Source organism: Rhizobium sp. CF080, from assembly GCF_000282095.2.
Taxonomy (GTDB): domain Bacteria; phylum Pseudomonadota; class Alphaproteobacteria; order Rhizobiales; family Rhizobiaceae; genus Neorhizobium.
In genome coordinates, this window is the sequence record NZ_AKKC02000004.1 from 1,259,206 (window position 1) to 1,374,548 (window position 115,343).

At 59.7% G+C, this 115,343-nt stretch carries 100 protein-coding genes and 1 riboswitch (2 of these 101 only partly in view); of the genes, 58 read left to right on the plus strand and 42 right to left on the minus strand.

Translation table 11 applies throughout. From position 1 onward, the window contains the following. The 6 genes from PMI07_RS12870 to PMI07_RS12895 form a co-directional block, all read right to left on the minus strand. Positions 1–975, minus strand: partial view of a M20/M25/M40 family metallo-hydrolase gene (locus PMI07_RS12870; RefSeq protein WP_024163776.1) — the 5' portion only. It extends 246 nt beyond the left edge of the window; only the first 975 of its 1,221 coding nucleotides appear in the window; its start codon is at positions 973–975; its stop codon lies beyond the left edge, outside the window. Positions 976–987: 12 nt separating this feature from the next. Next, entirely contained in the window at positions 988–2,667 is a 1,680-nt protein-coding gene (locus PMI07_RS12875) for an ABC transporter ATP-binding protein (RefSeq protein ID WP_007774186.1), read from the minus strand. Further along, positions 2,667–3,485 carry an ABC transporter permease gene (locus tag PMI07_RS12880; protein WP_007774184.1) on the minus strand — a complete coding sequence of 273 codons (819 nt, stop codon included), beginning with the start codon at positions 3,483–3,485 and terminating at the stop codon, positions 2,667–2,669. Before PMI07_RS12880 ends, PMI07_RS12875 begins: the two co-directional genes overlap by 1 nt. Further along, entirely contained in the window at positions 3,478–4,428 is a 951-nt protein-coding gene (locus tag PMI07_RS12885; RefSeq protein ID WP_024163777.1) for an ABC transporter permease, read from the minus strand. Before PMI07_RS12885 ends, PMI07_RS12880 begins: the two co-directional genes overlap by 8 nt. 4 nt (positions 4,429–4,432) lie before the next feature. Further along, positions 4,433–5,980 (minus strand): ABC transporter substrate-binding protein, encoded by a 1,548-nt coding sequence (locus PMI07_RS12890; RefSeq protein WP_007774119.1) that lies wholly within the window; start codon positions 5,978–5,980, stop codon positions 4,433–4,435. An 88-nt stretch (positions 5,981–6,068) separates the two neighbouring features. Next, a complete protein-coding gene (locus PMI07_RS12895) occupies positions 6,069–7,241 on the minus strand; it encodes a Xaa-Pro peptidase family protein (RefSeq protein WP_007774120.1) in 1,173 nt (390 codons plus the stop codon). 240 nt (positions 7,242–7,481) lie between these two features. On the opposite strand from PMI07_RS12895, the gene PMI07_RS12900 reads away from it, so the two are divergent. The 5 genes from PMI07_RS12900 to PMI07_RS12920 are packed head-to-tail and all read left to right on the plus strand — an operon-like array spanning position 7,482 to position 12,107. Then, positions 7,482–8,141 carry a GntR family transcriptional regulator gene (locus tag PMI07_RS12900; RefSeq protein WP_007774121.1) on the plus strand — a complete coding sequence of 220 codons (660 nt, stop codon included), beginning with the start codon at positions 7,482–7,484 and terminating at the stop codon, positions 8,139–8,141. Beyond that, a complete protein-coding gene (locus PMI07_RS12905; RefSeq protein ID WP_007774122.1) occupies positions 8,138–9,451 on the plus strand; it encodes a hydantoinase/carbamoylase family amidase in 1,314 nt (437 codons plus the stop codon). Before PMI07_RS12900 ends, PMI07_RS12905 begins: the two co-directional genes overlap by 4 nt. Positions 9,452–9,453: 2 nt before the next feature. Then, entirely contained in the window at positions 9,454–10,392 is a 939-nt protein-coding gene (locus PMI07_RS12910; RefSeq protein WP_007774124.1) for an NAD(P)-dependent oxidoreductase, read from the plus strand. 12 nt (positions 10,393–10,404) lie between these two features. Next, positions 10,405–11,145, plus strand: coding sequence for a 5-oxoprolinase subunit PxpB (pxpB, locus tag PMI07_RS12915; RefSeq protein WP_007774126.1), 741 nt, complete (start codon positions 10,405–10,407; stop codon positions 11,143–11,145). Further along, a complete protein-coding gene (locus PMI07_RS12920) occupies positions 11,145–12,107 on the plus strand; it encodes a biotin-dependent carboxyltransferase family protein (protein ID WP_007774128.1) in 963 nt (320 codons plus the stop codon). Before pxpB ends, PMI07_RS12920 begins: the two co-directional genes overlap by 1 nt. A gap of 10 nt (positions 12,108–12,117) precedes the next feature. On the opposite strand, the gene PMI07_RS12925 is transcribed toward PMI07_RS12920, so the two are convergent. Then, positions 12,118–12,888 carry a 5-oxoprolinase subunit PxpA gene (locus PMI07_RS12925; RefSeq protein WP_007774134.1) on the minus strand — a complete coding sequence of 257 codons (771 nt, stop codon included), beginning with the start codon at positions 12,886–12,888 and terminating at the stop codon, positions 12,118–12,120. A 126-nt stretch (positions 12,889–13,014) separates the two neighbouring features. Between PMI07_RS12925 and PMI07_RS12930 the strand changes: the two genes are divergently transcribed. Further along, positions 13,015–13,716, plus strand: coding sequence for a type 1 glutamine amidotransferase (locus tag PMI07_RS12930; protein ID WP_007774135.1), 702 nt, complete (start codon positions 13,015–13,017; stop codon positions 13,714–13,716). A gap of 17 nt (positions 13,717–13,733) precedes the next feature. After that, on the plus strand, positions 13,734–14,864 hold the full coding sequence (locus PMI07_RS12935) for a Xaa-Pro peptidase family protein (RefSeq protein WP_007774136.1): 1,131 nt from the start codon (positions 13,734–13,736) through the stop codon (positions 14,862–14,864). Between the two features lie 128 nt (positions 14,865–14,992). Here PMI07_RS12935 and PMI07_RS12940 read toward each other — a convergent pair whose 3' ends face one another. The 4 genes from PMI07_RS12940 to PMI07_RS34015 all read right to left on the minus strand — a co-directional run bounded on the left by PMI07_RS12940 (position 14,993) and on the right by PMI07_RS34015 (position 17,658). Beyond that, the gene (locus PMI07_RS12940) at positions 14,993–15,685 is read right to left on the minus strand and encodes an SH3 domain-containing protein (protein ID WP_007774137.1); all 693 of its coding nucleotides are present in this window, start codon (positions 15,683–15,685) and stop codon (positions 14,993–14,995) included. Positions 15,686–16,033: 348 nt separating this feature from the next. After that, positions 16,034–16,312 (minus strand): cysteine rich repeat-containing protein, encoded by a 279-nt coding sequence (locus tag PMI07_RS12945; protein ID WP_007774138.1) that lies wholly within the window; start codon positions 16,310–16,312, stop codon positions 16,034–16,036. 10 nt (positions 16,313–16,322) lie between these two features. Beyond that, positions 16,323–17,246, minus strand: a complete 924-nt coding sequence (locus PMI07_RS12950; protein ID WP_007774139.1) for a sterol desaturase family protein — start codon at positions 17,244–17,246, stop codon at positions 16,323–16,325. 106 nt (positions 17,247–17,352) lie between these two features. Beyond that, entirely contained in the window at positions 17,353–17,658 is a 306-nt protein-coding gene (locus PMI07_RS34015; protein ID WP_024163778.1) for a hypothetical protein, read from the minus strand. Positions 17,659–17,860: 202 nt separating this feature from the next. On the opposite strand from PMI07_RS34015, the gene PMI07_RS12955 reads away from it, so the two are divergent. Beyond that, a complete protein-coding gene (locus tag PMI07_RS12955) occupies positions 17,861–18,577 on the plus strand; it encodes a response regulator transcription factor (RefSeq protein WP_037086249.1) in 717 nt (238 codons plus the stop codon). Next, positions 18,577–19,932, plus strand: a complete 1,356-nt coding sequence (locus PMI07_RS12960; protein ID WP_007753351.1) for an ATP-binding protein — start codon at positions 18,577–18,579, stop codon at positions 19,930–19,932. The genes PMI07_RS12955 and PMI07_RS12960 overlap by 1 nt, the downstream gene beginning before the upstream one ends. A gap of 661 nt (positions 19,933–20,593) precedes the next feature. Here the strand turns inward: PMI07_RS12960 and PMI07_RS12965 are convergent. The 7 genes from PMI07_RS12965 to PMI07_RS12995 form a co-directional block, all read right to left on the minus strand. Beyond that, positions 20,594–21,424 (minus strand): FkbM family methyltransferase, encoded by an 831-nt coding sequence (locus PMI07_RS12965; RefSeq protein ID WP_007753350.1) that lies wholly within the window; start codon positions 21,422–21,424, stop codon positions 20,594–20,596. 241 nt (positions 21,425–21,665) lie between these two features. Then, on the minus strand, positions 21,666–22,589 hold the full coding sequence (locus PMI07_RS12970; RefSeq protein ID WP_007753349.1) for a family 16 glycosylhydrolase: 924 nt from the start codon (positions 22,587–22,589) through the stop codon (positions 21,666–21,668). Between the two features lie 28 nt (positions 22,590–22,617). After that, a complete protein-coding gene (locus PMI07_RS12975) occupies positions 22,618–23,760 on the minus strand; it encodes a glycosyltransferase (protein WP_007753348.1) in 1,143 nt (380 codons plus the stop codon). 72 nt (positions 23,761–23,832) lie between these two features. After that, positions 23,833–24,522 (minus strand): class I SAM-dependent methyltransferase, encoded by a 690-nt coding sequence (locus PMI07_RS12980; RefSeq protein WP_007753346.1) that lies wholly within the window; start codon positions 24,520–24,522, stop codon positions 23,833–23,835. Positions 24,523–24,704: 182 nt separating this feature from the next. After that, positions 24,705–24,998 carry a hypothetical protein gene (locus tag PMI07_RS12985; RefSeq protein ID WP_007753345.1) on the minus strand — a complete coding sequence of 98 codons (294 nt, stop codon included), beginning with the start codon at positions 24,996–24,998 and terminating at the stop codon, positions 24,705–24,707. 133 nt (positions 24,999–25,131) lie between these two features. Continuing rightward, positions 25,132–26,484, minus strand: a complete 1,353-nt coding sequence (locus PMI07_RS12990; RefSeq protein WP_007753344.1) for a polysaccharide biosynthesis/export family protein — start codon at positions 26,482–26,484, stop codon at positions 25,132–25,134. Positions 26,485–26,513: 29 nt separating this feature from the next. Continuing rightward, positions 26,514–27,605, minus strand: a complete 1,092-nt coding sequence (locus PMI07_RS12995; RefSeq protein ID WP_007753343.1) for a glycosyltransferase — start codon at positions 27,603–27,605, stop codon at positions 26,514–26,516. 321 nt (positions 27,606–27,926) lie between these two features. Here PMI07_RS12995 and PMI07_RS13000 point away from each other — a divergent pair, with 321 nt between their 5' ends. From PMI07_RS13000 to PMI07_RS13010, 3 genes are all read left to right on the plus strand, one after another. Then, positions 27,927–28,643 (plus strand): sugar transferase, encoded by a 717-nt coding sequence (locus PMI07_RS13000; protein ID WP_007753325.1) that lies wholly within the window; start codon positions 27,927–27,929, stop codon positions 28,641–28,643. Positions 28,644–28,923: 280 nt separating this feature from the next. Then, entirely contained in the window at positions 28,924–30,954 is a 2,031-nt protein-coding gene (locus PMI07_RS13005; protein ID WP_007753323.1) for a glycosyltransferase, read from the plus strand. Then, entirely contained in the window at positions 30,951–32,615 is a 1,665-nt protein-coding gene (locus PMI07_RS13010) for a Wzz/FepE/Etk N-terminal domain-containing protein (RefSeq protein ID WP_007753321.1), read from the plus strand. The genes PMI07_RS13005 and PMI07_RS13010 overlap by 4 nt, the downstream gene beginning before the upstream one ends. Before the next feature lie 103 nt (positions 32,616–32,718). On the opposite strand, the gene PMI07_RS13015 is transcribed toward PMI07_RS13010, so the two are convergent. Next, positions 32,719–34,695: a hypothetical protein gene (locus PMI07_RS13015; RefSeq protein WP_007753319.1), complete on the minus strand. Its 1,977-nt coding sequence runs from the start codon at positions 34,693–34,695 to the stop codon at positions 32,719–32,721. A gap of 138 nt (positions 34,696–34,833) precedes the next feature. Beyond that, on the minus strand, positions 34,834–35,667 hold the full coding sequence (locus PMI07_RS13020; RefSeq protein WP_007753317.1) for an FkbM family methyltransferase: 834 nt from the start codon (positions 35,665–35,667) through the stop codon (positions 34,834–34,836). Positions 35,668–36,172: 505 nt separating this feature from the next. Here PMI07_RS13020 and PMI07_RS13025 point away from each other — a divergent pair. Further along, complete coding sequence (locus PMI07_RS13025) at positions 36,173–37,579, plus strand: hypothetical protein (protein WP_007753314.1); 1,407 nt, start codon at positions 36,173–36,175, stop codon at positions 37,577–37,579. A 249-nt stretch (positions 37,580–37,828) separates the two neighbouring features. Continuing rightward, on the plus strand, positions 37,829–38,902 hold the full coding sequence (locus PMI07_RS13030; RefSeq protein WP_348626242.1) for a glycosyltransferase family 2 protein: 1,074 nt from the start codon (positions 37,829–37,831) through the stop codon (positions 38,900–38,902). A 9-nt stretch (positions 38,903–38,911) separates the two neighbouring features. Here the strand turns inward: PMI07_RS13030 and PMI07_RS13035 are convergent, their stop codons facing one another. Beyond that, complete coding sequence (locus PMI07_RS13035; RefSeq protein ID WP_007753308.1) at positions 38,912–40,351, minus strand: oligosaccharide flippase family protein; 1,440 nt, start codon at positions 40,349–40,351, stop codon at positions 38,912–38,914. 485 nt (positions 40,352–40,836) lie between these two features. On the opposite strand from PMI07_RS13035, the gene PMI07_RS13040 reads away from it, so the two are divergent. Together PMI07_RS13040 and PMI07_RS13045 are read left to right on the plus strand one after the other, a co-directional pair. Beyond that, entirely contained in the window at positions 40,837–42,171 is a 1,335-nt protein-coding gene (locus tag PMI07_RS13040; RefSeq protein WP_007753301.1) for an NAD(P)-binding protein, read from the plus strand. Between the two features lie 55 nt (positions 42,172–42,226). Then, positions 42,227–43,306, plus strand: coding sequence for a glycosyltransferase family 4 protein (locus PMI07_RS13045; protein ID WP_007753300.1), 1,080 nt, complete (start codon positions 42,227–42,229; stop codon positions 43,304–43,306). A gap of 50 nt (positions 43,307–43,356) precedes the next feature. Here the strand turns inward: PMI07_RS13045 and PMI07_RS13050 are convergent, their stop codons facing one another. Beyond that, the gene (locus PMI07_RS13050; RefSeq protein ID WP_007753295.1) at positions 43,357–44,088 is read right to left on the minus strand and encodes a hypothetical protein; all 732 of its coding nucleotides are present in this window, start codon (positions 44,086–44,088) and stop codon (positions 43,357–43,359) included. An 821-nt stretch (positions 44,089–44,909) separates the two neighbouring features. On the opposite strand from PMI07_RS13050, the gene PMI07_RS13060 reads away from it, so the two are divergent. From PMI07_RS13060 to PMI07_RS13090, 7 genes are all read left to right on the plus strand, one after another. Beyond that, a complete protein-coding gene (locus PMI07_RS13060) occupies positions 44,910–45,686 on the plus strand; it encodes a TylF/MycF/NovP-related O-methyltransferase (RefSeq protein WP_007753290.1) in 777 nt (258 codons plus the stop codon). Positions 45,687–46,199: 513 nt separating this feature from the next. Further along, entirely contained in the window at positions 46,200–47,981 is a 1,782-nt protein-coding gene (locus PMI07_RS13065) for an SARP family transcriptional regulator (RefSeq protein ID WP_155956454.1), read from the plus strand. Between the two features lie 37 nt (positions 47,982–48,018). Then, positions 48,019–49,032 (plus strand): phosphatase PAP2 family protein, encoded by a 1,014-nt coding sequence (locus PMI07_RS13070; RefSeq protein ID WP_007753275.1) that lies wholly within the window; start codon positions 48,019–48,021, stop codon positions 49,030–49,032. A gap of 36 nt (positions 49,033–49,068) precedes the next feature. After that, a complete protein-coding gene (locus PMI07_RS13075) occupies positions 49,069–50,766 on the plus strand; it encodes a S8/S53 family peptidase (protein ID WP_007753274.1) in 1,698 nt (565 codons plus the stop codon). An 821-nt stretch (positions 50,767–51,587) separates the two neighbouring features. Beyond that, complete coding sequence (locus PMI07_RS13080) at positions 51,588–52,304, plus strand: ThiF family adenylyltransferase (RefSeq protein ID WP_007753271.1); 717 nt, start codon at positions 51,588–51,590, stop codon at positions 52,302–52,304. Positions 52,305–53,317: 1,013 nt separating this feature from the next. After that, entirely contained in the window at positions 53,318–53,545 is a 228-nt protein-coding gene (locus PMI07_RS34860; RefSeq protein ID WP_007753266.1) for a hypothetical protein, read from the plus strand. Positions 53,546–53,628: 83 nt separating this feature from the next. Beyond that, positions 53,629–53,895, plus strand: coding sequence for a hypothetical protein (locus PMI07_RS13090; protein ID WP_007753263.1), 267 nt, complete (start codon positions 53,629–53,631; stop codon positions 53,893–53,895). A gap of 173 nt (positions 53,896–54,068) precedes the next feature. Here the strand turns inward: PMI07_RS13090 and PMI07_RS13095 are convergent, their stop codons facing one another. Together PMI07_RS13095 and denD are read right to left on the minus strand one after the other, a co-directional pair. Further along, positions 54,069–55,652 (minus strand): diguanylate cyclase, encoded by a 1,584-nt coding sequence (locus tag PMI07_RS13095; RefSeq protein ID WP_007753260.1) that lies wholly within the window; start codon positions 55,650–55,652, stop codon positions 54,069–54,071. 196 nt (positions 55,653–55,848) lie between these two features. After that, entirely contained in the window at positions 55,849–56,832 is a 984-nt protein-coding gene (gene denD / locus PMI07_RS13100) for a D-erythronate dehydrogenase (protein WP_007761228.1), read from the minus strand. 178 nt (positions 56,833–57,010) lie between these two features. Between denD and PMI07_RS13105 the strand changes: the two genes are divergently transcribed. The 5 genes from PMI07_RS13105 to PMI07_RS13125 all read left to right on the plus strand — a co-directional run bounded on the left by PMI07_RS13105 (position 57,011) and on the right by PMI07_RS13125 (position 62,391). Further along, positions 57,011–58,456: an FAD-binding oxidoreductase gene (locus PMI07_RS13105; protein WP_007761231.1), complete on the plus strand. Its 1,446-nt coding sequence runs from the start codon at positions 57,011–57,013 to the stop codon at positions 58,454–58,456. 34 nt (positions 58,457–58,490) lie between these two features. Next, entirely contained in the window at positions 58,491–59,201 is a 711-nt protein-coding gene (locus PMI07_RS13110; protein ID WP_037086257.1) for a FadR/GntR family transcriptional regulator, read from the plus strand. A gap of 342 nt (positions 59,202–59,543) precedes the next feature. Next, positions 59,544–60,077: a TRAP transporter small permease gene (locus PMI07_RS13115; protein ID WP_007761240.1), complete on the plus strand. Its 534-nt coding sequence runs from the start codon at positions 59,544–59,546 to the stop codon at positions 60,075–60,077. After that, on the plus strand, positions 60,077–61,354 hold the full coding sequence (locus tag PMI07_RS13120) for a TRAP transporter large permease subunit (RefSeq protein WP_007761243.1): 1,278 nt from the start codon (positions 60,077–60,079) through the stop codon (positions 61,352–61,354). The genes PMI07_RS13115 and PMI07_RS13120 overlap by 1 nt, the downstream gene beginning before the upstream one ends. A 32-nt stretch (positions 61,355–61,386) precedes the next feature. Beyond that, positions 61,387–62,391, plus strand: a complete 1,005-nt coding sequence (locus PMI07_RS13125; protein ID WP_007761246.1) for a TRAP transporter substrate-binding protein — start codon at positions 61,387–61,389, stop codon at positions 62,389–62,391. A gap of 76 nt (positions 62,392–62,467) precedes the next feature. Here PMI07_RS13125 and PMI07_RS13130 read toward each other — a convergent pair whose 3' ends face one another. Then, positions 62,468–63,382, minus strand: a complete 915-nt coding sequence (locus PMI07_RS13130) for a DMT family transporter (RefSeq protein ID WP_024163779.1) — start codon at positions 63,380–63,382, stop codon at positions 62,468–62,470. Between the two features lie 572 nt (positions 63,383–63,954). On the opposite strand from PMI07_RS13130, the gene PMI07_RS34865 reads away from it, so the two are divergent. From PMI07_RS34865 to PMI07_RS13210, 17 genes are all read left to right on the plus strand, one after another. Continuing rightward, positions 63,955–64,125 (plus strand): hypothetical protein, encoded by a 171-nt coding sequence (locus PMI07_RS34865; RefSeq protein WP_007762341.1) that lies wholly within the window; start codon positions 63,955–63,957, stop codon positions 64,123–64,125. A gap of 11 nt (positions 64,126–64,136) precedes the next feature. Beyond that, positions 64,137–65,969 carry an ABC transporter ATP-binding protein gene (locus PMI07_RS13135; protein WP_024163780.1) on the plus strand — a complete coding sequence of 611 codons (1,833 nt, stop codon included), beginning with the start codon at positions 64,137–64,139 and terminating at the stop codon, positions 65,967–65,969. A 38-nt stretch (positions 65,970–66,007) separates the two neighbouring features. Further along, complete coding sequence (locus PMI07_RS13140) at positions 66,008–67,543, plus strand: ABC transporter substrate-binding protein (protein ID WP_007750853.1); 1,536 nt, start codon at positions 66,008–66,010, stop codon at positions 67,541–67,543. A 67-nt stretch (positions 67,544–67,610) separates the two neighbouring features. Then, positions 67,611–68,534 carry an ABC transporter permease gene (locus tag PMI07_RS13145; protein WP_007750856.1) on the plus strand — a complete coding sequence of 308 codons (924 nt, stop codon included), beginning with the start codon at positions 67,611–67,613 and terminating at the stop codon, positions 68,532–68,534. A gap of 5 nt (positions 68,535–68,539) precedes the next feature. Then, positions 68,540–69,385 (plus strand): ABC transporter permease, encoded by an 846-nt coding sequence (locus tag PMI07_RS13150; protein WP_007750858.1) that lies wholly within the window; start codon positions 68,540–68,542, stop codon positions 69,383–69,385. Then, on the plus strand, positions 69,382–71,118 hold the full coding sequence (locus tag PMI07_RS13155) for a M14 family metallopeptidase (protein WP_007750862.1): 1,737 nt from the start codon (positions 69,382–69,384) through the stop codon (positions 71,116–71,118). Before PMI07_RS13150 ends, PMI07_RS13155 begins: the two co-directional genes overlap by 4 nt. A 365-nt stretch (positions 71,119–71,483) precedes the next feature. Next, a complete protein-coding gene (locus PMI07_RS13160; RefSeq protein ID WP_037086260.1) occupies positions 71,484–72,947 on the plus strand; it encodes a DUF4173 domain-containing protein in 1,464 nt (487 codons plus the stop codon). Positions 72,948–72,994: 47 nt separating this feature from the next. Continuing rightward, entirely contained in the window at positions 72,995–73,699 is a 705-nt protein-coding gene (locus tag PMI07_RS13165) for a response regulator transcription factor (protein WP_007750878.1), read from the plus strand. Then, entirely contained in the window at positions 73,696–74,712 is a 1,017-nt protein-coding gene (locus PMI07_RS13170; RefSeq protein WP_007750881.1) for a HAMP domain-containing sensor histidine kinase, read from the plus strand. Before PMI07_RS13165 ends, PMI07_RS13170 begins: the two co-directional genes overlap by 4 nt. A 107-nt stretch (positions 74,713–74,819) precedes the next feature. Beyond that, complete coding sequence (locus PMI07_RS13175; RefSeq protein WP_024163781.1) at positions 74,820–75,920, plus strand: LacI family DNA-binding transcriptional regulator; 1,101 nt, start codon at positions 74,820–74,822, stop codon at positions 75,918–75,920. Between the two features lie 57 nt (positions 75,921–75,977). Next, entirely contained in the window at positions 75,978–76,847 is an 870-nt protein-coding gene (locus tag PMI07_RS13180) for a sugar ABC transporter permease (RefSeq protein WP_024163782.1), read from the plus strand. Then, complete coding sequence (locus PMI07_RS13185; protein WP_007751798.1) at positions 76,837–77,670, plus strand: carbohydrate ABC transporter permease; 834 nt, start codon at positions 76,837–76,839, stop codon at positions 77,668–77,670. Before PMI07_RS13180 ends, PMI07_RS13185 begins: the two co-directional genes overlap by 11 nt. Before the next feature lie 39 nt (positions 77,671–77,709). Further along, positions 77,710–79,005, plus strand: a complete 1,296-nt coding sequence (locus tag PMI07_RS13190; protein WP_007751801.1) for an extracellular solute-binding protein — start codon at positions 77,710–77,712, stop codon at positions 79,003–79,005. Positions 79,006–79,113: 108 nt separating this feature from the next. Continuing rightward, the gene (locus PMI07_RS13195; RefSeq protein ID WP_007751803.1) at positions 79,114–80,547 is read left to right on the plus strand and encodes an FAD-dependent oxidoreductase; all 1,434 of its coding nucleotides are present in this window, start codon (positions 79,114–79,116) and stop codon (positions 80,545–80,547) included. Between the two features lie 153 nt (positions 80,548–80,700). Beyond that, a complete protein-coding gene (ugpC, locus tag PMI07_RS13200; RefSeq protein WP_007751810.1) occupies positions 80,701–81,762 on the plus strand; it encodes a sn-glycerol-3-phosphate ABC transporter ATP-binding protein UgpC in 1,062 nt (353 codons plus the stop codon). A gap of 95 nt (positions 81,763–81,857) precedes the next feature. Beyond that, on the plus strand, positions 81,858–82,586 hold the full coding sequence (locus PMI07_RS13205) for an SDR family oxidoreductase (protein WP_007751813.1): 729 nt from the start codon (positions 81,858–81,860) through the stop codon (positions 82,584–82,586). Between the two features lie 2 nt (positions 82,587–82,588). Beyond that, complete coding sequence (locus PMI07_RS13210) at positions 82,589–84,226, plus strand: FGGY-family carbohydrate kinase (protein ID WP_024163783.1); 1,638 nt, start codon at positions 82,589–82,591, stop codon at positions 84,224–84,226. Positions 84,227–84,320: 94 nt separating this feature from the next. Here PMI07_RS13210 and PMI07_RS13215 read toward each other — a convergent pair whose 3' ends face one another. From PMI07_RS13215 to PMI07_RS13225, 3 genes are all read right to left on the minus strand, one after another. Further along, entirely contained in the window at positions 84,321–85,145 is an 825-nt protein-coding gene (locus tag PMI07_RS13215; protein ID WP_007754704.1) for an ATP-binding cassette domain-containing protein, read from the minus strand. A 183-nt stretch (positions 85,146–85,328) separates the two neighbouring features. Continuing rightward, a complete protein-coding gene (gene hutC / locus PMI07_RS13220) occupies positions 85,329–86,054 on the minus strand; it encodes a histidine utilization repressor (RefSeq protein ID WP_007754705.1) in 726 nt (241 codons plus the stop codon). Further along, on the minus strand, positions 86,051–87,394 hold the full coding sequence (locus PMI07_RS13225) for a formimidoylglutamate deiminase (protein WP_007754706.1): 1,344 nt from the start codon (positions 87,392–87,394) through the stop codon (positions 86,051–86,053). The genes hutC and PMI07_RS13225 overlap by 4 nt, the downstream gene beginning before the upstream one ends. 98 nt (positions 87,395–87,492) lie before the next feature. On the opposite strand from PMI07_RS13225, the gene hutI reads away from it, so the two are divergent. From hutI to PMI07_RS13250, 5 genes are read left to right on the plus strand one after another with little or no spacing between them, the layout of a single operon-like run. Then, a complete protein-coding gene (gene hutI, locus PMI07_RS13230) occupies positions 87,493–88,746 on the plus strand; it encodes an imidazolonepropionase (protein ID WP_007754707.1) in 1,254 nt (417 codons plus the stop codon). Then, a complete protein-coding gene (gene hutH, locus PMI07_RS13235) occupies positions 88,743–90,278 on the plus strand; it encodes a histidine ammonia-lyase (RefSeq protein ID WP_007754708.1) in 1,536 nt (511 codons plus the stop codon). The genes hutI and hutH overlap by 4 nt, the downstream gene beginning before the upstream one ends. Further along, entirely contained in the window at positions 90,279–91,097 is an 819-nt protein-coding gene (gene hutG, locus PMI07_RS13240; RefSeq protein WP_024163784.1) for an N-formylglutamate deformylase, read from the plus strand. Between the two features lie 13 nt (positions 91,098–91,110). Continuing rightward, complete coding sequence (hutU, locus tag PMI07_RS13245) at positions 91,111–92,784, plus strand: urocanate hydratase (protein ID WP_024163785.1); 1,674 nt, start codon at positions 91,111–91,113, stop codon at positions 92,782–92,784. Between the two features lie 4 nt (positions 92,785–92,788). Then, entirely contained in the window at positions 92,789–93,373 is a 585-nt protein-coding gene (locus PMI07_RS13250; protein WP_007773928.1) for a HutD family protein, read from the plus strand. 38 nt (positions 93,374–93,411) lie between these two features. Here PMI07_RS13250 and nrdF read toward each other — a convergent pair whose 3' ends face one another. Genes nrdF through nrdH form a run of 4 tightly spaced genes read right to left on the minus strand, consistent with a single transcriptional unit; the run spans position 93,412 to position 97,186 of the window. Then, a complete protein-coding gene (nrdF, locus tag PMI07_RS13255) occupies positions 93,412–94,386 on the minus strand; it encodes a class 1b ribonucleoside-diphosphate reductase subunit beta (protein ID WP_024163786.1) in 975 nt (324 codons plus the stop codon). 26 nt (positions 94,387–94,412) lie between these two features. Beyond that, positions 94,413–96,539, minus strand: coding sequence for a class 1b ribonucleoside-diphosphate reductase subunit alpha (gene nrdE / locus PMI07_RS13260; RefSeq protein WP_007771117.1), 2,127 nt, complete (start codon positions 96,537–96,539; stop codon positions 94,413–94,415). Continuing rightward, positions 96,536–96,949 (minus strand): class Ib ribonucleoside-diphosphate reductase assembly flavoprotein NrdI, encoded by a 414-nt coding sequence (nrdI, locus tag PMI07_RS13265; protein ID WP_007771116.1) that lies wholly within the window; start codon positions 96,947–96,949, stop codon positions 96,536–96,538. The genes nrdE and nrdI overlap by 4 nt, the downstream gene beginning before the upstream one ends. Positions 96,950–96,961: 12 nt before the next feature. After that, the gene (gene nrdH / locus PMI07_RS13270; protein ID WP_007771115.1) at positions 96,962–97,186 is read right to left on the minus strand and encodes a glutaredoxin-like protein NrdH; all 225 of its coding nucleotides are present in this window, start codon (positions 97,184–97,186) and stop codon (positions 96,962–96,964) included. A 250-nt stretch (positions 97,187–97,436) separates the two neighbouring features. Further along, positions 97,437–97,661: riboswitch (cobalamin riboswitch) on the minus strand. Between the two features lie 240 nt (positions 97,662–97,901). Between nrdH and PMI07_RS13275 the strand changes: the two genes are divergently transcribed. The 5 genes from PMI07_RS13275 (at position 97,902) to fhuB (ending at position 104,802) form a co-directional block, all read left to right on the plus strand. Beyond that, positions 97,902–98,357 carry an RNA polymerase sigma factor gene (locus tag PMI07_RS13275; RefSeq protein ID WP_245277134.1) on the plus strand — a complete coding sequence of 152 codons (456 nt, stop codon included), beginning with the start codon at positions 97,902–97,904 and terminating at the stop codon, positions 98,355–98,357. A gap of 79 nt (positions 98,358–98,436) precedes the next feature. Next, positions 98,437–99,372: a FecR family protein gene (locus tag PMI07_RS13280; protein WP_007771113.1), complete on the plus strand. Its 936-nt coding sequence runs from the start codon at positions 98,437–98,439 to the stop codon at positions 99,370–99,372. A gap of 99 nt (positions 99,373–99,471) precedes the next feature. Beyond that, on the plus strand, positions 99,472–101,910 hold the full coding sequence (locus PMI07_RS13285; protein WP_024163787.1) for a TonB-dependent siderophore receptor: 2,439 nt from the start codon (positions 99,472–99,474) through the stop codon (positions 101,908–101,910). A 10-nt stretch (positions 101,911–101,920) separates the two neighbouring features. Beyond that, the gene (locus tag PMI07_RS13290) at positions 101,921–102,805 is read left to right on the plus strand and encodes an ABC transporter substrate-binding protein (RefSeq protein ID WP_081760695.1); all 885 of its coding nucleotides are present in this window, start codon (positions 101,921–101,923) and stop codon (positions 102,803–102,805) included. Continuing rightward, positions 102,802–104,802 carry a Fe(3+)-hydroxamate ABC transporter permease FhuB gene (fhuB, locus tag PMI07_RS13295; RefSeq protein ID WP_024163788.1) on the plus strand — a complete coding sequence of 667 codons (2,001 nt, stop codon included), beginning with the start codon at positions 102,802–102,804 and terminating at the stop codon, positions 104,800–104,802. Before PMI07_RS13290 ends, fhuB begins: the two co-directional genes overlap by 4 nt. A gap of 48 nt (positions 104,803–104,850) precedes the next feature. On the opposite strand, the gene PMI07_RS13300 is transcribed toward fhuB, so the two are convergent. From PMI07_RS13300 to PMI07_RS13335, 8 genes are all read right to left on the minus strand, one after another. Next, a complete protein-coding gene (locus PMI07_RS13300; RefSeq protein WP_007759882.1) occupies positions 104,851–105,597 on the minus strand; it encodes an SDR family NAD(P)-dependent oxidoreductase in 747 nt (248 codons plus the stop codon). Then, complete coding sequence (locus PMI07_RS13305) at positions 105,594–106,613, minus strand: 2-dehydropantoate 2-reductase (RefSeq protein ID WP_007759880.1); 1,020 nt, start codon at positions 106,611–106,613, stop codon at positions 105,594–105,596. Before PMI07_RS13305 ends, PMI07_RS13300 begins: the two co-directional genes overlap by 4 nt. Then, complete coding sequence (locus tag PMI07_RS13310; RefSeq protein WP_037086269.1) at positions 106,610–106,846, minus strand: hypothetical protein; 237 nt, start codon at positions 106,844–106,846, stop codon at positions 106,610–106,612. Before PMI07_RS13310 ends, PMI07_RS13305 begins: the two co-directional genes overlap by 4 nt. A 3-nt stretch (positions 106,847–106,849) precedes the next feature. After that, complete coding sequence (locus PMI07_RS35960; protein WP_007759879.1) at positions 106,850–106,972, minus strand: hypothetical protein; 123 nt, start codon at positions 106,970–106,972, stop codon at positions 106,850–106,852. A 66-nt stretch (positions 106,973–107,038) separates the two neighbouring features. Further along, positions 107,039–107,455 carry an organic hydroperoxide resistance protein gene (locus PMI07_RS13320; protein ID WP_007759878.1) on the minus strand — a complete coding sequence of 139 codons (417 nt, stop codon included), beginning with the start codon at positions 107,453–107,455 and terminating at the stop codon, positions 107,039–107,041. 176 nt (positions 107,456–107,631) lie between these two features. Next, positions 107,632–108,951 (minus strand): HAMP domain-containing sensor histidine kinase, encoded by a 1,320-nt coding sequence (locus PMI07_RS13325; RefSeq protein WP_007759877.1) that lies wholly within the window; start codon positions 108,949–108,951, stop codon positions 107,632–107,634. After that, positions 108,948–109,688: a response regulator gene (locus PMI07_RS13330; RefSeq protein WP_024163789.1), complete on the minus strand. Its 741-nt coding sequence runs from the start codon at positions 109,686–109,688 to the stop codon at positions 108,948–108,950. Before PMI07_RS13330 ends, PMI07_RS13325 begins: the two co-directional genes overlap by 4 nt. 115 nt (positions 109,689–109,803) lie before the next feature. Next, positions 109,804–110,856: an alpha/beta hydrolase gene (locus PMI07_RS13335; RefSeq protein ID WP_007770965.1), complete on the minus strand. Its 1,053-nt coding sequence runs from the start codon at positions 110,854–110,856 to the stop codon at positions 109,804–109,806. A gap of 335 nt (positions 110,857–111,191) precedes the next feature. On the opposite strand from PMI07_RS13335, the gene PMI07_RS13340 reads away from it, so the two are divergent. Both PMI07_RS13340 and PMI07_RS13345 read left to right on the plus strand, forming a co-directional pair. Next, on the plus strand, positions 111,192–112,967 hold the full coding sequence (locus PMI07_RS13340; RefSeq protein ID WP_007770966.1) for a cytochrome c biogenesis protein DipZ: 1,776 nt from the start codon (positions 111,192–111,194) through the stop codon (positions 112,965–112,967). A gap of 47 nt (positions 112,968–113,014) precedes the next feature. Then, positions 113,015–113,770 (plus strand): alpha/beta hydrolase, encoded by a 756-nt coding sequence (locus PMI07_RS13345; RefSeq protein WP_007770967.1) that lies wholly within the window; start codon positions 113,015–113,017, stop codon positions 113,768–113,770. An 83-nt stretch (positions 113,771–113,853) separates the two neighbouring features. Here the strand turns inward: PMI07_RS13345 and PMI07_RS13350 are convergent, their stop codons facing one another. Both PMI07_RS13350 and PMI07_RS13355 read right to left on the minus strand, forming a co-directional pair. Next, positions 113,854–114,237, minus strand: coding sequence for an SgcJ/EcaC family oxidoreductase (locus PMI07_RS13350; protein ID WP_197032492.1), 384 nt, complete (start codon positions 114,235–114,237; stop codon positions 113,854–113,856). Between the two features lie 8 nt (positions 114,238–114,245). Next, positions 114,246–114,950, minus strand: coding sequence for a GntR family transcriptional regulator (locus PMI07_RS13355; RefSeq protein WP_007770969.1), 705 nt, complete (start codon positions 114,948–114,950; stop codon positions 114,246–114,248). A gap of 259 nt (positions 114,951–115,209) precedes the next feature. On the opposite strand from PMI07_RS13355, the gene PMI07_RS13360 reads away from it, so the two are divergent. Beyond that, a protein-coding gene (locus tag PMI07_RS13360; RefSeq protein WP_024163790.1) for a gamma-glutamyltransferase family protein crosses the window boundary here: on the plus strand, positions 115,210–115,343 show its 5' portion. It continues 1,699 nt past the right edge of the window; the window shows 134 of its 1,833 coding nt (coding positions 1–134); it begins with the start codon at positions 115,210–115,212; its stop codon lies off the right edge, out of view.

Genomic DNA, 115,343 nt, shown 5'->3' on the forward strand with positions numbered 1-115,343 from the left:
AACGATCCGGGCATCCTTGGAAACCTCGAAGGCCGGCATGGTCGGCTGGCCTTCCTTGGTCTCGGGCTTCACCGTCGCCTTCAGGCCGGGATAGCGGGCTTCCAGCCCATCGAGCACGCGGCGCATGTCGGCAATTGCGTTTTCGCGGGTCTGGCCCGGTCCGTAGCGACCCGACCCCTTAAGGCGGACGAAATCCGCCACCTGCGGCGGCCGCCATTCGTGCAATTCGCGGCCGAGCGCGCCGTGCATGACGCCGACATGCACGCGGTTCACCGAGCGATGCTCTTCCGTCGGCGCGTCGGAAAACGTCATGGCGCTGAGTTCGGGGATCAGATCGCAGGCGGCGCGAATCGCATCGACCGCCGCTTCGCGTTTCGAAAGGTGGCGGGTAATGCCTTCAAGCTCGATGGTGAAGGTGAAGGCGGCCGCATGCATGGTGATGGCCTGCAGATCGGACGGTTCCGAATTGATGAAATAGTCGGCCCTGGTGCCGGCGCGCACGGCCTGAAGCGTGCCGATGCCACCCTGCAGCTCGCCGATGACATAGGTCAGAACCACGTCGCCCTTCAGCCGGATGCCGTTGTCGATCAGCGTCTTGACGGCGCAGAGCGAAGACGCATCGCCGGCCTTCATGTTGGAAACTCCGATGCCGTAGATGAAGTCGTCATCGACAATGCCGCCCCAGGGATCGACGGTCCAGCCCTCGGTGACCGGATTGGTGTCCAGATGGCCGTTGAACAGCAGGCTCTTGCCGCCGCCCGTGCCACGCCAGATGCCGATTGCGTTGACGCGCTCGCCGACCACCGGCTGAAGCTCCACCTCCAAGCCCATCTCGCGCATGACGCCCGCCATACGCTCGGCCAGCACCCGTTCGCCCGGCGTTTCCGAATAACTCTTGTGGCGAACCATGTCGGCAAGGATATCGAGGCAGGCCTTGCTGTCGACCTTGGCGGCAAGGTCCTGTGCTTTGGTCATGAGAAACTCCGTTTAGTTCTGCGCTTCCACGGCTTCCTGCACAGGAACCGCGTCAAGCAAAGCCTTGGTATAGGGATGACGGTCATCCGCACGGGCGTCGTCCCGGTCGAAGAAATCGACCAGTCTGCCGTGCTGCATCACCGCGATACGGTGGGCGAGCTGCCGGATGAGATTGAGATCATGGGTAATGAAGACGCAGGCCGTGCCGGTGTCCTTCTGCAGCTTGACCAGAAGATCGGCAACTGCGGCCTGAACGGACACGTCGAGCGCTGCCGTTACTTCGTCGCAGATGACCAGCGAGGGTTCGGCCGCGAAGGCGCGGGCGATCGCCACGCGTTGCTTCTCGCCGCCGGACAGTTGGTGGGGATGGCGGTTCGCGTAATCCGCCGGCAGGCGCACCATTTCGAGCAGTTCGGCGACCCGCGCTGTGATCTTATCGCGCGGCACGATGCCATACAGCTTCAGCGGCCGACCGATAATGGTGCCGATCTTCTGGCGCGGGTTGAGCGAGGCGTCGGGATGCTGGAAGACAATCTGAACGTTGCGGCGATATGCCCGGTCGATCTCTTTCCTGCTCGTGAGCGCCTTTCCGCCGACGTCGAGATTGCCCTCGAAATCCTCTAAGCCGGCCAGAACCTTGGCGATCGTCGATTTGCCGGACCCACTCTCGCCGACAACGCCGAGAAGCTCGCCCTTGCGAATATCGAGACTGACATCCCTGGCGCCCCAGAAGGTCGATTTCTCCGCTGCCGCCGGCTTGAAGAGCTTCTGGAACAGCGAGGGCGAATTGTAGCGAACGCCGATCTTCTCAAGTCTGATCAGGCTTTCCGGATGGGACGGCCGTTCGACGCCGATCCAGCGGTCGGGATTGGGGACGGCACCGATCAGGTGGCGGGTATAAGCATCTGTCGGCCTGCGGAACACCTGCGCGACCGATCCGCTTTCGACGATCGCACCCCTGTGGATGACCGAAACCTCGTCGACCACGCGCGACACCAGGCCTAGGTCGTGAGAGATGTAGAGTGCCGAGACGTTGGTCTCCTCGCGCAGCCGGTTGAACAGGTCGAGGATCTGCCGTGCGGTGAGGATGTCGAGCGCCGTGGTGGGCTCATCGAAGATGATCAGTTCCGGTTCACAGGCGAAAGCGGTGGCAATCACGACGCGCTGCTTTTCACCGCCGGAGGCCTCGTGCGGAAAGCGCCTCAACATTTCTTTCGGCCGGGTGATGCCGGTGCGAGCGAGCGCGGCTTCGGCCTCCACCCAGGCCTGCGCCGCCGTCAGCCCCTGGTGGCGCATCAGCACTTCGGCGATCTGCTCGCCAAGCCGGATCGTGGGATTGAGCGATGTCGAGGGATCCTGGAACACCATCGACATCCGACGGCCGCGGATATCCGCCATTTGCCGCGGCGTATAATCCAGCAGCTCTTCGCCCGCGAGCCGGATCGCGCCGCCGGTCTCCAGCGCATTCGGCGGCAGGTAGCGCATGATGGACCAAGCCATCGACGATTTGCCGGAACCGGATTCACCAACGAGGCCGACCGTCTGGCCCTTGCCGATGGTGAGGTCGATATTCTTCAGGGCGCTGACTGGACCATTGAGCGTGTTATAGGCGAGTGAGTAGTTGCGGATCGAAAGGGCCGGCTTCTGCTTTTCAGCCGCGGCCTCGATCACGTTTGGGGCGAGCGAGGTCATCAAAGGCTCCTCCGCGGGTCCAGGCTGTCGCGAAGTGCGTCGCCGAACAGGTTGAAGCCAAGGGCAGCAATCGCAATGGACAGGCCGGGCACGGCCACGCACCAGGGATTTCGGAACATGTACTGGCGAGCCTCGGCGACCATCAACCCCCACTCCGTGCTCGGCGGCTGAGCGCCAAGACCGAGGAAGCCAAGCGTTGCACCGATCATGATGGCGAACGAGACGCGGATGCTGGCCTCGACTACGATGGGGCTCAGCGCATTCGGAAGCACTTCGCAGCCGACGATGTAGAGCCCGGATTCTCCGCGGGCGATCGCTGCCCGGACATAGTCGCGGGTGCGAACGGACAGAACGGCGCTGCGCGCGATGCGGGCCATGCCCGGCGCGAAGGCGATGGAGACCGCCAGCATCGCATGTTCCATGCCGCCACCCAGAATGGTGACGATGAGGAGGGTGAAGAGCAGGTCCGGAACCGCCAGAAGGCCGTCGAGAATGCGCATGATCGTGCTATCGACCCAGCCACCGGACACGCCGGCGACGATACCGATGATCGCGCCGATGCTGACGCCGAGAGCCGTCGCCCCGACGCCGAAGGTTACCGTCGCAGGCGCGCCGCTCAGGACACGCGAGAAAAGGTCGCGGCCGAATTGGTCCGTGCCGAGCCAATGAATCGTGGAAGGGCCCTGGAGACGGTTGAGGGCATCGAAGACCTGTGGATCGAAGGGCGCAATCCAGGGACCGAAGATGGCAGCGAAACAGACGATGGTGAGAAGCGTCGTGCCGACGACGGCGGTGGGGCTGGCGAAGAAATTACGCATAGCGCACCCTCGGATCGAGCAGGGCGATGACGATATCCGATAGAAGGTTGGACAGCGCATAGACGGTCGCAAGCAGCAGCGTGACGGCCTGGATCACCGGCAGGTCGCGGTTTTCCAGCGCGTAGATCAGCAGGCGCCCGAGGCCAGGCCAGGCGAAGATTTCCTCGACGACGATGATGCCGCCGAGCAGATAGCCGATATCGAGCGAGATGACGGCAACTGCCGGCGCCATGGAATTGGGCAGCGCATGTCGGCGGATGACACGGCGTTCACTGAGGCCCTTCAGGCGCGCGGCGCGGATATAGTCCGAGGACAGGACCTCGGACATTTCTGACCGCACCTGCCGGGCGATATGGGCCATGAGGATGAGACCGAGCGTTGCGGCAGGAAGCGCCACATGCGCCCCGAAGCCAGCCAGGCTTTCCCAGGGCGCGACATAGCCGCCGGCAGGGAAAGGTCCGGTATTCGGTGCAGCAAGGAAGACCAGCAACAGCGTCGCCGTGACGAATTCGGGCAGCGACGTGCCCAGATAGCTGAACAGGCCGAGCGCCAGGTCGATGGCAGTACCTCGCTTGATCGCAGCCAGCGCGCCGAGCGGGATGGCGATGACGGTGACCGTGACGAGCGCTGTGGCGGCCAGAACCGCCGAGTTGACAAAGGCCTCGCCGACGACCTGGGTCACCGGCAAGGACAATCTCAGGGACATGCCGAAATCGCCGCGCGCGATCCCGGAGATCCAGGTCAGATATTGGACGTGCCAGGGCTGATCCAGTCGCAATTGCCGTTCAAGTGCAGCGACCGCCTCCGGGGTAGCATATTCCCCAAGGATCATGATCGCCGCATTGCCCGGCAACACCGTGGTGATCGCAAAGACCGCGAAGGTGACGATCGCCAATACCAGAACGACGGCGAACAGTCTGCGAATGAAATAGCCCCAGCTCATCCCCTCACGCCTTGTTGAGCCAGACGTTCTCGACGTAGAAATAGCGGGAAAGCGGCGCGATCGTCCAATCTTCCGCACCCTTGCCGCTTGCCGTCAGAATATCTTCGTAGATCGGCACGATATAGGGCGTTTCGTCGAGCTGCAGCTGCTGCGCCTGGGCGTAAAGATCAGCGCGCTTGGCACTATCCGTTGTTGATCTGGCGTCGGCGATCAGCTTGTCGAACTTGGCGTTCTTCCATGCCGTGTCCTCATAGGAAGCGTTCGAGGTCAGCAGCAGGTTGAAGGTCGCATCCTCCGTGGGCTGCATGCCCCAGTACCCCATATAGAAGCTGCCCTTCATCCACACATTGGCCAGATAGGTATCGTGCGGCATTGCTTCGACGGTGATGTCGAAGCCGGCCGGCAGCGCCATCTGCTTCAGCGCGATCGCCACCTGACCGCGGATGGCAGGTCGGTTGGATGCAACGAGGGTGACCTTCAAGCCGTTCGGATAACCGGCTTCGGCGAGCAGCTTCTTGGCAGCGGCCGGATCGTATTTGATTTCCGGCGTCTTGATCGCGAAAGGAAATTCCGGAGAGACAAGGTTGTCATAGGCCGGCCGGCCAAGGCCTTCCAACACGATATCGACCAGCGTCGACCGGTCGACCGCCATGGCGAGGGCCTTGCGGACGCGGATGTCGTTCCACGGCTTCTGGTCCTGACGCATCGTGACGTTGACGAAACGGCCGGACGGTACGCGCTGCGCCTTGATGCCGGTCGACTTCGAGATGCGCTCGAAATCCGCCTGTTGCACGGTCAACATCACGTCGACGGCGCCGGAGAGGAAGTTGGCGCTTTCGGCGGCAAGATCCGGGAAGAGGTGCATCTCGACTGCATCGAGATAGGGCTTGCCCTTGATGAAATAGTTCGGGTTCTTGACCAGACGCACCATACGGGCGCTGTCGTAGGTTTCGAGCTTGAACGGACCGGTGCCGTTGGCGACGGTATCCAGCTTTTCCTTCGGGCCTTCAACGGCCGCCTTGGACAAGATGCGCGCATTGGCATGCGCAGTCGAGATCGGCAGGTCGGCGAACGGCGTCTTCAGCGTGAACTTCACGGTCGTCGGATCAACGGCCTCGATGTTTTCGATCATGTTGAGAACCGAGCGGGCTGCCGCCGGACGGTTGGGGTCGAGGATCGCCTTGAAGGTGGCGACGACGTCATCAGCCGTGCACGGCGAACCGTCATGGAACGTGACGCCCTTGCGCAGGTAGAAGGTGAAGGTCTTCGCGTCTGCACTGCCTTCCCAGCGCTCGGCAAGGTCGGCCGTCGGCTTGTTGTCCGGCCCCATGCGGGTCAGGCCGGAATAGATCATGTCGATGACCGGATATTCGGCCGGGCCGGACAGGGTCAGGACGTTGAGCGTCGCGATGCGCGTGGAGTGGCTGATCTTCAGCGTGCCGCCGGCTTTCGGCGTGGCCGCCACGGCTTCGGAAAAGTCCATGTCCGGCAGGAGTGCCGTTGCAGCCAGGCCCATGACCATGGTGCGGCGGGTAATCATGAAATTCGTCATTTCGCCCTCTTGTAGGTTGGTTCGACATTGACCCTGGGCGGCGATGTTTTCTTGTTATTCGGCCGCCAAAGCCGGTTTCAGGCCTTGTTCAACGGATTACGGTCAATTCGTCAGGCAAGGCTGTAAGCACTTCAGGCGCGCCCTCGGTAATGAGGAGCGTGTGCCCGACACCCATGGCAAGACCGGTATCGCTGTCACCGTTCATGACATGGTAGAACAGGGTCATGCCCGGCCGGCACTCGGTCGGATTGCCCGAATAGATCATCGGCGGGACGTCCATGCTGGTGGGCGCAAAGGTGCAGCCGACGGAATAACCGGTCGCGCCGTAGCGGGCTCGCTTGTAACCAGCCCTGTCCAGGCCATCGGCGTAGATGTCGAAGATTTCGCCGAGCGTCGTGCCCGGGCGGGCGATATCGGTCATCTTCTGCAGGGTTTCGCGACCGACATCATACATCTTGCGATGCGCATCGGAGACCTCGCCAAACAGGATGGTCCACTCCGTCTTGACGTTGTAGCGGCGGTAGGCGACCGGATATTCGACGAGAATCTGGTCCTGCTCTTCGAGACGGCGCGGATCGGAAACACCGCGGCCATACACCGCGCGCGGACCGGAATTGAAGAGCGGAGCATTCGGCGGCATGTCCGCGCCCTGCCCCAGGATCGAGGTCAGGTAAACGGCCTTCAGGTCACTGTCGAGGACGCCCGGACGGGCGGCGGCGATCACGGCGTTGAGGGAATCGTCGAGGATCTGCGCGGCGCGGCGCGTATAGTCGATTTCGGCGGGTGACTTGACGACGCGCAGCCAGCGGATCAGGTGCCTATCATCTTCCAGGCGGCACCAGTCACCGATCGTCTGTTGAGTGCGCCAAAGGTTCCAGCCGGTAAGGCCATGCGTGTTCAATTCGATGGCGATGCGCGCGCCACCGAGGCCCAGCTCTTCAAGGATGACCTTCACATCGGCCGCCGGATTGGCATCCTCGGCATCCCACCAGATGCGGATGTTCTCGATGATGCTCGTCTGCTTCGCCTGGACCAGATCGGGGCGGCGCGTCAGGAGAACGGGCTTGCGGCCGTCGGTCGGCACGACCATGCATTGGTAATAAACGAAGCCGCCGGTGTCGTAACCGGTGAGCCAGTACATGCTCTCCTGGGCAAAAACCAGCATCGCCTCGACACCGCGCGCAGCGAGCTCCGCCCGCAACCGATCCTGCCTCTGGAGGTGCTCCTCCCGGCTGAAGGGCAAATTGGGCTCAAACGTCATCGTCACGTTACCTCCTGGCAAGCCTGCGGAAGCTGGCTGTTGCGTGACAGTAAAGTTTGGTATACCACTCGTCAACCAGAGGAATACAAATATTTCTGAACGCTTGAACGGCGCCGGATCGGGGGTTTTGGCGCGAGTTCAGCACCCTTTCAAGGGCACCGGGATGACAACGGGCGGTTCATATGGCACCACACAATTCTATCCGCCGGCGCGGCCCGAACGGGAGGGAAATTTAAGAATATGCTGATGGAAACGGATAAGCGGCTGGCCCTCCAGGCCTATGAGCAGATTCTGAACCTGATCCTTTCAGGCCAGGCGGAGCCGGGCGTGATGGTGACGGAGCGGCGCCTCGCAGACACGCTCAACATGTCGCGCACCCCTATTCGTGACGCGCTCTTGATGCTCGAGGGCGAGGGCCTGCTTATCCGTCAGGGGAGCCGTGGCCTGCAGGTCAAGCAGACGCGCGTCGAAGATTACATGGATGCGCTGCAGGTGCGCCAGATGCTCGAGCCGGAAGCCGCCCGACTCGCCGCAGGTCGCATGCCGGCTGACGAACTCGACCAGTTGCGTGAAGCACTCAACGCGCTGATCGACGATGCCCGGCATGGAAAAACCAAGCCCGAGCGCGCCTCGGTCCGCGATGTCGACGATCGGCTGCATGGGGGCATTGGCGACGCCGCCGGCAACCCCCAGCTCGCCCAGATTATCCGCACGCTGCGCCGGCAGACCCAGATCTTCGACCTGAGAAGCGTGCCCGAACGTCTGGAAAGCACCTGCCAGGAGCACCTCGACATCGTCGGCGCCCTACGGGACGGACGCGGCGACGACGCGGCGAAGGCCATGCGCCAGCACCTTGATCATGTCAGGGACAGCATCATCCGGAGACTGACCCGCGCATGAGCATTCCATCCAAAGGCGCGCGGCCGACACATCCGGAACCCGGCAATCTCGCGCCGGTCGACATTGGCCTTGCCGAGCGGCTGTTCGATGAGTTGCGACGCCGCACCGGCACCAATCGCGGCATTACTCGCACCTCCTATGGGCTCGGTGAGCAGATCGCCCATGACATGGTGAGGCGGGAGGCCCGCAAGCTCGGCCTCGAGATCACCACCGACGCCGCCTGCAACCTCTACATGACGATGAAGGGTCGCGAGGAAGGCCCCGCGATCTTCATCGGCTCGCATATCGATTCCGTGCCGATGGGCGGCAATTTCGATGGCGCTGCCGGCGTGTTGCTGGCATTGTCCGTGCTGTCCGGCTATGCGCGCGCCGGCATACGCCCGCCGCAGGACGTTACTGTCATGGCCATTCGCGCCGAAGAAAGCACCTGGTTCGGCGCATCTTATATCGGAAGCCGGGCGGCCTTCGGACTGCTCACGGCCGAAGAGCTGGACAAGGTCAGGCGCTCGTCGGACCAGATACCGCTCGGTGCCGCGATCGACGCCGCTGGTGGCGACGCCGCCTTCCTGCGCTCCGGCCAATCTTTCCTCGACCCGAGCCGGATCGCGATGTTCATCGAACCGCATATCGAGCAGGGCCCCGTTCTCGTGGAACGGGCCATACCGCTCGGTATCGTCACCGGCATTCGCGGCTCCTTTCGGTACCGGGAAGCGAAATGCGTCGGCGTTTACGCGCATTCCGGCGCGACGCCACGGGAGTACCGGCAGGATGCCGTGCGTGCCGCCGCCACGCTGGTGGTCGAACTTGACAAGGCCTGGGACCGACTGAAGGGTGAAGGCGCCGACCTCGTGGTCACGTTCGGCCAGTTCTTCACCGATCCGTCCGAAGCCGCCTTCAGCAAGATCGCCGGCAGACTGAGCTTTGCGCTCGACATCCGCAGCCAGGAGGCCGAAACTCTGGAACGCATGAAGGCGATCGTTGCGGAGACGATCGCACGGATCGAGGCGGAGCATCATGTTCGCTTCGAACTCGGCCGCCTGACAGGCAGCACTGCTGCAATCATGGACACACACATCGTCAACAGCCTTTCGGCGCTGGCGAAGGAATACGGGATCGAAACCGAAACGATGGCCTGTGGCGCGGGACACGATGCAGCCGTTTTCGCCGGCGCCGGCGTGCCGACCGGCATGGTCTTCATCCGCAATGCCAATGGCAGCCACAATCCCGACGAGCACATGGACATGGCGGATTTCACCCAGGCCGCAAGGCTGGTATCGGCACTCTGCCTCGCTCCTCCGTCAAGGGCCTGACGATGGCGGAAGCACGCTGCGAGTGCCTGATCATACAGCCCATCTCCCTGGCTGCCGTCAAACTGCTGGAGGACAAAGGCCTTCGGGTCCATATCGCCAAGGACACCAACCTTGACACACTGCGTCCGCATCTCGCCCATGCGCGCGCCGTGATCACGCGCAATCATGGCCTGTCAGCAGAGGAAATTGCCGCTGCGCCCAATCTCAAGGTGGTGGGCGTTCACGGGACCGGTACCGAAAAGGTTCACAAGCTATCGCTCGCCAGCCGCAATATCCCGCTGGTCAGTACGCCGGGCGCGAATGCGCAGTCCGTCGCGGAACTGACAATTGCCCTGATGCTGACCTGTTCGCGGTCGCTGCTCCAGGCGGATGAAGCCTCGCGCACGGGCGATCATCATTTTCGCCAGGCACATCGCACGTTCGAGCTTTCGGGCCGGCGGCTCGGGCTGATTGGTTACGGGCATATTTCCCGGCGCGTGGCGCGCTTCGCCATGGCGATCGGCATGGAGGTCGCCGTGTTCTCGCGCTCCACGTCCGCCGAAGATCTCGCAGCGGACGGTGTCATGGCCTGCCCGGATATCGACCGTTTGTGCGCATGGGCCGATGTCGTTTCGCTGCATGGGGTGCCGGATGGACGGCCTGTCATCGATGCGCGGCGGCTGGGGCTGATCGGCCGGAACGGATATCTGATCAACACGGCCCGTGGGGCGCTCGTCGACGAGCCGGCGCTTGTCGCGGCGCTGAAAGACGGCACCATCGCTGGCGCTGGCCTCGATGTCTTGACGATCGAGCCCATTACTTCCGACAATCCGCTGCTAGACTGCCCCAACCTGGTCCTGACGCCCCATATCGGTGGATCGACAGTGGAAGCGCTGGAAAAGACAGGCTGGGAAGTGGCAACAAAGGTTCTCGCAGAAATTGAACGTATCGACGCGGTCTAGGGGTTCAAGGCGTTGACGAGATCCGATGGCGCAATATCGTATCCACGCATCGTCCGCAGCGGCGACCAGGCCGTGAGCATCGAGTTCTCGGACTCCGTCAGCGAGAGCGCAAATCGTCAGGTGCTGACACTTGACGCATCGATTTCGGCACATCCCATAGCTGGCGTGCTTGAAACGATACCGACCTATCGTTCGTTGGCGGTTGTTTACGACCCTCGCCAGGCCCGTGGTTCTGCGATTGGAGAAGAGCTGATCCGGCGTTCGGTATCAGCGGAGAGTGGCGAACTGCCGGCTGGGCGGCTGTTTGAGTTTCCTGTGCTCTACGGCGGCGAGCATGCCTCCGATCTCGATGAGCTCGCCAAAATCAAGAACATCTCCGTGGACGAGGTGATCGATCTGCACGCAGCCGCAGAATACCGCGTCTACATGATCGGCTTTGCACCCGGTTTCGCCTATCTGGGTGGCCTGCCGGAGATCCTGCACACGCCGCGGCTCGGGATTCCCAGGCAGAGGATCGAAGCTGGCGCGATCGGTATCGGAGGCCAGCAGTCGAGCATCAATTCGGTGCCCGGGCCGAGCGGCTGGCGGTTTGTCGGCCGCACGCCTTACAGGCTTTTCGATCCCAATCGGCACGAGCCTTTTCTGCTGAAAGCCGGTGACCGGATACGCTTCCTGAGAATCGACGCCGAAGAAGCAGGACATCTGGACGACCGCGTTGCGCGCGGCGAACTCGACATTCGGGAAATCGCCTGATGAGCCCCCGTCTCTCGATTGTCCGCCATGGACCGCTGATGACGGTTCAAGATCAAGGGCGCTATGGATATCGGTCGCGCGGGGTTTCCACATCGGGCGCGATGGACCGCGACGCCTATGCGATTGCCAATGCACTTGCCGGCAATAAACCCGGAGCAGCCGCCATCGAATTTGGCCTCATCGGCGGCTCGATGACAACAGACAAAGATGTGCTGGTCGCCGTGACGGGCGGAAACTGCAAGATCGAAATAGCCGGAAAGCCGGTGGCGGCCTGGGAAAGTCATATCCTGCAGGCCGGCGAGACGTTGACGGTCGGCGCCCTGCAAGGCGCCGTTTGGGGTTACATCGCCGTTTCGGGCGGCATCGCCACCTCGCCCATGCTGGGCAGCCGATCGACGCATCTGCGAACCGGTGTTGGCGGAATGGACGGCAGGACACTCACGGCCGGGGACGTCCTGCCGCTCGGCGAACCCGACATGCTGACACCCCTTGTCCTGGGGCAGCCGTATTTCCGACGACCCCATCCGATCCTCGTCGTGCCCGGGCCCCAGAATGACTATTTCGAGGAAGCCGTATGGAGGGATTTTCTGACACGACCTTTCCAGGTGACGACATCGCGTGATCGGATGGCGATGGTGCTCAACGGCCCTCCGCTTCGGGCTTTCAAGGGCCACGACATCGTCTCGGATGCGACCGTCGTCGGTTCGATCCAGGTCCCCGGATCCGGAAAGCCCATCGTCCTCACGGCGGATGCGCAGACGACCGGCGGTTATCCCAAGATCGCGACGGTTGCCTCCTTCGATCTCGCTCGCCTCACCCAAATGCCCAGCAGCCAGAATTTTGCATTCCGAGCGATTTCGCCGGATACTGCTGAGGAACTTTTCATCGCCGCGCAGGAGCGCCTTGAGGCGGTCCTTGGCAGCGTTTGCTCGAAAACGAAAAAACGATTCTGGGAACCATAGGATGGGCGGCTCAACTTGCCTTGGCGACACCCGATGTGATCGTCCAGCCGGCCTCTTCCAATCCCGTGCGCAACTGCCTCGCCATCGAAACGGCACCGGGCGTATCGCCATGCACGCAGATCGAGCCGATCGGCACCTCCAGACGTTTGCCGTAGGTGGACGTAAGGCAGCCTTCCGAAACCATCGTCATGACCCGCTGAAGCGCCGCACCGGCGTCGTGAATGACTGAACCCGGCTCCGAACGCGGCGAGAGATTGAATGTGTCGGCATATGTCCGGTCGGCGTAGATCTCGTTGATCGGCGTCAGGCCGAGCGTCTCGGCGGCGCGAGCCGTCGCAGTGCCTGGCATGACCATGAATGCCAGGTCGGGATCGACCGCGCGGATCGCCCGACCGACGGCCAGCGCCATGGCGTCCTCATCGGCGCAGACGTTGCCGAGCGCGCCATGGGTCTTCACATGCGTCATCGGATAACCTTCAAGTGCGCAGATCGCGGCCATCGCGCCGACCTGGTAGGCGACCAGCGATTCGACCTCGGCGACAGTTAGCCCCGGAATGCGCCGGCGGCCGAAACCGATCAGGTCCTGATAACCGGGATGGGCACCCACGGCGACGCCGCGGTCCCGAGCGAGGCGCACCGTCGCGCGCATGATGTCCGGGTCCCCCGCGTGGAACCCGCAGGCAATGTTTGCCGTGCTGACGATATCGAGCATCGCGGCATCATCACCCATGGTCCATGGGCCGAAACCTTCACCGAGGTCGGAGTTGAGATCGATCCGCATGAAGCCTCCTTCTGATTTTGCACCTCCTGCATAGCAGACCGGTGACGGATTGCCACGAAATCATGATTGCGCCGCGAACACCAGTGGTATACCAATGGTGCGCAAAAATCGAAAGCGGTGAATGACATGGCGGGACGCCTTCTTTATCTCGGCAACGGACGCAAGTTTCAGTCGGTTGCCAAGCTCGACGACAGGTTTGAAACCTGGGGCCTCAAGGTCGACAGATACTGGGCCTATGATGGCCATTTTCCATCTTCCCTGAAGGGATATGACGGCATCTTCCTGTCGGGCAGCCCGCACGGCGCCTACGAGGATGTACCCTTCATTTTGCGCGAGCACGAACTGATCCAGGAAGCCGCAGCCCAGCAAATTCCGATGCTCGGCATCTGCTTCGGCAGCCAGATCCTGGGTTCGGCACTGTGCGGCCGCGACCAGGTGTTCCGTCGTTCCACTTGCGAAATCGGCTACAAGAACCTGCCTCTGACGGAGGCTGCGAAGATCGACAAGCTTGCCCATGATCTGGTGGACAGCGTCCACATGTTCGTCTGGCACAATGACGAGGTGCGGGCGAGCCATCCCGACATGACCATTCTGGCCTATTCCGACGACTGCCCGAACCAGATCTGGCGTTACAAGGACGCCGATATCTGGGGCATCCAGGGACACCCGGAGGTCACCAGGGCCCAGGCGATCGTCTGGTTCGAGGAAAACCGTGAACGCATGGAGAAGGACGGCGCCAGTATCGACGACCTGAAGGAGCAGGCCCATGAAGCGGCGGAGGCGAAGACCATGCTCACTCGCTTCGCCGAGCTGGTCCAGAACGGTTGATAAAGGGAAATCCGGATATGGTGACGCCTGCCTATTGGTTCGAACGCCACGAATTCCTCGCGCGCCTGAAGCGTGTCCAGTCGGCGCTGCGTGAAAAGCAGCTCGACGGCCTGATCGCCTTCCTTCCCGAAACCGTCACGTGGCTGACGGGCTATTTCACCCGCGCCTACGGCACACTGCAATTCGCCATCATCCCGGCCGAAGGCGAACCGACCCTCTTCTGCCGCGATGTGGAGGAATATTATCTCGACAGTACCTGCGTCTTCTCCGATCGGGTGATGTGGACGGATAGCGATGACCGCATGAAGGTCGCCGCCGAGGCGATCTCGAGCCGCATCGGAGTGAACGCCAAGCTCGGCATCGAGCTTTCCGCCTGGCCGCTGTCGGCGGGTCGCTACGATTATCTGAAATCGGCGTTGCCCGGCATCGTCTGGCAGGATGAAAGCAATCTGACGCCGGTCATGCGGCTGATCAAGTCGCCGGCCGAAATCGCCTATCAGCGCCGCGCCGCCAAGGCCGCCGAAGCCGGCATGCAGGCGGCCATTGACAGTGCCGGCGTCGGGGTTACCGAACGCGAGATGGCGGCTGAGGTCTGCGCCGCGATGATCCGCGCCGGCAGCGACCTGCCTGGCCCCGGCGTCATGTCCTCCGGCGAACGGGCCTTCCACCTGCATGGCGGTTATTCGGATCGCGTGCTGGAGGCCGGCGACATTGTCCAGATTGAGACAACCCCCAATGTAAAGCACTATCACGCCCGCTTCATGCGGCCGATCCGGGTCGGGCCTGTGCAAGATGATGACCATCGGGTGGTCGAGCAGCTGATCGCCATTCAGGACGCAGCTCTGCGCGAGGTGAAGCCGGGCGTTTCGGCAAGCGTGCCCGACGCGATCTATCGCGACGGCGTGCTGTCCGCCGGATTGCGGGAAACCTATACCAACAAGACGTTCTATTCCGTCGGCCTGCTGCTGCAGCCGAACGGCGGCGAACCGCTGGAAGCTGCCCCCGGATGTACCTGGGTCTTCGAGCCTGGCCAGACCTTCCATACCTATGTGCTCGCCCGCGGCTTCGGCATGTCCGAGACGATCGCCATCACCGAGGACGGCTACGAACGGCTGACGAACTTTCCGCGGCAGCTGTTTGTTCGATAAGCGTCTTCCCCAGCCCGCGCTCGGGCATGCCGACAAGTGCCAGTCCGAATGGACCGGCACCAGCAGGAATTGAGGTCAACAAAAACAGCGTCCGTCGCAAGCGGGGAGCCGACATAGGCGGCTTCTTCTTACTGGCGGAAGAACCGCGTTCCGCTCACCGTGCCGCCGCGAGGACCAGTCCGAGTAACGGAACACGATGCGTCGGCGCGGCTGCATGTCCGCGTGCGGCTTGCAGTTCCGCCATAGGGCCCAGCCGTATTTCGAGTCGCCGTGCACGTCCCGTCGGCGCAGGTTCTGGTCTGCTCGCTCGATCCGCCATAGATCCCGGTCACGCCACGGGTCGCTGTGCAGCTTCCATCCGTACATTCGACCGATCGTCCATAGGAATCCACCCGAGCCCGAGGATAGATGCCAGGGGCAGCCCTCGCAGGTCCGGCGTAAACCGACCAGTTCCGGTACCAGGGATAGCTGACATAATAGTTGTCCCAATAGACCTTGTTGAAGGCGACGACGGCGACCCCGACACCGGTGGCGACAGCCGGCGACAGGACGACTGGGGCTCCATTGTAAACGACCTGGACATAGCGCGCCGAGACCCAGCCTCGATGGCCGTCGAAACCGATATCGCACCAAGTGTAACCTGACAGGCAGCCATGGGCGACGATGCGGGCGCCGACCGAAACGACGGTGACGACAGGATAGCCCGTCGAGGGGCCGGCCCTTAGATTGACGTTGCCTGTTGCGACAGCAGCGGTCGCCGCCGCGGCCATGGACGCCATGGCAAATACCATGGCAATCGCGATGCATAATCTCTTGATCATATTCCTATCCCTTTACGATGGACCGCGAGCGCGGAGCCTTCCAGCTGCGAGGCTAGGCTCCGGATGTCTCTCAGACATCGCGCTGGCGTAGAAATTTGTAGCTTTTTGTTGCATCGGCCGGGACCAGCAGGCCCTAAACCGATCCGGCGGCCTCGACCGTTCGCCAACGACGCGACCATCGTCAGCTCGATCGTCCAGCCGAAGCGGTCCGGGGTCATGCGTCACAGTTACGGTCCCGGCTCATTGGAAGCGCCACTGCCTGGCAGGACGCCGCATTTCAGCCGGCGTCCTTGCTCCGGCGGTCTGCTCTCGCCGAGCGCGTACATCTGTCGCCATCTGGTCATGCAGCTACTTCGGAAGGGCTTCAGCGAGCGCGGTCTGGCAGGTCGGCGTCAGGTTCGCCCGATTTGTCTGGAGGCAGGCGGCTATGCGCCCGCCACCGGGCTGAATGCCTTGGCAATACTGCTTGAGATCAGCCTGGCAGGCCTGGACGACCTTCCTTACCTGAGCCCGCATTTCGGGGGTTATCTGGCTCTGAGCCATGGCGACGGCGGGCGCTGCGCAAGCGGTGGCGACCAGAGCGATGCTCATCCAACGGGTCGGTATCAGGCGATTGGTGGCGTTCATAACGGTTCCTTTATCTTGTCTGTTGGGAAGCCTCAGCTTTTGCCGACGGCTTCGGTGGCTCGCCTGCGTCGGGCGATTGAGGTCTGGCTGTCGACGCCCTCCGGCGCGTGACAGGCCCGAAGAGGGCGGTTAATTTTTGCTGGAGAGTGGCAGCTGCTCGCGCCTCTCGCATCATCGCGATCCATTCGCCGAACACGATACGTAGCGGGTGAAGCGATGCGGAGCCGCCGCGCAGGCCATAGGTCAGCGGCCTGCCCCGCGGTGCCTCGGCAAATGTGCCGAACAGCCGGTCGAAGACGATCAGCGTGCCGCCGAAGTTCTTGTCGAGGCACTCGGCATCCGAGGCATGATGTACGCGATGATGGGACGGGCTGTTGAGTATCCACTCGAGCGGGCCGAAACGGGGTGAGAGCTCGGTATGAAGGAAGAACTGATAGACGAGGTTTGCGCCAAGCGCCGTGACGATGGCGAATGGATGGAACCCAAGCAACGCCAGCGGCAGATAGAACAGGAAATGTCCTGAGATATTGGCGGTCCAGCCGAGGCGTAGCGCGGCGGTCAAGTTCATGCGTGTCGGCGAATGGTGGACTGAGTGAGTGGCCCAAAGCCAGCGGACATGATGGGAGACGCGATGATGCCAGTAATATATGAAATCGACCGCAAGAAAGAGAAGGATGGGTCCATATACCGTTCCTGCGTCGATATCGAAGACGCGGTGCTCGTACGCCAACATGAAAGGAAGAGCGACAATCGCCGCTTCGGCACCGCGGATAAGGGCATGACCGACGGCAACGCCGAATGTCGCAGCCGTCTCCCGCATGTCATGGAGATCGTGGTGTGCAAGTCTGCCGATCAGATATTCGATCAGCATGAAAGACACCGCCACAGCGACAACGCCAAACCGCATCGACGATACAGAATCCAAAGCCGGCATGGTCGTTCCTCGGGAGCATTTGAGATGGTCGGAAAATTGCGAGCCGGCGGCTTTGGGGTATTGGGGGCGCCGCCGGCTCATCAAGGTGCGAACTGGTCATGGTTGACTACCAGCTGACGCTCCCCTGACGGGTTACGGTATTGCCGTTCGGGCCTGTCGTGGTTGCCGATCCGCTGCAGGAGCCGCCCTCTTGGCAGGTTAGCGTTCCTGACCGGGAATAGGTGTTGCTCTTCGGACCGGTGCGGGTCACATTGCGTGAGCAAGAGCCGCCCGAGCACCCTCCGGTTGAATGCATCGACGCGGTTCCATTTACGCCGCTCACCGAACGGTCGCGGCTCCACGCATTGGCTTCCGCGGCTGCCGCCAGTGTAAATGTGCCGGCCAGAACCGCGGCGGTGATGGTCTTCATCATGATCTTGTCCTCTCTGTCATGAGACTTTGCAGGCGTGCCGAACATCGGATGCATTCGGCATGGAACAAGATTCGATCCGCTCGGTATCATGCCAATAAACGGCGGATGTCGAGATGTTCGATTTTGTTGCGGGCATGTAGAGATTTGTAGCAATGACCTCCGCATTCTTGATTGCTCCCGCGTTTCGGTTCAGTTTCCAGCCATGGAAGACATGGTACGTACAATCCTCGTGGTGGATGATGATCCGGAGATCAGACGACTCGTCGCGGCGCTGCTGTCGCGCGAAGGCTTCGACGTGCGAACTGCGGAAAGCGGCGCAGAGCTGGACGACGTTCTGCGCAGGGTCCGGCCGGATCTGATCATCCTCGACCTGATGCTGCCGGGAGAGGATGGGCTCTCGATTTGTCGCCGCATGCGCTCCGAGGGCGCTTTTCCGATTTTGATGCTGACCGCCAAGAACGACGAGATGGATCGGGTGGTGGGGCTTGAGGTCGGCGCCGACGACTACGTTTCGAAACCGTTCGGCCCGCGTGAACTCCTTGCACGCGTGCGTGCCCTTCTTCGCCGCACTCAGTCTCAGCCTTTCCAGGCAGCAAGCCGTCGATACAGTTTCGATCGTTTCATCATCGATCTGGATGCGCGCCAACTCACTGATGAGGGCGGCGAACCGGCAACGCTGACGAGCGCCGAATTCGATCTTCTCACATGTTTCGTGCTGCGCCCCCGTCGCGTTCTCTCGCGCGATCAGATCCTGGACTGGACGCATGGCCGTAACGCCGATCCACTCGACAGGACCGTCGACATCCTGGTTTCGCGGTTGCGCAAGAAGCTGGAGAGCCTCAGCCCCGGCAATACGTTGATCACCACGGTCCGCAACGGCGGTTACCTGCTGACCGCGCCCGTGCGGCAGGTATCGTGATGTTTCGCCTGGGGCTGTCCGCTCGGGTCCTTGGCATAGGCGTGACGTTCCTTCTGACCGCCTGGATCACGCTCGTCGCGCTTTACTACTGGTCGAACGGTCTCAGCCGTGTTGCCACCTATCCGTCCACTACTCAGATTCTGACGATTGTGGACGTGTTGTCAGGTGCTGATCCGCAAGCACGCGAAAAACTCGTGATGGCTGTCAGTTCATCGGTTCTGACCGCGGAGATAGAGCGCGATATGTCGGTGGAACCGAACATCCGCGAGCATATGGAATATCTGCCGGAGTTTTCGGATTATCGCAACGCTCTGGGAAACAGGCTGATCTCGATCCGCAGGCTTGACGCGGCTGGATCCGGTGCCAGACGGCCACGTTTGTTAGCAGTGGTGATAGACCCCATCGAGTTTAGAGTGCGGCTGAACGATGGCGCCGTCGCGCGATTGCAAACAAGAACGCCGTTCATCGTGACATTGTTCGGTCTTCCGGCCGGTCTGGGCGCCGGTCTGGTGGGGACGCTTTTTGCGCTGGCCGCCTTCATCCTGCTCCAGCGGGAAATACGACCACTGGCAAAGCTTGCCGCCGCGGTTGACAGGATGGATCCCTCCGGAGAGCCGGTGCAGTTGGCCAACATCCCGTCCCGGACGCCGGAAACCATCGCGCTCGTAAAGGCGTTCGGGCGGTTGCAGAACCGGCTGCAGTCTATGATCAGCGGCCGATTTGCGCTCATCAGCGGCGTTCAGCATGACGTACGCTCCTTCGCAACGCGCCTACGCCTGCGGATCGACCACATCTCCGACCCGACCGAGCGGGAAAAGGCGATCCGCGATATCGCCGATATGATCGATCTTCTCGACAATGCTCTGCTGACTGCCCGGGCAGGCGTCGGCGCACTCGATGAAGAGCTTCTTGATCTCGTGGCCCTTGTTGAGCAGGAGATTGTCGATCTGGGGGCATCGGGTTGGAACGTGGCCCTTGGCTCCTTGCCGCAAGGTCGGGAATTGCTCGTTTTGGCCGATCGCCTCGCCGTCAGACGAATTCTCGCGAACCTTGTCGATAACGCAGTGAAGTACGGGCGGGTCGCAAACGTCGCGCTTGAGGAACATCAAGGGATGGCGATCCTCTCCGTCCGGGACAGCGGGCCAGGCATTGCTGATGACCAGATCGCCCTTCTATTCGAACCCTTTGTCCGGTCAGAGCCGTCGCGGGCTCGCAAAACCGGTGGGGCTGGGCTTGGTCTTGCCGTCGTGCGCAGCTTGGCGGAAGCACAGGGCGGGGCAGTTTCCGTCAGGAACCATGCCCATGGAGGCCTCATAGCAGAGCTGAGCCTTCCTTTGTTTCAGCTGAAAAATTGATCCCCTCCCATGGAAGGGCGGGCTGAGATGAAGCCGGGACTGCAAAATTCGATCAGCCAGGACCGCCCTCCTCCCATTCCTCAACCACGCTGATTTCGAAAAGCATCAGGGAAATCCGCCCTACATCAAGGAACAAAACGGGGGCGCCATCAACCTTACCTCGGTCACGCTCCCGTCTGTTTTCCAGCAGCAGGACTTCTTTGCCTGCGTCTAAAGAAGTATGTACGGGGCGATTGCACCGCACCATATGGGCTGAGCCAAACTGATTGTTGAGGGCTCGGCCGAGAAAAAACGTCCGGGCCCTCTACTTTTCGAAACGCCGAGATGGAGGTTGTGTGTTCCATATCGTTCATTCCTTTATCTGGGCAGCCCTTGGCCTCATGCTGCTTTTGGCGGCCCACGACTATCTGTTCCCGCAGTAGTAGCGCGCTCCCTGAGGCGACAGGAAACATCCTCGCCTGCGTTCTGTGCTTTTGTCGACGTGCCACAGGACGAGCCTGTCGGACGCGTAGCCAAACACAGGGCAGCATCATCGATCTTGTCGGTTCGGTAGTTTGTCACGGGCGGCGGTGTCTGCCCCCAGACCAGATGGATACCAGGGACGTCGCAGTTGCCCGTTTTGACCCAACAAGGCATCCAGAGCGCCAATTCAACGACTCTATTAGCGGCGACGGACAGCTTCGATTACAGCCGGCTTCGACTTGTGCACCGCGAAGAAGTTTGGAGGCCCCTGAAAATCTTCGTCACGTGTATTATAACTTTTAAAGACAACACCCGTTGGCATAATAGGACCAAGCAAGAATCCATGGCTTGAGAAGAAATCCCAAAAATCTTTGAGCAAAAACTTCGAATATATATTTACCATTCCGAATTCGAACTGCACTGCGGAGATATTTCCTTTTTTAAAGGTCCCGGAAAACCCCTCAAATACAAGATGCTCCGCGCCTTCTACATCCACTTTCACAAGGTCAATTTGATCTACCGCGTTTTGTTCGCAGTAGCAGTCACCCGTCGTCACCCTAACCGTTATCTCCTCCCAGCGGCCATCATGGATCTTGTCGCCCTCAACCATCGACGATGAACCGTCATCGTCAGGATTATAGCGCAAGACTGTAGAACCGGCGGCATTCGAGAGGCCGAATTCGTTTAAGACGACGCGTGGAGACGAGACGTTATGGGCCAATTTTCTGAACGTTTGTGGAGCTATTTCAAATGAATGCACTGTCGCGCTCGAAAACCGCGAGAGGCATGCCATTGTGTAATCTCCCTTGTTTGCCCCCACGTCAAAAACCGTTATCGGCGCGGTGCTTGCGATCCTGTCCAGCACGTAAAATTCACCGTTGGTCTTCATATCGTAGTTTAGGTTATTATAAGTTTTCCTATAAACATCAGCTGCCTTATAAAGCAGTTGAGACATTCGCCCACCTCTGTGCGCGAGAATTCTGCTGGTGTTCAGAGCAGCTTTTTTGAGAGTGGCAATACGATTATCCATTACGTCCTCCTGATTGTCTCTGGATGAGCAATTGAAATCGCCGTTTTCACGGCAGCTAATAGCCGGTTTTGCGAAATGCGACTCCTAGATCGATCGGTGTAGCCAGTATATTGAGGCAGTTGGCAAGGTTGGTCAGCATGCCTTGGATTGCCAGTCAGTGGGCCTATTCAGATGCAACCGCCTTTCTATCGGCAAGCGGGATGCGCAGCGGCGGCGCCTCTCCCACGGGACGATCAAGAACTCAAATATAAACGCGGAAATAGTCAACGCGCATGGATGTGAACCTGTCCTTGTCCAGGAGCGGGTCCGGAAAACGGACATCACTTCTTAAGGCAAGCGTGAGGAGCGGCCAGAATGTGTCGCCATTCGCATCCATCTCTTTCGAACGGGTGATGGGCCATTCGGCGGGCTTGCCGGTCCGAGTATCCGTAACTGGCCGGCGATCAAAAAAGGGCGTGCAACTCCTGTCGGTAATCAGGACGCCGTAGCGGCAATATCCCCCGGTCAATTTAACCGGCGTTTTCACCCCAGTGCTTTCATGATGCTGGTCATTTCCTCCCCACTCATGGAGATAAGTGCCATAAACATCGGGCTCGAAACCTTTATGCTCGACCACATCGATTTCGATACTTGTCTTTGGAAACAGTATACTCCGCCCGTTCAGCATCCAGAAGGCCGGCCACGTCAATGGATGGGCGGGAAACAGCATCCTTGCTTCGAAATAACCTTTCCTCCAGCTTTTGGTTATCGTGCCGTCCCGGCGGGCAGTTTGAAGGTTGCCTGATATCCATTGGAATTCGGGAAGATTGTTGCCGTAATATTTGGGAACCTTCATCGTCCCGCCCATGTAGGTCGCACCAATTTGGAGCGCTTTGCCCTTGCTCGCATTGACGTCATCGACGATGGAGTATGGAAGAAATCCCTCTTCGCCGCCTTGCCTCGCAAAAGCGGAGCGCCCATAAAACCCGGCGTCCCAAGTCCCGGCTTTCGGCCCGGCATTCCAAACAGACCAATCAATCGTCTCGAACGTGTCCTCAAAGACAAGTGTTCGATTGAGAGTTGGGTCTTCTACTGCCGCAGATGCCGAACCCGATCCAATGGCTCCCAGCAATCCGACCGCTGCTGTCCTCTGCACGAATTCACGGCGCGATAACGAGCTTGCCATGACATCATCTCCCTCCGATAGCCCAAGGTTATGAAGTTGCCGTACTCATCAAAGCGTCGGCGTGAATATCTACGACGTTCTCGGTACTGAAGCGGTCGATGAAACTCTGTCGAAATCGGCCGTGCGCTTTTTCCTGATTTAGATTTCGGCAGTAATAGTCCATCGTTTCCACGAGTTCATCGAGATCATCGATCGGCACAAGCCGGCCAAGGCGCGGATCGATGAGAATATCGCTCGGACCGAACTCACAGTCCGTCGCTATGACCGGCAGCCCGAACCTCAGAGCCTCGCATATCGCCAATGACCATCCTTCCCATCTTGACGTCGAGACATAGACATCACTTTCCGCCAGAGCGGGCTGAGGGTTGTCGGGATGATATTCAATGCTAACGGCGTCCTCCAAGCCGAGGCGCTCAATCTTTTCGCGAAGTGCCGTTTCGTCCTGACCGTATCCGACGATCTTCAGTTTGATATTGCTACGAACTTTGCGGAGTTCAGAAAAGGCTGCCAGCAGGATGTCCTGTCCTTTTTGGAAGGAAAACCGCCCGACATTGATGAACCGAATTTCTTCTATTTGCCGGGCCGCGATCTCGTCGGGGACATCAAATTTCCGAACAGGATTTGGGACCCAAAAATCCGGTTGGTTGCTTTTAAACATCGTCTTGAAGGCCGCCAGTTGACGAGGCGAAGTCCCAAACACCGATGCGACGCGAGACACGAAGAACGCCCTCATCAAGAAAAAAAGCAATTTTGCCTTGATATGGCTCCGTTCAAGTCGCGGGTTGCCGTGGAGGTAAACGGCGAATTTCCGGCGGATCCCGATGCAGGCCACCATGCAGACCACGGTTGGCTCGATCTGCGGCACGACCACCAAGCTGTAATCCTTGCTCGCTATGACGTCGCGCAAGATCCAGATCAATCCGAGCCTGCTAGAAGCAAGCCGATCGATCGCCGTGTATCTTGGCACTTCCTTCGGTCGATTCTGGTGAACGGACGTATAAAGTACGTCTATGTCAAAGGTATCCGAATATTTGTCGGCAAGGCAGGTACATATCGTGTCCACAACCCTCTCTATTCCCGCAAAGGTGGACGTCCCGGGCTGAATATACAGGATCTTCAACGGTCGGCTCGAAGCGGAACTCACATTTTCGGAAGTGATTTTCGCATTCATGCGGCTGTCCCTCACCGTGTTTGACTTGCTATATCCAGGCGTTTCTCGCCAATCCGGCTCTAGGCCGAATGCTTATTCAGCGAGGACGAGCAGGGAATACCCACCAAGCAATCGCACAGCGAAGTCGGGGCTGACGGAATAGAGCGTTCGTCGCGGAAGCCTCATCAATCGGCTGCTCAAGGCTTGGCGGGGGAGTTCAAGGCGACTTGCCGTATAACTGCTATCAATGATCTTGTAGCCGCAGCCCCTAAGGGTCGCGAGAGCGGTATCTTTAAAGAAGTAATGCAGATGGCCGACATTCGCGCGCAGTCTCATGATCGGCCATGCCCGCAGGACTGACTGCACCGAAAGGTCCAGGGGAATGTGGAAAACCTTGTATCTCCCCCGTGATCGGAGCGCTTTGAGAAATTTTATGTAGTCTTCGACATGCTCAATGACGTCTGCCACCACAAGGATGTCGAAAGAGGTGTCTTCTTCGACGAAGTCCTTGAGATGGAAGGTCACGCTTGCCGATTTTTTATTCCTGGCTCTTTCATATGCGTGCGGCGAAATCTCGTACCCTGATAAATGTGCCTGCGGAAATGCCCGCGCAAGATTCATCAGTATTTCCCCGGTTCCGCATCCCACTTCACAAAGCGTTTCGAACCTAAGCTCATTTTTGCGGATGATCGCTTCTATATGCCTGGCCTTCCACGGAGAATCTTCTTCATGCCAAGTTGGATTACGGTCCGCGTATAGGTTTCCCTCGTAGATCTCCTGCATGATGGCTCACCTTCAGATTTGAGCTAAACTGAAGGATTTCACGGCTGAAAAAAGTTGTCCACTCAAAATTAAAGCAATTTTAATTAATTTCCATCAGATGCGATGTCATAATGTGTAATCATTGATAAAATCACGGTCCTGAATAGGTCTATTTTTTGATGATGTAGTTGATTCTATCTACATCAATCGGATGAGTATTTCGATTTCATCGCTATCCCCGCGCGTTTTTCTCTGCGCGACATCCCCTTTACATAAATAAGATAAAGAAGTCCGTGAGTGACTGCGTAGCCGGCTTCCAGCACAGCAGCGAGAAGAACGGACCAATAAAAAACCTGGAAGGTCGGGTACCCCAGGCCAAGACCGGTAGCGACGAAAACTGCGATCACCAAGATTATCATGAAAGTAAAAATCAAAACTGGTACCCTCACCCCGCAGATGGCGCCGATGATGAATGAGATGACCAAAGCCCAGGCCATAAATGCCCTTTGATTGCTTGCGCTAATATGAACAATACAAAAAGGTTACATGCCCGAAATGTTCCAGGCAAGTGAATTTTATTCAGATTTTTTTGATGATGGCAGCGATCTTTGATCCGCCCTCAAAGTAATATCACTGTGTATCTTTTTGGTTCATGAAGAGCTCTGCGTTGGGGGTGGCGCTACGTCTTTTGACGCGTAGGACGTCGCCTGGTGCGACGAGGTCATCATCATTCACGTCTAGCGTCGTTATCTTTCCGTCGATTTGGCGGCTGATCGTTAGGCTGAAAGCTGTCTGATTATCCGCCGCCAATGGACCGAGGACCGTTGGAGCGTAAGTTTCTATATTCGTGAGAAGTGCCTGGGTTGTCTTTGACTTCTCAAGGATCGAAGCCAGGCTATCTCGAAGACCTGCTGCCTCTATCAGAGCATCACGTTTGTATTTATCTTCTACATCAGTTGCTTGTTGATCGAGCTTGGCGAGATCCTGCTGCGTTTTGACGATTGCTAACGAAACATCCAAGCCTCTGCTTTCAAGGTCTGCAACGTTTTGACTCGCTCCCACTTGGCGTGACGATAGCGTCAATCCCTGTGAGACAAGCTTGTTTACGGAATTGAGGTCTTTGGTCGCCAACTCCATCTGCTGTGCAAGCAGGCTCTCCTTCGCTCTTAGAGCTTGCAACTGTCTTGTTGCGAGGGACTTGGCCTGCTCAAGCGCCTCGAGCTCGGTCTGCATTGATCGTGCCCGGCTCTCAAAAAGCGCCTTTTCATCACTCATCATTCTTGCCACGACGGGCTGATCGGCACGCGTAGTGACGATTTGAGGGAAAACGATCGTCGGCTGATTGTTCAGAACGGCTTCGACGCGCGCCTGTCGAGCGGCCAGCCCTAGGCGCTGCCAACCCAGTTCGCGGAGCTCCCCCTCGCTGACGATTGCCTCACGCTGCACTCCTATTACGGTTGTGTCGGCATGCCCTGTTCCGCCGGCCATGCTGAGCGCCTGCACCACCGTCAAACCCGGGATGAAACTGTATTTACCCGGGGCGGCGACGATGCCAGTGACGAAGAACGGCCGATAGGTGGAGATTTCTACGGAGGCTGAGGGGCGCTTCTGAAGGCCGATCTGGCGTTGCAGCTGATCGCCGATGACATTCGATATCTGCTCGAGCGTTTTACCAGCAGCCGGAACAGTCCCGATAATCGGAAGCGACAGACTGCCGCCTGCAGATACAGTAAATTCGCCGGTTAAAGGTGCCCATTCGAACGCGACACCGGCATTAGGCCGCCATTCAAAAACCCGGACCCTTATGACGTCCTGGGGACCCAACGTATATTCGTCAGCTCTTGCAGATGACCATGCCGCGCCGAGCAACAGCGATAGAAAAATGATAAAATACGCTTTCAGTGCCAGATAGCGACCTGTACCAGAACGCGCCCTCCGTTCAACGGAAACGCCGTTGGTACCTCTTGGAACGCCTGGGTTCATATCGGATGCTCCAGTGGACTCATCTACCGTTACGCAATTCGGACATTCCTTGGCTCATCCCAGATCTGTCTCGGCGATACGATCTGATTGGCGAGAGATGTGAACTTGTCGATAAAAACCGCGGTCCGGTACTCCGACGCCCTTGCCACCGCATCGGCAGGATTGAAGTCCGCGCGATCGGCACGTTCGATCGCCTCTATGATGGCTTCGACCGTCTGAGTTGAAAAGAACAGGCCGGTCTTACCGTCGACAACGGTTTCGGTGGCTCCACCTCTGCCATAGGCGACTACAGGTCGGCCGCTCGCCATCGCTTCGACAGGCACGATGCCGAAATCCTCCTCTCCTGGAAACACAAGAGCTTTGCAGCGCGCGTAGTGGTGTCTCAGCACCTCAAAGGGCTGCGGCCCCATGAATGTCACCGTAGGGCCTGCGGACTTGCGAAGCTGCGCAAGCATTTCGCCGCCGCCGATGACGATCAATTTTTTCTTCATGCGAGAGAAAGCCTCGACGGCCAAGTCCGGTCGCTTGTAACCGACCAGTTCTCCGGCCATCAGGTAGTAATCCTCGATCTCGTCGGCGCGAACCGGACGAAAGGCCGTGGTATCAACCGGTGGGTGGATGACCTGCGCCTCCCGGCGATAGTAACTTTTGATCCGCTGAGCCACAGTCGCTGAATTTGCGATAAAATTGTCGACGCGACTTGCTGTTCCGACGTCCCATGTTCGCAAATAATGCGCCAATGGCGGCATCATCAAGCGCGTCATCAGGTCGGAACTATTATAGTATCGATTGTACATATTCCAGACATATCGCATTGGCGAATGGCAATAGCAGATATGAGGTGCCGGAGATGTTGGGATTATACCTTTGGCAGGGCCAGATTCACTGCTGATGATCAGATCATAGCCACTGAGATCTAGTTGCTCTAGCGCCAGAGGCATCAGCGGCAGATATTTCTTGTACAGGCGATTGGCGAACGGAAGCCTGTCAATGAAAGTCGTATGGATGCGGTGCTTAGATATCTCGGCGGATATCGCTGATGGATTATAGACATGTGTGTAGATGTCGGCGTCAGGGTAGATTTTGCAAAGCGCTTCTAGGACTTTCTCACCACCGCGCATGCCTACCAGCCAATAGTGAACTATTGCTACATGCATATCCGCCCCACACACGATATAACGCAACTCGTGCCCACTGAATATTAAAGTACTGCACTCACATCTTCTTTATCAGAAGAGAGATACTTTTGCCATTTTGTCCGACCTGTATTGCAAATCGGCGCAAAACGTTCGATCATACTGTGCCGTCTTCAGGATGGTCTTATACTGCGCCGCAATAAGTCTATTGTCAAACGATTTACCCCTTGTTAATCTAATTATGTATGTCGCTGGACGATATCTGCCCAAACTCATTTGTCTTTCGTAAAGGTAGGGAGCATGCAGATGAGTGACCTTGATGTTCGCGGTAATTTCAATGTCATCGCTGGGAACGCCCGTGTTGACCACAGGACTGCGGAGTACCCCAGAAGCGCTGCGTCGTCTCGGCGCCTCTCACTGCATCTTAAATATGCGGTCGACGCCCTTATCGCGTTGGTAGGATTGGTGATCTTGTCGCCGATAATACTGATCATGATCGCAATGTTGATGGTAATCCAAGGCCGACCGGTCTTTATCGCTCACCGCCGCATCGGCCGGCATGGCGTGATGTTCCCCTGCTTCAAGTTCAGAACGATGGTAACCGACGCCGAACAGGTGCTGGTTCGATACCTTGCCGCCAACCCCGTCGAACGAGCCGAATGGAACGTCACGCGCAAGTTACGCAACGATCCGCGCATAACGCCTTTTGGGATCCTTTTGCGCAAGAGCAGCATCGATGAAATACCGCAGCTTTTCAACGTCGTACTTGGCCACATGAGCCTTGTAGGACCAAGGCCAATCGTCCCGAGCGAGGTAGAACTCTACGGTCCCCACTTTGCCGACTATATCCAAGTCCGGCCCGGATTGACGGGTCTCTGGCAAATCAGCGGTCGCACCGACACAAGTTATAGCCGAAGGGTCGAACTCGATGTGCGCTATGTTCGAGAGCAAAGCACATGGGGTGACATCGTTATCATGATGAAAACGATCCCGGCGGTTTTGCGAGCGCATGGAAGCTATTGAGGCACAGTGCACTGTCTTCTGGTCTTCGCCGCAGCCGGTCTCGGAATTGGCTCATTCGCAAGAGCCTCATCCTGTGCCGGCAACGCGGCGGAACTGATGTTCAATCGTAGATTCTTCCCCGGGGAGCAAGTTTAGTGCGTTCAGTTCAAGACCGCTTCTTCAGAATCTGGCCCGATAGATCCGGCCGAGGAAAGGTTCGTACGAACCGATTTCCTCTAGATGCTACTACCACTTGCTACGGTCGCCTGAGTTACCCTTTGTTGTGCTCGGGAGAAGTCTGATGAGACCGACCGAGGCGTTTGCGATCAATGGTCGGTTCCTATCTCAGAATGGGACAGGGGTTCAGCGCTACGCGTCCAATGTGGTCACCGCGATTGCATCTCTTGTCGTCGAGGGACATGAAGTCCCAATTGTAGCCCCCACGGGAACGCGCGATCCCAACTTGAAACCCATGCGGCTTGTCCAGGCTGGTCGGTTCAGGGGCCATCTGTGGGAGCAGTTCGAACTTCCAGCAAGATGGCGCGGCCGGCTCCTAAACCTATGCAACACGGCACCTGCGGTGAAGGCGAACCAGATCGTTTGTATCCACGATGCCAACATATTTGCGGCCCCCGAAAGCTATAGCCGCGCTTTTCGCACCTTCTATGCATCCCTCCAGCCGCTTCTGGTGCGGAGGTCAATTCGGATCGCAACTGTGTCCCACGCCTCGGCGCGCCAGATCGCGCGTCATCTCCCCATTGCGCCAGAGGAAATAGCGGTTCTTGGAAATGGCCATGAACATGCACTGCAGTGGCAGGCAGCTCTGGCGAAGGCAGCCCCGCGGGTCGTTGACGCCATTCGATCGCGAGGCCGCCAATATGTCCTGGCGCTTGGCTCGCGCGCGCGCCATAAAAACCTTGAACTGCTCGTCAAGCTGGCGCCGTCGTTGGACGACCAAGACATCGACATCGTCGTCGCCGGAGGTGAGGAGGCCATATTCACAGGCAGTCGGTTCGAAGCCGGATCAAATTTCCATCTGCTTGGGCGTGTCAGCGACGACGATCTTGCCTGCCTGTTGCAAAACGCCCTGTGCCTCGTTTTCCCCTCGCTCAGCGAGGGATTTGGATTGCCCATCCTGGAAGCCATGACTCTCGGATGCCCCGTTGTTTCATCCAATTGCGCCAGCATGCCGGAGGTTTGCGGCAATGCGGCACTGATGGCTTCGCCATTCGATCCGTCGATGTGGTTGGCCCATATTCGCGCCTTGAAAGAGTCCTCCTCGCTTGCAGATGACCTGCGCGGCGGGGGTCTTGAACAGGCCCGGAACTTTTCATGGTCAAAAACCGCAAGTGGCTATCTGGAGTTGCTGGAACGCCCCTTCTCAAAACTCGCGACCCATAGCGCCGGCGAAACCGGAATACCGCGATCCGCAGTCGTCGTGGCAACGCGCGGACGTCCTGATGTTGCCACCGCCACGGTTCGACATCTCCTTTCGAGCCAGACCGTCTGCCCCGATACGCTGATCTTGTCTTGTTCAGACATGTCTGACGCCGGCGATCTACGGTTCGATGCGCGTGTAACGATTGTGCTGGGCCCTGCAGGTCTGACCGCACAGCGAAACACGGCCCTCGCCAGCTTGCCTCAGGGTACGGAGATCGTGATTTTTTTCGATGACGATTTCGTCGCGCATGAGAACTGGATTGCTGCCGCAGCGAGAATATTCCGCGAGGAATGTCGCGTCGTCGGCTTTACCGGCCATGTCGTCGCCGATGGTATCAAGGGACCGGGTATCCCATTCGGTGTCGCTCGCGATCTGCTCGCGCAAGCGCCCTCGCCGAACCGCAAATGGCTTGAACCCCATAGCCCATATGGCTGCAACATGGCATTTCGAGTGGCCGCCATCGGCGAGGTAAGATTTGACGAACGCCTCGTCCTATACGGCTGGCTGGAGGATCGCGATTTTGCCACGATCCTCGCCAAGGTTGGTGGTCGGTTCGTCAAGTGTGCCGAAGCCTTCGGTGTTCACATGGGGGTAAAAGGCGGCCGCGTCAGCGGCGAACGCCTCGGTTACTCGCAAATCGTCAACCCCTTCTACATGCTCCGAAAAGGCAGCATGACGGTCTCCCAGGTTGCGGATCAGGTTCTGCGGAATGTCACCAGCAATGTTGGGCGGTTTGCTTGGCCGGAACCTTTCATCGACCGTCGCGGCCGGGTGAAAGGCAATTTGCTTGCGATCACCGATATCTTGCGGGGACGTTTGGAGCCGGAACGGGCCGCCTTGCTGCCGCCCGCAAGGAGCTTCGGACATTTACTAAAGGGGAAGGTTGAATGACAGTGAACACCCCCGGCCCTCTGGAACGTGCCTCGCGGCTTTGGCGCATTGAGGAACCTGAAGCGCAGAGCACGGACGGACCACTGGCTTTGTTTCGCCTGGTGGGCAGACTTGCCTGGCGTCACAAGACAAGGCTGGTCGCTTGCGTGGCCGCCGGCGCAATCAGTGCCTGGTTCTATGCCCAATCAGTTCCGTTCGCCTATAGTGCCAGCGCTACGCTATTGCTGGAACCTCGGCAAACGGTATTCACCGGTCACGAGGGGGCTCCGTCAAATCTTGATCTGAACAGCGCAGACAGCCAATTGCAAATCATACGCTCGGAACGGCTCCTTTCGGCAGTCTTCAAAAGCCTCGACCTTCAAAACGAGCCGGAACTTGGCCCCGAGCCGTCGACCGCAAGCAACACTCCTTTATCCACGAATTTGGATCCATTACCGGTCGCGGCTGACAAGAGTTCGAAGACACCGAGCAAGACATCGAGGGCGCTTGCGGAAACGGGGGTTGGTGTCCCATCCTATGAGAAAGTCACCGAATATCGAGCTGCCTTTGCCAATTTCGTGCAACGGCTCCGTGCTCGCCGTGTTGGCCAATCGTACGTGGTCGAGATCGAATACACCTCATCGAACCCGTTCCTTGCGGCGCGGGTCGCCAATGCTATTGCATCCGGGTACCTCCTTCAGTCGGTGGCCTTCAAAGAGGAGTTGGCACGAGCAGGGGCGGAAACTCTTCAGGGCCGCTTGGACTCGCTGGCTGCTCAAGTGAGTGCCGCCAAGGACGCGATGGAGGATGGGAGGTTGCCAAGTGTCGCGACACCCGACGCGGATGCCCGCGTTGTCGGCGCAGCATTGCCACCACTTAGCCCCTCCAGTCCACGCTCCATGCTCATCACCGCCCTTGGCGCAGTCATCGGTCTTTTGTGTGGGATGGCTAGCATTGCACTTGCTGCTGCATTCGATCGCCGCATCCGTGATCCCGACGATTTAAAGGGCGAAACGACAATCCCGTTCTTCGTTGTGGTTCCTGACATAGGAAGACGGATCGTCAGCGCCTGGAGGGAGCAGCAAGCTAACAAGAAATATCTTGCTGCAATCCGAGATCTCCGCACCTCAATCGACCTTGCCTGCGCCCCTCAGCGCGGTGAGCGCAATATCGTCATTGCGCTGGTTGCTCCGACCAATGGCGTAGGCGTCTCAACCCTTTGCCTTAGCCTTGCACAATTGCTCGAACGTGGTGGCCGCCATGTGACACTGTTTCAAACCAACGCCGATGAGAGCGAAGAGCTCTATTGGCCAGCGATGTCGCTTATGGATGCCGCACTCACTGGTGAGAATTTCGACCTCCTGCCGTCTCACCATGTCGATGGCGTCTCTGTGTTTCCAATTCACTCCAAGGATCCGCAGGCAAACCTCTATGGTGACCTTCGTCATCCGCGGGTTCTGCGGCTTCTCGACGCCGCACGAGCAAAGGGCGATGTGGTTCTTGATTTGCCGGCTCTGAGTGTTTCAATGGATGCCTTGGCCCTAGCGGTTCACGCCGATGCGGCCCTGCTCGTGGTCCGTGCCGGTCAAACGAGGGTGGAGGAAGTTGCCAACGCCGAAGTCCGATTGCGGCGAGCAGGCGCCAACGTCATCGGTGCTATCCTCAACAAGGCGAGGGCATGACGGATACGCAAGGCGATCTTTGGCTCTGAGAGTAAACTGGCCGTCTTTTTGGTGAGCGAAACCTTGCTCAGAGACCGACAGATTGCAGGTTCGGGCTTCACGTTTACGGCGATCGATGAAGGCGAGCCGATACTCCTCGCACGACATGCGCCAGTTCGATCGCACTTAGCAAAATCGGCTTCGATCGTGGGAAATCACGTGCGATCGCGCCCTCCCGCCATAGATGAGACCTAATTCTGGCGAGCTTCTGCCGAGGGCCGACTTGCTTGGAAGACGGGACCGCGTGCACAAATCCGGCACGTCCAAAATCCACGGATCGTGGTCCTATGCCGAGCGCGACCAAATCTCCGTCCGCTGGATTGGTAATCGCCTGCTTCAGTCGCACCCAGGCGGGGCCGGCCTCGAGCAAGATATCCTCCCCGGCCACTAGGCTATCGAGATATTCCAGTGCGCCGGAGAGAAGTGGATTGCCAACGGCCGCGTCCAGTTTCCCGTAGGTGATGTCGCCGGAATTTGCGATCACTTTGCCGGTTTCATCCACGTCAAAGTAGCGCACGGAAGCAATCGAGGGTTCGAAAAGGCTTTCAATGATCTGCCAATAACGTAACACCACAGTTCTCAGCTTGAGCGGATTATAAAACCTATCTTCGACTACAAGTCCCGCGACGTCCGGGAAGTGATCTTCGTTCAGCCCCTTGTAGTTACAACGGGCGAACTGAACGGTTTTGAAGTTCCACTCCGGGAGCCCGGCAGCCAACAGTTTCTGGGTGCTGCCATAAAGACCTGTGTCGCAGAGGAGGATCAAATCTTGATTGTCTCCAGTGACCTGCCGGAGGTGCATCTCGAACAAAGCGTTTTGGGCGCTGATATCGTTGCGCAAACACTTCGCAGATTCATCTTCCAGCATTTCGAAAAAACGGTCTGCGTGAAAAAGCTCCTGCCACGCCGCCGGCAAATTGTATTCGCTCCCGCCGAGCGCATTGGCGACCATTGCGAAACTGCTTCCGTTGAACTCGCGGCTCAGTTCATCGAGTACGTCCGGGCTGCGCGCCACGACGGCAGCGCGTGCCGCGACAAGCCGCGAAACCAGCAAATTCTCCCGCCGAAGCGGCAGCGGTAGGCCTAGGGCACGCTGAAACCGTTCGAAGGCCTCCCGGATGCCAATGCCGCCGCGAGCGCAAAACAGCATTGTCGCATCGCTGTTGCTATCGGCTACCTGGTGGGAGAAAAGCCAGAGGAATAGACAGAATTCCGCAAGAATCGGCCCGAACACGGCTCTTCCGAATGAAATGGGATCATCCGTCTCAGAGCACGGCGTCGGGGGTCGCCTGTGATGCCTTATCCTTCGCAGACTTTCCGCAATTGCCCCATCCGTCTTGGAGAGAAGACGTTTGATCGAAGCTTTGGGAACATGGATCGTGTTTAGCCCGAGGCTTTCCGGCATAAGACAGTCTGCGAGGTAATCATCGCCGATATGCAGCACGCGGGAGGCAGGAACCCCGTGAAGGTCCAGCGTGAATGAGAATAGGTCTCCCTGCCGCTTGCTCAGTCCGATATCGGCGCTGGAGTAGACCCCATCAAGAAGCCCCGGGCCGTGAAAGTGGTTGATCAGATCGGTCAGTTGCTCGCCAGGCAGACCTGTATCGCTCAGCGCAATGATCCGAACTCCCGCCGTCCGTTGATGCCTAAGTACCATCGCCAATTCGCCATTTGCGTAGAGGGCGCGCTTTTCGACGGCCAATTCAATGGCCAACCGCCTTTCGACCAGTGATTGAGACAATCCGAGAATGTGGAGCTGACGGCTGATGACATCCACCAGCCGGACCTCCCCACGTTGTTCTATAAAGTTCAAAGCCCGGTAAGATAACTCCTCGGCAAGCAGTCTTGCACGGATCAATGCACCAACGGCAACGGACCGATCCTGCGTCTTCAAAAAACGAGCGAATTGTTCTTCGCCAATCACGAGCCGCGACCGCTGCGACTTAAATTTGCGGAGCAGTAGGGTGTCGAAAACGTCGGTCGTGATCAGGTCGATATGATCTATCGAACCCCTGAGATCTCTGAGGCTCCAGCGCCGCATTAAGCCCTCCCCCGATCGAAGGCTTCGTTGCCCTCTCCACAGTCGCAGAGTTCATTGGGCAGCCCGAAGCAAATATTCTCCGGCCTTCCGCTGCTCGCAACGTGCAGATGGCAGAGATGCTTCGGGATACATAGTTTCCTATGTGGCAGGGGCAATGATTTCGCACGGTAACTGTGATCTGAGTTGGCTAGAAACATACCATCCGTCCCACTGGGAAAATTGGGGGAAAACGCGAACATAGCCGTGTTTCTCCAACAATGCCGCGATCTCTTTCTCGGTCGCGGGGTTCTGTTCAACCGAGATGAGCTTAAAGCTGCGTTTGTCAAAATCGAAACCAGAGAGAATATCGAACTCATTGCCTTCGGTGTCGATGGAGATGTAGTCGATCTCTCCCGGCGCGCCATAATCGTCGAGCATGTCATTCAAGGAAACGGTCTCGACGATGATCGGATCACCTGTCCTGCGAATGCTTGCAAAGTGATCACCCGCCGCAAAGCTGGCAATGCCGCTCAGTTCTGGATCGATGCCATTGGTCGTCAGGAAAGTAACCTGCTCGCCGGATTTGGAGGAGACACATCGATGTTCGATCGCGGCCGTTCGGTTGGACGACAACTCGACGTGCCAAACTGGGTTGGGCTCGGCGAGGATGCCCCGCCAGCCAAATTTCTTCTCAAGAAGCCAGGTATTGCTGTTCGTAATCCCGTCAGTGGATCCGAATTCCACAAAGTACCCGTCCCGCTTCTCGCCAAGCTCATAACAAACCCAAAGATCCTGGAGGATTTGCGCTCTCGAGGCGCGACGCCGCCCGACACAATATGCCAGGAAGTGGAGGTCTTCATTCACCAGTAAGCTTGCGACTTCCGGCCTATTCAGCCGAACGGCATTGAAGATTATCCGTTGAAGAGAGGGTTTGCCCAACAGTGACCCGGCATTTTTTGCCGCATTTGACAGAACGAGGTTCTTTATGCCCATGCCGTCTCTCCAGCTTCTATGCACTACAGGGGACTGCTGTTGCCCCGCTAACGTCTGTGAACGCAAAAGGCTCACCTTCTGGCAAACGCGTCGGTTAGAGGGATGATGTCCCTCGCTGAGATAGGACCCATCTGGACTTCAATAGTTGCCAGCGTGATCCGGCGGCACGCCCAGAGTTCCGGCAAGTTCACCGGTACTGGTCATCCACGTCGCGCGAGGCAGTGGCTCTGCTAAGTGAACCGCCAAATGAGCAAAGCAACGTTCCGAAGAAAAGGCAAGACACCAAAAGGAGATATTATTCGGGGCAAAGTGGTATCGCATGCTGTTCAAGAAGGTTTCTGGGCGACGGCCTACCTTGTTTCGTTTGCAGCCGGGTCTAGCTCCATCAGATATGCCTTGCCTTCCATGTCAAACTCCTAATAAATATAGCTGCTGCTTCATGGAACATCCAGCAAAGGCGAGTCAGCCGCACGTTTGTCAACGAGGGCAACGAAGGTGTCGGGGCATGAGCTTAGAGCCGATTGGGATTTTTACCCTCGCGCTGGGCGTTTTGTGTCTTCTGCTGGGCAGTAGCTCAACTGTCATCGTATTTGTGACCCTTACGGTATTCGGAGCCGCGGCCGCGATCCTGGCAGGCTCAGCCAGTATTCAGCCTGCCCATCTCTTCCTTGGTTTCCTCGCTTTTTCGACGTTGTCGTTTCAGAGAGATTTCGCTGTCGCGCTGGCGGAGTTTAAGTTTCCAAAGCCAGCATTTTGGTTGACGTGTTTGCTTTTCTACGGGGCTGCTGCCGGCTTTTTTGCACCACGGCTGTTCGCCGGCGCAACGAATATTATCCCGCTCGGCACGTCCGACTATCCCTCTACGGGTGGAGCGGTACCTTTGGGGCCGGTTTCCAGCAATTTCACTCAGGCCGTTTACCTTGCCGCTGATCTCCTGACCTTCGTGCTGATGGCCTGCATCGGCTCGACGGAACGCGGATTTCGCGCAATTGCGATTGGTGTGGCCGGTTTCTCGGTGGCCAATGCTGCATTCGCCATACTTGATCTCGCCACCTATGGGACCAGTATGCAAAGCCTCTTTGGGTATATTCGCAATGCTCAGTATGTGTTTCACGATGAGGACGTCGTTGCCGGAGTGAAGCGCGTCGTCGGATCCTGGCCCGAGGCTTCCGCCTTCGCTGGCATGTCGCTGGCGTCCATTGGTTTTACCGGCACCATGTGGTTATGCGGCCGCAATTCACGCCTGAACGGGTCTCTCTTCCTGATTTCTGTGTTCCTCGTCGTGCGGTCAACATCCTCAACCGGGCTCTTCGCCCTCCCCTTGTGCTGCGTTCTTCTTTTTTTGACTGCGGCGGGGCGCGGTATCGGTTCAACTGCCAGCACATGGCGAAGCACAACCACGGTCGTATTTGTTCCACCTCTCCTCGTAACCGTCGCGCTCGTTTTAGCCCTGGACAACGATCTCTATCGAAAGATCTATGATTACGTTGATCTTTTGCTACTGAGCAAATCCACATCCTCGTCAGCCATGGTGCGCGGATCCTGGAACTTATATGCGTATCAGAACTTCATCGATTCCTTCGGACTGGGGGTTGGGCTGGGGACGTCGCGAACTTCCAGCTTCATCTTTGCACTTCTGTCGAATGTCGGTGTCCCGGGGACGATCTTTTTTTTCCTGTTCGTGCTTTCTGTTCTCCTCCGCCAACGAAGCCTGCCCCGGAGCGGGACTTCGGATATCCAGCTCTCGGCTCGAAATGGATGTATTTGCATTATGATAGGAGCCCTGGTTGCCGGCCCGACCGTCGACCTTGGATTGCTATTCTTTATACTGGCGGGTCTGGCATGGGCGCGTCCGGCAACCGCGAGAGTCACGGTGCCACAACAGCAGCTTTTTCTGAGGCAGATTTCCTAGCTTCATTCGCTCTGCGAGACGAATGAGATCGCTCGCGCAGCGTTGTCAAACAACGGAACAGCCTCTCGTGGATATTGCAGTGCACCTTCAAAGCTTGTCAGATCGACGATCCAGTGATAGAATTCCGTTTGTATTGCACAGTATATCCTCCCAAGTCGCATTATCCTCCCGGCGGTAGAAACCGAGATGATGGATGCTGCACGAATAGCATCAAGACCGATGTCAATGGGGCAAGTTATGAAGAGCGGCGTGCATCAATCTTCCCCATCTTCTGGGATTTCTCGGGAAATCGGAACGTCGGCAACGCAAGTTGAGTCAAGCTCCGTCCGACCCAAGCTTGCGGTTGTTATTACCTGCTTTAATTACGCCCAGTATGTGGGCCTCGCAATCCAGAGCGTTCAATCACAGGGCCGTAGTGACTGCGAGATAGTCGTTGTGGATGATGGATCCACAGACGGTTCCTGGGATGTGATTGAGAGTTTTGGCGTCAAAGCGTTTCGGATCGAGAATGGTGGCCAGAGGGGCGCGTGCTACTTCGGTTTCAAACAAACGTCTGCGCCGTTTATCCTATTTCTTGATGCTGACGACGAACTCCTTCCCGGCTCTCTCGATGTGATCGTCAACAAGCTGGATAGCGGCGTGGCTAAGCTTCAATTTCCGCTGCGGCGCGTCAATCGCGACGGAGAAGCTATCAGCGGCCCCATTCCGGCACTCAAGGACGATCGCGGTCGTGCCCTCGCTAGGCGCGTGTTGAAAACCGGTGTCTATCCTTCACCCCCAACGTCAGGCAACGTCTTCAGACGTGACGTCTGTGAGCTGCTCGAGAGTGCTGAATACGACAACGCCGTCGATGGCGTCATCCTTTTCGCGGCTCCATTTATGGGCGATATCGTCAGCGTCGGGCAGGAGCTTGGGCTGTATCGAGTCCACGACCGAAATAAGTCGGGGGTAGGCAATCTTCTAAATCCGCTGTCTTTCCATGGGGATCTCCAGCGGTTTCTGGATAGAATGCAGCATTTGCGACAGGTCCTGGATGAACATGGACTTGCCGTCGACCTAGTCGCTGCGGAGCGCACCTATTATTTCCTTGAGCGCAGTCTATATCTGGCAATCGCATCAGACGAGACAATATCTGCGTCAGATCTCCTGCGATTGGTGATGACGCTGTGGTCCGATGAGCATCCGATCCGAGCCAAACTGAGTTTGACTACGTTTTTTGTGCTTGTCGGCCTGGTTTCGAAGGAGCGTGCGCGCCGCCTTCTCGCCTATAGGCTGGGCGCGGGCATCCGTTCGACCCCGGGGCTCGTTCGGGCTCTATTGTGATTCGCACGCTCAGTGCCGATCGACCAAATCCAACTTTCCAGGTCCGATATCAATTCGGACGCCGAGTGCAAAGAGAGAGACGCAGTAAGCAACCGCGCCAACGAAAGCGACCGCCGCGAGCCTAAGGAAGGCGTGGATTTGCAATCCATCGAGCTCTGCCCGCAGCAATATGACCGCGACGGCCATAGCCCCCGCCGAAACGATTATCTTCCAGAGATTTTTAAGCTGTATTGTAATTCCTACAGCGAAGACCCGCCGCGCCTGCGCCACGTAGAGCCCAAACATCGCAAACGAGATGAAAATCCGCGCTACACAGGCTCCTAAAGCAGAAAAAAAGAAGAAGGCCGAAGAGACAAATAAAACTCGGATGGCAAGATCCAATAAATTATTCCGGAATATCTCTTTTGGCCTGCCAATCGATAGCAGTGCGGCGTAGAGAACCTGAAAATATGGAGCGGGAATTACCGATATCGCTAGCAGCCTCAGATAAATGGAAGCATCTTTCCACTGCGGCCCAAGCACGATGTCGGTAACCAGATCGGCCGTCAGCGAAATTCCCAAGCAAGCCGGGACGGAGATCAGCATCGCGAAACGTGTTGCCCTCAACAAGGCGAATTTCATACGAGCATGGTCGGTGTTTATCTTGGAAAAGGCGGCCATGACCGGCTGCAAAGCCGGCCCGATAATACTCTGCGTGGGTATGACAGCCACATCATTTGCAACAGCGTAGCGGCCAAGCATTGCGTGACTGCCGAAAGCGCCGACGAGGAAGCGGTCATATTGCCAATTGAATGCCGATATCAGTTGGGCGAAACTGTACCAACCAATAAAACTTGCGAAGTCTGATAAGCGCTCAAGGGATAACCGCGGTCGGTATGGGGCCAGAAAGTGAGACGCTAAAGTTGCAGCCAATGCGTTCGTTACATAGCTTGCGACGATCGCCCAGTAAGAGCCTCCGGAATTCACAATGGTTACGGTGGCCACGAAGGCGCAGAGTTTGCTGGCCATCTCGATCAGGAATGTGGGTCGAAAATTCACATCGCGGATAAAATGAATTGTGGCAGGGCTTGCAAAGCCCTTCAAAGCCGGACCGAAGGCTAAGACTGCAATTGCCGGTACTAACGAAGTATCACCTCTAATCCATGAATATGGAAACATGGCCGCCAAAAGGAACGCCGTGACGGCAATGCTGCGCAATACGCCAAGTGTGAAAGCGGTGTCCAGATGGCTCCTGTCAACGGTTCCGAGGCGGATCAGCGCTTGAGTGGTTGGTATTTCGAGCACCGTATCAACAACGACGACCAGCGCCATTGCAAGCGCAACCAACCCAAATTCGGCCGGCTGAAGAAGCCGCGCGAGGATGAGCAAAGTGAGGACGTCTATGCTGCGACCAACGATCCTTGAAACGACGAGCCAACTGGCTCCTTTCACGGCTGCCCAAGCGAGCATTAAGGCACCGCCCCCTTTGTTTTACCGGCAATGTTTCTCAGGTATTGCTCTGATCGCTTGGCCATTTGACGGCAATGCGATCGACGGAAATGACGTTGCCGATCCAGCGAAGACAAGCAACAATATCAAAGGCTAGTCACGCGCCCAACCCGCGTCTTGCAGCTGGCCACCGGCACGGTTCAACGCAAATGTCTGATCCTTCCGTCATCCAGATGGAAACCGATCGGTGGCGTGTAGACTAAGCCTTCTTCTCGCTGCTTGTCGACTATGAAACCACAACATCAATCTGGATAGGGTGGCCCTACAGATAATGACGCTGCCTTTGCGGATTGAATTGAGACGCCTTCCTCCCTTTGAGGTAGTCTAAATAAAAACGGCCTATCTTATTGTTTAGAATCGGGAACAAACCTGGGATCGTCCGATTCTATCTACATCATCAAAATAGTGTTACCCTCGCTGCATCACCTGTCTTGATGGAAGGAATGATGGCTGTAGACCTACATTCAGTACAACACGCGGTAGACGTGGAAAATCTTGACGTCATTGTCCTTGGTGCAGGTGTCAGCGGGCTCGTCTCGGCAGCCATTCTCGCCGGGCAAGGCTATCAGAATATTCGCTTGATCGACGAGTACCACCACATCGGGGGCAACCATATTCATTGGTCGTCAAATGGTTACTCCTTCGACGTCGGGAGCCTGATCTTTCAAGATGATTCTCCGCTTCTGACGCATTTTCCGGAATTGCTTCCCTTATATGTCCCGATCAAACCTCGCTGGGGTCGCCTCACACCACAGGGAAAGATTTCAACCTACCCGATCTCCTGGCGCGACGATATTGTTGGGGCGGGAGCGGTGGGTGTCATTCGCATCTTGTCCTCAGTCATCTACGCACGTCTGTTCCAGCGTCATATGCGCAACGCAAGGGAGTTTGCGCGATACTGGATGGGCGACTACTTGCTGCGTCGATCAGGTCTGGAATCTTACATGTGCCGATTCTACGGGGTCAGCCCCGACAAGATCGACATCGAATTGGCGAAGAAACGGATGCTGTGGATCAGCGAACATGGCTCGATAACGAACCTCGTGCGGCGCCTATGTTCGCGCGCTCCGGCCGGCCCGAGAAATAGGCAACTCGCCCGCCCGCAAGCTGGCTTCGACCTTCTCTATGGAGTGGCAAGGCAAAGTCTCGAACAACGGGGCGTCACGTTCGAACTTGGTGCCCAGATGAGCAAAATCGAGAAAGTCGATAACGGATTCAATGTGCACCTTGGCGACCGGGTTCTCTTTGCATCCCGCTTGATCTCCACTATCCCTTTGGAGCGAATGAAGGCTCTCTGCGCGCTGCAATCGGATCGACGTCTCGAAACGATCACCCTCATCAGTCTCTTTTTCAGTTTTTATGGCGAACGGGGCTTCGATCAGTCGGTTTTCTACAATTTTTCCCACCAGGGCGCCTGGAAAAGGCTAACCGTCTATTCTGATTTCTATGGCCGTGTGGATGGCCGGGAATATTTCGGCGTGGAAGTCATTGCCGATCAGATTGGCGGCTCGGTTGCAAACGCCGAAGCAGACTTCCGCACGCATCTGGGCGCTAACAAGCTGTTCCGAGGCGATCTGAGGTTGGAGGGAAGTAAAATTCTCACCAACGCGTATCCCATCTATAGCCAAGGCGCAGCGTATCATGCTGCCGAGGCGATCCGGGCCCTACGCGCCTTGGGGATCGAATCTTTCGGGCGCCACGGCGCTTTTAACTACCAACCCACCGCCCGCGTCTCCACGCTCGACGCAGAAGCGGCACTTGGATTTAAACGGATGCTCTGATCGACGGGGGATAGGAGGGGGTTCTCGGCCAGTGGCGAGACGATTGGAGAAACATATGCGGATTTTGCACATTCTCGGTCATACCCGTCGCCGCAATGGAAATGTCCATGCCGCCATCGATCTTGCCTGTGCCCAAGCTAAGCGTGGCCACCAGGTGCGGATCGCGCATGGCGGGGGAGACTTCGAGACATTGCTTGCGCACAACAAGGTGATTTCCGTCAGCATTGATCAGCGAAGAAGGCCTGTCACGTTGCTGAAAGCATTGCTGGCGCTTAGAACGCAAATGGACGAATTTCAGCCCGACATCGTGCATGCTCACATGATGACGAGTGCGGTTTTGGCGTTCCCTATCTGTCGGCTAAGCGGTAAACCACTGGTCACGACTGTGCACAATGCGTTTGAAAGAAGTGCGACATTGATGGGGTTGGGAGCGCGCGTCATCGCTGTCAGCGACGCGGTTTCCGCTTCCATGCAGCGTCGAGGAATAGCCGGCGCCAAGTTGCGGACCGTGCTCAATGGGACGATTGGATCGGCTCGATTTGAAGGCCGCGGCTGCTCGCCAGCCGAGCTCTCCCATCCGAACATCCTGTTCGTCGGCGGCATGCATCCGCGCAAGGGCCTCCCGGATCTTTTGGAGGCGTTCAGGCTCTTGAGTGACACATACCCGGAGGCGCATCTCTATGTCGCGGGTGGCGGTCCATTTAAAACCGCCTATCAACAACTTGCCGCCGACACTGGTTGCGGCGACAAGATCACCTTCGTCGGCGGCGTCGACGAACCCCTTCCCTTCATGAAAGGCGCCGACATTTTCGTCCTGCCATCGCACGCGGATCCAGCACCGCTTGTCCTCTCCGAGGCGCGAGAGGCGGGCTGCGCGGTCGTCGGGACAAATGTGGATGGGATCCCACAACTGCTGGATTTCGGTAAAGCCGGTCTCATTGTTCCGCCCGGAGATCCAAAGGCATTGGCTGAGGTCCTTGGCACTTTATTAGGCGATCGCGGGCAACTGAGACATTGGCGAGAAAGAAGTCAGTCGAACATCGGTCGTCTTACGATTGAACGCGTCGCCGCCGAGACCGAGGACGTCTACTATTCCGCACTTGGGCAACCGTCAAAATCTGCCACCATCGCCTAGCGCTCGTGCGTCCAAGAGCCGGTTCCCAGGCCTGCTGGATAACAATCACCTCAAATTCGGCCCAGGCGGCGCTTGAGATAAGAGTTCTCATGAGGATCGGCATAGTGAAACAATGCGGTCGCGCGCACCTCGCCCTTATCGACCGGTTCATTGGTGTGAATGCTTCGGTATCCCCAGAAAAAATAGAGGCTGCCCGGGACGAGAGCCACGCGTTTCACGGCGCCGATCTTCTGCATCCGCGACTTCAGAAACCGTTGGGTCAGATGGTTGTCGATAATGGCCTTGTCGATAAGATTGAGGACATAATTGGAGCGGATCCCGCGGGTATTGGGAATGATGAGGAAGTCACCACGTTGGCCGACAGTGGGAATTTCGATCGGGATAAGGGCCGTGATTGCATAGGAGTCGTAGTGGAATAAAAATGAATGCTCCGAAGCGGTCTCCCCCGTCAAACAGCGCAGGATCTGATGGAATTTGATCTCGGGCGCCGGCCTTCCACAACCAAATGAATATAAACGCGAAAACAACGACTTGAAGGCGGCCAGGTTGGCTAGGTCGTCCAAGCCCGAACCCGCCAATGCATCGCGGTTCAATGAAATTGTCTGATTTCCACCGGAAGCAAGCGCCAATGCCACAAACTCGCGCAGGCGGCGAAGGTCCTCCTCCAGGAGGAATGATGACATGCAGTATATTCCGTCGCCATCGATGCGGCGCGCTATCGCGCAAACCTCGTCGTCAGATATCGCCGCCAACTTGGACATTGCGTTGGCAAGAAAAGACATGGCGGGCCTCCGAACCGTGAGCTTGGAACCCTCACGCTTATTCTGTTAAAATCACATGCTGCTTCGATTGTGTCTGGCTCACGGAATATGGTCTCTTCTCCTTTCGGCCGGCCGAATGATACCTATCCGCGACGCCTCCTGCTCTCTGACCAAACCATATAAAGTATCCCCGCAAAGTAACCTATCTGGAGCAGGACAAAACAACTGAGTGTGAGCAGCAAAGCCCTTAGGCCATCGTCCAGCGTTATGTAAGTGGCAATCCCGAATACGGCTGCGACAACGATCGTCTGCAGGAATGCGGCCGGCGCGGACATCAGCTTCATCCAGCGTTTCAAGGCGGTCAACATTTGTCCGTCCTTCCGGTCGGTTCCCGCCCGCCCCTATGGCTCCAAACACCTGCAGCGCGAATTTTGACTTTCCATAACGAAAGCCTCGCTGGGAGCCCGGAAATCCAACAACAACTTGTCCTGTCAGGGAAGTAAGTCTTTGGCGGTATGGCGCTACATCGAAATGGGTAAAGTTCGGCAGTCCAAGCCGGAGAACCGTACGACCTTTGGTGCACGATCCTCCCTCACGAGAGCAATAGGACACGCTTGGATGAGATGTTCTAATGAGAGAGCCAGGTCCGCTTCACCGGCAGGCAGCAACGGTGGATGCGATAAGAGTTAGTCGCACTTCGTTTCTGCGGATGTGAGGGAAAGTTTGCGCGATCAAGCTGGGTCGTCACGCTGGCTGCGGGTTCTCAATTATCCTTCGATTGCAGGACATGATAATAATTTTGGCTTGAAGTATGTATTGAAATAGAGAGAGGGAAAGAAGAGATGGACAATTTTTTTATTGCATCTGATTTCGATTGGGAAGTAAAACGCGCGTCCCATCTCGACAGAGCTTTGAACATTGTCACGCGGCGCTTCGGGATCAACTCAGACACTGCCAATTTTTTCGACAACATCATCCATAAAGTCACGGGATTGAGATTTTCGTCCGTGCGCTCGGGGATCTCCACGAATGTGGAGCAGCGGATGAATATGTATCATCTTGTGGCGCAGACCATCGCGTATGATGTTCCCGGCGACCTAGTTGAGGTTGGATGCAATGAAGGCCAATCTTCCGTATTGATTGCGAAGGTGCTCAAAAGCCTGAAATCCGACAAAAGATTGCATGTCTACGACAGCTTTGAAGGGCTCCCTCCCGCGCGGGCGGAAGACGGTCAGTCGTACAAAGCAGGTGATTTGAAAACGTCTCAAGACGTCCTCTTAAGGAATTTTGCTACCCATGGCCTGGAAAACCCTGTGATCCACAAGGGGTGGTTTCAAGACACTTTGAAGCAAAGTCTGCCCGAGAGGATCTCATTCGCCTATCTGGACGGGGATTTTTATGACTCGATCATGGTCAGCTTACGATATGTCTATCCCAAGCTTTCGAGAGGTGCTGTGTGCCTGATTGACGACTATTGTGACGTCGAAATCAATCCCAGCGGATGGAACAATCTCCCAGGGGTAAAGAAGGCCTGCGATGACTTCATGTCCGACAAGCCCGAGGAAATTTGCTATATCTATTCGGGTACCTTCAGCCATGCTTTTTTCAGGAAGCTCTAGGCGATCCACGCAAGTCGAACACGGCGCCCGATATTATCATCAGCCTCGGAAAGATTCTCAGCGCCTTCCTCAATTCAGTCAAATCGCATTTCTGATAGTTGTCGAACTGCATTGATCTGCTGATCCCGAACGCGGGCTGCCAGGCCCCAGGCGAACGCGAACTTGCAGAGATCGCCATGCACGTCCGCTCCACTCTGAAACATCTCGATCCCGATCATTTGCGCGTTCCAGGCCGCAATCCTCCGGGACAAACGCACGTTCTCAAGCTCCTGGTCGATTGACGCTGTTTTGACGCTGCTTTGACTGTGACACGCTAGGCAACGCTTCAGTCTACAGGGATCAATTCTTATGCTTCATGTCATTGATGGCCATCGCGGTCTATCTGGTAACTTTGCAGGTAGACCTGTCGTGCTATTGTCAACGGCGACGCATGTGTCAGACTGCCGGTCGGACGGAAAGATCGGGTTCGATGATCTCGAATTCGGCGTAAAGACACCTGGACCGATGAATCGCATGGATGAAAATCATGCAGCATTCCGGATGTATATGCTTGGCCCCTTCAGCCTGGTCGATGGCAAGGGAAAGTCTGTTGCGCCCAGATCCCAGAAAGCCCAGGCGATCCTCGCCATGCTCGCTCTCTCGGCGCGAGGGTCACGCTCGCGCGTCTGGCTGCGAGACAAATTGTGGAGCGATCGGTCGGAGGATCAGGCGGCTGCGAGCCTGAGACAGGCCCTTCTGGACATTCACAAAGCGCTCGGCTCGCACCGCGGTCTGATTATCGCGGACAAGAATACGGTGTGGCTGAATATGGATCGTGTCGTGCTCGACACAGACGAGGTGCTGCGAACCGAGCGCGCAGCCGATATGATCACCGACGAATTGCTGGAAGGCATCGATATCCGGGATCCGGAATTTGAGGATTGGCTGACGGTCGAAAGGCAGAACTGGTACCGGCGTCTTGAGGACGGACGTGTCGAGGATGTCTTTGAACCACGCCAGCAACCCCGCCGAGATATCGAGAGGCACTCCGCACTTTTGCCGGTAACCGGCGTCGGCGAGCAGCTTCCGTCAAATATTCCTCCTGTTGCGGCTGGAACAGAGGCAGACAAACCCCCTTCGCCCGACAACCTCCAATGGACCATCACTTTACGTCCGCCCATTGTTGTCGGTGCCGGTGACGGCGGCCAGATCGCTGCGTTGCAGTATCAAAACTTGCTTGCGAAAGCTATTTTCGATGGCCTTGGTCTTGGCGTTACCGATCTGTTCCTCGATCCGAATTCCGGTCAGCCGGATGGAAAGATGGGACTTCCTCTCTGCCTTCAGCTGCGGCTGACATTCGATGGCAGCATGGTGCTTGTAGAGCTTGCGATCAAGCACCTTCTCGACAACCGAATCATGTGGCTCGGCAGTCGTATCGTCGGACGAACGCAGATTGAGCGGGCGGAATTCGGGGTTGCAGCGGCCCTGATCAGCCAGACTGTGGACCAGTTGTCATTATTTCAGGAAATCAACGCAGGCAATGGCCGGATGACCAGGGACGGCCTCTACATCGATGCGGTCAATTCGATCTTCCGGCTGTCGAGAAACGATCTTGAAGCAGCAGAAAGGCGCCTGAAGGAGGAGATTGAGTATCAGCCGCGGCCTTCAGCTTTCGCTTGGCTCTCCTTCATCCGCACCTTCCAGGTCGGGCAGCGCTTTACCGCACTGGATACGCCTCTGATCGACGAGGCCGAAGCCTATGCGCGCAAAGCTCTGGAACTCGATCCGAACAATTCCGTCTCGCTTGCACTCGTGGGGCACGTCCATTCGTTTCTGTTCAGAGAGTATGATTATGCGGCCGGCCTTTTTGAAAAGTCGATCCGGCTGAACTCCGCCTCACCCCTCGGGTGGGATCTCTATGCCATACTGCATTGCTTTGCAGGCCAGCCTGAGAAGGCCAGCGCCATGGCGCGATGGGTCCAGGATCTGAGCGTCTATAGCGCCCATAAATACTATTTCGATACGACCAAATCGATCAGCGCCAGCTTGGCCGGTGACCATAGCGGGGCGATCGAGGCTGGCGAGGATGCACTGCGCGCTCGGCCGAATTTCAATAGTCTTTTGCGATATTTAGCCTCCAGTCATGCGCATGCGGGCAATCTTGATGCTGCGCGCCATTACCTGGAGCGGCTAGATACGGTCGAAAACGGTTTCTCAATAACGGCGTTCCGGGACAGCGGGTATCCGTTGCTGAGCACGGGCGGCGGCAAGATGCTGATCGACGGTCTGATCAAGGCGGGTGCCCGAACCCGCTGACGTCGAGACAATCATAGCGCACATCAGGAGGCTGGGTATGGCAGGAGAACTGAACGTCCTTACACCATCAAGAGTTGCGCATTTCTTAAATTTTTATCAATTCAAGGTGGAGCCGGATGCGGTACTACCCTGCGAGCCGAGGTCTACTGAGCCGCCGGCCGATCCCCCACCCGTCGCGCCGACACCCTTGCCTGAGGAACCTGCGCCCGCCGGGGATGTTCCGGCAATGGGCGAGAATCCGCCAGTGATGATGGTGGCAATGGCCGCCGCCGCGGTCCTTGGTGTAGCGAACAAGTCGGTGCTCAACAAAGCGGCGCTCAACAAGAACAAAAACAAAAACAAGAATAAAAACAAGAACAAGTCGACCATGGACGGCGCAAGCCTTGGCGTGTCGCAACTTATACCAGCGTTCGAACTCCGCCGGTTGCACCAGCAGCCGTCGCGGAACGCGTTTACCGCTGCGCGCCGCTTTACCTGGGAAATGCTCGACATTCAACCGCCTCCCGGTCCGGATTATACCCGCCTTGAAACCGAGGTCATGCTTTCAATGCAGCGGCGTGACCGCGAACGGGCACGACGGTTGCCGGACATTCAGGCCGAGGCGACCACGTCCGTCTCAGAATTTACGCGCGCTCTTCACATCGAGGATCTTGGTGGATTCGAGCAGACCGAGGGGCTGTTTCAGGCCATCTTGACGGCATGCGAGTATGTGGGGCTAATCTACAAGAGCCAGTTCAACAGGTTGCGCCCGCACCAATTCGAACCGTTGCTGCGACCGCTTCTTCCGGTGCCTGTGCACGAATCCTATCCCAGTAACCATTCATTCCAGTGCTTTTCGATCGCGTTTGCCTTTTCAACGATACTGCCTGAGCATCCGGTAACCGACGAACTTGCACGGATCGCCCAAAACGTCGCGGAAAATCGCGAATGGGCGGGACTGCACTACCCGAGCGATACGCAAGCTGGACGTGATCTTGCCCGGCGTTTTGCGCCATATCTGCATGACGCTTTCGGGCCGCTCTTCCAGACCGTCCATGACGAGTGGACCTGATACAGGATCGTTCTTTTTGGAGAAACGGAGATCATGATGTCTGCCGACACGGAAGCATTGCAATCCACGCCTATCAGTTACTACTATCTCTGGCACTTGACTGCGTTGGGGGTCATCGACGCGGACTATGGTTCGCCACCGCTCGTCCCGCCGGCGGAGAACGAGACAGCGGTGTGCGGACGTCCAGGTCCGGAAATCAGTGGAACTATCTGGGACACGATCGCGGCAAGCGGCCCCGTCCGCCCGGCGCGGGTGGCGCTGATCGATGTGGGGGTTGCGCCGGATCATCCAAATCTGATAACGCGACTGGACCGCGACGCCTCGATCGATCTGACGACACATCGCTACGGTTCGCGCGTAGCAGACATTCTAAACACGACGACTTCCTTCGATCGCGAAGAAAAGCATTCCTTCTTTGCGGGGCTCAGTATCGCTGCTCTCGGAAATCTCGGTCTATCCAGTGACGACCGCGAATATCTGAATGACATCGTCTCCGAGTATGCGGCCTCTCAAGGCGTTATTCGTCGCTTGTTTCACCCCGAGGCGCTTTTCTCCTCACATGGCACCTGCTGTGCAGGGCTGATCGTCGGAGAACCGGCGGTCATTCTGGAAGAAGGCGGGACGTCGGCCACACCAGAGAGTGCTTTCTACGACGACAGGGACGGCATACCGTTCCCGAGCGCCAACCGAAACGTTCTTCCCTATTTCGGCGTGGACCCATTTTCGCAGCTGATTTCGATCCGGACCTCTTTCGAAGACGACGTCCAGCAATTCATTGCTGCATTCCTTTACGCCTTTCATATGCAGGCCGACGTTATCGTTCTGCCGCGCGGCCTGCCCGATCCCAAACGCAGCCGCGTCCGGCCCAAGAACGAACTTAAGGCAGATCTGGAGCTTTGGAAAAACCAGGCAGCGGCCGATCTCTTCGCTCGTATCGCATTGGGGGAATCGGGGCCGGCTGAACTGGAGCCCAAGGCGCCGCAAAAAGGTTCCAATCCGGATCGCGCGTGGCACGTGCTCAAGCAACTGATCATCGCCATTAGTCGCCAGATTCCAGTCGTTTGCGCCGCGGGAAACAGCGGTGAAAGTCAATTGATTTATCCGGCGAGCTTGGCGGCAGCCGACAACGGGATCATCGCCGTGGGCGCGGTAACGGTCGAAGGCTACCGATCGGGATACAGCAACTATGGTGAGGGCCTCACTGTTGTTTCGCCTGCGGATGACGGCGAGGTCTTCAATCGTCACCAGTTACGCGTCGACCGATTGTCTCCTTTTGCCGCGCAGCACGACTACGGGGCGTTTGGAGTGCGGGAGTATCAGCATTCACATTTTTCACTGCTGACGACCGATCTGCCGGGCATATTCGGATATGGCCGGGGCGCTGAGCCTTGGTCGGCGATTGTGCCCTTCGGAGACAATCCCGGCGTAGGCGGGGGCTACTATACCGCCTTCGGCGGCACGTCGGGAGCATCGGCGCTGGCAGGCGGTGTTTGCGCACTGATCCAGCGGGCCCACAAGAGCCGGAATGGGGTCGGCGCCAGATTGTCCGGTCCAGTCGTCAAGTCTATCCTGCGAGGAGCGTCGCGCCTCGATACGGCGGTAGCTCCGGGAGTACGTGCGTTGACGGCGGATTGCATGAATGCAGAAGGCGAAGATGCTCTTAACATGACCTATTTCTTCGGTTCTGGTTTGCCAGACGTTCGTGCGGCCGTCGCTGCCGTATTGGCGCTGTGATCCTTTGCTGTCGACTTTCTTGCAGTCGGACGGGGCTTTCCAGAGAGCCGATTTCGGTTGAGGCATTTTTCACGGAACTTTAACGCGTTGCTGGCGGCCCGATGACGGGCCTGCACGAAGCTCTTCTCAACGGAAGACAATACGAGATCACGGTTTGAGCCGGATGGCCATAGGTACGGGCGTTCTGGCGACGACCATTTAGTTCCTGAAGTTGCGGATTTCCAGGCCTGAGATCCACAGGTTTCGCAGAGCGGTGGGGGGCAGACGATAGGCCGGGCGATAGCGATCTACCCGACAACCGTGGCGGAGCTTCCGCACAGGACGGGAACCGTCCCGCTGCAAGCTACGAAACTTCGGCCGCGCAATCGCTGCCCGATGAATTTCAATACGTGTCGCCATGCACGCACAGTCAACAGACGCTCGAAAGCATCTTGCATATGGTCTACGCCATTCCCTGGGAGTGTGCCGTTCGCATCAATGCTTGCCTTTCAGAGCCCAGGCTGAGCACCGAGTCCGGGCAGCAGAATTCATCATCGCGTATGCTGCCCGCCTCATTCCGCTCATCGATATCGCCCCTGACGGGTCGAGCGTCTGGGCGGCGATGTTCTTCTGATCTCCGGGACATCGTCGCCATCCCATCCTGGAGCGCCAAAATCCCGGCGCTCGTCGACAAGCTTGCACGCTGCGGATCGGCAGCAGATAACCGGCGTGCAGTTGTGTCAGCACTGTAAACCGCACCAATCCTGACACGCATGGAGGCCAGTTCGCCCCAGCGAGCTGACGGCCATTGCGCCCGGAAGGCCTCTCAAGGAAAGATGACAATGAGAACCATTGATTATCATACTGATCTCTTCGACGCTATTCGTGACACCGATTTCGTAATCGTGGGATGCGGGAGCCTCGCCGCGCAGATCGCCGCTCAACTGGCGGCTCTTGGCGCACACCGTTTCTTTCTGGTTGACAGCGACCGCATTGAAGCGGGTAGCATGAGGCGGCTGAATTGGGTCAAGGCAGAGGATGTCGGCCAGTTGAAAAGCGACCGATTGGCGACCTATCTGGCTGCGCACTTTTCGGCAACAGTCGCGATCACACCCGAATCTGCCGACGAGGCGGAGGCCGCGCGGCTCGTGCTAGATCGAGCGCGTAAACCATTTCTGGTCCTGGCCGAGGGCGATATTGCGGTCACTCAGCGTTTCCTCTCGGCATATACCACCGCTGCTCAGCAGCCTGCGCCCTATCTGCATGTAGGTCATGGCAACCATCATTGTGTTGCAGGGCTACTTGCGGTTGGACGCGACGACGCGTGCCACTTCTGCGGTTCGCCGCTTCAAGGGTCAGTGGAAACGAGCATTGCCGATCGGTCGAAGCCTAGCCACGACGCGCCAATTGCAGACTTTGCCGTTTCACAGATTGCCATCCAATGCCTCATCCGCAGCCGCTCACCACGCGGTCAACGCTGGATCTTCGAGCCGACCGGAAGCTACGCGCTATTTGATCCGGCACCAAAGAGTCCGTCACACCCAGTGTACCATTTTTAAGCTCCGGCATGCGGGACCCTTTTTACCCATCGTCCCGCTTGTGGGAGGCGCTTTCAAACCTCATCGCTCGTTGTATAGACTTGGCCCGCTGAACGGGCCACTCATCGCCCTGTGCGAGAAGTCATGCGCCGACGGGACGGACAATGGCTCCGTTGTTGGGAAAGATGCAACGCCCCCGGCGCGGCGTTTGATCTAGCTATTCGCGGGTTCAACTGGAATGGTCGACTGGAGCTCAGCCCAGTGTTCTTGGGGAAGCATGCAAGTCAGCGCATCCTCTCCGGGACGGCGAGCATCAGCGCTTTCAGTCGGCACCATCCCTTTTCATCAGGTTGGTCTTCAGCAACCTGAGTTCTCCGAAAACACCGGTGACTATCGCTTACCGCTATACCAGTCCCCAGGATGTCATCCCGCGGCATACCCACATAACCGCGGCCTTCAATCCCAGCGGAATACTCCATCTGCCTTGTTGATCTGGCAACGAGAACGGTTGCGTCTGACCTCCTCCTTATGTCGCGGGCTTCCGTTCCGAATGCAGCTGGGCGCTTCCGTAAATGTCGTTCTTCATTCTGTGCCGGGCGAAGGCAGCCCGCCATCTGCATCCATCTGTCTTATCGCGTTCTCCCGAAACCTTACCGCAAAGAGATTTCGGTTCACCGTCACTTTTGACGGAAATTTAACGTGTTGCTGGCGGGGAGATGACGGCTTGGGGAGAAGTTCATTGCAACGAAAGACTGCGGAGAACATCGTCGGCTGGCTGCCTTTGGCCCCACCCGACGGCGAACAACCGGCTGTCGGGCAGATATAGCCCGGGCTGGACTCGACGCTCATTGGGCGGGTTCTCACACGGCTTTCGTATCCCGGAAAACGAGGGACCAGTGCCTCCTGAAGGTCGGCTATCGGCTGAGGCAAAATCCCCTTCGGGAGCAATCGACGACAGCCGGGACTCCCTCGCCTGTCGCGAACTCAGCAGCGATGCCTGCAAGGCGGGCATGGCCCAAACATGGAGTAAGGAAATGACCATACCGATAGAGAAAATCGCGTTCCTCGTCGTGGCGGTTTGTTCGGCATCTTTCGCCGAGCACGTCCTTGCCTACGACGGGCACCGGGAGACAGCCCAGTCGCTCGCAGGCCAGACCGAGCCTGCCGGCGTCGGAGCGAAGGCCGACATTACCAAGGAGATGGCGCAGGTCCGCTCTCCAACCAGTCGTGACAACCGGTCGACCGGCGACGAACACAGGTAAGCCGGCGTCGACATCCAAACAGTTCATTCAAGACATCGATCGACTGGTCGCAACGAAGTCGATCCGTAACAAGGAGCACTGCCATGAAATACTCAGCTATCTCGACCGTTCTCGCAACGCTGATCGGATTCACGTCCGTGGACAGTCACGCCTTCGCCGCGGAGGGGGAATATTACGACGGCGTTTCCGGTACGGAGGACCACCTGATGGTGACGACGGACTCGCTGGGCATCCCATTGATCACCCGGTACGGCTATCCGAGGACGAACAACCCGCGCACGCTCGGCAATCCCCCTGCGCCGATGATCGACAGTGGTGACTACTTCGATGGTGTAGTCCGTCCGGACTAATCATTGAGGTTGGGGGCGTGAGCGCCGGGTTTCCCGGCGCTCACTGGTCCGATTTGTAACAACTTGCTCTATGTGTTTGATCGTCTCAATGCCACACCGAGTAAATACCTGGGTTTCAGACGCCAAACGAAATCTTCAGCCAAAGGCCGATTAGTTGAAACACATTGCTGGCATCAGCGCGCCTTGACGAGGGCCGGCATAGTCTCGGCTTCGGTCATTCGCCAGGTGTTGCGGCCGTCCGCCTTTGCCCGGTAGAGAGCACGGTCGGCGGCCTGGACGAGCATCTCGCGGTCGCTGCCGATAATGCTTGCTGCGGCGATACCGATGCTGACGCCGATACTGATCGACAATCCCCTGATCCGGAAAGGCTCGTCGAAGGCCGATATGCATCGATCGGCAAGACCGGTATCCGCCTGGCCTTTGGTTTTCACGAGGATAGCGAATTCGTCGCCGCCGAGGCGCGCGACCAGATGTCCGCCCGCCGCCGAACGCAGCCGCTCACCGGTCATCTTCAACACCTCGTCGCCGGCGGCATGGCCGAACGTATCATTGACCGGCTTGAACCCATCGAGATCGAGGCAATAGACGACGACAAAACCCTCGTCCGCTTCAGGCTTGAGTGCCTCGTCGAGCGCCTTGTAAAATTGCATCCGGTTCGGCAGTCCGGTCAGGACGTCATGGTGCGCCAGTCGGTTGGCCTCGGCCTCTGCAAGCACCCGATCGCTGACGTCAGCGATCGTCAGCAGGAGCCGCCGGTCGCCACCGTCGTTGAGCAGCCGAACATAGATGAGGACGTGGTGTTCCTGGCCCTTCGCCGTGCGCTGTCGCCAGACCGTGCGAGCTTCACAGTCGCTGTCGAGATTGCGAAGGCTGGCCGCGAACTCCTCACGCTGGCCGTCGGCATGCATGTCGCAAACGGCTTTGGCCAAAAGGACCGATCGCTCATAGCCATAGAATTGAAGCGCTGCATGATTGGCTTCAAGGACCGCAAGACTGTCGCCATCACAGAGCAGCATCGGCATCGGGTTTGCCTCAAACAACTGCCGAAGCCATTCTTCGCGCTGCTTGAGACTGGTGATGTCGATGCGCATTCCGATGGCGCCGCCATCCGGCGTGCGGCGATCGTCGTAGCGCAGCCATCGCCCGTCTTTCATCTGCCGCTCCTCCTGCGATACGGGCTGACGAAACTTGGCCATGCGTTCGCTGAGCCAGGCGTCCTGATCCGGCACGACCTCCTGGATGCTGCCGCCCGCAAGGCTGATCTTCAAAATTTCCTCGAACGGAATTCCGGGCGTCAGATACTCGGCGATATCGGCATAGAGATCGGCGTATTTCTGGTTCCAAAGCACGTAGCGGTCCTTGGCATCGAAGACACAGACGGCCTCTGGCAACATCTCGATGACATATCGGAGCCGCAGATTGGCTTCGCGCACAGCCAGCCCAGCGGATGTTTCCGGCACACCGGTTTCGATCCAGACCACGGTGATGGGTTCGCTTGACCCGGGATATGGTGAGACTCTGATGTTGTAGTTTCGTGTTTCCCCTGCCCTGTCGCGCAGGAGAACCGGAGAACCATCGGGCCGATCAAGCGGCCACGTAGGCAGGAGATCGGCAGCGCTGGTGTCATGCAGCGTGTCCGCTCCGTCAAAGAGCGCTCGGGCCTCGGAATTCGCAAAGACGACGAAACCCGCCGCGTTCACAATGAGCGCAGCGAGTGGACAGGATTCCAGCAAGACCATCACTTCCGCACCAAGCATGGCTTCCTCAAGCACTGCCGATCTGACCGGAACAATTCCGGATGGAAGCTTAAGCGGGAAGGATAAAATAAATCGCTAAAGTTCAAGCACGCATATAGATGATACATCATCGCGATGAGATATTCCGACATCCGACCGGCAGGTTGCCGCTCACGTCGAGAGCGGCAACCTGCCGGTCAACGTCCGGGATTTCCCGTTACAGGCGGCCTCCAAGCTCATCTTCGATATGGACCCGGATGATCTCGTCGAAATTCTTCTCCGCGGTGAAGCCGAGAGCCGTAGCACGTTTTGCCTCGAAACCGGGGGCCCAGCCGGCGACCATTTTCATGATCATCTCGTCCGGCACGCGACGAATGAGGCTTACGGCCCTTTCGCCCGCCACCCGGCGAAGCGCATCGATCTGCTCGCCGACGGTCGCGCTAACGCCCGGCATTGAAAGATTGCGATGCGGGCCGACCTGAGCGAGATTCATATTCGCCGCATGGATGAGATAGCCGACAGCCGAGCGCGGCGAGGTATGCCAGTGGCGGACGTCCTCCGGCACAGGCAGAATGGCCTCCTGCCCGATCAACGGCTCTCGCAGAATGTTCGAAAAGAACCCGGAGGCCGCCTTGTTGGGTTTGCCGGGCCTGATGCACACGGTCGGCAGCCGGATGCCGATGCCCTCGAAGAAGCCATGGCGGGTGTAATCCGAAAGAAGCAGCTCCGAAATGGCCTTCTGCGTGCCATAGCTGGTGAGCGGCGTGAGGTGGAAGTTATCGGGAATGGGGAACGGAAGCGGAGCACCGGCGACAGCGATGGACGACGTGAAGATGACCCGCGGCTTGTAGCCGTCCTGACCGTTTGCGAGGCGGATTGCATCGAACAGGTAGCGGGTACCGTCGAGATTAACCCGGTAGCCCTTTTCGAAATCGAGCTCCGCCTCTGCCGAGACGATCGCGGCAAGGTGAAAGATCACGTCGGGGCGGGACTGAATGAGTTTTTCAGCCTCACCCGGCATCGAAAGGTCCGCGTCGCTCGTCACTACCAATCCGGAAAACCCTTCCGGGTGATCGGGCTTCACGACGTCGACGAGGGTCAGCTTGTCGATCGGCTTGCCGAGAACTCCACCCTCCGCGATGAGACGCGCCGTCAGTTTGCGGCCCACCATCCCTGCTGCGCCTATGATCAGAATATGCATGCTTCCTCCCATCTCCATCCGAAGCGCGTGACTGCCCGATGCCGATATTTATATTGTACGGTTGTCTGATAACCTTATATGCTTCCGTTGAAAACAGGATAGTTGTGCGCCCGGATAAGGCGCGGAGCAAATGAAACTATCCAGCAAAGGGACGGATCTTCCGAAGGAACCACCGAGAATGACGAGCCTGCAAACTGACCCGGCCGGAGAGCATCGCGTCCTTCTGCGATCGATGCTTGGCGAAGACCTTGTCTTGACGGATGCGGACGCGATGGCGCGATACTGTCGCGACTGGCACGGGGACGTGACCAGCGCTGCGGTTGCCGTCCTCAGACCCCGGTCGACGGAAGGCGTCGTCGCCTGTGTGAAAGCCTGTCGCGAGCTCGGCCTTACCATCGTCCCGCAGGGCGGCAATACTGGCCTCGTGCTGGGTGGCATTCCCGATATGTCGGAACGTCAGGTCGTTCTCAGCCTGGAACGCATGAACCGTATCCGCAAGATCGATGTCGACGACTTCTCCGCCGTCGCCGAGGCCGGCTGCATCCTGTGGGAGCTGAAGGAAGCGATCGCCGCACAGGGAATGTTCTTCCCGCTGGCGCTCGGTGCACAGGGAAGCTGCCGGATCGGCGGCAACGTCTCGACCAATGCCGGCGGCATCAATGTGCTGCGATACGGCATGACGCGCGAACTCGTGCTGGGGCTGGAGGTCGTCCTGCCTGACGGCACGATCTTCGACGGGCTTTCTACGCTCAGGAAGGACAATCGCGGCATAGACTTAAAGCAGCTCTTCATCGGCGCGGAGGGCACGCTCGGCATCGTCACCGCCGTATCGATCAAGCTGACGCCCAACCCCGATCAGGTTGCGACTGCCCTCGTCGGCCTCGCCTCACTGGAGGACGCGATCACGCTCTATCGCCGTGCCCGGCGCGATTGCAGCGACCTGATGTCCGCCTTCGAATTCATGCCGCCCCTTGCCTTCACGCTCGCCCGCGAATCCATGCCCGATCTGCCGATCCCGATGGCGACCGAGTATCCCTCTTATGTTCTCATGGAGGTATCCGGGTCGGGTCTCGTCGATATCGACAACCTGATGCAGCGGTTCCTCGAAGGCGTCATGGAAGACGGTATTGTCCTCGATGGCGCGATTGCCTCCTCACAGGCACAGGCAAGAAACCTGTGGCTGATCCGGGAAGGGATGAACGAAGGCCAGGCGAAACGTGGCGTCCATATGCGCAGCGACGTTTCGGTTCCGCTCTCCAAGGTACCTTCTTTCGTGGCCGAGGCGGAAAAGGCGATCCACGAGGCGCTGCCCGACTGTGTCTGCGTCTCCTACGGCCATGTCGGCGACGGAAATGTTCATCTCAACGTTCTGCCGTCCACAGAACTGCCTCATGAGCAGCGGCTCGAGAGAATCTATCGGTCGAAGACGATCCTGAACCAGGTTTTGGACCGTTTCCACGGGAGCCTCAGCGCTGAACACGGTATCGGCCGGCTCAAGCGGTCGGATTTCGAGGCGCGCCTTCCGGAAACCAAGCGCCGGCTGCTGACGGCCATCAAGAATGCCATCGACCCGGACATGATGATGAACCCTGGTTGCCAGTTGAATTTTACGCAGAAGTCGTAGAAGAGCCTCACAAGGGAGAGCGGGCGCCGTGGTAATGGACTTCAGCCAGATCAGACGAAGCGAGCATCTGCCCGCCCGTATCGCATCGCAGATCGGACGCGAGATCAGCGACGGCCGGATCATCGCGGGCGAGAAGCTTCCCACGGAACATATTCTGGCAAAGACCTTTGGCGTCAGCCGATCGGTCGTGCGCGAGGCGATCGCGCAGCTTCGCAATGAAGGCTTGGTCGAGACCCGACAGGGTGTCGGAGCGTTCGCTACCGATATCGAGCACCGTCATTCCATCCGCATCGAACAGGGCAATCTCGCCGACCGCGTCAGTTTTCAAAGCCTGTTTCAGCTCAGGCTGCCGCTGGAGATCGAAGCTGCCGGCCTCGCAGCCGTCAATCATACGGCCGAAGACCTTTCGAAGCTCGACGAAGCGCTCGAACAGATGACGGGCGGAGAGAAATGGACCGAGAAAGGAGTCCTAGCCGACCTCGCTTTCCACCGCCAGATCGCGGCTTCGACGCATAACGAATACTTCCTGCTATTCCTCGGTTTTATCGCCGAGCGAATTCATCTGGCGATCAATACGGCCCGGGAAGCCGCCGTGTTGACAGAAATCGTCGAGGTAACGATCGCCGAACACCTCTCGATCCGCGATGCCCTTGCGAGCCGCGATCCGATCCGCGCACGGGAGGCGATGCGCCATCATCTCAATGGTGCGGCAAGCCGTCTAAACCTTCAATTGAAAGTATATTAGGGGCTACCGCCGGCCCCCTCTGTTAGATCGATCCAGGCATGTGTTGAAAGCGAGCCCAAGCCGCTGGACAGCGAGTAAAACTCTCTTTAGAAATACCGTAGGTGGAGAGTTGTCAGACATCCTGACAATTGGCGAGCGCGGGAGAGGCGCTTTGCCGGCGATGGAGGAGAGGCTGATCGCACAGGACGTCAGAGAGCGCATCGAGATCTCGATTCTCGGGTTTGACCGCTCGCTCAACAATGCGGATCATCGGGGCAGATGCCTCAAGCGGAATTTTGGGTTGCCGGCGTTGACCAAGAACCTCGCCCGACCTGAGCTTCTATAGGAATTCGGGAGGGGAAAATGCAAAAGGCAATCGATCTTTTTTTTAAGGCGTTGGAAGTTCTGTTGATCCTGCTGCTTTCAGCAATGGCGATCATGGTGTTTGCCAATGTGGTTCTTCGCTATGCCTTCAATTCCGGCATGTCCGTCTCCGAGGAACTTTCCCGCTACTTCTTCGTCTGGCTGAGCTTCGTCGGCGCAGTCGTCGCATTTCGCGAACATGGTCACCTCGGCGTCGAAAGCGTCGTGGCCCTTTTCGGCCGCAAGGGCCGGCTCGTCTGTATGATCCTGTCTAACCTCGTCATCCTCGCTTGCTCGATGATCTTTTTCTGGGGGACTTGGCAGCAGTTCGAGATAAACGCCAGCATGACCGCGCCGGTGACCGGCATTTCGATGATCTGGGTCTACGGCATCGGCCTGTTTACCGGCGCCGGCTTGTCGCTGATCGCGCTGGAGCGGCTGTTCCGCTATCTCACCGGCCGGGCAACGGCGGAGGAGATCAGTATCTTTGCCGGTGAAAACCTGACGATCGAGCAGATGGCGGAGCGTACCTGATGACGCTTATCGTATTCATCGTATCGCTTCTCGGCGCCATGGCGATCGGCGTGCCCGTCGCGTTCTCGCTGATGTTCTGCGGCGTCGTGCTCATGTGGTACATGGACATGTTCAACACCCAGATCATCGCCCAGAACATGATCGCCGGTGTCGATACCTTCACCCTGCTCGCCATTCCCTTCTTCATTCTTGCCGGCGAGTTGATGAACTCGGGCGGCCTGTCGCGCCGGATCATCGATTTCGCGATTGCCTGCGTCGGCCATATCCGCGGCGGCCTCGGCATCGTCGCGATCATGGCGGCAATCATCATGGCGAGCATCTCGGGCTCGGCCGCGGCCGATACCGCCGCGCTTGCCGCCATCCTCATCCCGATGATGGCCAAGGCTGGCTATAACATTCCGCGTTCCGGCGGCCTGATCGCCGCAGGCGGCATCATTGCACCGGTCATCCCGCCATCGATGGCTTTCATCGTCTTCGGCGTCGCCGGCAACGTCTCGATCACCCAGCTTTTCCTTGCCGGCATTTTCCCAGGCATCCTGATGGGCCTGTCACTGATCATCGCCTGGCTCATCGTCGTGCGGAAGGACAATGTCCAGCCGCTGCCGAAGGCGTCGACGAGCGAACGCCTGCGCGTCACCGGCCGTGCCGCTTGGGCGCTCGGCATGCCGGTGATCATCCTCGGCGGCATCAAGGCCGGCATCATGACGCCGACCGAAGCCGCCGTCGTCGCCGCCGCCTACGCGCTCTTCGTCGGCATGGTGATCTATCGGGAGTTGAAGCCCAGCCACCTGCCGCACGTCATCCTGCAGGCCGCCAAGACCACCTCGGTCATCATGTTCCTGGTCGCGGCGGCGCTGGTCTCCTCGTGGCTGATCACCGCGGCCAACATCCCGGCCGAGATCGTCGGTTACATCGAGCCACTGATCGACCGCCCGATGCTGCTGATGTTCGCCATCATGATCCTGGTGCTCGTCGTCGGCACGGCGCTCGACCTGACGCCGACCATCCTGATCCTGACGCCGGTCCTCATGCCGATCGTCAAGCAGGCTGGCATCGACCCGGTCTATTTCGGCGTGCTCTTCATCATGAACAATTCCATCGGCCTCATCACTCCGCCGGTCGGCGTAGTATTGAACGTGGTCAGCGGCGTAGCGCGCATTCCGCTTGGCAAGGTGACGGCCGGCGTGTGGCCGTTCCTGATCGCCGAAACCATCGTTCTGTTCCTGCTGGTCCTGTTTCCAGACCTCGTGCTCGTGCCTGCACGCTGGCTCCATTAAACCTGTCTCAAGCTCATCCATGGGAGGATAATATGAGAAAACTGCTACTGGCTACCACCGCCCTTGCCATCGCCTGTGCGTCGGCTGTACCGGCCTTCGCCGAATTCAAGGCGCGCAACATCCGCGTCTCGAACGGCATCAATGCCGACCATCCGGTTGGAAACGGCATCAATGCGATGCAGAAATGTTTGGACGAGAAGTCTGGCGGCAAGATGAAGTTGACCGCCTTCTGGGGCGGCGCACTCGGCGGCGACCTGCAGGCCACCCAGGCCCTGCGCTCCGGTGTCCAGGAAGCCGTGGTGACGTCGTCGTCACCGCTGGTCGGCATCGTTCCGGCACTCGGCGTCTTCGACCTGCCCTTCCTGTTCGGCAATTCGCAGGAAGCCTACAAGGTGCTCGACGGCAAGTTCGGCGACATGATGAACCAGAAGCTGGATGCCGCCGGCCTTGTCAACCTCGCCTATTGGGAAAACGGCTTCCGTAACCTGTCGAACTCGGTTCGCCCGGTCACCAAATGGGAAGATTTCTCGGGGATGAAGGTTCGCGTCATGCAGAACAACATCTTCCTCGACACCTTCCAGAACCTCGGTGCCAACGCCACCCCGATGGCCTTCGGCGAGGTTTTCTCGGCGCTCGAAACCAAGGCGATCGACGCACAGGAAAATCCCTATGTGACGATCGATACCTCGAAGTTCTTCGAGGTCCAGAAATACGTCACCGAGACCAACCACGCCTACACGCCGTTCCTCTTCTTGTTCTCCAAGGCGATCTTCAACACCTATGCCCCGGACGAGCAGGCTGCCCTTCGCGCCTGCGCGGTCGTCGGCCGGGATGTGGAACGCCAGGTGATCGGCGATCTCAACAAGAAGTCGCTTGAGAAGATCAAGGCGGCCGGCCTGCAGGTCAACACGCTTTCGCCGGAAGAGCAGCAGCGCATCCGCGAAAAGTCCGCGGTCGTCTATGAGAAGCACAAGGCTGCAATTGGCGCCGAGGTAGTCGACGCCATCGTCGCCGAGCTCAAGGAAGTCCGCAAGTAACGGAACGGGCCGTATCCCGGATGTAGCCCGTCTGAGGAATGAAAACCCGCGGTGCCCCAAAGCGCCGCGGGTTACTTCATTCCGGAATGGCCGGAAGCACGCTCTGGCGCTTCTTGAGCGTCTGTTCGCGGATGAAGATGAACAGGCCGGAAGCGACGATCAGAGCTGCCCCGACCATCATGCCGAGCCGCGGCGTGTCGCCGAAAAACATCCAACCGAAGATCACGGCCCAGAGCAGCAGCGTATATTGAAGTGGCGCGACCGTCGCGGCATCGGAGATCTTCAGGGCGCGGTTCACCAGCATATGCGCTGCCATGGCAACGATGCCGAGCAGCCCGAGCAGGAGAAGGTCGCGGCTCGATGCGATCGGTGACCAATCCATAGGCGCGAAGACAAGGCCTGCGATACCGGCGCCCATGACCTGGAAAAAGACCAGAGTGCTATCTGGCGTGCCGCGCAGGAAACGCCCGGAAATCAGCATGAAGGCAAACGCGGCGCTGCCGACGATCGAAATCAGTGCCGGCACACTGAACATGGCACTCGAAGGTTCGAGCGTGATGATGACGCCGACAAAACCGACGGCAATCGCCGTCCAGCGCCGCCAACCGACCTTTTCCCCGAGCAGGAAGGGCGAGCATGCCGCAACGTAGATCGGCGCCGCCAGCCAATAGGTCATGACATCGGCGAGCGGCAGGGACATGACCGCATAATAGAAGCAGAACACTTCGGCGGTTGAAAACGCCACCCGGGAGAATTGCATGCCGGGCCGTTCCACGGTCAGCAGATTGCCGAAGCCTGCCTTCCACACCATCGGTACGAGAATGATCAGAGCTGCAAGACTGCGGACCAGGACAACCTGGCCAAGCCCATAGTTCGCGACGAGCCATTTGCCCATGGCGTCGTTCAAGGCGAACATCAGCATGCCGAGAAGCATCAGCATCGGGCCCGTCACGCTCGCGGTCTTGAGCACGGTCGCCGAGGATATAGTCATTTTATTTGCACCTTAGAGGATTGGAGGCGTGGGACGTCCGCCCGACTAACGATGAAGGTGTGATCGAGCTCCCCGCATGATCACCATGCCGAGCCAATATTGCCTCCCCTTTGCGATTTCAACCACAGGTCATCGTCTTTGGTAAACCAAGACGCGGTATTTTCTCACTCTCAGCACATCGAAGCAAAGCTCGCCGGGCGTAGATCAAAAATCCGCGAGGGGAAAACGCAAGGCACCGCGTCATCCGCCAGCTCGTGCGGTGGAAACAACCGGCAAGACGCCGGTTGTCCTGCGTTTCCGCTGGTTAGACGCCAGCAACGACGCTGGATGCAGGATTATCATGCACTAATTTTCGAAGGAGGAGTGCTTTCCGCCCGCACAGATATCTGCCTTGCAAGTATGCCGAACAGGACCTGAGTGCATGGTTATCTGACCATATGAGAAATATGAGTCCATTGCGCCGTTGACAAAATGTCGACAAAGTGATGACATATTCTTATCAAGCCGAGGGTGAGACGGGTGACGGAAAACCGAAAGAAATTCGGGGCCGCCATAAACGGGAGAGCAAGTGGATGCTGATGGGCATGAATGCCAACGGCCGCCATGCCGAAAATTACGCGCATCTCCTGGATCCCGCTGCCATTGCCTGTGCTTCCAGACAAACTCTGCCGGAGACTGCTGCCGTGTTTCGCTTCTTGCCCGATGCCTTCAATCAGGTGGCCTGCGCCGCCATCATCCGGTAGGGAGTTCCCGCGTGACGTCAACCACCTCCACCCCGCTTCTGGTCGTGGACGATCTGTCGGTCGAGTTCGGTGCCTCCCGGGTCATCGAGAACCTGAGCTTTTCCGTTTCGGCCGGCCAGACGGTCGCAATCGTCGGCGAGTCCGGCTCGGGCAAGTCGGTGACCTCGCTGTCGATCATGCGGCTTGCGGACATGCTCGGCGCCAATTACCCGACCGGACGCATCCTGTTCCAGACCTCTGCGGGCGAAACCGACCTCCTGAAACTCGACCAGAAAAGGATGCGCAGCATTCGCGGCAAGGAGATCTCGATGATCTTCCAGGAGCCGATGACCTCGCTGAATCCGGTCTTCACGATCGGCGACCAGGTGGCCGAAATTTTGAAGTTGCACGAGGGCAAGTCGAACAGCGCAGCACTTGCCGAGGCGAAGCGGCTCCTCGACATGGTCCGCCTGCCCGATGCGGCGGAACTGCTGACTCGCTACCCGCACCAGCTCTCCGGCGGCATGCGCCAGCGGGTGATGATCGCCATGGCGCTTGCCTGCCGGCCGCGGCTGCTGATCGCCGACGAGCCGACCACGGCGCTCGACGTGACGATCCAGGCGCAGATCCTCAATATCCTGCGCGACCTGCAGAAGGAACTCGGGGCCGCCGTCATCTTCATCACCCACGACATGGGCGTCGTCGCCGAGATGGCAGACGACGTGGTGGTGATGTGGAAGGGCAAGGCGGTCGAAAAGGGCAAGGCTCTCGATATCTTCGAAAAGCCCGTCAATGCCTATACGCGCGCGCTGCTTGCCGCCGTGCCGAAGCTCGGCAGCATGGCCGGCGAAGAGTTTCCCAAGCGCCTGCCGCTGACCGTGCTCGAAAACGGAGAACCGAAGCTCTCCGGTGTCGAGCGCATCCAGAATACCGCCCGCTACGATGCCCCTCCGCTGCTGTCAGTGCGCGATCTCGTGGTGCGCTTCGACATCAAGAAGGGCCTGCTCGGCAAGGTCACTCACCGCGTCCATGCAGTCGAAAAGGTCTCTTTCGACATCCATCCGGGCGAAACGCTGGCGCTGGTCGGCGAATCCGGATCGGGCAAATCGACGATCGGCCGCACCATCCAGCAGCTTCAGAAGGCGACCGCCGGCAATATCACATTCTCGGGCAAGCCCCTGTCGGCGATGAGCATGGCCGAGCGGCACAACCTGCGCCGGGACGTGCAATATATCTTCCAGGATCCGTTCGCCTCGCTCGATCCGCGCAAGACGGTCAGGTTCTCGATCGCCGAACCGATCCGCACCCATGGCCTTCTCGACAGCGAGAAGGAGATCGCAAAAACCGTCGATGCCCTGCTCGAACGGGTCGGCCTCACCTCCGCGCATGCCAGCCGTTATCCGCACGAGTTTTCCGGCGGCCAGCGCCAGCGCGTCTGCATCGCCCGTGCGCTCGCCTCCAAGCCGAAGCTGATCATTGCCGACGAAGCGCTTTCGGCGCTCGACGTCTCGATCCAGGCGCAGATCATCAACCTGTTCATGGACCTGCAGGAAGAGCGCGGCCTCGCCTACCTCTTCATCAGCCACGACATGGCCGTTGTCGAGAAGATGAGCCACCGGGTGGCGGTGCTCTATCTCGGCCAGATCATGGAATTCGGCAATCGCCGCCAGATCTTCGAAACGCCTTCGCACGACTATACGCGCCGGCTTCTGTCTGCCGTGCCGGTCGCCGATCCGCGCCGGCGCAAGCCGCTGGCGATGATCGAGGGCGAGATTCCGAGCCCGGTCCGGGCTGTAGGTAACGAACCGGTGCTTCTCGCCCGGGAGGAGATCGCGCCAGGCCATTACGTGGCCCGCGGCGCGTGACGATCCGACATTCGGTTTTTCAACAGGAGCAAAAAACGATGATAAAGATGCAGAGGGGTTTGCGGACGGCATTCATGGCGATGGCGCTCGCAGGCGTGGTTTTCGCGCCGGTCTCGGCTCTCGCCGCCGGCAAGCTGACGGTGTCCTCGCCGCAGGATCCCGGCAGCTGGGATCCGATCGACACTTTCCTGGTCAACTGGGCCTCGGTCTCGACCAATATCTTCGACGGCCTCACCTATCGCGGCCCCGACCTGAAGCTCGTCCCGGGCCTCGCGACCTCCTGGGACGTGCTCGACAACGGCATGCGCATCCGCTTCAAGCTGCGTGAAGGCGTAAAATTCCACAACGGCGAGGCCTTCGACGCCGAAGCGGTGAAGTTCACCTTCGACCGTCTGCTCGGCCCGGAAGGCGCCAAAGGGCCGCAACAGTCCAACTACAATTCGATCGGCAGCGTCGAGATCATCGACGCCAACACGGTCGAATTCAAGATGAAGGTCGCCGACCCGGTGATCCTGACCAAGCTCGCCGGTTACGGCGGCATGATCGTTCCGCCGAAATACATCGCCGAAAAGGGCGACGCCTATTTCAACGCCCATCCGGTCGGTACCGGGGCCTTCAAGTTCGTCTCCTATGAGCCGAAGGTGAACATCGTTCTTTCCGCCAATGCCGATTACTTCGGCGGAGCGCCGAAAATTTCGGATCTGGAATACAAGTTCATTTCCGAGCCGGCGACAGCGGTTGCCGAACTCCAGGCCGGCCGTGTCGACCTCGTCATCCCGCCAACCATTCCGATCGGCATGATCCCGACCATCCAGGGCAATGCCAAGCTCGCCGTGGTCACCTCTCCGGGCCCGACGGTCTATGCGCTGCGCTTCAATACGCGCGACGGCATCACCAAGGACCCGAAGGTCCGCCAGGCGCTGATCATGGGCGTCGATCGCGATGCGATCATCAAGTCGATCCTCGGTGGCCAGGCACAGCCGATCGCAAGCTTCCAGGGACCGCTGTCCTTCGGCTTCGACAAGGCGATGAAGCCGCTTCCCTACGATCCGGCCAAGGCACAGGCTCTGCTGAAGGAAGCCGGCGTCGCGCCGGGCGCTGCCCTGCAGATCGACCTTCGCGGCAACGAGGCGACCTTTATCGAGGTCGCCCAGGCGATCTCCGCCTACTTGCAGACGATCGGCATCACCGCGACGATCAAGCCCTATGAGACCAACGTTCTGCTGAACGACATCATCCCGAACGGCAAGACGGGCGCGATGTTCCAGCAGTCCTGGGGCGGCTGGACGCTCGACTACGACAACACTGCGGTCGCGATGTACAAGACCAAGGAAAAGTGGAACCCCTACGACAGCGACCCGAAGATGGATGACCTGCTCGCCAAGCAGCGCACCATCACCAATGCCGCCGAGCGTGAAAAGGTGCTGCAGGAAATCGCCCATTATGCCGCCGACCGGGCGCTGGAAATGCCGCTCTACAATTTGAACGCCATCTTCGGCATCAACAAGCGCGTGAAGAACTTCACGCCGGTGCCGGACAGCCGTTTGAAGTTCACCGACGTCACCGTCGACTAAAACTTCGCGGACCCGCCGCCTTCGACTGGAGGCGGCGGGTTCGACAAGAAAACAAGGGAACGAGAGATTGGCCGCATTCCTGGTAAAACGCCTTCTGCAGGCGATTTTCGTCGTGATCGCCGTGACGCTGACGGTCGCTTTCGCGATCCGCCTCACCGGTGACCCGGCGCTGATGCTGACGCAAGGTGCCGGCAGCGTCACCGAGGCCGATCTCGTGAAAATCCGCGAGGGGCTCGGGCTCAACGAGCCGTTCCTCGTCCAGTATTTCAACTTCCTGAAAGGCATCGTCACGCTCGATTTCGGCAAGAGCTTCCTCGGCGGCACGCCGGTCTCTCTGCTGATCGGCAAGGCGCTGCCGGCGACGCTCGCGCTCGCCTTCACCTCGCTGATCGTCTCGATCGTCATTTCCATTCCGCTCGGCATCAAGGCCGCCACCGCGCGTGGCAAATGGGCCGACCAGATGATCCGCATCCTGTCGCTTGTCGGCCTGTCATTCCCGAACTTCTGGCTGGCGACGATGCTCGTGCTGCTTTTCGCGATTGCCCTGCCGCTGCTGCCGCCAAGCGGCATGGACGGATTTGAAAGCTTCATCCTGCCGGCCGTCACCATGGGCGTCATCCTGACGGCAACCAATGTCCGCCTCGTCCGCACCACCATGCTGGAAACGCTGCGCTCGCAATATATCATGGTCGCCCGCGCCAAGGGCCTCAGCGAAAACGCCGTGCTCTACAAGCATGCTCTGCGCAACTGCGCCATTCCGCTGATCACCTATTTCGGCCTGCAGTTCGGCGGCCTGCTCGGCGGCATCGTCGTCGTCGAGCGGGTGTTCAACTGGCCGGGCCTCGGAACGCTCGCCTTCGACGCCGTCGGCGCCCGCGACTATCCCGTGCTGCAGGCGGTCATCACCGTGCTGTCGCTGATGATCATCGGCGTCAATGTCATCGTCGACATCGCCTACGGCCTCGTCGATCCCCGCATCCGGACGGAGTGAGAGCCATGGCTTCGCGCACTGCTTCCTCGAATTTCCTGAGGCTCGAATTCGTCCTCGGCGCTTTCCTCGTCGGCGTCATCGGCATTGCCGTCATCTTCTCCGGCATGATCTTTCCCGGCGGCGCTGAAAAGATCGACCTGATGTCGCGGCTCGTGCCACCGTTCACGAGGCCGGCGCATATCCTCGGCACCGATCCGCTCGGGCGCGACGTGCTTGCCCGCGTCATGGCGGGCGGCAAGATCTCGCTGCTGGTCGGCTTCACGTCGGTCGCCGGCGGCGTCACGATCGGCGTCGTGATGGGCCTCATCGCCGGTTATTACCGCGGCTTCTGGGACATGCTGGTGATGCGCTTTGCCGATATCCAGCTCGCGCTTCCTTTCATCCTACTCGCCATCACCTTCATCGCCATCGTCGGCGGCGGGCTCACCAACACGATCATCCTGCTGATCGTCTCGCAATGGGTGCAATATGCCCGCCTGGTGCGCGGTTCGGTGCTGACGCTGCGCGAGCGGGAATTCATCCTTTCCGCGCGCGCCATCGGCGTCAAGGATTGGCGCATCATCGTCCAGCACCTGCTGCCCAACCTGATCGGCCCGGTCATCGTGCTGATGACGCTGAACGTCGCCACCAACATCCTGCTCGAATCGAGCCTCACCTTCCTCGGCCTCGGCATCGATCCGACCATTCCAAGCTGGGGCGGCATGCTGGCCGAAGGCCGCACCTACCTGCAGACCGCCTGGTGGGTCAGCGTCTTCCCGGGCCTTGCCATCCTCCTCACCGTCCTTGGCCTCAACCTCTTCGGCGACTGGCTGCGCGACAGTCTCGATCCCACAGGCAGAACATCCGCATGACACTGATCCACGAACAGCTAGTCGAGCGCACGCTCAACACCCTCGTCGCACGCTTTGCCGACGCCAAGGGCGCGAAGGTCGAAGCCTGGGTCTTCGACGACGAGAAGAGCCGCAGGCAGGCTGAGGCGAAGCTTGCCGACGCGGGTGTCGAGGCGAAGTTCCGCAGCGCCTACAAGCCGTTGCTCCATTTTCTTCTCGAAGAGGTCGATCTTGAGAACCTCTCGGCGCTACATGTCGTTTACCCCGTTCACAAAGCCTGCCCGAAGAACCGCTTCCTGCTCGAGGCCTATCCTCTGGCCGGTCTCGTCGGCGAAATCCATCTGAGCTTCGAAGCCGGAACCGAGGATGCCTTCTACGCGGTAACTTTGACCGAAAAGGACGGTGGCACCGAGACACACAAGGTCTTCGCACCGAACCGGCTCCACACGGATTTCATCGGCGAAACATTGCTGTCACCGACGGGCTGGCTGGCGGTCGACGACGGAACGGGCGAACGACTGGAGACGGACTACGAACTCCTGTTCTCCTCAGCCATGGGAGCCGTCGCGGCCCATGACTGGGGGGCGAAGGAGCCTTATTTCGACGAACTCAACATCGCAGTCACCCTGCCGGCGGAAGACCGGCGTTTGGCCGTCGGCGAGGAGGTCGTGAGCCTGCGCGAGGCGCTGCACGAGGATTTCTATTTCTCGCTTTTGGAAGTCTTCCAGAAGAAATCCGGCCGGCCGATCGGCGACCGCGGCCTGCAACCGGGCCAGATCATCCCGGAAATTCGTGAGGGCGAGATCATGTCCGTCCGCATCGAAACACGGCCGCTCTGGACCTCCGAAGCAGTGGCGGAAACCCAGCGCCTCGCTTCAGCCGTGTCACCGGTCTCGGTCGCGCAGATCCGCCAGGAGCTCGCCGCAATAAACGGCGTCGCCTTCGAAGCCCGCTCGCGGAGCGGCCGCGCCATCGAAGCCCGTTATCACGTCGGTGCTGACAAGCCCGTCATCATCAGTGGCGGCCAGCATGCCAACGAGACGACCGGCATCGTCGGGGCGCTCCGCGCCGCCCAGACGCTTGCCGCAAGATCGGGCGCGCATTTCGTCATATCTCCGCTCGAAAACCCCGATGGTTACCAGGTGCACTGGCGTCTCCGCGCCGACAATCCGCTGCACATGCACCATGCGGCGCGTTACACCGCGCTCGGCGACGACCTCGAATACCGCACGGGCAAGGACCTGTTCGAAAAGGCGATCCGCGTTGAAGCGGAAAGCCTGAGCGGTGCGAAGTTGCACGTCAACCTGCACGGCTATCCCTCGCATGAATGGACGCGGCCGCTCTCCGGCTACGTGCCGCGCACGTTTGCGATGTGGACAGTGCCGAAGGGCTTTTTCCTCATCATGCGCCATCATGCCGAATGGACCGCACAGGCGGAAATCCTGATCGACCGCGTCAGCCGCCACCTCGCCGCCATTCCCGGCCTCGTCGCCTACAACGCCGCACAGATCAGGCTGTTCGAAACCCATGCCGGCGAGACCGGCTTCCGCATCATCAACGGCTTCCCCTGCCTGATCTCGATCGACGACCGCCACACGGTTCCGCTGACGCTGATCACCGAATATCCGGACGAAACCATCTACGGTCCGGCCTTCATCCAGGGCCACACGGTCCAGATGGAAACGGTGCTTGCCGCCTATGACGCGATCCAGACGATCGAAGAACCGACTTCGATCTCGAAACCCGCGGTATAGTTGTCCGTCTAGCCCGATTTCGGACGGGATCCATCCGGCGATGAACTACGCCTCGTCGCCGGATGCTCGCGCGTCGAAAATGCGGATCGCGGCCTCGAAATTCTCCTGAATTACTCCTTGCGGTCTGCATAAAATCTGCAATCCGGTCCGGCATTCTCTTGTCATGAACAAGAGCAACACCCCGCCCCGCATCACTCCTTCCACACTGCCAGATCGCCTCCGCAACGACGGATGGTGGCTGGTCGACGATCGCCAGCCTGAAGGAACTCCCCCTGACCGGCATCCGGCGACCATACTCGTCGTGATCGAGGGCGGTGTCAGAGAGAGGACCTGCAGTGCAAATAACTGACAACCTGACCGCACCAATGCCCAGGGCACGCGGTGCCAACCGGATCGCCGCACTTCTGGCGGTCGTGGCGATTTCGGATTTCCTGATCTTCGGGCAGGCGCCTGGGCTCAACCTTTTCCTGTTTGCGATTTTGGTGACCGTCGCGATCCTCTTGTCGGCGAGGAGGCGGATGCGGCCGTTGACGGCAGCGCTATGGCTGGGCCTTTCCGCCTTCGCCTCGGCACCCTTGGTCGAGGCCCCATCCCCGATGGGCATTGCGGTTTCACTTGGCATGGTCATGTGCATTGCGTTGGTCAGTGCCCGGCTCGTGCCGCAACGGTTGAACGGTCTTCCGCTGATTCTTTTCCGATTTATCCTCATCGTTCCGCTACGACTTCTGCAGGATTTCCAAAAACATCTTGCCTCACGGGCCGAACGCTCGTCCTTTGCTGCAGTCTGGCGTGATCTCGGTATCTGGATGATGCCGCTCATTCTCGCCTCGATATTCCTGCTTCTCTTTGCCATCGCCAATCCGCTGATCGAAGACGCGCTGCGCAGCATCGACTTCGCATTCCTGCTGCAATTCATGGATCTCTGGCGCATCGGCTTCTGGCTGGCGATCGCCGCCTTCGTCTGGGCCATGCTGCGACCGCGTCTCAAACACAGGATCTTTCGACGACGAGCACATGGCCCGGCCGTGGATCATATCGAAATTCCATTCCTCACCCATGCCTCGCTGCTGCGGTCGCTCATCCTCTTCAACGCCCTCTTCGCCATGCAGACGCTGCTGGATCTCGTCTATCTCTGGGGTGGTGTCGATCTGCCCGACGGCATGAGCCACGCCGAATACGCCCATCGCGGCGCCTATCCCCTGATCGCCACGGCTCTGCTTGCCGCGGCCTTCGTCCTCATCGCCATGCGTCGCAGCGGTCCCGGCGACAAGAGCGCTCTGATCCGTGGCCTCGTCCATGCCTGGATCGGTCAGAACATCCTGCTCTGCCTGTCGTCGATCCTGCGGCTCGATCTCTATGTGGAGGCCTACTCGCTGACGGAACTGCGTGTTGCCGCGGGAATATGGATGGGCCTCGTTGCCGCCGGCCTTGTCTTGATTCTGCTGCGGATCGTGTTGCGCCAATCCAACCGATGGCTGATCGCCACGAATATCGCCGTCCTGGCGGGTGTGCTCTATCTCAGTGCCTTCACCGATTTTTCGGCCTTCATCGCCCGTTTCAACGTCACGCACAGCCTGGAACTGAGCCATGAGGGTGTTCCACTGGACATTGACTATCTGTCGTCGCTCGGCCCCTCCGCCATCCCCGCGCTTGATCTCTATCTGTCCGTCCTGCCCTACGACACGACAGAGAAAAAGCGCAGGGCACTGTCGATCAGGCAGTCGCTTGCCTATGGTTTCGAACATCACCCGGATGACTGGCGGAGCTGGAATTTTCGCGCGGAGCGGATCGAAGCCTATCTTCGTTCAACCGCAACCATTGCAAGATAGAGGAAGAACGATAACAACAGCGACGGTGAATTTCTGCAGGACCCATCATGGCGCATCGCATCCTCGTCGTCGATGACGAACCCCATATTCGCGACGTGATCTGCTTTGCCTTGGAACGCGCCGGCATGGTGTCGACGACTGCCCGCAATGGCACCGAAGTGATGATGGCCTTCCATCGGGGAAACATCGATCTCATCATTCTCGATATCGGCATGCCGGAAATGGATGGCCTGGAGGTTTGCCGCCAGATCCGCAAGACATCCGGGCTTCCGATCCTGTTCCTTTCGGCGAGGGACGAGGAGATCGACAGGGTGCTGGGGCTCGAAATCGGTGGCGACGACTATGTCACCAAACCGTTCAGCCCGCGCGAACTGGTCGCGCGCGTCAAGGCGATCCTGAAGCGCAGCGGCAACGCTAGCGGTCTCGATAACCGTGAGAATACCCTGACTTCGGGAGAGGTCAGCCTTGATCGAGCCGGCAGGACCGTGACCTTCGGTGGCAACGCAATCACGACGACTGCGCTCGAATTCTCCATTCTGGAAGCGCTGCTTTCCCGCCCCGACATGGTGTTCAGCCGCGAACAGCTGATGGAGGCTGCCTATGGCCCTGGCATCTATGTCGCGGATCGTACCATCGACAGCCATATCCGCAATATACGGGCGAAGTTCTCGGCAGTCGGCGCCGTCGGCATTGTTGCCACCGTTCATGGCGTCGGTTTCAAGCTGGGCAACGATCCCGGGAGGCGGACATGACACATGTGCTCAAGGTCAGGACCAAATGGCGGCCACCGCTGGCGATGATTGTGTATGCGGTGCTTCTGGCCGTGATGGCGCTGCCGGTCCTGATCATCATCTGGTTTCGTGCGACGGAAACGACCTCGATCCGGATGACGCCCGCCGAGGTCGGGGCACTCGTCGTCGTCCTCACGCTGACGCTCGGAGTCGCATATGTGCTCGCCCGCACCATCACCAGGCCGATCAACGCGCTGATCGCCCGCACGGATGAAATCGCGCGTGGCGGCAAGGCGGCAATCCGGCCACTGGACAGTTATGGAACGCGCGAGATCGCGACGCTGTCACAGAGCTTCCTTGACCTCGCGGGCAAGCTGGTCGACCGCACCGAATATGTCCGATCCTTTGCATCCCACGTCTCCCACGAACTCAAGTCGCCCTTGACCGCGATCCGAGGCGCGGCGGAGCTGCTGCGCGACGACGATGTCAACCAGCCGATGACAACGGCGCAACGCTTGCGTTTTCTCGACAATATCATCGCCGACGCTGAGCGGCTTGATACGTTGCTGTTGAGGTTGAGGGAGCTGGCGCAGGCGGAGCTTCCCATCGCTCAGGGCGAAACAACCGTCGAAGACGTCCTGCCCGTGCTGCGCAAGCGATTTCCCTGCCTCGAAATTTCCGGGTTGGGAGATACCCATAGTGTCATCGCCCTGCCCTTCGAAGCAGCCGGCATCGTCTTTGCCAATCTTGCAGAAAACGCGGCTCAGCACGGCGCCACCCGATTGGACCTGGTGGCATCGGCCAATGCGCGAACCGTCATCATTCTGGTGCGCGACGACGGCGGCGGCATTTCCGAGGGAAATCGAGAACGCGTCTTTCAGCCGTTCTTCTCGACCCGCCGCGAACAGGGCGGCACCGGCATGGGTCTCGACATCGTCCGTACCATGCTGGGATCATATGGCGGCGAGGTCCACTTGCGGCAGACGATGGGCACAGGAGCCGAATTCGAGATCACTCTGCCTTTGACAGCGTGACGGAACGAGGGAAATCAATCTCCACAATGCGACAAAACATACCCCCTTGCTTATCTTGGCGGAAGTGTTAAACGTTTAACGGTAAAACGTTTAACAGTGAGGCTGCGGTGTCCCGCAAACGTGCAACACTCAAGGAAGTCGCTGAACGCGCGGGCGTTTCGATCGCCACCGTGTCGAACGTCTTCAGCGGCCGCAAGCCGGTGAACGACGATCTGCGGGAGAAGGTCGAGCAGGCCGCAAAGGATCTTTCCTTCCAAATCGACCGTGCGGCCTCGCAGCTGAAATCCGGCAAGGCCCGCGTGGTCGGCGTCCTGGTGCCGGACCTAGACGACACGTTCTTCACCTCGCTCATCTCGCGCATCGAAGTGATGGCGCTGAAGGACGGTTACGACGTCATCGTCGCGAGTTCCCGAGACGACAAACAACTCGAAGAGTCGCGCCTCCAGACGCTGCTCGGCTGGCGGCCTTCGGGCATTATCGCCGTGCCTTGCTCGGACACGATACCGGCAGCACTTGCCCGCGAAGTCGGGCATCTGCCCACCGTCCTCGTCGACCGTGTGATCCCGCAATCGGCCGCCGCCGATACGGTGACGATCGACAATTTCGAGGCGGGAGAGATTGCCGGGCGTTATCTCGTCGAGATGGGCCATTCGGATATCGTGCTCGCGGCATCGCATCTCGATATCGCGCCCATCCGCGAACGTGTCCGCGGTGCAACGTCTGTCGTGCGCGACATGATCGGTCGCGAACCCGTGGCGATCGCGCTCGGCTCCAATGCCGAACGGGGCGCGGAGATCTTTGCGCACTGGCTCGAACGCCATCCGCTCCCCTCTGCCGTCTTTGCTCTGACCAACGTCACCACGCTCGCCGTTCTCACAGCGCTTGCAAGACAGCGGATCGACATTCCCGACCAGGTCTCAATCATCGGTTTCGACGATTACACATGGATGAGCGCCCGCAAGACGGCGCTGACCGCGATCCGGCAGCCGGTCGACGAAATCGCTCACCTTGCCTGGGAGCGGCTTCAGAAACGGATGATGGGCGATGTCTCAGCGCCGTCGCCGAGCATCCTCAACACCAGCCTCCAGGTACGGGATTCCACCCGCCGCCTCGTGTCTTCGCCCGTGGAGGGGCTTCTCAAGGGAGCGGAAGAACAGCCGGCCGATACTCCGGACAAGGCCAAGGAGCGACCGAACAGCATCCACTAGGCGTCGGGTAAGAACGCCAGCCAAAGACTACGCTCGCATGGGAGGAGCATTTTGCGCTTGAACAAGATCACCGAGGTTGTGCCATTCCTGGCGCCGGTACAGATACTGATCCTCAGTGTCATCGTCATACCGTCGTTCTATGTCGTATGGCTCAGCCTGCACGCCTCCAGCTTCGGGCAGTCCGCGACCTTCGTGGGCCTTCAGAACTATATCAAGGTGCTGACCGATCCGGCCTTCCTGCTGGCGCTCGGCAACACCGTCCTCATCGTCATCTTCGCAGTCCATCTGGAACTGGCGCTCGGGCTTGGAATGGCGCTGCTGTTTGCAAGCGGCCTGCCCTGCCGGCGCGTTCTCCTCGTTGCGGTCCTGGCGCCCTATGCCGTCAGCGAAGTCATTGCGGTCGCCATGTGGCGTTTCCTGTTCGATCCGGATGTCGGCCCCGTGACCGCCATGCTGACATGGCTTGGCCTGCCGATGCTCGACTGGTCCTTCGAACCGTCGCATGCCCTGATCATGATCGGCCTGCTTACCATCTGGCTGCACCTGCCCTTCACCTTCATCATCCTCTATGCGGCACGCCTAGCGATCCCGAAGGATCTCTACGAAGCCGCCCGCATCGATGGCGCGACGCCTTTCGACGCCTTCAGGCGCGTAACAATGCCGCTGCTCGGGCCGGCGATCGCGGTGGCGCTGCTCTTCCGTTACATCTTCGCCTTCCGCATCTTTTCTGAAGTCTGGCTGATGACCCAGGGCGGCCCGGCCCGCTCGACGGAAGTGGTCGCGGTCTATCTCTATCAGGAAGCGTTCAGCTTCAACGCCTTCGGCACGGCCGCCGCCACCGCCTGGATCATGGTGCTCGCGTCGCTGCTTCTGGCGACCGGTTATGTCTTCCTCCTTCGCAAGCAGGTGGCCGGCAATGCGCACTGATAAACTCGCCATCGGCCTTGGAAAAACAGTCGCGGTCGCGGTTATCCTCGCCTGGTCGCTGTTTCCGATCGCCTTCATCGTCATGTCGTCGTTCAAGCCGGGCCAGGACATTTTCGCGGTGCCGCCGAAATTCGTCTTCTCGCCGACCGTTCAGCACTATGTCGAGCTCTGGACCGGCTGGGGCGTCTTTTTCACCGGGCTTTTGAACAGCACCATCATCACCGCCGGGGCAACCATCATCGCGATCACCACCAGCACGGCGGCGGGCTACGTCTATTCGCGCTACAGCAGCCGGATGCTGAACGCGAGCGTGATGTTCCTGATCATCGTGCGCCTTATCCCGCCGATCGTCGTGACGCTGCCACTGTTTCCGATCATCAATGCGATCGGCCTCAACGATACGCATATCGTACTGATGGTCCTCTATGCGACCTTCTTCGTGTCGCTCGGCACGGTGCTGATGCGCACCTTCATCGACCAGATCCCACGCGAACTGGACGAGGCGGCCCAGATCGACGGCGCGGGCCGGCTGACGATCCTGAGGCGCGTCATCGTGCCACTCGCCGCACCCGGCATTCTCGCCGTCGCCGTCTTCGTCGTCGTCTTTGCCTGGAACGAGTTCCTGTTCGCCTTCATCTTCACCGCGACCAAGGCCAAGACCGCGCCGCTGGTGATCTCCGAAATGATCGGGTCGATCGACGGTGTCGATTGGGGCGTGTTGTTTGCGGCGTCCACCGTCCAGCTCATACCGGTTCTGCTCTTCGTCATCTTCATGAACCGCTATCTCGTGGCCGGCCTGACCGCCGGTGCGACCAAGGGCTAGTCACCCGGGTTATTCAACTGTCTGCAAGGGAGGGAAATCATGTCAGACAAACCGCTTACCAACATCACACGGCGCGGCTTCTTAGGAACCGCGATGGGAGGAGCGGCGATGCTCGCCGCCGGGCCGTCGTTTGCTGCGGCCAAGACGCTCAACGTGCTCAGCCACAAGGTACACCAGACGGTGCTCGGCACCGGCGACGGTGACCTGCTCAAGGACTGGCGCGCCGCCAACGATGCCGACGTCGTCTGGACGACGTTTGACTCCAATCCGCTGCAGGACCGCCTTTTCCGCGAGGCGAGCCTCAGCGCCACCGATTTTAACGTCGGTTACATCGTCGACAACCGCCCGACCAAGCAGATCGCCGCCATGTTCGAGCCGCTCGACGCCTATCTTAAGAAGGATGCGATCGAGGACTTCGGCGATATCGCTCCAGGCCTCGTCCAAGGCATGACCGTCGAAGGCAAGCTGATCGGCATTCCGGTGCGCCATGCGACCCAGGGCCTGTTCTATAACGAGGCGCTCCTCGAAGAGCAGGGCATCACCGCCCCGCCGACGACGCTCGAAGAACTGGTGGAGCAGGCGCAGAAGCTCACCTTCACCTCCAAGGCAGGCACACCGGTTGCGGGCATGGTGCTGGCGAGCGATCTCGCCGTTTTTCCGGTCATGTTCGCCCGCGCCTTCGGCGGCGATTTCATCAATGCCAAGTTCGAGCTGCTGCCGAACCCCGAAGCGATGGAAAAGGGCCTGACCGTCCTTCGCAAGATGTTCGAGGGTGGCGCCCTGCCCCGCAGCTACGCGACCACCAAGAACGACGACCAGGTAACCTGGTTGCAGCAGGGTCGGGCGGCCTTCACCGTCCTGCCCTTTGCCCGGTTCGCACAGCTCAACAACAAGGAACAGAGCAAGTTCCCCGGCAAGATCAAGGCGATCGAATTCCCGATCTCGGCAGGCCTCAAGGGCAAGATGCCGATGTCGTCGATCGTCGAAGCCTGGGGCATGGTCATCCCCGCGAATTCCAAGGACAAGGACCTGTCCTGGAAGTTCATCAAGGAAGTCTCCAGCAAGCGTGCCACGCTGGGCATGGCCAAGAACGGCAATGGCCCGGTTCGTGTCTCGACCTATGCGGACCAGTCCTTCGCGGCCAGCAATCCGGTCGCAGCCGTCGAGGCGGCGGTGCTGAAGAACGCCCGTGGCGCCTTCCCGCCCTTCCCCGAAGCGGCACGCGCCCAGTCGATCTTCCTCGAGGAGGTGCAGCTTGCCGTCCTCGGCCGCAAGGAGGTCAAGGAAGCCGTGGCGTCCATCGCCACGCGCGTGAAGCCCCTGCTTCAGGCCTGAGCATTGTGAAGACCGTCCGGGCGCCAAGCGCCCGGACGTCGGATATCGCCGAAACCGGCATGAGTGACGCAGGACCTTGATGGTCCATCCACGAAAGAGACAAGGACAATGTTGAACACCACCACCCGATCGATCCAGGAGCCCGCCCGGGCAACCCCCATCATGGCGGAATATGACGTGCTCGTTATCGGCGGCGGACCGGCCGGCCTGACATCGGCGCTCGCCGCCGCGGAAGACGGGCTTCGGGTGGGCCTTGTCGAAAGCCGCAGCTTTGTCGGCGGCAACATGACGATCGGCCTTCCGGTGCTCGGTTTCCTTGGCCAGAAGGGCAACCAGATCATCGAAGGCCTGCCGCAGAAATTCATCGACCGCCTCAAGGCCCGCGACGGGGCCAGCGAGCACCGCCCCTGTCCGCTCCACATGGGCATCACGCTCGTAGAACCGGAAGCCGTGAAGACCGTGGCACTCGAAATGCTGACAGAAGCCGGCGTCGACGTGCTGTTCTATACCTTCTGCGCTGGTGTCGTCATGGACGGCGACATGATCCGCGGCGTCATCACCGAGAGCAAGAGCGGCCGCGGCGCCATCCTCGGAAAGGTCGTCATCGACTGCACGGGTGACGCCGATGTCGCCTATCGTGCCGGCGTCCCCTGCGAAAAGGGCAACGAACATGGCGGCATGCAGCCGCCGACGCTGATGTTCTGCATCGCCGGCGTCGACACCGACAAGCTGCGCCTCAGCATCGCCAACCAACCGCCACAGGCGCGCACCTATCTGACGGACTTCATCCCGGCGGAATATTTCGGCCAGAACCGCCAGTTCATCATCGTCGGTCTTCGCGAGCTGATCGCCAAGGCGCAGGACGAGATGGGACTGAAGATCGCCAACGAGCGCACCATCATCATCACGGGCCTGAAGGCCGGCGAGGTTTGGATCAACATGACCCGCGTCAAGGGCGTCGACGGCACCGATGCGGCGAGCCTGACCATGGGCGAGATCGAAGCCCGCGGCCAGATCGACGACATCGTCACCTACCTGATCAACTACGTTCCGGGCTTCGAGAAGGCCTATTTCACCAAGACGGCGCCCTTCCTCGGCATCCGCGAGACGCGCCGCATCATCGGCGAATATGTGATGAACCAGGAGGATGTCCTCGGCTGCCGTCATTTCGACGACTCGATTGCCGTGGCCAGCTATCCGATCGATATCCATCGGCCCGCCGATGACGGCTGCACGCTGATCTGGTGCGGCGACTGCTACGACATTCCCTATCGCTCGCTGATCCCGACCAAGGTCAGCAACCTGATCGTGGCCGGCCGGGCGATTTCCACCACCCATGAGGCGATGGGCGCGATCCGCGTCATGGCGACGTGCATGGCAATGGGCGAGGCGGCGGGACGCGCGGCGAAGATCTCGGTGCGCAGCAACCGCGCGCCGGCCGATATCGACGTCAAGGAGCTTCGCCGGCAGCTGATCGCCCGGGGCGCCTATCTGCGCGTCAAGGACAGTGCCGAGCGCGCAAGGGAACTGGAAGACGCCTGATCGCGGGCTGCTGGTCGGCGGCGCATGCCGCAGGGCCGGCATGGTTCGGAATCGTTTGTTTTGCCCATAGGCGGACCGTGGGCGACGGGCGCGGCGTGGAGGCCTATCGGCCCGGTGCCGCGCCCCGAAGATTTTCAAGGAAAGTGAGGAAGCATGGCAAGTTTGCGTCTGGCCGGGCTCAAGAAGAGTTTTGGCGCAGTGGACATCATCAAGGGCGTCGACCTTGAGGTCAAGGACGGTGAATTCGTGGTGTTTGTCGGGCCTTCCGGCTGCGGCAAGTCCACCCTGCTGCGCATGATCGCGGGTCTCGAAGACATATCAAGCGGCGAGCTTTATATCGGCGACCGGCTTTGCAACGAGGTTCAGCCGCGCGAGCGCGGGATCGCCATGGTGTTCCAGTCCTATGCGCTTTATCCGCATATGACCGTCTACGAGAACATGGGCTTCGGTCTTTCCCTGAACAAGACACCGAAACCCGAACTCGAGGCACGGGTGCGCGAGGCGGCGCGTATCCTGAAAATGGAACATCTGCTCGACCGCAAGCCCAGCCAGCTCTCCGGCGGCCAGCGCCAGCGCGTGGCCATCGGGCGAGCGATCGTGCGCAAGCCCGGCGTCTTCCTGTTCGATGAGCCGCTTTCAAACCTCGACGCGGCCCTTCGCGTCGACATGCGGATGGAGCTTGCCAAGCTGCATCGCGATCTGGGTGCGACGATGATCTACGTGACCCACGACCAGATCGAGGCGATGACGCTTGCCGACAAGATCGTCGTCCTCGATGGCGGCCTGGTCCAGCAGGTCGGCTCGCCGATGGAACTCTACAAGAATCCGGTCAACAAGTTCGTCGCAGGTTTCATCGGCGCCCCGAAGATGAATTTCCTGCCGGTGAAGGTGCAGGCAGTCGCCGGCGATACCGCTACGGTCGCCTCCAGCACCATGTCTCCGATCCCGGTTCGGGGAAAAGGCTTTTCGATCGGCGATCAGGCATGGCTCGGCATCAGGCCGCAGTTTCTGAAGCCGGGCCAGCCGGCGGCCGGCGAAGGAGGGTTTCGCGGGCGCATCGCGCTGGTCGAGCGTCTGGGAACCGAAACGATCATCGCGGTCGATACGGCGGAGAACGAGAGAGTGGTCGCTGCAATCCCGGTCGATGTGGAACTGGCGTTCGGGGATGCCGCCGAGTTCCAGTTCAACCCCGAGGCTGCGCATCTTTTTCACTAAGCGCCTGAAGCCAATCCTGTTGCGGTCCGGGCACTATGCAACCGGCTCCATTCTGAAACCCGTAACGACTGTATAAAATCGAAGCAAGGAACGACATGAGACAGGATCTTTCTGGAAAGGTTGCGGCGGTGACCGGTGCTGCCTCGGGCATCGGCCTCGAATGCACCCGAGCCCTCTTGGCCGAAGGTGTGAGCGTCGCCCTTGTCGACAGGGCCGCAGATACGCTGGAAACACTGTGCTCGGAATTGGGACCGAACGCTTTTCCGCTGGCGATCGATCTGACCGATTCCACCAGCGTCGTAACGATGATGCCCCGCATCCTCGATCGGTTCGGCAAGCTCGATATCTTCCACGCCAATGCCGGCGCCTATATCGGCGGAGACGTCGTGGATGGCGACCCGGATGCCTGGGACCGCATGCTCAATCTCAACATCAATGCCGCCTTCCGCTCCGTCCAGGCCGTGCTGCCGCACATGGTCGAGCGCAAGACGGGCGACATCATCATGACCAGCTCGATTGCCGGCCTGGTGCCGGTCGTCTGGGAGCCGATCTACACCGCCTCGAAACATGCGGTGCAGGCTTTCGTTCACACCGTGCGCCGCCAGGTCGCCAAACACGGCATCCGTGTTGGCGCGGTTGCCCCAGGCCCGGTCATCACGGCGCTGATCAGTGATTGGCCCCAGGCAAAACTCGATGAAGCGATCGCGGCGGGAGGATTGATGGAAGCGACGGAGGTCGCCGAAGCGGTCGTGTTCATGCTCTCGAGGCCCCGCAACATCACGATCCGGGATCTGGTGATCCTGCCGCTCAGTACGGATCTCTGACCATGGCCCGCTTCTTTGTCGGCATCGATGTGGGAACAGGCAGTGCGCGGGCCGGCGTGTTCGATGAAGCCGGCACTTTGCTGGCATCCGCGAAGCGCCCGATCACTATTTGGCACGAGCCCGGCAATATCGTCGAGCAATCCAGCGAACAGATATGGCAAGCGGTCTGCGAGAGCGTCCGGGAAGCAGTCGCTGCGGGCGGCATCCAGCCGTCCGCAGTCGCCGGAATAGGTTTCGACGCGACCTGCTCGCTGGTTGTCGTCACGGCCGACGGGAAGCCGGTCTCGATCAGCCCCTCGGGAGACGCCAATCGCAATATCATCGTGTGGATGGATCACCGCGCCGCCGGCGAGGCGGCGGAGATCAACGGAGGACAGCACGAGGTCCTGCGCTATGTCGGCGGCCATATCTCGCCGGAGATGGAAACACCCAAGCTTCTCTGGCTGAAGCGCCATCTGCCTCGATCCTTTGCCGAGGCAGACCATTTCTTCGATCTCGTCGATTATCTGACCTTCCGCGCAACGGGATCACTCAGCCGGTCGGCCTGCACCGTCACCTGCAAATGGACCTATCTGGCACACGAGAACCGCTGGGATGCCGCATATTTCAAGGCGATCGGCCTTGGAGAACTCGCCGACGAGGGCTTCATCCGGATCGGAAACGACATCGTCGATCCAGGTAGCCCGCTTGCGAGCGGCTTGACCCGGAAAGCGGCCGCCGATCTCGGCCTTATGCCGGGAATCCCTGTCGGCGCGGGCTTGATCGATGCCCATGCGGGCGGTATCGGCACGCTCGGCGGTGAAGACGCCGAGGGCCAAGCAGACGTCCGGAACAGGCTCGCCTATATTTTCGGGACCTCCGCCTGTTCCATGGCGTCCAGCGAAAGGCCGGTATTCGTGGATGGCGTATGGGGACCCTACTACTCGTCCATGGTTCCGGACCTGTGGTTGACGGAAGGCGGCCAGTCGTCGGCAGGAGCTGCCATCGATCATCTCGTCACGATGCACCCTGCATCCGTTGAAGCGCGCGCAAGAGCTGACGCCGACGGGATCTCGCTGGTTGCCTGGCTTGACCGCGAAGCAACACGACTGTGTCCTAACCTCACCCGGGCCGTGGAACTCGCAGGCTCTGTCCACGTCCTACCCGAATTCATGGGCAACCGGTCTCCCCATGCCGATCCTGATGCGCGGGCCGTCATCGCAGGGCTCGGGCTGGAAACCGATATTCCCAGTCTGATTTCGCTCTTTGTCGCCGGGCTCTGCGGCATCGGTTATGGTCTCAGACAACTCCTGGACAAGCTATCGCAGAACGGCATGGTCTTCGACCTGATCATTGCCAGTGGCGGTGCGGCGCAAAGTCACCTTGTGCGGCAGATACTGGCGGACACGACAAACCTGCCCGTGACGGTTGCCGATACCGAGGAGCCGGTTCTGCTTGGGAGTGCGATGCTCGGGGCCGCGGCCGCAGGCAGATATGGTTCACTGCAGGAAGCCATGAGGGCTATGTCAAGTCTCTCGACGCTCTACAGGCCCGCAGAAGGCACTGTCCGTGAGATGCACGATCACAGATACCGCGCCTTTGGACGGCTTCAGGATGTGGAAAGGCAGATACGGTCGGATCGCCGAACTATGCCTTCTTGAACCGGGTTGAACCGAGAACCACATTCGAGGCGCGCAAAACATCGGCCCTGTAGATGGAATGCGGATAAGTGCTTCAGTCGCCTACTTTCTCCCGTCAGCATGGCAACCCGACCGGCAACCCGGTTTGCGGATGCGCCATGATGGCCATGTCGATGCCGTAGATTTTCTTGAGCACGCTCGGCGTCATGATCTCCGGTGGCGTTCCGCGAGCAATCAACCGGCCGGTGTGCAACGCAATGATTTCGTCGCAGAACCGCGCCGCCATATTGACGTCGTGCAGGACGAGCAGGACACCGAGCCCCTTCGAATGACTGAGCCGCTGGACCAGCGTCAACACCTCGATCTGATGCGAGACATCGAGTGCCGAGATCGGTTCATCGAGCAGGAGGCATTCCGCATCCTGGGCGACCAGCATAGCCAGCCACACGCGTTGGCGTTCTCCACCGGAGAGTGTATCGACGAGACGATCCGCCATGCCGGACACATCCGTCAGGGTCATGGCTTCGTCGACTTTGTCGCGATCGATCTTTCCGAAACGGCCAAGCGCGCCATGCCAAGGATAGCGCCCGAGCGCCACGAGTTCCTTGACCAGCATGCCGTTCGCCGCCGGCGTCTGCTGCGGCAGATAGGCAAGCTTCCGGGCGAACGGCCGGTCACCCCATTCCGAGAGATACTTCCCTTCGAAAAGCACCGTTCCGTTGGAGGCCGGCTTTTGCCGTGCCAGGACTTTGAGCAAAGTCGATTTGCCGGAGCCATTATGGCCGATCAATCCGATCGTCCGCCGGGCTGGGATTGTCATTGTCAACGGCTGCAGAAGCGACTTGCCAGGAACGGTCAACGACACATCCTTCAGATCGAACAGAGGGGTTTCCCTATGCCGATGCTCGCTGGTCGTATTGCTGAGAAGAGCTCCAGTCATCGGGTAATCCTTTCTGCGGATGAGAGATGTGGGCGACGGCTTTCGGCTCGGAGTGATGTGTGGGCCGCGACCGCCGCAACGTCTATGCCAGCAGGATTGCGGCCGGCGCAAGGTCTGCTCCGGCCCAGGCGGCGGAAAGAGACGGTTGCACCGTTCTGTCTCAGGACTGTGGGTAAGCGTGGCCTAGCTCTCTCCGCCGGGCGTGAAGCGGGCGACCAGCGCATGTCGATCCCCCGGATAGGTGAAGCGTACGAATGTCACCGGGCCACTGCTGCCCCAGGTCCGTCGTTCGATGACGAGACAGGCTGCGTTCCTGGAAATGTCGAGTGTCTTTGCAACTTCCGCAGTGGCCGACAGTGCGTAGATCCGATGTTCCGCAGTGCTCCATGGGATCTGGCTGATGAGCCAGGTCCCCGGCGCCGATTTCGAAAAATCCTCGCTTTCTGCCTCAGGAACGGTCGCAAGGTTGATCAGCCGCTCCTCAAGGCAGAACGGCCGTTCGCCCGCATGATGAAGACAGACGAGATCGAGGACCGAGGCCGTTTCCGAAAGCTCCAGATGTTGCCTGTCGACAGGGCTCGCCTCGCGCAGAATCCGCTTTTCCAGCCGGTAGGAATAGGGAAGCTTCAGGGAGCGGACCTCTGCTTCGATACTGTGGATTTCAAGCACTGCGGCCTGGGTCACCGGTTGCGAAACGAAGCTGCCGGACTTCTTGCGCCGCTCAATCAGCCCGGCCCTTGCCAGATGCGTCAGCACTTTGTTGGCGGTCATCCGCGAGCAGCTATACTGCACGGCAAGATCGACCTCGAACGGCAGGCGATAGCCCGGAGGCCATTCACCGGAGACAATCCGTCCCTCTATGTCGCTTAAAATACGATGATGGAGGGTGGCTTCCTTGCCATTGGTCATAGTGTCAGCAATTCCTGCATTACCGTCCTGAACCGCCGGCCGATCGCATCCCGCCGGACATGCCGCCCGCCCTCGACCTGCTTGCGGCCAAGCGCCCAGACGCAATCCACGGCAATGCCGCCCGCAAATATCCAATGATCGAGAATCTGATTGGCGGCAAGGTAGGGAACGTGCTCGACGTCGAGCGAGACGATATCGGCGTAATTGCCTTGAGCCAGGCCAACGCCGGCGTTGAGCGCCATTCCGCCGCCGGAAAGCGCCGTCTCGAACAACCGCCTTCCTGTCGAACCTTCCGGCTGCGCAAGGACGTTGCGCTTCTTCAAGCCGAGGCGCTGGGAGTATTCGAGCTGGCGTAATTCCTGCGCGACTGAGATCAGTATGTTCGAATCAGAGCCGATGCCGAAGCGGCCATTCTGCCCGAGGAAAAGCTCGCCGGGGAAGATGCCGTCGCCGAGATTCGCCTCGGTGATCGGGCAGAGCCCAGTGATGGCACCACTTTCCGCCATGCGACGAGTTTCCTCCTCGGTCATGTGCGTCGCGTGGATGAGACACCAGCGCTCGGTGACCGGCGCGTTTGCGAGCAGCCATTCGACGGGCCGGGCACCGGACCAGGCAAGGCAGTCCTCGACCTCCTTCACCTGCTCGGCGATATGGATATGCACAGGCCCGTCACCCGCCATCCGCATCACCTCATCGAGCTCCTCCGGGGTTACGGCGCGGAGGCTATGAGGAGCAACGCCAAGTTCGGCGCCGGGCATGCGGGCGATCAGGCGACGGCAGCCTTCCATTGTCTTTGCGAAATCGTCCACCGAATGAATGAACCGGCGCTGTCCCTCGATCGGCGCCGCACCACCAAAGCCGGAATGCGCATAAAAGACCGGCAGGAGCGTCAGGCCAATTCCGGCTTCCACACTTGCGGCGCCGATGCGTTCGGCCATTTCGGCGATATTGGCATAGTGCCCACCGTCTCTGTCGTGGTGGAGATAGTGGAATTCGCCGACCCGCGAAAAGCCAGCCTCCAGCATTTCCATGTAAAGGTGTGAGGCAACGGCCTCGACCTGTTCCGGCGTGATCGACAGCGCGAACTTGTACATCAGCGTCCGCCAGCTCCAGAAACTGTCGTCGCCGGGACCGCGAACCTCTGTGAGGCCTGCCATGGCGCGCTGGAAAGCATGACTGTGCAGGTTCGGCATCGCAGGAACGAGCACCTTGTGACGCTCGCCATCTGCCGCCTCGGCGTCGATCTCCACTCTAGCGAGCCGGCCTGCCTCGATCGTCAGCCTTACATTCTGCTGCCAGCCTTCTGGCAGGAGAGCCAATTCCGCATGCAGCGTGGCCATGGACGCCCTTCCCTTTTCTTCGCGGAGACCAAAATCCCTCTTGTCACTCGGATTATTATGTATATACATGTTCGCCCATAAGGAAAGGCGAAAAGCTTATGGATGGGAAAGAATCTTCAAAAGCTGCAGCAGGCTCCGCATCGCTTTGGCACAATGCACGGATCGCCACTTTTGCTCCCTCGGCATCCGGCCTCGGCATTATCGAAGCCGGTGCGATCGCCGTGCGCGACGGGCGGATAACCTTCGTCGGCGCACTGGCCGACCTACCTGCCGAACTCAAAAATCCCGAAACCGAAACCGATTGCGGCGGGCGGTGGATCACCCCGGCACTGATCGACTGCCACACCCATCTCGTATTCGGCGGCGACCGCGCGATGGAATTCGAAATGCGTCTTGCGGGATCGACCTACGAGGAGATCGCCCGCGCCGGCGGCGGCATCATCTCATCCGTGAAGGCAACCAATACTCTCTCGGAAGATGAACTTTTGGGACAGGCGCTTCGCAGGCTGGACACGCTGCTGGCCGAAGGCATCTGCACGGTCGAGATCAAATCCGGTTATGCGCTGAATATCGAGGGCGAACTGAAGATGCTGCGGGTCGCCCGCAGACTCAGTGAAGTCCGGCCAGTGCGGATCGTCACGAGCTGGCTTGCCGCACACGCGACACCGCCGGACTACAAGGGCCGCAACGGCGATTACATCACCGACGTGGTCTTGCCAGGCCTTGAGACTGCGCATTCGCAAGGACTTGTCGATGCGGTCGACGGTTTCTGCGAAGGCATCGCCTTCTCGCCAACCGAAATCACCCGGGTTTTCGACAAGGCGAAAGCGCTTGGGTTGCCCGTCAAGCTGCACGCGGAACAGCTCTCCGATCTCGGTGGCGCGCGCCTCGCCGCCTCCTATGGTGCGCTGTCGGCCGACCATCTCGAATATCTTTCTGCCGCAGACGCCAGGGCCATGGCTGATGCCGGTACGGTCGCCGTGCTGCTGCCGGGCGCCTTCTATACGCTTCGCGAAAAGCAGGCCCCGCCTGTCCAGGCGCTACGCGATGCCGGCACGCGTATCGCACTTGCAACCGACAGCAATCCCGGCACGTCGCCGCTGACCTCGCTGCTCATGACCATGAACATGGGCGCGACGCTGTTCGGCCTGACGGTCGAAGAGTGCCTTGCCGGCGTCACACGCGAGGCCGCGCGCGCACTCGGCCTTCAGGCAGAAACCGGCACGCTTGAGGTCGGCAAATCCGCGGATTTTGCGATCTGGGATATCGAGCGGCCGGCGGAGCTTGTCTATCGCATCGGCTTCAATCCGCTGACGGCACGGATCTTCAAGGGCGAGAGGGTTTCCGCATGAGCATTGTACTGACACCCGGCTCGGTGAGCCTTCGCGAACTCCAGGACATCTACTGGAACGGAACGCCGGCGCGGATCGATCCTTCGTTCGACGCGGGGATCGAAAAGGCTGCGGCGCGGATCGCCCAGATCGCCGCCGGCAACGAGCCGGTCTACGGCATCAACACGGGCTTTGGAAAACTAGCGTCGATCAAGATCGACAGTGCCGATGTCGCCACGCTCCAGCGCAACCTGATCCTGTCGCATTGCTGCGGCGTCGGCGCTCCGCTTGCCGAGAATATCGTTCGCCTGATCATGGCGCTGAAACTCGTGTCGCTCGGTCGTGGCGCCTCCGGCGTCCGGCTCGAACTGGTACGCCTGATCGAGGCGATGCTGGAAAAGGGCGTGATCCCGCTCATCCCGGAAAAAGGTTCGGTCGGCGCGTCTGGCGATCTGGCACCCCTTGCCCATATGGCGGCCGTGATGATGGGCGAAGGCAAGGCCTTTTATCAAGGCAGCCTGCTGCCCGCCGCCGAGGCGCTTGCGAAGGCCGGATTGAAACCCGTCGTGCTTGCCGCCAAGGAAGGCCTTGCCCTGATCAACGGCACCCAGACTTCCACGGCCTTGGCACTGGCCGGCCTGTTCCGCGCCCATCGGGCTGCCCAGACAGCGCTGGTGACCGGCGCAATGTCGACGGATGCCGCCATGGGCTCTTCCGCGCCGTTCCATTCGGATATCCACACACTTCGCGGCCACAAGGGCCAGATCGATGCCGCCGCGGCTCTGCGTGCCCTGCTGTCGGGTTCGGTCATACGCGAAAGCCATCTGCAAGGCGACGAACGGGTGCAGGACCCCTATTGCATCCGCTGCCAGCCGCAGGTGGACGGCGCCTGCCTCGATCTGCTGCGCTCGGTCGCCCGCACGCTCGAGATCGAAGCCAATGCAGTGACCGACAATCCGCTGGTGCTGTCAGATGATAGCGTTGTTTCGGGCGGCAATTTCCACGCCGAGCCGGTGGCGTTTGCCGCCGACCAGATCGCGCTTGCCGTCTGCGAAATCGGCGCGATCGCCCAGCGCCGCATTGCGCTGCTCGTGGATCCGACCCTCTCCTACGGCCTGCCGGCATTTCTTGCGAAGAAACCGGGGCTCAATTCCGGCTTGATGATCGCGGAAGTCACATCCGCCGCCCTGATGTCGGAAAACAAGCAGATGTCGCATCCGGCCTCCGTCGATTCGACACCGACCTCCGCCAACCAGGAAGACCACGTTTCGATGGCCTGCCACGGGGCACGCCGGCTTCTGCAGATGACCGACAATCTTGCGACCATCATCGGCATCGAGGCGCTGACGGCGGCTCAAGGCGTGGAACTGCGCAAGCCGCTGACGACCAGCCCCGAACTCCAGAAGGTGATCGCCACCATCCGCTCCGCCGTTCCGAGCCTGGAAGAGGACCGCTACATGGCGAATGATCTGAAAGCCGCCACCGATCTCGTCGCCACGGGCGCGCTCGTCGCATCCGTTTCACCGGATATCCTGACGGATCTGGAGGCGTAGATGACTGTTGTTGAGACCAGACAGGGCGCCTCCCCCGTCATTCTCGGCTTTCCGCATACGGGAACCGATGTGCCCTCGGCGATCTGGGAGCGGCTGAACGACAACGGCCGCCTGCTGGCCGATACGGACTGGCACATCCACCGGCTTTATGACGGGCTTCTGGCGGATGCAACGACCGTGCGCGCCACCTTCCACCGCTACGTGATCGACGCCAACCGCGATCCGCAGGGTGCAAGCCTCTATCCCGGCCAGAACACCACGGGCCTGATCCCGGAGACGGATTTCGACGGCAAGAGCATATGGAAACAGGATGCCGCGCCAACCGAGGCCGACACCACAGAGCGGCTGCGCGATTTCCATGCGCCCTATCATGCCGCGCTCGCAGCCGAGATCGAACGGGTCAAATCCATTCACGGCATTGCCGTGCTCTACGATTGCCACTCGATCCGCTCGCATATCCCGTACCTGTTCGAGGGCATCCTGCCTGATTTCAACATCGGCACGGACACGGGCAGGACCTGCGCGCCGGCAATCGAAGAGGCGGTGCTCGCCGTGACGGCGGCGGCGTCGGGCTACACCAGCATCCTCAACGGCCGCTTCAAGGGCGGCTGGACGACACGGTTTTACGGCAGGCCGGAAACCGGCGCCCATGCCATCCAGATGGAACTTGCCCAGTCCACCCATCTCGCGGCGCAGGCCCTGCCCTTTGCCTATCATCCGACCAAGGCAGAGCGGCTGCGCGTCCATCTGAAAGATATCCTGACGCGGATCGAGCGGGTCGCCCTCGACCTCGCCTCACAGAAAAACAACAACCGATAAAGGGAACGTTCCGATGACCAATCCCCGACCCAATATCCGCGAAATCCGCGCCCCGCGCGGCAACCAGCTCAACGCCAAAAGCTGGATGACGGAAGCGCCGCTGCGCATGCTGATGAACAATCTCGACCCGGACGTGGCGGAAAATCCCAACGAACTCGTCGTTTATGGCGGCATCGGACGCGCTGCCCGCACCTGGGACGATTTCGACCGGATCGTCGCGACGCTGAAGACGCTCACGGAGGAGGAAACGTTGCTGGTGCAATCCGGCAAGCCGGTCGGCGTGTTCCGCACCCACAAGGACGCGCCGCGCGTGCTGATCGCCAACTCGAACCTCGTGCCCCATTGGGCGACCTGGGACCATTTCAACGAGCTGGATAAGAAAGGGCTGGCCATGTACGGCCAGATGACCGCCGGTTCGTGGATCTATATCGGCACCCAGGGCATCGTGCAGGGCACCTACGAGACGTTCGTGGAGGCCGGACGCCAGCATTATGACGGCAACCTCAAGGGCAGATGGATCCTGACCGGCGGCCTCGGCGGCATGGGCGGCGCACAGCCGCTTGCCGCCGTCATGGCCGGTGCCTGCTGCCTGGCCGTCGAATGCAATCCGGACAGCATCGATTTTCGCCTGCGCACCCGCTATGTCGACGCCAAGGCGGAAACGCTCGACGAAGCCATGGAGATGATCACCCGCTGGACCGCCGCCGGCGAGGCAAAATCCGTCGGCCTGCTCGGCAATGCCGCGGAGATTCTGCCCGAAATGGTCCGTCGCGGGATCCGTCCGGACATGGTCACGGACCAGACCTCCGCCCACGATCCGATCAACGGCTATCTGCCGAAGGGCTGGACGATCGCCGAATGGAAGGCGAAACGCGAAAGCGATCCAAAGGCGGTGGAAAAAGCCGCCCGCGCCTCGATGCGCGAACATGTGGAGGCAATGATCGCCTTCTGGAACGCCGGCATCCCGACACTCGACTACGGCAACAATATCCGCCAGGTCGCCAAGGACGAAGGGCTGGAAAACGCCTTCGCCTTCCCGGGCTTCGTGCCGGCCTATATCCGCCCGCTGTTCTGCCGCGGCATCGGCCCGTTCCGCTGGGCCGCCCTTTCCGGTGATCCGGAAGATATCTACCGTACCGACGCCAAGGTGAAGGAGCTGCTGCCGGACAACACGCATCTCCACAACTGGCTCGACATGGCGCGTGAACGGATTTCCTTCCAGGGCCTGCCGGCGCGCATCTGCTGGGTGGGCCTCGGCGTCCGCCACAAGCTCGGCCTCGCCTTCAACGAGATGGTTCGCAATGGCGAGCTGAAAGCGCCGATCGTGATCGGCCGCGACCACCTCGATTCCGGTTCGGTCGCCTCTCCCAATCGAGAAACCGAAGCGATGAAGGACGGTTCGGATGCGGTGTCCGACTGGCCGCTCCTGAACGCGCTCCTGAATACCGCATCTGGTGCCACCTGGGTATCGCTACATCACGGCGGCGGCGTGGGCATGGGTTATTCGCAGCATTCCGGCATGGTCATCTGCTGCGACGGCACGGTGGATGCCGACCGCCGGATCGAACGCGTGCTCTGGAACGACCCCGCCACCGGCGTCATGCGCCACGCGGATGCCGGCTACGAGATCGCTATCGATTGTGCCACGGAAAACGGTCTTCGCTTGCCGGGTATTCTCGGAAACTGAAGCTATGAAAATCCTGCGCGCATCCGACTACAAGCGAATGCCGTGGAAGAACGGAGGCGGCGAGACAGTGGAGATCGCCGTGTTTCCCCCGGGCGCGTCGATCGAGGATTTCGACTGGCGCATCAGCATGGCGACCGTCGCCTCGGACGGACCGTTCTCGATCTTTCCCGGGATCGACCGAACCCTGTCGATCCTCGCCGGTGCCGGGATGGAGCTCACGATCGATGGCGACACTTCCCTTGTTCTTGATCTCAATTCCGAACCCTGTCCATTTCCCGCCGACAAGCCGGTCTTGGCAAAGCTTGTGAATGGTGTCGTAACCGACCTCAACGTCATGACGCGACGCGGTCGGTTTTCCCACCGCGTCAGCCGGCAGCCGGCTCCCCTCTCGCTATCGCCGTCCGCCTCCTTGAGGTTCGTTCTTGCGACCGGAAACCACACGATCGCCTTCGGTTCGGAGAAAGCTGAACTCGGGCCACTTGACTGCCTGGCCTTAGAGGCCGAAGCGACCAGCGACCTCGTTATCTCAGGGGGCACAGGTGTTTTCCTGATAGAGTTGGATCCCGACGGTGGGGCCGATTTGCGCTAACGCTCTCAGCTAGGGTTCAACAAGCGCGATCCCACCGTTCAGAAATCCCAATCCTCGTCTTCGGTCGCGACCGCCTTGCCGATGACGTAGGATGACCCGGAGCCGGAGAAGAAGTCGTGGTTCTCGTCGGCATTGGGCGAGAGCGCCGACAGGATTGCCGGATTGACCTTGCAGGCTTCAGGCGGAAACAACGCCTCGTAACCGAGGTTCATCAGCGCCTTGTTGGCGTTGTAGTGCAGGAATTTCTTGACGTCTTCAGTCAGCCCGACGCTGTCATAAAGCGCCTCCGTATATCTCGCCTCGTTGTCGTAGAGTTCGAGCAGCAGGTCGAAGGCGAAATCCTTGATCTCCTGGCGTCGCTCCTCGCTCAGCCGATCCAGCGTGCGCTGGAACTTGTAGCCGATGTAGTAACCGTGCACCGCCTCGTCACGGATGATGAGGCGGATCATGTCCGCGGTATTGGTGAGCTTGGCACGGCTCGACCAGTACATCGGCAGGTAGAAGCCGGAATAGAACAGGAAGCTTTCCAGGAAGACGGACGCCACCTTCTTCTTCAGCGGATCACTGGTCGCATACTGTTCCATGATCAGCATCGACTTCTTCTGCAGGAACTCATTCTCCTCCGACCAGCGGTAGGCATCGTCGACATCCGGCGTCGAGCACAGCGTCGAGAAGATCGACGAATAGGATCGCGCGTGAACCGCCTCCATGAAGGAGATATTGGAGAACACCGCCTCTTCATGCGGCGTGGCGGAGTCCGCCATGAGGCGGACGGAGCCGACGCCGTTCTGGATCGTGTCGAGCAGCGTCAGGCCCGTGAAGACGCGGATTGTGAGCTGCTGCTCCTCCGGCTTCAGCGTGCCCCACGAGGGAATATCGTTCGACAACGGCACCTTTTCCGGCAGCCAGAAATTGCCGGTGAGGCGGTTCCAGACTTCGAGGTCCTTGTCGTCGTCGACGCGGTTCCAGTTGATGGCGCGCACGCGTGCGACAGGCTTGATGGCAATGTTCATTTTGATGTCCTTGAAATCTGGTCTGATCACAGCGTGCAGGAAACGCAGCCCTGCACTTCCGTGCCTTCGAGCGCCATCTGGCGAAGCCGGATGTAATAGATGGTCTTGATGCCTTTTTTCCAGGCATGGATCTGCGCCCGGTTAATGTCGCGGGTCGTTGCCGTGTCGCGGAAGAACAAGGTCAGCGACAGGCCTTGGTCGACATGCTGGGTGGCCGCCGCATAGGTGTCGATGATCTTCTCCGGCCCGATCTCGTAGGCATCCTGATAATATTCGAGATTGTCGTTGGTGAGGAAAGCCGCGGGATAATAGACGCGACCAATCTTGCCTTCCTTGCGGATCTCGATCTTCGAGACGATCGGATGGATCGAGGAGGTCGAGTGGTTGATATAGGAGATCGACCCGGTCGGCGGCACGGCCTGCAGGTTCTGGTTATAGAGTCCCGAGGCCATCACCGCCTGCTTCAGCGCCAGCCATTCCTCCTGCGTCGGGATCGCGATGCCCGCCATTTCGAAGAGTTCCTTGACTCGCTCCGTTACCGGAACCCACGCGCGCTCGGTATATTTGTCGAAATACTCGCCTGAGGCGTATTTCGAGTTCTCGAAACCCTTGAAGCTCTGGCCCCGCTCGACTGCCAGCCGGTTCGAGGCGCGGATGGCGTGATAGGTCACCGTGTAGAAATAGATGTTGGTGAAGTCGATGCCCTCGTCGGAACCGTAGAAAATGCGCTCGCGGGCGAGATAGCCGTGCAAGTTCATCTGGCCGAGGCCGATCGCATGGCTGTCGTCATTGCCCTTTTCGATCGACGGCACCGAGGAGATGTGGCTCATCTCGGAGACCGCCGTCAACGCCCGGATGGCCATCTCGATGGTCCTGCCGAAATCGGCCGCATCCATCGCGGCTGCAATGTTGAGCGAGCCGAGATTGCAGGAAATGTCCTTGCCCATATGGCTGTAGGACAGATCGTCGTTGAAGGCACTCGCCTGGCTCACCTGCAGGATTTCCGAGCAGAGATTGCTCATGGTGATGCGGCCGGCGATCGGGTTGGCGCGGTTTACCGTGTCTTCGAACATGAGGTAGGGATAACCGCTCTCGAACTGGATTTCGGCGATCACCTGGAAGAAGTCGCGCGCCTTGATCTTCTTCTTGCGGATGCGGCTGTCCGCCACCATCTCGCGGTACTTTTCCGTCACCGAGATTTCGGTGAAGGGTACCCCGTAGACCCGTTCGACGTCATAGGGCGAGAAGAGGTACATGTCCTCGTTGTTCCTGGCGAGCTCGAAGGTGATGTCGGGAATGACGACGCCGAGCGACAGGGTCTTGATCCTGATCTTCTCGTCGGCATTCTCGCGCTTGGTATCGAGGAAGCGCATGATGTCGGGATGGTGGGCATTCAGGTAGACCGCACCCGCTCCTTGCCGCGCGCCGAGTTGGTTGGCGTAGGAGAACGAGTCTTCCAGCAGTTTCATGACCGGGATGATACCGGAGGACTGGTTCTCGATATGCTTGATCGGCGCGCCGGCCTCGCGGATGTTGGTAAGTGACAGCGCCACCCCGCCGCCGCGCTTTGACAGCTGCAGCGCCGAATTGATCGAGCGGCCGATGCTTTCCATGTTGTCTTCGACGCGCAGCAGGAAGCAGGACACAAGCTCGCCGCGTTGCTTCTTGCCGGCATTGAGGAAGGTCGGTGTCGCCGGCTGAAAGCGGCCGGAAATGATCTCGTCGACGAGATCGCGGGCCAGTGCCTCGTTGCCGCGTGCCAAAGTCAAGGCCACCATGCAGACGCGGTCTTCATAGCGCTCCAGATACCGCTTCCCGTCGAACGTCTTCAGCGTATAGCTTGTGTAATACTTGAAAGCCCCGAGGAAGGTCGGAAAACGGAACTTCCTGGCATAGGCCTCGTCGAACAGGTCGCGGACGAAGTTGAACGAATACTGGTCCAGCACCTCACGCTCGTAATACCCCTCGGTCACGAGGTAATCGAGCTTTTCCCTGAGATTATGAAAGAAGACGGTGTTCTGGTTGACGTGCTGGAGGAAATATTGCCGTGCCGCCAGCCGGTCCTTGTCGAGCTGGATTTTGCCATGCTCGTCATAGAGGTTCAGCATCGCGTTGAGGGCGTGGTAATCTAGGTCGGATTCCGATGTCTTCATCGGTATTTCGAAGGTTGTCGCGTCCAAAATCGTTCCAATCCGTGTCTGACGTTCGCGACATCCTCATCGGTGCCAAGCAGCTCGAACCGGTAGAGGTACGGCACACGGCACTTGACGGAGATGATGTCGCCGGCGATCCCGAAGGTCGCTCCGAAATTGCTGTTGCCCGCAGCGATCACGCCGCGGATGTTTTCTCGGTTTGCCGCCTCATTGAGAAAGCGGATCACCTGTTTAGGCACAGCTCCCTTGCCGCCTTCGCCACAATAGGTCGGGACAATCAGCACATAGGGAGAGACCGCACTAAACGCCTCGCCGGTGCTGATGGGAATGCGCCGGGCGGGAAAGCCGAGCCGGGTCACGAAGCGATGCGTGTTCTCAGACCGGCTGGAGAAGTAGACGATCTCACCCATCGCTTGACGTCTTCAAGCCGCGAGCGAGTCGATCATGTCCGGACGAAATCCCGCCCAATGAAGCTCACCCACCACGACCACGGGAACCTGGCGATAGCCGAGGCCCTGCACGAACTGGTAGGCAGAGGGATCAGTGGACACATCCACGACCTGATAATCGATGCCCTGACGGTCGAGCGCCCGGGTGGTTGCCGTGCACTGGACGCAGGCAGGCTTGCTGTAAACGATAATGCTCATTGTGTTCCTCGTGCAGGATTAAAAGCATGGAGTATCGGCCGGTGATCCACCGATGCCCGTGCGACAAATCTGAAATTGGATGGCGACCGCGCTCAGTCGCCGGACGTCAAGCGCCCGCTACTCGCGCAGATACTGAACTTAATAATGCGGCATAGACTTCACCCCGAAGTGGCTCATACGGGAGATCGGGGGAAGCGGCGCATGCGGCATCATCCCGCACATCATCCGCGACCTCCGGACACCCCGCCCGTGGACGTTTTCGTTTTGAGGCAGGTCTCCTGGCTCACGGGTCGCAGCATCCAACTCGCCTTCCCGACGCCTTCCGGCGTCAGTGGCTGATTTGAGCGGATGCTCGCCGCTTACAGTTGCGGGGGCAGCTCCGGCATTGCGCACTCATCATGAGCGTCGCGCACCGAATTCCCATCTTAGCTTTCGACCCATGCGAATCGAAAGAACCTCGAACACTAGATATAGTAGTCGAGGTTAGATTCGCGTCAACGGATAGAGATCAAAATACGCGAAAATTTCTCCGGCTTCGGAGGATCGGGCTGAAAGCAACGTGCGTCGATCCCGAGTCACGTCTCAATTCCGCATAAAACATGAAGATAATAGTCATGATTTTTTGGCCAAGCCTCTTGCCGCCCCCCGGGGCGGCGGTATAGTCGGCAGCATGGACGATATCCGTAGACGCGATTTTCTTGAGGTTTTCCTCTCCGTGAGAGAACGCCTTGCTGCCGCCATTCAACGGCGGGTGGAATGTGCGGCGACCACGGCCGACCTCACGCAAGATACGTTTCTGAGGCTCTGGGAGCGACCTGGTCTTCTGCGCGACGTATCCGATCTGGCGGGCTATTTCGTCACCACCGGACGTAATCTGGCGGCCGACCATGAACGTCGACGGCGCATCGCACCTTTCGTCGCCGGCGTCGATCATCTGGAATACGTCGCGGACAACCGTCCCTCCGCCGAGGATGTGGTTCTCAGCCGCGATGAATTGAAGAAACTGCAGGAAATCGTCAATTCGCTGCCGCCGAAATGCCGGCAAGTCTTCCTACTCTCGCGGATAGAAGGGTTGAGCTATGTCGAGATCGGCGCGAAGCTCGGCATTTCTCCCAAAACGGTCTTCAGCCATATGGTGACTGCGCTGGAACGGCTGAAAGCCGGAATGTAAGCAGTTTCATTCGTCATGCCGAACCAGATTTCTCCCCGTCCTGTTCGTTCTGTTTATGGGTTTTGAGGAATCGCGTCGCATGGAAGAAGTGCCCGAGGGCCGCAGACAAACAGAGGATGAGATTTCCCGCAGGGCAGCGGAGTGGTTCGCGCTTCTGCTGGATGGTAACGAGACCGCGTCCGACCGCCAGGGTCTTCGGGAATGGCTGCTTGCCGACGAGAGGCATGCGAAGGCGTATGCCGAACTGGAACGGTTGTGGTCCGGGGCCGGCATCGTCAATGATCTCGGCAAGACGCCGTCCGCTTCACGGCGGACCGTTCTGAAAACGGGCGGGGCCGCCATCGTGCTCGCCGGCGCTGTCTGGGGCGGCATGCGCCTCTTCAGTCCCTCAGCGGTTTACAGCACGGGAACGGGCGAGACCGCCTCGGTGACGCTGCCCGATGGTTCGGTCGCCACGTTGTCGACCCGGACCGCATTGGCACTCAATTTCGATGCGGAACGGCGCCGGGTCGTGCTTGAAAAGGGCGAGGCGTTTTTCCAGGTTGCACCGGACGCGTCACGCCCCTTTGTCGTCGAGGCCTCGGATCTCTTTTCAAGAGCGCTCGGCACTGCCTTTTCAGTCGGCTTCCAGGAAGACGGGATCGCGGTGACGGTCACCGAGCATGCGGTCAGCGTTTCCAGCGGCGACAAATTCCAGCGTGTCGAGCAGGGACAAAGCCTGATCTACCGAAACGGGCGGATGTCGATGCCTCTCAAGACGGATGTCGAGACGCAGCTTTCCTGGAGGAGCGGCAAGCTGGTTTTCCTCTCTACCCCATTTCGAGATGTCATATCGTCTCTCTCCCGCTGGCGCACCGGCAAGATCATCGTCATGGACGACAGGCTGGCGCAGAGCCCGGTGACGATCATCGTCGACGTAAAGCGGTCCGATACCATCCTCGACACGCTGGCGCTTGGACTGCCGATCAAGGTCCAGACCCTGTCACCGTGGCTGACCTTTATTTACCCGAGATAAATATTTCAAAAATCACTCAGGTTTTTGGGGAAAGCGTTCGTCCCCATGATCAGAGCGCATGTATCGCGCTGGTCTGTCGCGTTGCCAAGGGGGATTTTCGTGTCGCGTCTTATCATCAATCGCCATCTGCCGAGCATGTCGGCAGGATCGTTCCGCAAGCTGCTTCTGGCGACTGTCTGCGTCATTCCGCTCTTTCAGGCCATGTCGGCAGCGGCGCAGGCTCCTGCATCCTCCTACACGTTCTCGATCCCTGCCCAGCCACTGTCATCAGCCTTGGTGCGCTTTTCCTCGGTGACGGGTATAGACGTGCTTTTCAACGGCGCCCTGCCTGCCGGCGCTCGCACACAGGGTCTCAGCGGTTCCGCGTCACCGGAGGAAGCGCTCAGACGGCTGCTTGCCGGAAGCGGTCTTTCCTGGCGGTTCCAGGGGGCCAATACCGTTGTGCTGACGGATCCGACCAGCACCAACACCGCCGCATCGGCTGGCGGTGCCACGGAACTTGCGCCGATCATATTGAGTTCGGAGACCGCCTGGGGGCCGGTGGACGGCTTCGTGGCGACCCGCAGCGCGACGGGCACCAAGACCGATACGCCGCTGATCGAGACGCCGCAGTCGATTTCCGTGGTCACGCGCGATCAGATGGACGTGCAAGGGGTCAACAGCCTCAACAGCGCGCTGCGCTACACCCCAGGCGCCAGCGGCGACCTCTATGGCACGGACAATCGCGGTCTCGGTGTCCAGCTCCGCGGCATGGGCACGGGCAATAGCGGCATCTTCTATCGCGATGGCCTGCAGCTCAAAGACTCCAACTTTACCATGTTCAACGCGATCGAGCCCTATGGCGCCGAGCGCTACGAGATCCTGCGCGGTCCGGCTTCCGTTCTTTATGGACAGGCCACACCCGGCGGCTTGATCAACTATGTCAGCAAGCGGCCGACCGAAGACGTGCTGCGCGAGGTCGAGATTGTGGGCGGGAGTTTCGAGCATTATGAGGGCCGGTTCGATTTCGGCGGGCCGGTGGGTAGCGAAGACACGCTGTTCTATCGCATGACGGGCGTGGTGCGCGACAGCTCGACGCAGATCGATTTCGTCGACGATGACCGCCTCTTCCTGGCGCCGGCGATCACGTTCAAGCCGGATGAAGACACAAAGCTCACCGTTCTCGGTCAGTATCAGCGCGACCGTTCGGGCTGGGCCATGCAATATCTTCCGGCATCCGGTACTGTTTTTGGCAGCCCTTTTGGCAAGATCCCGAATAGCCGTTTCGTCGGCGAGCCCGCTTTCGACGAATACAACAATACGCTCGGTTCCGTCGGTTACGAATTCGAACACCATTTCAACGATGCATGGCAGATCCGCCAGAACGCGCGCTATGTCTGGCTGACCCATGAGGAACAGGGCGTTTTCGGCGCCGGGCTGCAGGCGGACGGCCGGACCTATGATCGTTATGCCGACGGCGGCAGCACCAATCTCCAGGGCGGCACGATCGACACGCAGATCATCGGCGAGTTCGATACGGGTGAGTTGGCGCACACCCTGCTCGCCGGTATCGACTTCAAGCGCCACTATTTTCGCGACTACGCGTCGAGCGGTGACGTGGATCCGCTCGACATCTTCGAACCCGTCTACGGCAGCCCGATCGGTCCGATGACGCCTTACCGGAACACCGAGACCGTTCAGAGCCAGCTTGGCGTCTATGGACAGGACCAGATCAAGCTCGATCGGTGGACGCTGACATTGGGCGGCCGTTACGACTGGGCATGGGGAACGGCGCGTGACGCCATCGACTCCGCCAACAACGTGAACATGAAAGACGACGCATTCACCGGACGCGCCGGCCTCGTCTATCTCGCCGACAATGGCCTGGCGCCATATGTGAGCTATACGGAATCTTTCAACCCGGTCATCATGGCCGGATTCGAACCGGAGACAGGCCGCCAGTATGAGGTCGGTATCAAGTATCAACCTCCGGGCTCAAACTCCTTCATGACTGTGTCTGCCTTCGATCTCTCCCGCCAGAATGTCGTGAGCTACAGCGGTCCGGGCGGAGGCACGGTTTCGCAGACCGGTGAAATCACCTCGCGCGGGATTGAAGTCGAGGGCGTGGCAAGCCTTGATTCCGGTTTGGATGTGCGGCTCGCCTACACCTATCTCGACACGGAAGTAACAAAGGAAACCAGCGGGGATTCTGTCGCCGGAACAAGTGATCTCGGCACCACACCCTTCGGCGTCGCCCGGCACCGTGTCTCGCTCTGGGCGGACTATGAGTTGCAGGATGGACCGCTGGAAGGGCTCACCATTGGCGGCGGCGTTCGATATGTGGGCAAGACCTGGGGCGATGACGCCAATACCTTCAAGGTTCCCGGCTATGTGCTCGCCGACGCCGCCCTCAGCTACAAGAAGGACAATACGACACTCTCGCTCAACGTCAGCAACATCTTCGACAAGGATTACGTCGCTTCCTGCTTTGCCGACAGCTTCGGTTGCTTTTACGGCGAGGGTCGCCGGATCACCGCCTCGGTGCGGGTTACATGGTAAGGAAGGCAGCTTGAGCGCTGGCTTCCATTCTCCGACGAGGCGCACGTTCCTGGGCGGGACGGGCGCCTTTGCCGTTTTCCCATCTTGCGGTTTTACGTCGTCTCCTCCCCGGCGCGTCGCCTGCCTGGAGTGGACGGCCGCCGGGATGGTCATGTCCCTTGGGCTTGCGCCGATCGCCGTCGGCGATCTCAAAGGGTACACGCAATGGGTCGAGCAGCCGACATTGCCGGAGACGACGCTCGACCTCGGGTCACGGGGCGAGCCGAGCCTCGAGCTGCTGGAAGAGCTCAATCCGGACTTGATCATCGCGACCTACGGCTACGGATTGGAGATCGGGGATTTTGAACGTTTCGCGCCAACCTATGACCTTTCCCTCTATGCCGAGAAAAACTCGCCATATGCACAGGCCAAACGGGAGACGCAAAGGCTTGGCGAGCGCCTGGGACGGGAGCGCGAGGCAGAAGCCCTTCTTATCCAGACGGAGCGAACGATTGACGAATCTCGCCGGCGGCTCGCAGATCGCAAGGCTACCCCACTCTGCCTCTTCACCTTTTTTGATGACCGGCACCTGCGCATCTACGGTGCCGGCAGCCTGCTTCAGAATGTGATGGACCGGCTGGACATCCGGAACGCATGGGACCGCGAGACAAGCGAATGGGGGATTTCGACCGTCGGCGTGGAGCAGCTCGCAACCATCGGCGACGCCCGGCTCGTTTGCCTGGAACCGATCATGCCGCATGCGGTGCGGATGATGCGCGGAAGTTCATTGTGGCAAAACCTGCCCGCCGTGCGTGCCCACCCGATTACCACCATTCCCACCCTCTGGCCGTTCGGCGGACTGGATGTAGCGGCCCGTTTTGCGGCGCTCCTCGCCGACAACCTGGTTTCGGCATGATAACCGGCTCGCGGATTTCGCTGGAGTGGAGATCGACACCATTCGCCATTCTTGCCCTCCTGGCATTTGCCGGTCTTTGCCTTGTCCTGACCTCGCTTCGGCTTGCCGAGCTGCTGCCGTTGAACCTCTGGTGGAGCGCATTGATCGCACCTGAGATGACCGATGTCGGGCAGTTGCTCTTCCATCACTCCGCCATTCCCCGTGTGGCTGTCAGCATCGTCGCTGGCGCGGCGCTCGGCCTTGCGGGAACGATCTTCCAGCAAACGCTCCGCAATCCGCTCGCCGAGCCCGCAACCGTCGGGACGGCAGCGGGCGCCAACCTGGCACTCGGCACAGCCGCCATCCTTGCGCCATTTCTCCTGCAGACCGGTCGCGAACTGGTGGCGATCGGCGGCGGCGCGCTGGCGACGGCGGCGGTCATTCTGCTCGCCTGGCGCCGACATCTCTCGCCCGTTTCACTGGTGCTCGCAGGCCTCGTCGTCAGCCTGGTCTGCGGTTCGGCAAGCGCGCTCCTCGTCGTTCTCGACCGCGACTACATGACCGAGCTTTTTATCTGGCAGACGGGATCCCTCATCCAGAATGGCACGGCTGTGGTGACGAACCTTTCGGTCAAGCTGCTGGTCGGATTTGCCCTGGCGACAAGCCTGATCCGGCCGATTCGCATTCTCGAGCTTGATGATGAGAGTACCCGCAGCCTCGGGGTTTCCCCCGGGTTACTCCGGTTGGCAGGTCTGGCCGTCGCCGTCTGGCTAAGTGCTGCCGTCGTTGCCGCGGTCGGTGTCATTGGTTTCGTCGGGCTCGCAGCGCCGCATATCGCAGGAGCGCTCGGTGCACGCACTTTTGCGCGGCGGATGGTTGTGGCGTCGGCCGGTGGCGCCTTGCTCCTTTGGTTCACCGACCAGCTCGTCCAGGTTCTCCCTCTGCCGGAAGAAGTGCCGACAGGCACGGCGACAGCGCTCATCGGGGCGCCATTGCTTCTCTTCCTTCTGCCGCGCATGCGCGTAATCATGCCGACGCAGGGCGGATCCGACATTGCGTCGCCTCGCCATGTGATCCGTTGGTGGATGCCGTTTGCGGCGATAGCCACAATGGCCTTGACGATTGCCCTCAGCCTGTTTTTCGCGCGCGGCGTCGATGGATGGCATTGGGTTTCCGGAGCCGAACTTGCAACCTTCCTGCCGCTACGCCTGCCGCGTGCGCTCGTTGCGCTCTCGGCGGGCGCGATTCTCGCCGTCTCCGGAACGCTCATACAACGCATGACGGGCAATCCTATGGCTTCGCCGGAGGTACTCGGCATATCTTCCGGGGCCGCCATCGGCGTTGTCCTGCTGTTTCTGGTCGGCATCGAACTCGACCGGACGAACATGATCCTGGCGGCTACGGCCGGCGCATTGCTGACGCTCGGGGTAATCGTGCGGATGGCCGCAAGGACATTCTTTTCGCCCGACCATATCCTGCTTGCGGGAATTTCCCTGTCAGCCGTCGGCACGGGGCTTGCTGCGCTGGTGCTGGCAAGCGGCGATCCGCGCATCGATTTTCTGCTCGCCTGGCTCTCCGGCTCGACCTATCGGGCGACCCTGAGCGATGCGGCAACGGCAGGCTGCATCTTGCTTGTCATCCTGGCCGGTTCACCGCTCATGGCGCGCTGGTTGGAAATCCTGCCGCTCGGCCAAGCGACCTCGATGTCGCTGGGCATTCCGCTGAAGACCGTGCGGCTCTCCATCCTCCTGGCGGCCGGACTCTCCGCGGCAGCCGCAACCGTGTTTGTCGGGCCGTTGAGTTTCATCGGGCTGATCGCGCCACGTGCCGCTGACTATCTCGGTTATCATCGGCCGCTGCCTCAGCTTTTCGTCAGTGCGTTCCTCGGTGGTGTCACAATGGCGATCGCCGACTGGCTCGGCCGGACGCTCATCTTTCCCTGGCAAGTGCCTGTCGGCCTGCTGGTCGCCCTCGTCGGTGGTCCGTTTTTTCTCTGGCAGATTGCGATACGGAGATGAGCGGCATTCTTCAGGCTTCATCATGCGCGTCGAATTAGGCTTCGACGCTCATTTGCCGCCATCCACGCTGATGACCTGCCCGGAAATCCAGCCGGCGAAATCGGATGCGAAGAACATCACCATCGCGGCGATGTCGTCTGGGCTGCCCAGGCGTTTCAGGGCAATATTCTGCAGGAGCCGCTCCTGCCCTTCCTCGCCCATCGCCTCCCACTGCCGTTCGGTCGCCGGGTTGGAACGCACGAAGCCGGGGGCGACATTGTTGACGGTGATGCCCCACGGCCCGAGCTCATGGGCGAGCTGGCGCGTCAGCCCGATCTGGCCGGCCTTGGCGCTGGCATAGGCCTGGATGCCGGTCAGCGAAATCCCGAGACCTGCACCGCTGGAGATATTGATGATGCGGCCTGCGTTTTTCCGCTTCATGCCGGGCGCGACCGCCTGGGCCATGAAGAAGGCGCCGGACAGGTTGACGTCAAAGATCGTCTGCCAGTCGCTCTCGGATATCTCCTCGATCGGCCGGCCCACCTGCCCCCGCACGCCGCCGGCATTGTTGACGAGGATATCCACGTCGCCGATGAGGGCCAAAAGCGTCTGCACGGCGCTGCGGTTACCAACGTCGAGCATATGCGCCGTGGCCTGCGGCCCGCAAAGCCTGACTGTTTCCTCAAGCCCGGCAACATTGACGTCGCAGACATGGACCACGGCACCGCGGCTTGCGAACCCTTGCGCGATCGCCCGGTCAAACCCGTGGGCAGCACCCGTGACGATTACCACCTTGCCGTCGAACGAGATGTTCATACCGTCACGTTCGCCAGCTCTTCGAGATTGGCCATGTCGAGCTCGCGCTTGCCGTCCTCGATCTCGTGGATCATGACGATCAGGCGTGCGGCAAGCGGCGTCGGAACCCGCGATTCCTTGCCGATCTCGACGACCGGCATCACCTGCGCGTCCACCTCCGTCTTGCGCTTGCGCACGGCAAGATCGCGCCAGATGCCGGAATGCGATTTCGCCGACCTGCGATTATGCTCGACCATGTCGTCGAAGGACTTGTCGGTCTGCTCCGGTGACGCCAGCGGCCCGAAGGCAGCCGGATCGAACCCGTCGAAGGCTTCCGGCTGGATGTTGTTGATGGCGGCCACGGTCGCCACTTCCAGCGCAAGCCTGCGCAGAACCGGGCGGGCGATCGGATTGGCGAGCACATCTGCAATGCTGTCATTGGTCAGAGCCGTGCCGAAGAGTAGGGCGCCGTAGATGAGTTTGCCCCACAGAAAGCCCCAGATATTGTTCGTGATCAGCGCTTTCGGCTCGAACTGCCGCATGAGTTCATAGATATCTTCGGCCCGGTCCGTGAAACGCCCGCCGAGCTCTCCGATCACAACGGCGCCGTGGCCGCTATATTGCACGACGCCCGGCTCCAGATAATCCGCCCCGAAATTGACGAAGCAGCCGACGACCCGATGGTCTCCGGCGATGCGGGCAAGCACCCGTTCGTTGAGCCCGTTCTGGGCGGAGACAACATATCCGTCGGCGGGGAGATGCTGGACGAGAGACTTTGCCGCCGCCTCCGTATGATGGGCTTTGACGCAGAGAAAGGTCCGCTGATACTCGCCTTCCAGCTCTTCCGGGAGATAGGCCCTGGCCTTGACGATATCTTCAAAGATCGGGCCGACGATCTTCAATCCCTTTTCGTTGATCGCGTCGACATGTTCCTTGACGTTGTCGACGAAAATCACATCCTCGCCGGCGCGGATGAAAGCCGCCCCCAGCGTGCCGCCGATCGCGCCGGCGCCCCAGATCAGGATTGGCTGGCTCATGCCCAACCGTCGGTGATGAGCCCCTGAAGCTGGGTGCGCAGCGACACCGTCAACTCACGGTCGATGAAAAAATCCATGAATACGATCACTATCTGTTCCAGTCGAATGGAACGACCATGCCCCGCTATTTTCGCCTCGTCAAGCGCCGGCGCGGCCACCGACCGCCCGCTACCGGGCACGGCAACGGCGACAACCGGGCGCTCCCGGTCGTCGCCATTTTCCAGATTGGGCAAGCTTCAGAATGAGGAAGCCGCGGCCAGGAGGCCGGCCAAGGCCGAAGGCTCCAGTGAGGTCACGTCGTAGATGCAGGGTACCGCGAATACGGCTGCTCCGAGGATGTAGATAATCGCCAGTTTCATTGGGTTCTCCAAGGGACGAGGCTTCAGCCTCGTCCTGTGCGCATTTCATTCCGACCGTCGCGATCCTCAGGCGAGGATCAGCTCGACATTGATGTTGCCGCGGGTTGCCTTCGAATAGGGGCAGGTCTGGTGGGCTTCTTCAACAAGCGCCCTGGCCAGTTCCGGATCGATGCCCGGCAGGCTGATGTTGAGGCGGGCCTGCAGGAAATATGCGCCCTCTGTGGTCCCCAGGTCGACCTCGGCATCGACTGCCGTCTCAGCGGGAAGCTGGATCTTCCGCTTGCCCGCTGCAATCCCCATGGCGCCGATGAAGCAGGCCGACCATCCGGCTGCGAAGAGTTGTTCGGGATTGGTGCCGGCATGGGCGCTGCCGGGAGGCGAGAGCTTGACGTCGAGCTGGGCATCGTCGCTGCGCGAGAACCCGTCGCGCCCGCCGGTCGTGCGCGTCTTGCCGGTATAGAGAACCTTGTCGATATTGGTCATGGAACACTCCTTTGTTCGTGTCGCCGATTGCGACATCCGTTGACGGGGAGTGGTTTGAGGGGTGGACGTGTCCGGCATGTTTCCGAAAGCGCCGGAAATGTATCAAAACGTAGTGCCGGCCTCGCCGGACATTCTCTCATACAAAACGCTTCGAAAATTTCGGCCGACTTCGGAGATCAGCGGATGGTGATTTCGGCCGCGAGGCCGCCGCCGGCGCGATTGTAGAGCCTGACCGAACCGCCGAGCGCTGCAGCAAGCTGCTGGGCGATGGCAAGGCCAAGCCCCGTGCCGCCGGTTTCGCGGTTGCGGGATTGCTCCAGCCTGAAGAATGGCTGCATCGCAGCCTCCAGCATGTTTTCCGGTATTCCCGGCCCGCGATCGAGGACCGTGATGACGATGTCGCCCTCGCCCCTTCGCTCGACGCTGATCTCGGCCGCGCCAGCAAATTTCACCGCATTGTCGATGAAGTTCGACAGAATGCGGCGCAGGGCGTGTGGCTTGGTGGACGCGGTACCCTGAACCACGCCCAGGACCGTCACCGCCTTGCCGGTGTCCTGATAGTCATAGGCAATGCTGTCGATGAACGAGGCAAGATCGATGCGGGAAATCTTCTCGCCATTGCCATGCGCACTGCGCGCATAGGCGATCCCGTCCTGCACCAGCCGTTCGATCTCGCCGAGGTCATGCACCAGCTTCTCCCGCTCGGGCGAATCGTCCGCCATGTCGGCGCGCAACCGCATGCGGGTGATCGGTGTCTGGAGATCGTGGGAGATCGCCGCAAGAATCTGTACCCGTTCTTCGAGATAATGGGCGATCCTGTCGCGCATGGCATTGAAGGCTCTTGCGGCATGCGCGACTTCGCTCGGCCCCGCCTCGCTCAAGGGCGAGTTCTTTTTATTGGGATCAAGCGCATCGGCGGCGGCCGCAAGGTCTCCCAGCGGGCGGATTGCCTGCCGGACCGCAAACCAGGTGCAGATCACCAGAAGCGCCATCTGGACGGCGAACACGTAAGGAAGCCATTCGGCGATCGGCATGACACCGGTCGGCGTAACTTCTATGGTCAGCGGCGAGCCGTCGGAAAGGGTTAGATGACCCTGCAGTCTTCTGTCGTCGCCGGGAATGGATTCCACCCGCAGCGGGAACCGATGCCCGACCGCCTCTTCGATCTTGCCGGTGATCTCGACGCCGCGGCCCGAGATGTCAGGCACGCCGGGAAGCCCGGGGCCGAGCACGAGGCGATAATTGCCGCGGCTCAAGCGGTCCAGCCAATCGGCGCGCTCTTTGGCCGGCAGCCGGTCGAGGATGGCGATCGATGTCGCAAGATCGTTTTCGAGCGTGCCGAGCATGACGGCCTTTGCCGACATGTAACGTTCGATGAAGAGGATGCTGAAGGAGAGCCCGTAGGCGATGGCCAACCCGGCAAACAGGATGAGGAAAAGCCGGGCACGCAGGGTGCTCGGCCACCACTTGCTCGACCGGGAGATGCTGGCGGTCACGGCTTCGGCTCCGAGATCTCGACGGGAACCGAGAAGACGTAACCTTCGCTGCGCACCGTCTTGATATAGGTCGGCTCGCGCGCGTCGTCGCCGAGCCGCTGGCGAAGCCGGCTCACAAGCAGGTCGATCGAGCGGTCAAAGAGGTCGGCATCGCGGCCCTGGGTGAGGTTGAGGATCTGGTCGCGATTCAACACGCGCTGCGGATGGTCGATGAAAACGCGCAGCAGCCGGTATTCGGCACCGCTCAAAGCGATTTCCGTGCCCTGTTTGTCGAGCAGATGGCGACCGACCGTATCGAGCTGCCAGTCGCCGAAAGTCAGCAACTGGCCGGCCTCGCTGATCTGCAGGTTGGGCGGCAGCATCCGCGTCCGGCGCAGGACCGCCTTGATGCGCGCCAGCAGCTCGCGCGCGGCAAACGGTTTCGGCAGATAGTCGTCGGCGCCCATTTCGAGCCCGATGATCCGGTCCATCTCGTCGCTGCGGGCGGTCAGCATCAGGATCGGCGTCGCCTTGTGCTTGCCGGCCCTGAGTTCGCGGCAGAGCACGAGCCCGTCATCGCCCGGCATCATCACGTCGAGCACGATCAGGTCGACCGTATTGGCTTCGAGAAAACTGCGCATCTGGCGGCCATCCGCGGCCACCGTCGCCCGAAGGCCGTTCTTCTTCAGATAGCTCGACACCAGCTCGCGGATTTCGCGGTCGTCATCGACGATCAGGATATGGTCGACATGTTCCATTTTCGGACTTCAGATCCCTTTTCCATCGGAACGGTATCGCACCGCCCTTCCTTCTTTAAACCGGAGGATGGCCGCCGCGAAGCGGAGAATTATCTCCGCGACAGCCGTCAAAGGTTTAGAACCGATCGACATCCAGAACAGCCTGCGCAAAGGCCTGTGGTGCCTCCTGCGGCAGGTTGTGACCGATCCCGCCGCTGATGGTGCGATGCTCGTATTTTCCGGAGAACTTACCCGCATAGGCAGAAGACTCGGCATGCGGCGCGCCGTTGGCATCGCCTTCCATGGTAATGGTCGGCACTGAGATCATCGGCCCTGTGGCGAGCTGTTTTTCAAGGGCATCGAACCGGGCCTCGCCTTCGACAAGGCCCTGCCGCCAGCGGTAATTGTGGATGACAATCTCGACGTGATCGGGATTGTCGAATGCGGCAGCCGACCTTTCGAAGGTGGCATCGTCGAATGTCCAGGTGGGCGATGCCGTCTGCCAGATGAGCCGGTTAAAATCGCGCCGGTTCTGCTCGTAACCCAGCCGACCGCGCTCGGTGGCGAAATAGAACTGGTACCACCAGGCAAGCTCGGCTGTCGGCGGCAGTGGCTTTTTGTTGATCTCCGGGCTGCCGATCAGGTAGCCGCTGACCGATACCATCGCCTTGCAACGCTCCGGCCAGAGCGCCGCCATGATGTTGGCGGTTCTCGCGCCCCAGTCGAAGGCCGCAACGATCGCCTTGTCGATAGCGAGCGCATCCAGGAGCGCGATCATGTCGGCCGCGACTGCGGACTGCTGGCCGTTGCGCGGCGTGTCCTTCGAGAGGAACCGGGTCGTGCCGTAGCCCCTGAGATAGGGCACGATGACGCGATAGCCGGCCGAGGCGAGCAGCGGCGCGACATCCACGAAACTATAGATGTCGTAGGGCCAGCCATGCAGCAGCAGAATGACCGGGCCGTTTGCCGGACCGGCCTCGGCATAACCCACATCCAGCACACCAGCCTTGACCTGCTTCAGCGTTTCGAAGGAGGTGTTGGTGCCGGCCTTAACGGCGGGCAGCGGCGTTGCGGGAGCCTGCGGAGACTGGGCGCCCGCGCTGTCGGTCATTCCGAATTCGACCGCTGCAACGGTCATGGCGGCCACGCCGAAGAAGCGGCGGCGCTGGTGGTTGATTAGGTCGGACATCGATCTCTCTCCAATCCGTGTTGATCACGATCGGAAGAGAGCTACGGCCATGTATCCCCGATGTGTCCCGAGCCGCCGGTTTTGAATGTGGATGTAGCAGACGGCCACCGGGATACGTTCTGATACAATTCAGGCACCGCCGAAATCCGCCGACCACCGCTGTGTCTGGCGATTTGTGTCGCTCTGTAGCGGCCGGGCGAATTTCTACATTTTGGTACATTTCCCCTCGAACCCGGACACATCCGGGATACGTCGCCTCGACCAGATTGGCCCCGTTGCTGGTCGAGCCGCATCGCCGCCCAGAACCCGAACACCCGGTTTCAAAGGAAACGATGATGACGCTTCTTATCATTGCCTATCTCGGAGGGGCGCTGACGATCCTCAGCCCGTGTATCCTCCCCATCCTCCCCTTCGTCTTTGCCCGCGCCGGACAGCCGTTCGTCAGGAGCACACTGCCGATGCTCGTCGGCATGGCCGCCACGTTTGCGCTCGTCGCCACGCTTGCAGCCGTCGGCGGCAGCTGGGCCGTCCACGCCAACGAATACGGCCGGCTCGCCGCCATCGTCCTTCTTGCAGTCTTCGGCGTCAGCCTCCTTTCGCCGCGCGTCGCAAGCTTCGTCACCCGGCCGGTCGTCGATTTCGGCAACAAGCTCGTGAATGCCTCCGGCAAACCCGGTTCGGTGCCGACTGCGGCAAGCTCGCTCGTCCTCGGCGTCGCAACCGGCCTGCTCTGGGCACCCTGCGCCGGTCCCATTCTTGGCCTTGTCTTGACGGGTGCTGCGCTGCAGGGCGCCAACCTCGAAACGACATTCCTGCTCGCTGCCTATGCCGCCGGAGCGGCGACCTCGCTTGCCATCGCGCTGATCGTCGGTGGAAAGGTGTTTGCGGGCATGAAGCGCTCACTCGGTGTCAGCGAACGGCTTCGCCAGGTCCTGGGTGCCGCCGTGCTTGCCGGTGTCGCCGCCATCGCGCTCGGCCTCGATACCGGCCTGCTCGCCCGTCTCTCCTATGCCAGCACCGCCTCCTTCGAGCAGGCGGTGCTCGACAGGCTGCATTCCAAGTCCGCAACCGGCTCGCCTTCGGAAATCGCCGGCAATGACATGATGGTGGCCGTCGCCGATACCGCCCGGCCGTTCCGCAGCAGCCTGCCGGTCGAGGGTCGTGCACCTTCGCTCGACGGCGCGGTCGAATGGTTGAACTCTGCCCCGCTGACGGCGGAACAGCTCCGCGGCAAGGTCGTGCTCGTCGATTTCTGGACCTATTCCTGCATCAACTGCATCCGCACCGTGCCTTACGTCCGCGCCTGGGCCGAAAAATACAAGGATCAGGGCCTCGTGGTGATCGGCGTTCACGCTCCGGAATTCGCCTTCGAGAAGAAGATCGACAATGTCAAAAAAGCCGTCGGCGATTTCAAGATCGGTTATCCGGTCGCAATCGACAACGACTACAAGATCTGGCGCGCTTTCGAAAACAGCTATTGGCCGGCCCATTATCTGATCGATGCCAAGGGTCAGATCCGTTACCACCACTTCGGCGAGGGCAACTACCGGCAATCCGAGCAGGCAATCCAGGACCTGCTTCGCGAAGCCGGCAGCGAGATGGCCTCCACCGCATCGGTGGTGCCCGACGCCAAGGGCGCGGAGGCAAGTCCGGACCTGCGCAATGTCCGTTCCGGCGAAACCTATCTTGGCTACAAGCGCGCAACCAACTTCGCCTCGCGGGAAACCCTGCGCGCCGACGCCGCCCGCGACTATTCGGTCGAGGAACCGAGCCTCAATGAATGGGGCCTCTCGGGCACCTGGACCGTCGGTGCGGAACAGGCGACGCTCAGCCAGCCCGATGGCAGCATCGCCTACCGGTTCAGCGCCCGCGACCTGCATCTCGTCCTCGGTCCCGGCGCCGCCGGCAAGCCGGTGCGCTTTCAGGTGACGATCGACGGCAAGGCTCCGGGCATAGACCACGGCGCCGATATCGACGCCGATGGCAACGGCACGGTGACCGCGACCAAGCTCTACCAACTCGTCCGCCAGGCGGGCGATGTCGAGGCGCGAAATTTCGAGATTCGCTTCCTCGATCCCGGTGTCGAAGCCTACGCCTTCACCTTCGGCTGAAACTTCATCCAAAACCTCCTCTACATTAACCAACAGGAGTTAAGCTCATGAAAAGACATATTTCTACTTTCGTCCTTGCCCTCGCCACCAGCGTCATCGCCTTTACGGCGCAGGCGGCGGAGGTCAAGAACATCGTCATCGTCCACGGCGCGCTCGCCGACGGATCGAGCTGGCGCAAGGCGACCGAAATCCTCGAAAAGCGCGGCTTCAACGTGACGATCGTCCAGCAGCCGATCACCTCGCTTGCCGACGATATCGCCGCAACCAACCGGGTGCTGGACCTGCAGGACGGCCCGACCCTGCTCGTCGGACACAGTTATGGCGGCATGGTGATCACCGAGGCAGGCCACAGCCCGCATGTCGCAGGCGTCGTCTACGTGGCGGCGTTCCAGCCCGACAAGGGCGAAAGCCTGCTCAGCTTAGCAAGCTCCAGGCCGGCGGGCGGTATGAACATCCGCGAGACGAAGGACGGCAAATATCTCTATCTCGACCCCGCCGCATTCCCCGGCGACTTCGCGGCCGACCTGCCGAAGGACGAAGCGCGGTTTCTTGCCAGGTCCCAGGTGTTTGCCGCCAAGGAGGCCTTCTCGGCCAAGATCGGCGATCCCGCCTGGAGGGCCAAGAAGAGCTGGTCGATCGTCGCCACCGAAGACCGCTCCATCAATCCTGACCTCGAACGGGACATGGCGCGGCGGGCCGGCAGTGACATCACCGAGATCAAGGCAAGCCACGCCGTTTTCGCCTCCCAGCCCGAGAAGGTCGCCGATGTCATCGCCCGGGCGGCCAAGCAGGCTGGAGAATAGGCCCTGAGAGACGACAGCCCGACGCTGGAAGCCTCCGGCGCTGGGCTGCCTCAAACGATTGGATATCGGACCAAAGGTTCGGCTTATCTCTCGATCTGCGAAACGTGGTTCAGCGCGATCACCCATTTGCCATCGCGCTTGCGCATCAGGCGGGTGTTGACGCCGGTCTGGTTGCCGGCCGGCCGGACCAGCTTGTAGTCGCTGATCAGTTGCGCCGCATCCGGCGCCAGCATTTCGATGCGGATGTTGGAGAAGGCAAGCTCGCCCTGCGAGCCCGGAGAACCGCCGTAATCGGCGATATAGTGCTCGAGCGTCGCCTGCCAGTCCTTTTGTATACGACCGCGCGACACGAAGATGACGTCGGGATTGGCGAAACCGGCCATGTAGCCATGGAAATCGGCCCGGTTCCAGGCCGCCTGCATGTCGGCGATGACGGTGCGGATGGCGTCTTGATCAGTATTGGACATTCGGTAATTCATGCCTTCCCGAGAAGATTGTTTTTGGCGACGGCGTCGTCTTCCTGCCGCTGCCTTTTGACGAGGACTTCCTGCGCCGCCGAGACCAGATGTCGGCGAAGCGCGTTTTCCACCGCCTTGGCGTCCTGGTCGAGGATCGCATCGACGATCTGTTGATGTTCGCTGCACGACCGCTTCAGGCGCCCCCTGTCCTTCAACTGATATTTGCGGAACGGCGCGAGCTTCAGCCGCAATGTCTGGGCCGCGGCGATCAGATCGCTGTTGTGGCTACCCTGGAACAGAAGGCTGTGGAAACGGGTGTTGATCTCGTTGTAGCCGGCGTGATCGCCCTCTTCGGCAAGCGCATTCATCTCCCGGTGCATGCTTTCGAGTTCGGCGCGCTCGCTCATGGTCATTCGATGGGACGCAAGGCGCCCGCAGGTCGCTTCGAGTTCGGCCATGGCCTCGAACATCTCGTCGATCCGCTCGGCCGAGATCTGTGTCACGATCACGCCCTTGTAGGGCTCGCGCTCGGCAAGGCCGCGCCCGCACAGGATGTGCAGCGCTTCCCGCACCGGCGTGCGCGAGACGTTGAACTGGGCAGCGATCGAGGTTTCGTCGAGGCGTGAGCCGGCAGCGAGCTCGCCGTTGATCACCGCTTCTTCAAGCTGTTCGGCGATCGCGTCGCTGCGAATTTTCTTTCCCGGTTGGGGCGTATCCAGCATCTCTTTGTTTTCCCAAGCGGCGCTCCTTGAGCCGGCGCCTTTTCGATTATGCGAGCATGAGTAAGTTACACAATGCGCTTGCATTGTGGCCAGAGAATATACAATATGTCCACAGGGCGTAGGCACACATTGGCGCCGGCGGCTGACTGCACCGTGGCTTGTATATAATCTAGCCCTCATGATCTTGGTTTGTCGACAAGCTTCCAGCATGGGAGCGGTCTGCGCGCGGGTCGTGCTGGATGAGAGAGTGGGAAACGACATGACCTTCACGACGCGACCGGAACTCAGGGGCACATTCGGCGCCGTGTCGTCCACCCACTGGCTGGCCTCAGCGGTCGGCATGTCCATTCTCGAAAAGGGCCATACGGCTTTCGACGCAGCGGTCGCCACCGG

What these genes read in the sequence shown, in the direction of transcription:
- PMI07_RS13035 (WP_007753308.1), bottom strand. Translation starts at nt 40,351, where the DNA reads ATGCTCGCTTGGGCAGCCGTGAAAGGAGCCAGTTGGCTCGTCGTTTCA.
- PMI07_RS12935 (WP_007774136.1), top strand. Translation starts at nt 13,734, where the DNA reads ATGGTGACGCCTGCCTATTGGTTCGAACGCCACGAATTCCTCGCGCGC.
- ugpC (WP_007751810.1), top strand. Translation starts at nt 80,701, where the DNA reads ATGGCAAGTTTGCGTCTGGCCGGGCTCAAGAAGAGTTTTGGCGCAGTG.
- PMI07_RS13160 (WP_037086260.1), top strand. Translation starts at nt 71,484, where the DNA reads ATGCCCAGGGCACGCGGTGCCAACCGGATCGCCGCACTTCTGGCGGTC.
- PMI07_RS13215 (WP_007754704.1), bottom strand. Translation starts at nt 85,145, where the DNA reads ATGACTGGAGCTCTTCTCAGCAATACGACCAGCGAGCATCGGCATAGG.
- PMI07_RS13000 (WP_007753325.1), top strand. Translation starts at nt 27,927, where the DNA reads ATGAGTGACCTTGATGTTCGCGGTAATTTCAATGTCATCGCTGGGAAC.
- PMI07_RS13025 (WP_007753314.1), top strand. Translation starts at nt 36,173, where the DNA reads ATGAGCTTAGAGCCGATTGGGATTTTTACCCTCGCGCTGGGCGTTTTG.
- PMI07_RS13170 (WP_007750881.1), top strand. Translation starts at nt 73,696, where the DNA reads ATGACACATGTGCTCAAGGTCAGGACCAAATGGCGGCCACCGCTGGCG.
- hutI (WP_007754707.1), top strand. Translation starts at nt 87,493, where the DNA reads ATGGATGGGAAAGAATCTTCAAAAGCTGCAGCAGGCTCCGCATCGCTT.
- PMI07_RS12905 (WP_007774122.1), top strand. Translation starts at nt 8,138, where the DNA reads ATGAGCATTCCATCCAAAGGCGCGCGGCCGACACATCCGGAACCCGGC.
- fhuB (WP_024163788.1), top strand. Translation starts at nt 102,802, where the DNA reads ATGATAACCGGCTCGCGGATTTCGCTGGAGTGGAGATCGACACCATTC.
- PMI07_RS12970 (WP_007753349.1), bottom strand. Translation starts at nt 22,589, where the DNA reads ATGGCAAGCTCGTTATCGCGCCGTGAATTCGTGCAGAGGACAGCAGCG.
- PMI07_RS13040 (WP_007753301.1), top strand. Translation starts at nt 40,837, where the DNA reads ATGGCTGTAGACCTACATTCAGTACAACACGCGGTAGACGTGGAAAAT.
- PMI07_RS13120 (WP_007761243.1), top strand. Translation starts at nt 60,077, where the DNA reads ATGACGCTTATCGTATTCATCGTATCGCTTCTCGGCGCCATGGCGATC.
- PMI07_RS12940 (WP_007774137.1), bottom strand. Translation starts at nt 15,685, where the DNA reads ATGATCAAGAGATTATGCATCGCGATTGCCATGGTATTTGCCATGGCG.
- PMI07_RS12885 (WP_024163777.1), bottom strand. Translation starts at nt 4,428, where the DNA reads ATGAGCTGGGGCTATTTCATTCGCAGACTGTTCGCCGTCGTTCTGGTA.
- PMI07_RS13320 (WP_007759878.1), bottom strand. Translation starts at nt 107,455, where the DNA reads ATGACCAATATCGACAAGGTTCTCTATACCGGCAAGACGCGCACGACC.
- PMI07_RS13205 (WP_007751813.1), top strand. Translation starts at nt 81,858, where the DNA reads ATGAGACAGGATCTTTCTGGAAAGGTTGCGGCGGTGACCGGTGCTGCC.
- PMI07_RS13060 (WP_007753290.1), top strand. Translation starts at nt 44,910, where the DNA reads ATGGACAATTTTTTTATTGCATCTGATTTCGATTGGGAAGTAAAACGC.
- denD (WP_007761228.1), bottom strand. Translation starts at nt 56,832, where the DNA reads ATGCATATTCTGATCATAGGCGCAGCAGGGATGGTGGGCCGCAAACTG.
- nrdH (WP_007771115.1), bottom strand. Translation starts at nt 97,186, where the DNA reads ATGAGCATTATCGTTTACAGCAAGCCTGCCTGCGTCCAGTGCACGGCA.
- PMI07_RS13125 (WP_007761246.1), top strand. Translation starts at nt 61,387, where the DNA reads ATGAGAAAACTGCTACTGGCTACCACCGCCCTTGCCATCGCCTGTGCG.
- PMI07_RS12895 (WP_007774120.1), bottom strand. Translation starts at nt 7,241, where the DNA reads ATGACGTTTGAGCCCAATTTGCCCTTCAGCCGGGAGGAGCACCTCCAG.
- PMI07_RS13195 (WP_007751803.1), top strand. Translation starts at nt 79,114, where the DNA reads ATGTTGAACACCACCACCCGATCGATCCAGGAGCCCGCCCGGGCAACC.
- PMI07_RS12930 (WP_007774135.1), top strand. Translation starts at nt 13,015, where the DNA reads ATGGCGGGACGCCTTCTTTATCTCGGCAACGGACGCAAGTTTCAGTCG.
- PMI07_RS13080 (WP_007753271.1), top strand. Translation starts at nt 51,588, where the DNA reads ATGAGAACCATTGATTATCATACTGATCTCTTCGACGCTATTCGTGAC.
- PMI07_RS12925 (WP_007774134.1), bottom strand. Translation starts at nt 12,888, where the DNA reads ATGCGGATCGATCTCAACTCCGACCTCGGTGAAGGTTTCGGCCCATGG.
- PMI07_RS13150 (WP_007750858.1), top strand. Translation starts at nt 68,540, where the DNA reads ATGGCTTCGCGCACTGCTTCCTCGAATTTCCTGAGGCTCGAATTCGTC.
- PMI07_RS12960 (WP_007753351.1), top strand. Translation starts at nt 18,577, where the DNA reads ATGTTTCGCCTGGGGCTGTCCGCTCGGGTCCTTGGCATAGGCGTGACG.
- PMI07_RS13015 (WP_007753319.1), bottom strand. Translation starts at nt 34,695, where the DNA reads ATGCGGCGCTGGAGCCTCAGAGATCTCAGGGGTTCGATAGATCATATC.
- PMI07_RS13090 (WP_007753263.1), top strand. Translation starts at nt 53,629, where the DNA reads ATGAAATACTCAGCTATCTCGACCGTTCTCGCAACGCTGATCGGATTC.
- PMI07_RS12965 (WP_007753350.1), bottom strand. Translation starts at nt 21,424, where the DNA reads ATGGATAATCGTATTGCCACTCTCAAAAAAGCTGCTCTGAACACCAGC.
- PMI07_RS12955 (WP_037086249.1), top strand. Translation starts at nt 17,861, where the DNA reads ATGGAAGACATGGTACGTACAATCCTCGTGGTGGATGATGATCCGGAG.
- hutH (WP_007754708.1), top strand. Translation starts at nt 88,743, where the DNA reads ATGAGCATTGTACTGACACCCGGCTCGGTGAGCCTTCGCGAACTCCAG.
- PMI07_RS13335 (WP_007770965.1), bottom strand. Translation starts at nt 110,856, where the DNA reads ATGTCCGACCTAATCAACCACCAGCGCCGCCGCTTCTTCGGCGTGGCC.
- PMI07_RS13340 (WP_007770966.1), top strand. Translation starts at nt 111,192, where the DNA reads ATGACGCTTCTTATCATTGCCTATCTCGGAGGGGCGCTGACGATCCTC.
- PMI07_RS13010 (WP_007753321.1), top strand. Translation starts at nt 30,951, where the DNA reads ATGACAGTGAACACCCCCGGCCCTCTGGAACGTGCCTCGCGGCTTTGG.
- PMI07_RS12995 (WP_007753343.1), bottom strand. Translation starts at nt 27,605, where the DNA reads ATGCGCGGTGGTGAGAAAGTCCTAGAAGCGCTTTGCAAAATCTACCCT.
- PMI07_RS12890 (WP_007774119.1), bottom strand. Translation starts at nt 5,980, where the DNA reads ATGACGAATTTCATGATTACCCGCCGCACCATGGTCATGGGCCTGGCT.
- PMI07_RS13305 (WP_007759880.1), bottom strand. Translation starts at nt 106,613, where the DNA reads ATGAGCCAGCCAATCCTGATCTGGGGCGCCGGCGCGATCGGCGGCACG.
- PMI07_RS13005 (WP_007753323.1), top strand. Translation starts at nt 28,924, where the DNA reads ATGAGACCGACCGAGGCGTTTGCGATCAATGGTCGGTTCCTATCTCAG.
- PMI07_RS13050 (WP_007753295.1), bottom strand. Translation starts at nt 44,088, where the DNA reads ATGTCTTTTCTTGCCAACGCAATGTCCAAGTTGGCGGCGATATCTGAC.
- PMI07_RS13225 (WP_007754706.1), bottom strand. Translation starts at nt 87,394, where the DNA reads ATGGCCACGCTGCATGCGGAATTGGCTCTCCTGCCAGAAGGCTGGCAG.
- PMI07_RS13185 (WP_007751798.1), top strand. Translation starts at nt 76,837, where the DNA reads ATGCGCACTGATAAACTCGCCATCGGCCTTGGAAAAACAGTCGCGGTC.
- PMI07_RS12990 (WP_007753344.1), bottom strand. Translation starts at nt 26,484, where the DNA reads ATGAACCCAGGCGTTCCAAGAGGTACCAACGGCGTTTCCGTTGAACGG.
- PMI07_RS13075 (WP_007753274.1), top strand. Translation starts at nt 49,069, where the DNA reads ATGTCTGCCGACACGGAAGCATTGCAATCCACGCCTATCAGTTACTAC.
- PMI07_RS13115 (WP_007761240.1), top strand. Translation starts at nt 59,544, where the DNA reads ATGCAAAAGGCAATCGATCTTTTTTTTAAGGCGTTGGAAGTTCTGTTG.
- PMI07_RS12985 (WP_007753345.1), bottom strand. Translation starts at nt 24,998, where the DNA reads ATGGCCTGGGCTTTGGTCATCTCATTCATCATCGGCGCCATCTGCGGG.
- PMI07_RS12875 (WP_007774186.1), bottom strand. Translation starts at nt 2,667, where the DNA reads ATGACCTCGCTCGCCCCAAACGTGATCGAGGCCGCGGCTGAAAAGCAG.
- PMI07_RS13140 (WP_007750853.1), top strand. Translation starts at nt 66,008, where the DNA reads ATGATAAAGATGCAGAGGGGTTTGCGGACGGCATTCATGGCGATGGCG.
- PMI07_RS13095 (WP_007753260.1), bottom strand. Translation starts at nt 55,652, where the DNA reads ATGCTTGGTGCGGAAGTGATGGTCTTGCTGGAATCCTGTCCACTCGCT.
- PMI07_RS13355 (WP_007770969.1), bottom strand. Translation starts at nt 114,950, where the DNA reads ATGCTGGATACGCCCCAACCGGGAAAGAAAATTCGCAGCGACGCGATC.
- PMI07_RS13345 (WP_007770967.1), top strand. Translation starts at nt 113,015, where the DNA reads ATGAAAAGACATATTTCTACTTTCGTCCTTGCCCTCGCCACCAGCGTC.
- hutC (WP_007754705.1), bottom strand. Translation starts at nt 86,054, where the DNA reads ATGACCAATGGCAAGGAAGCCACCCTCCATCATCGTATTTTAAGCGAC.
- hutG (WP_024163784.1), top strand. Translation starts at nt 90,279, where the DNA reads ATGACTGTTGTTGAGACCAGACAGGGCGCCTCCCCCGTCATTCTCGGC.
- PMI07_RS12920 (WP_007774128.1), top strand. Translation starts at nt 11,145, where the DNA reads ATGAGCCCCCGTCTCTCGATTGTCCGCCATGGACCGCTGATGACGGTT.
- PMI07_RS13280 (WP_007771113.1), top strand. Translation starts at nt 98,437, where the DNA reads ATGGAAGAAGTGCCCGAGGGCCGCAGACAAACAGAGGATGAGATTTCC.
- PMI07_RS12880 (WP_007774184.1), bottom strand. Translation starts at nt 3,485, where the DNA reads ATGCGTAATTTCTTCGCCAGCCCCACCGCCGTCGTCGGCACGACGCTT.
- PMI07_RS13105 (WP_007761231.1), top strand. Translation starts at nt 57,011, where the DNA reads ATGACGAGCCTGCAAACTGACCCGGCCGGAGAGCATCGCGTCCTTCTG.
- PMI07_RS35960 (WP_007759879.1), bottom strand. Translation starts at nt 106,972, where the DNA reads ATGAAACTGGCGATTATCTACATCCTCGGAGCAGCCGTATTCGCGGTA.
- PMI07_RS13110 (WP_037086257.1), top strand. Translation starts at nt 58,491, where the DNA reads ATGGACTTCAGCCAGATCAGACGAAGCGAGCATCTGCCCGCCCGTATC.
- PMI07_RS12980 (WP_007753346.1), bottom strand. Translation starts at nt 24,522, where the DNA reads ATGCAGGAGATCTACGAGGGAAACCTATACGCGGACCGTAATCCAACT.
- nrdF (WP_024163786.1), bottom strand. Translation starts at nt 94,386, where the DNA reads ATGAACATTGCCATCAAGCCTGTCGCACGCGTGCGCGCCATCAACTGG.
- nrdE (WP_007771117.1), bottom strand. Translation starts at nt 96,539, where the DNA reads ATGAAGACATCGGAATCCGACCTAGATTACCACGCCCTCAACGCGATG.
- PMI07_RS13190 (WP_007751801.1), top strand. Translation starts at nt 77,710, where the DNA reads ATGTCAGACAAACCGCTTACCAACATCACACGGCGCGGCTTCTTAGGA.
- PMI07_RS12900 (WP_007774121.1), top strand. Translation starts at nt 7,482, where the DNA reads ATGCTGATGGAAACGGATAAGCGGCTGGCCCTCCAGGCCTATGAGCAG.
- PMI07_RS12910 (WP_007774124.1), top strand. Translation starts at nt 9,454, where the DNA reads ATGGCGGAAGCACGCTGCGAGTGCCTGATCATACAGCCCATCTCCCTG.
- PMI07_RS13130 (WP_024163779.1), bottom strand. Translation starts at nt 63,382, where the DNA reads ATGACTATATCCTCGGCGACCGTGCTCAAGACCGCGAGCGTGACGGGC.
- PMI07_RS13165 (WP_007750878.1), top strand. Translation starts at nt 72,995, where the DNA reads ATGGCGCATCGCATCCTCGTCGTCGATGACGAACCCCATATTCGCGAC.
- hutU (WP_024163785.1), top strand. Translation starts at nt 91,111, where the DNA reads ATGACCAATCCCCGACCCAATATCCGCGAAATCCGCGCCCCGCGCGGC.
- PMI07_RS13250 (WP_007773928.1), top strand. Translation starts at nt 92,789, where the DNA reads ATGAAAATCCTGCGCGCATCCGACTACAAGCGAATGCCGTGGAAGAAC.
- PMI07_RS13300 (WP_007759882.1), bottom strand. Translation starts at nt 105,597, where the DNA reads ATGAACATCTCGTTCGACGGCAAGGTGGTAATCGTCACGGGTGCTGCC.
- PMI07_RS12950 (WP_007774139.1), bottom strand. Translation starts at nt 17,246, where the DNA reads ATGCCGGCTTTGGATTCTGTATCGTCGATGCGGTTTGGCGTTGTCGCT.
- PMI07_RS12975 (WP_007753348.1), bottom strand. Translation starts at nt 23,760, where the DNA reads ATGAATGCGAAAATCACTTCCGAAAATGTGAGTTCCGCTTCGAGCCGA.
- PMI07_RS13065 (WP_155956454.1), top strand. Translation starts at nt 46,200, where the DNA reads ATGGATGAAAATCATGCAGCATTCCGGATGTATATGCTTGGCCCCTTC.
- PMI07_RS34860 (WP_007753266.1), top strand. Translation starts at nt 53,318, where the DNA reads ATGACCATACCGATAGAGAAAATCGCGTTCCTCGTCGTGGCGGTTTGT.
- PMI07_RS34015 (WP_024163778.1), bottom strand. Translation starts at nt 17,658, where the DNA reads ATGATGAAGACCATCACCGCCGCGGTTCTGGCCGGCACATTTACACTG.
- PMI07_RS13210 (WP_024163783.1), top strand. Translation starts at nt 82,589, where the DNA reads ATGGCCCGCTTCTTTGTCGGCATCGATGTGGGAACAGGCAGTGCGCGG.
- PMI07_RS13020 (WP_007753317.1), bottom strand. Translation starts at nt 35,667, where the DNA reads ATGGGCATAAAGAACCTCGTTCTGTCAAATGCGGCAAAAAATGCCGGG.
- PMI07_RS13045 (WP_007753300.1), top strand. Translation starts at nt 42,227, where the DNA reads ATGCGGATTTTGCACATTCTCGGTCATACCCGTCGCCGCAATGGAAAT.
- PMI07_RS13350 (WP_197032492.1), bottom strand. Translation starts at nt 114,237, where the DNA reads ATGTCCAATACTGATCAAGACGCCATCCGCACCGTCATCGCCGACATG.
- PMI07_RS13070 (WP_007753275.1), top strand. Translation starts at nt 48,019, where the DNA reads ATGGCAGGAGAACTGAACGTCCTTACACCATCAAGAGTTGCGCATTTC.
- PMI07_RS12945 (WP_007774138.1), bottom strand. Translation starts at nt 16,312, where the DNA reads ATGAACGCCACCAATCGCCTGATACCGACCCGTTGGATGAGCATCGCT.
- PMI07_RS34865 (WP_007762341.1), top strand. Translation starts at nt 63,955, where the DNA reads ATGCTGATGGGCATGAATGCCAACGGCCGCCATGCCGAAAATTACGCG.
- nrdI (WP_007771116.1), bottom strand. Translation starts at nt 96,949, where the DNA reads ATGGGTGAGATCGTCTACTTCTCCAGCCGGTCTGAGAACACGCATCGC.
- PMI07_RS13155 (WP_007750862.1), top strand. Translation starts at nt 69,382, where the DNA reads ATGACACTGATCCACGAACAGCTAGTCGAGCGCACGCTCAACACCCTC.
- PMI07_RS13330 (WP_024163789.1), bottom strand. Translation starts at nt 109,688, where the DNA reads ATGGAACATGTCGACCATATCCTGATCGTCGATGACGACCGCGAAATC.